The sequence below is a fragment of the Arcicella sp. GW821-FHT09D11 genome (assembly GCF_059416265.1).
The window spans coordinates 57,672-173,014 of sequence record NZ_JBWKOV010000009.1; the positions used below are offsets into that span (position 1 = coordinate 57,672).

General features: G+C 35.9%; 66 protein-coding genes (2 of these 66 cut by a window edge). 50 read left to right on the forward strand and 16 right to left on the reverse strand.

Going from position 1 to position 115,343, the window contains the following annotated elements:
* The 3 genes from AC07N0_RS19830 to AC07N0_RS19840 form a co-directional block, all read left to right on the forward strand.
* On the forward strand, positions 1–66 hold the 3' portion of the coding sequence (locus AC07N0_RS19830; RefSeq protein ID WP_494590663.1) for an alpha-galactosidase. It extends 2,001 nt beyond the left edge of the window; the window shows 66 of its 2,067 coding nt (coding positions 2,002–2,067); its start codon lies off the left edge, out of view; its stop codon occupies positions 64–66.
* 13 nt (positions 67–79) lie between these two features.
* The gene (locus tag AC07N0_RS19835; RefSeq protein ID WP_494590664.1) at positions 80–1,417 is read left to right on the forward strand and encodes an acetylxylan esterase; all 1,338 of its coding nucleotides are present in this window, start codon (positions 80–82) and stop codon (positions 1,415–1,417) included.
* A gap of 98 nt (positions 1,418–1,515) precedes the next feature.
* Entirely contained in the window at positions 1,516–3,027 is a 1,512-nt protein-coding gene (locus tag AC07N0_RS19840) for a GH39 family glycosyl hydrolase (RefSeq protein WP_494590665.1), read from the forward strand.
* Positions 3,028–3,039: 12 nt separating this feature from the next.
* Here AC07N0_RS19840 and AC07N0_RS19845 read toward each other — a convergent pair whose 3' ends face one another.
* Positions 3,040–3,915 (reverse strand): AraC family transcriptional regulator, encoded by an 876-nt coding sequence (locus tag AC07N0_RS19845; RefSeq protein WP_494590666.1) that lies wholly within the window; start codon positions 3,913–3,915, stop codon positions 3,040–3,042.
* 119 nt (positions 3,916–4,034) lie between these two features.
* Between AC07N0_RS19845 and AC07N0_RS19850 the strand changes: the two genes are divergently transcribed.
* The 3 genes from AC07N0_RS19850 to AC07N0_RS19860 are packed head-to-tail and all read left to right on the forward strand — an operon-like array spanning position 4,035 to position 7,599.
* On the forward strand, positions 4,035–4,958 hold the full coding sequence (locus AC07N0_RS19850; RefSeq protein WP_494590667.1) for a sugar phosphate isomerase/epimerase family protein: 924 nt from the start codon (positions 4,035–4,037) through the stop codon (positions 4,956–4,958).
* Between the two features lie 43 nt (positions 4,959–5,001).
* Positions 5,002–6,390, forward strand: a complete 1,389-nt coding sequence (locus AC07N0_RS19855; RefSeq protein WP_494590668.1) for a Gfo/Idh/MocA family protein — start codon at positions 5,002–5,004, stop codon at positions 6,388–6,390.
* A gap of 15 nt (positions 6,391–6,405) precedes the next feature.
* Positions 6,406–7,599: a Gfo/Idh/MocA family protein gene (locus tag AC07N0_RS19860; protein ID WP_494590669.1), complete on the forward strand. Its 1,194-nt coding sequence runs from the start codon at positions 6,406–6,408 to the stop codon at positions 7,597–7,599.
* A 10-nt stretch (positions 7,600–7,609) separates the two neighbouring features.
* On the opposite strand, the gene AC07N0_RS19865 is transcribed toward AC07N0_RS19860, so the two are convergent.
* Positions 7,610–8,491, reverse strand: a complete 882-nt coding sequence (locus AC07N0_RS19865; RefSeq protein WP_494590670.1) for an AraC family transcriptional regulator — start codon at positions 8,489–8,491, stop codon at positions 7,610–7,612.
* Between the two features lie 136 nt (positions 8,492–8,627).
* Here AC07N0_RS19865 and AC07N0_RS19870 point away from each other — a divergent pair, with 136 nt between their 5' ends.
* Genes AC07N0_RS19870 through AC07N0_RS19880 form a run of 3 tightly spaced genes read left to right on the forward strand, consistent with a single transcriptional unit; the run spans position 8,628 to position 12,526 of the window.
* Positions 8,628–10,814, forward strand: coding sequence for a glycoside hydrolase family 36 protein (locus AC07N0_RS19870; RefSeq protein ID WP_494590671.1), 2,187 nt, complete (start codon positions 8,628–8,630; stop codon positions 10,812–10,814).
* Positions 10,815–10,836: 22 nt separating this feature from the next.
* Positions 10,837–11,673 carry a phytanoyl-CoA dioxygenase family protein gene (locus AC07N0_RS19875; RefSeq protein ID WP_494590672.1) on the forward strand — a complete coding sequence of 279 codons (837 nt, stop codon included), beginning with the start codon at positions 10,837–10,839 and terminating at the stop codon, positions 11,671–11,673.
* A gap of 43 nt (positions 11,674–11,716) precedes the next feature.
* Positions 11,717–12,526 carry a sugar phosphate isomerase/epimerase family protein gene (locus tag AC07N0_RS19880; protein WP_494590673.1) on the forward strand — a complete coding sequence of 270 codons (810 nt, stop codon included), beginning with the start codon at positions 11,717–11,719 and terminating at the stop codon, positions 12,524–12,526.
* 12 nt (positions 12,527–12,538) lie between these two features.
* Here the strand turns inward: AC07N0_RS19880 and AC07N0_RS19885 are convergent, their stop codons facing one another.
* On the reverse strand, positions 12,539–14,023 hold the full coding sequence (locus tag AC07N0_RS19885) for a hypothetical protein (RefSeq protein ID WP_494590674.1): 1,485 nt from the start codon (positions 14,021–14,023) through the stop codon (positions 12,539–12,541).
* A gap of 148 nt (positions 14,024–14,171) precedes the next feature.
* Between AC07N0_RS19885 and rbsK the strand changes: the two genes are divergently transcribed.
* The 3 genes from rbsK to AC07N0_RS19900 all read left to right on the forward strand — a co-directional run bounded on the left by rbsK (position 14,172) and on the right by AC07N0_RS19900 (position 17,736).
* A complete protein-coding gene (gene rbsK, locus AC07N0_RS19890) occupies positions 14,172–15,077 on the forward strand; it encodes a ribokinase (RefSeq protein ID WP_494590675.1) in 906 nt (301 codons plus the stop codon).
* An 80-nt stretch (positions 15,078–15,157) separates the two neighbouring features.
* Positions 15,158–16,723, forward strand: coding sequence for an ADP-ribosylglycohydrolase family protein (locus AC07N0_RS19895; protein ID WP_494590676.1), 1,566 nt, complete (start codon positions 15,158–15,160; stop codon positions 16,721–16,723).
* A 20-nt stretch (positions 16,724–16,743) separates the two neighbouring features.
* Positions 16,744–17,736 carry a GRP family sugar transporter gene (locus AC07N0_RS19900; protein ID WP_494590677.1) on the forward strand — a complete coding sequence of 331 codons (993 nt, stop codon included), beginning with the start codon at positions 16,744–16,746 and terminating at the stop codon, positions 17,734–17,736.
* Between the two features lie 87 nt (positions 17,737–17,823).
* Here AC07N0_RS19900 and AC07N0_RS19905 read toward each other — a convergent pair whose 3' ends face one another.
* The 7 genes from AC07N0_RS19905 to AC07N0_RS19935 form a co-directional block, all read right to left on the reverse strand.
* On the reverse strand, positions 17,824–18,810 hold the full coding sequence (locus tag AC07N0_RS19905; RefSeq protein WP_494590678.1) for an FAD:protein FMN transferase: 987 nt from the start codon (positions 18,808–18,810) through the stop codon (positions 17,824–17,826).
* A 17-nt stretch (positions 18,811–18,827) separates the two neighbouring features.
* Positions 18,828–21,023 (reverse strand): PepSY domain-containing protein, encoded by a 2,196-nt coding sequence (locus tag AC07N0_RS19910; protein WP_494590679.1) that lies wholly within the window; start codon positions 21,021–21,023, stop codon positions 18,828–18,830.
* A 9-nt stretch (positions 21,024–21,032) separates the two neighbouring features.
* Positions 21,033–21,527 carry a DUF2271 domain-containing protein gene (locus AC07N0_RS19915; protein ID WP_494590680.1) on the reverse strand — a complete coding sequence of 165 codons (495 nt, stop codon included), beginning with the start codon at positions 21,525–21,527 and terminating at the stop codon, positions 21,033–21,035.
* A 3-nt stretch (positions 21,528–21,530) separates the two neighbouring features.
* Positions 21,531–23,027: an ankyrin repeat domain-containing protein gene (locus AC07N0_RS19920; protein WP_494590681.1), complete on the reverse strand. Its 1,497-nt coding sequence runs from the start codon at positions 23,025–23,027 to the stop codon at positions 21,531–21,533.
* A gap of 571 nt (positions 23,028–23,598) precedes the next feature.
* Positions 23,599–24,996, reverse strand: a complete 1,398-nt coding sequence (locus AC07N0_RS19925; RefSeq protein WP_494590682.1) for a family 43 glycosylhydrolase — start codon at positions 24,994–24,996, stop codon at positions 23,599–23,601.
* A gap of 16 nt (positions 24,997–25,012) precedes the next feature.
* Positions 25,013–26,383, reverse strand: a complete 1,371-nt coding sequence (locus AC07N0_RS19930) for a glycoside hydrolase family 28 protein (protein WP_494590683.1) — start codon at positions 26,381–26,383, stop codon at positions 25,013–25,015.
* 36 nt (positions 26,384–26,419) lie between these two features.
* On the reverse strand, positions 26,420–27,118 hold the full coding sequence (locus AC07N0_RS19935) for a GDSL-type esterase/lipase family protein (protein WP_494590684.1): 699 nt from the start codon (positions 27,116–27,118) through the stop codon (positions 26,420–26,422).
* Between the two features lie 907 nt (positions 27,119–28,025).
* Between AC07N0_RS19935 and AC07N0_RS19940 the strand changes: the two genes are divergently transcribed.
* From AC07N0_RS19940 to AC07N0_RS20000, 13 genes are all read left to right on the forward strand, one after another.
* Complete coding sequence (locus AC07N0_RS19940; RefSeq protein WP_494590685.1) at positions 28,026–30,023, forward strand: alpha-L-arabinofuranosidase family protein; 1,998 nt, start codon at positions 28,026–28,028, stop codon at positions 30,021–30,023.
* Positions 30,024–30,144: 121 nt separating this feature from the next.
* On the forward strand, positions 30,145–31,011 hold the full coding sequence (locus AC07N0_RS19945) for a transketolase (RefSeq protein WP_494590686.1): 867 nt from the start codon (positions 30,145–30,147) through the stop codon (positions 31,009–31,011).
* 16 nt (positions 31,012–31,027) lie between these two features.
* Positions 31,028–31,999 carry a transketolase family protein gene (locus AC07N0_RS19950; protein WP_494590687.1) on the forward strand — a complete coding sequence of 324 codons (972 nt, stop codon included), beginning with the start codon at positions 31,028–31,030 and terminating at the stop codon, positions 31,997–31,999.
* 781 nt (positions 32,000–32,780) lie between these two features.
* Positions 32,781–35,930 (forward strand): SusC/RagA family TonB-linked outer membrane protein, encoded by a 3,150-nt coding sequence (locus AC07N0_RS19955; protein ID WP_494590688.1) that lies wholly within the window; start codon positions 32,781–32,783, stop codon positions 35,928–35,930.
* A gap of 14 nt (positions 35,931–35,944) precedes the next feature.
* Positions 35,945–37,834: a RagB/SusD family nutrient uptake outer membrane protein gene (locus AC07N0_RS19960; protein WP_494590689.1), complete on the forward strand. Its 1,890-nt coding sequence runs from the start codon at positions 35,945–35,947 to the stop codon at positions 37,832–37,834.
* A 49-nt stretch (positions 37,835–37,883) separates the two neighbouring features.
* Positions 37,884–40,910, forward strand: a complete 3,027-nt coding sequence (locus AC07N0_RS19965; RefSeq protein WP_494590690.1) for a SusC/RagA family TonB-linked outer membrane protein — start codon at positions 37,884–37,886, stop codon at positions 40,908–40,910.
* A gap of 43 nt (positions 40,911–40,953) precedes the next feature.
* Positions 40,954–42,744, forward strand: a complete 1,791-nt coding sequence (locus AC07N0_RS19970; protein WP_492804096.1) for a RagB/SusD family nutrient uptake outer membrane protein — start codon at positions 40,954–40,956, stop codon at positions 42,742–42,744.
* Positions 42,745–42,784: 40 nt separating this feature from the next.
* Positions 42,785–43,741 (forward strand): DUF5627 domain-containing protein, encoded by a 957-nt coding sequence (locus tag AC07N0_RS19975; RefSeq protein ID WP_494590691.1) that lies wholly within the window; start codon positions 42,785–42,787, stop codon positions 43,739–43,741.
* A 28-nt stretch (positions 43,742–43,769) separates the two neighbouring features.
* Complete coding sequence (locus AC07N0_RS19980; protein ID WP_494590692.1) at positions 43,770–45,923, forward strand: endo-1,4-beta-xylanase; 2,154 nt, start codon at positions 43,770–43,772, stop codon at positions 45,921–45,923.
* A gap of 396 nt (positions 45,924–46,319) precedes the next feature.
* Positions 46,320–50,423 (forward strand): hybrid sensor histidine kinase/response regulator transcription factor, encoded by a 4,104-nt coding sequence (locus AC07N0_RS19985; protein WP_494590693.1) that lies wholly within the window; start codon positions 46,320–46,322, stop codon positions 50,421–50,423.
* A gap of 316 nt (positions 50,424–50,739) precedes the next feature.
* Positions 50,740–51,270, forward strand: coding sequence for a TetR/AcrR family transcriptional regulator (locus tag AC07N0_RS19990; protein WP_494590694.1), 531 nt, complete (start codon positions 50,740–50,742; stop codon positions 51,268–51,270).
* 67 nt (positions 51,271–51,337) lie between these two features.
* Positions 51,338–51,514, forward strand: coding sequence for a hypothetical protein (locus tag AC07N0_RS19995; protein WP_494590695.1), 177 nt, complete (start codon positions 51,338–51,340; stop codon positions 51,512–51,514).
* Between the two features lie 8 nt (positions 51,515–51,522).
* Positions 51,523–52,146: a pyridoxamine 5'-phosphate oxidase family protein gene (locus tag AC07N0_RS20000; protein WP_494590696.1), complete on the forward strand. Its 624-nt coding sequence runs from the start codon at positions 51,523–51,525 to the stop codon at positions 52,144–52,146.
* An 84-nt stretch (positions 52,147–52,230) separates the two neighbouring features.
* Here AC07N0_RS20000 and AC07N0_RS20005 read toward each other — a convergent pair whose 3' ends face one another.
* Positions 52,231–52,371 carry a DUF6088 family protein gene (locus tag AC07N0_RS20005; protein WP_494590737.1) on the reverse strand — a complete coding sequence of 47 codons (141 nt, stop codon included), beginning with the start codon at positions 52,369–52,371 and terminating at the stop codon, positions 52,231–52,233.
* A gap of 381 nt (positions 52,372–52,752) precedes the next feature.
* On the opposite strand from AC07N0_RS20005, the gene AC07N0_RS20010 reads away from it, so the two are divergent.
* From AC07N0_RS20010 to AC07N0_RS20105, 20 genes are all read left to right on the forward strand, one after another.
* Positions 52,753–56,811: a hybrid sensor histidine kinase/response regulator transcription factor gene (locus AC07N0_RS20010; protein WP_494590697.1), complete on the forward strand. Its 4,059-nt coding sequence runs from the start codon at positions 52,753–52,755 to the stop codon at positions 56,809–56,811.
* 487 nt (positions 56,812–57,298) lie between these two features.
* Positions 57,299–60,394: a SusC/RagA family TonB-linked outer membrane protein gene (locus tag AC07N0_RS20015; protein ID WP_494590698.1), complete on the forward strand. Its 3,096-nt coding sequence runs from the start codon at positions 57,299–57,301 to the stop codon at positions 60,392–60,394.
* A 14-nt stretch (positions 60,395–60,408) separates the two neighbouring features.
* A complete protein-coding gene (locus AC07N0_RS20020; RefSeq protein WP_494590699.1) occupies positions 60,409–62,223 on the forward strand; it encodes a RagB/SusD family nutrient uptake outer membrane protein in 1,815 nt (604 codons plus the stop codon).
* A gap of 387 nt (positions 62,224–62,610) precedes the next feature.
* Positions 62,611–65,070, forward strand: a complete 2,460-nt coding sequence (locus tag AC07N0_RS20025; protein WP_494590700.1) for a glycoside hydrolase family 95 protein — start codon at positions 62,611–62,613, stop codon at positions 65,068–65,070.
* A 26-nt stretch (positions 65,071–65,096) separates the two neighbouring features.
* Positions 65,097–66,767 (forward strand): glycoside hydrolase family 43 protein, encoded by a 1,671-nt coding sequence (locus tag AC07N0_RS20030; protein ID WP_494590738.1) that lies wholly within the window; start codon positions 65,097–65,099, stop codon positions 66,765–66,767.
* Positions 66,768–66,842: 75 nt separating this feature from the next.
* Positions 66,843–68,411 carry a glycoside hydrolase family 43 protein gene (locus AC07N0_RS20035; RefSeq protein ID WP_494590701.1) on the forward strand — a complete coding sequence of 523 codons (1,569 nt, stop codon included), beginning with the start codon at positions 66,843–66,845 and terminating at the stop codon, positions 68,409–68,411.
* 50 nt (positions 68,412–68,461) lie between these two features.
* Entirely contained in the window at positions 68,462–71,047 is a 2,586-nt protein-coding gene (locus tag AC07N0_RS20040; protein ID WP_494590702.1) for a glycosyl hydrolase 115 family protein, read from the forward strand.
* Positions 71,048–71,076: 29 nt separating this feature from the next.
* Complete coding sequence (locus AC07N0_RS20045) at positions 71,077–71,958, forward strand: alpha/beta hydrolase (RefSeq protein ID WP_494590703.1); 882 nt, start codon at positions 71,077–71,079, stop codon at positions 71,956–71,958.
* Between the two features lie 29 nt (positions 71,959–71,987).
* Positions 71,988–73,550, forward strand: a complete 1,563-nt coding sequence (locus AC07N0_RS20050) for a carboxylesterase/lipase family protein (protein WP_494590705.1) — start codon at positions 71,988–71,990, stop codon at positions 73,548–73,550.
* A 22-nt stretch (positions 73,551–73,572) separates the two neighbouring features.
* Entirely contained in the window at positions 73,573–75,648 is a 2,076-nt protein-coding gene (locus tag AC07N0_RS20055; protein WP_494590706.1) for an alpha-L-fucosidase, read from the forward strand.
* Between the two features lie 31 nt (positions 75,649–75,679).
* The gene (locus AC07N0_RS20060; RefSeq protein WP_494590707.1) at positions 75,680–76,795 is read left to right on the forward strand and encodes an alpha/beta hydrolase-fold protein; all 1,116 of its coding nucleotides are present in this window, start codon (positions 75,680–75,682) and stop codon (positions 76,793–76,795) included.
* A gap of 108 nt (positions 76,796–76,903) precedes the next feature.
* Positions 76,904–78,211, forward strand: a complete 1,308-nt coding sequence (locus tag AC07N0_RS20065; protein ID WP_494590708.1) for a family 8 glycosyl hydrolase — start codon at positions 76,904–76,906, stop codon at positions 78,209–78,211.
* A 1,113-nt stretch (positions 78,212–79,324) separates the two neighbouring features.
* Positions 79,325–82,405 (forward strand): SusC/RagA family TonB-linked outer membrane protein, encoded by a 3,081-nt coding sequence (locus AC07N0_RS20070; RefSeq protein WP_494590709.1) that lies wholly within the window; start codon positions 79,325–79,327, stop codon positions 82,403–82,405.
* A gap of 68 nt (positions 82,406–82,473) precedes the next feature.
* Positions 82,474–84,030, forward strand: coding sequence for a RagB/SusD family nutrient uptake outer membrane protein (locus AC07N0_RS20075; protein WP_494590710.1), 1,557 nt, complete (start codon positions 82,474–82,476; stop codon positions 84,028–84,030).
* Positions 84,031–84,179: 149 nt separating this feature from the next.
* Entirely contained in the window at positions 84,180–87,581 is a 3,402-nt protein-coding gene (locus tag AC07N0_RS20080; RefSeq protein WP_494590711.1) for a VCBS repeat-containing protein, read from the forward strand.
* 129 nt (positions 87,582–87,710) lie between these two features.
* Positions 87,711–88,826 carry an alpha/beta hydrolase-fold protein gene (locus AC07N0_RS20085; protein WP_494590712.1) on the forward strand — a complete coding sequence of 372 codons (1,116 nt, stop codon included), beginning with the start codon at positions 87,711–87,713 and terminating at the stop codon, positions 88,824–88,826.
* Between the two features lie 74 nt (positions 88,827–88,900).
* Complete coding sequence (locus AC07N0_RS20090; RefSeq protein ID WP_494590713.1) at positions 88,901–89,977, forward strand: esterase; 1,077 nt, start codon at positions 88,901–88,903, stop codon at positions 89,975–89,977.
* Between the two features lie 93 nt (positions 89,978–90,070).
* Complete coding sequence (locus AC07N0_RS20095) at positions 90,071–91,996, forward strand: alpha/beta hydrolase-fold protein (RefSeq protein ID WP_494590714.1); 1,926 nt, start codon at positions 90,071–90,073, stop codon at positions 91,994–91,996.
* A 100-nt stretch (positions 91,997–92,096) separates the two neighbouring features.
* Positions 92,097–94,043: a glycoside hydrolase family 97 protein gene (locus AC07N0_RS20100; protein WP_494590715.1), complete on the forward strand. Its 1,947-nt coding sequence runs from the start codon at positions 92,097–92,099 to the stop codon at positions 94,041–94,043.
* 270 nt (positions 94,044–94,313) lie between these two features.
* Complete coding sequence (locus AC07N0_RS20105; protein ID WP_494590716.1) at positions 94,314–95,606, forward strand: DUF4861 family protein; 1,293 nt, start codon at positions 94,314–94,316, stop codon at positions 95,604–95,606.
* Between the two features lie 241 nt (positions 95,607–95,847).
* On the opposite strand, the gene AC07N0_RS20110 is transcribed toward AC07N0_RS20105, so the two are convergent.
* The 5 genes from AC07N0_RS20110 to AC07N0_RS20130 all read right to left on the reverse strand — a co-directional run bounded on the left by AC07N0_RS20110 (position 95,848) and on the right by AC07N0_RS20130 (position 106,723).
* Positions 95,848–97,971: a fibronectin type III domain-containing protein gene (locus AC07N0_RS20110; protein ID WP_494590717.1), complete on the reverse strand. Its 2,124-nt coding sequence runs from the start codon at positions 97,969–97,971 to the stop codon at positions 95,848–95,850.
* A 13-nt stretch (positions 97,972–97,984) separates the two neighbouring features.
* Positions 97,985–103,810 (reverse strand): carboxypeptidase regulatory-like domain-containing protein, encoded by a 5,826-nt coding sequence (locus AC07N0_RS20115; protein WP_494590718.1) that lies wholly within the window; start codon positions 103,808–103,810, stop codon positions 97,985–97,987.
* 284 nt (positions 103,811–104,094) lie between these two features.
* Positions 104,095–104,277, reverse strand: a complete 183-nt coding sequence (locus AC07N0_RS20120; protein WP_494590719.1) for a hypothetical protein — start codon at positions 104,275–104,277, stop codon at positions 104,095–104,097.
* Positions 104,278–104,868: 591 nt separating this feature from the next.
* Positions 104,869–105,756 (reverse strand): hypothetical protein, encoded by an 888-nt coding sequence (locus AC07N0_RS20125; protein ID WP_494590720.1) that lies wholly within the window; start codon positions 105,754–105,756, stop codon positions 104,869–104,871.
* A gap of 7 nt (positions 105,757–105,763) precedes the next feature.
* Positions 105,764–106,723, reverse strand: a complete 960-nt coding sequence (locus AC07N0_RS20130; RefSeq protein ID WP_494590721.1) for a ParA family protein — start codon at positions 106,721–106,723, stop codon at positions 105,764–105,766.
* Positions 106,724–107,658: 935 nt separating this feature from the next.
* Here AC07N0_RS20130 and AC07N0_RS20135 point away from each other — a divergent pair.
* The 5 genes from AC07N0_RS20135 to AC07N0_RS20155 all read left to right on the forward strand — a co-directional run.
* The gene (locus AC07N0_RS20135) at positions 107,659–109,026 is read left to right on the forward strand and encodes a replication initiation protein (RefSeq protein ID WP_494590722.1); all 1,368 of its coding nucleotides are present in this window, start codon (positions 107,659–107,661) and stop codon (positions 109,024–109,026) included.
* A 217-nt stretch (positions 109,027–109,243) separates the two neighbouring features.
* The gene (locus AC07N0_RS20140; RefSeq protein WP_494590723.1) at positions 109,244–109,834 is read left to right on the forward strand and encodes an RNA polymerase sigma factor; all 591 of its coding nucleotides are present in this window, start codon (positions 109,244–109,246) and stop codon (positions 109,832–109,834) included.
* A 107-nt stretch (positions 109,835–109,941) separates the two neighbouring features.
* Entirely contained in the window at positions 109,942–110,946 is a 1,005-nt protein-coding gene (locus AC07N0_RS20145; RefSeq protein WP_494590724.1) for a FecR family protein, read from the forward strand.
* A 154-nt stretch (positions 110,947–111,100) separates the two neighbouring features.
* The gene (locus tag AC07N0_RS20150) at positions 111,101–114,448 is read left to right on the forward strand and encodes a SusC/RagA family TonB-linked outer membrane protein (RefSeq protein ID WP_494590725.1); all 3,348 of its coding nucleotides are present in this window, start codon (positions 111,101–111,103) and stop codon (positions 114,446–114,448) included.
* A 12-nt stretch (positions 114,449–114,460) separates the two neighbouring features.
* On the forward strand, positions 114,461–115,343 hold the start of the coding sequence (locus tag AC07N0_RS20155; RefSeq protein WP_494590726.1) for a RagB/SusD family nutrient uptake outer membrane protein. The gene runs 917 nt beyond the window's last position; 883 of the gene's 1,800 nt are visible here — the first part of the coding sequence; its start codon is at positions 114,461–114,463; its stop codon lies beyond the right edge, outside the window.

Consider the following 115,343-nt stretch of genomic DNA (forward strand, 5'->3'; position numbering starts at 1 on the left):
GGAAATGTTATTATCAATTTACCCGAAATAAATAGCTTTGCGCTGTATCGGTATACATTGAAATAACAAGTATATTTCAATGAAATATATCTTTATCGCTAAAAAAGAAACAATTCCTATGTTCAAGAAAACCGCTTTATTGTCCCTTATTTGGGCTTTGTGTTTACCAATAGCTTTCTCTCAACCTACAGAGAAGTTTGTAAAAGTATTAGTAGCTGCCGACCACGCCGATTGGACCTATAAGCTAGGAGAAAAAGTAAAATTTACTATTGCTGTTTTTAAAAATGGGAATCTGGTAAAAGATGCAAAAGTAAGGTATGAGATAGGTCCTGAAAAACAAGAACCTTCTAAAAAGGAAGCCATTAGCTTAGTCACAGGCTCACAAATTATTGATGGAGGAACAATGACAACGTCAGGCTTTCTACGCTGTATTGCTATTGCAGAAATTGATGGAAAAGAATACAGGAATCTAAGTACTGCGGCTTTTGAACCCCTGACTATCAGTCCAACCGTTGAAAACCCTGTTGATTTTGATATTTTCTGGCGAGAAGCGAAAGATGAATTAGCTAAAATTCCGATAGATGCTAAAATGACATTATTGCCAGAACGATGTACAGAAAAGGTAAACGTATATCATGTTAATCTTCAAAATTTCAAAATAGGAGCAAGGCTTTACGGAATATTATGTGTTCCTAAAAAAGAAGGAAAATACCCTGCTTTATTACAAGTGCCAGGGGCAGGTGTGCGTCCTTATGGAGGTGATATCAATAATGCTGAAAAAGGAATCATTACTTTTCAAATAGGGATTCATGGCATTCCTGTAACGATGGAGCCATCTGTTTATACCGATTTGGGTGCTGGTATTTTGAATGGTTATCCTAATTATAACCTTGACGATAAAAATCGTTTTTTTTATAAAAGGGTTTATATGGGTTGTGTAAGAGCCAATGATTTTTTAACGAGTCTCCCACAATATGATGGTTCAAACCTAGCAGTTACAGGCGGTAGTCAGGGCGGAGCTTTATCTATCGTAACGGCAGCATTAGATAGCAGAGTAAAATGGCTTGGAGCATTTTATCCAGCCTTGGCAGATGTAACAGGCTATTTAAAAGGCAGAGCTGGAGGCTGGCCACATTATTTTGACAAATGGAGTAGAGCTTACAATGAAACGAAAGAAAAATTAGCGACAGTTGGATACTATGATGTAGTGAATTTTGCTCGCAGAGTAAAAGTGCCAGGAATGTATTCATGGGGATTTAATGACGAAACTTGCCCACCAACGTCAATGTATGCAGCCTATAATGTGATTACTGCACCCAAAGAATTATTTCTAGCCCTTGATACAGGGCACTGGACTTATCCAGAACAAGGAGAAAAAATGAATAGTTGGTTACAAGAAAAACTAAAAGGAAAGTAAAATATAGCTTCTAGGATTCTCAGTAGTGTGATGAAGTCGGTATTACCTCATAATACTGACTTCTAAACATTCATGTTTAATAACGTAAAAAAACTTTTATGAATACCTTCAATCGTTTGCTGATAGTGTGTTATTTGATGGGTAATGTTGTTGCTGTGGATGCTCAAAAAATAGAGACATCTAAGAATAATATCATGCCTGAGTTGAAAATATCATTCATAAAAAAAGGTGTATTAAGACCTAGGAGTACACAGGAAATATCTTCGTCAAACTGGATAATTGGCTGTGAAACCCTTGATCGAGATATGGCTGACTATGAACAATATAAAGCCTATATTGCTCCTCTAGGTATCAAACGATTAAGAATGCAAGCTGGTTGGGCTAAAACTGAAAAAGTAAAAGGCAAATATGATTGGCAATGGCTGGATAAAATCATTGACGATGCCCACAAACAGGGTTTTCAGCCGTGGTTAGAAACATCCTATGGTAATCCAATATATGAAGGAGGTGGGGGTATTAATCTAAGTGCGGGAATACCTACTTCGCCCGAAGCCCTAGAAGCGTGGGATAAGTGGGTAGAAGCCTTGGTTATACGTTATAAGGGAAAAGTAAGCGCCTGGGAAATTTGGAATGAACCCAATTTTGGAGATAATGAAATCAATCTCCCTGAAAAAGTAGCCGAATTAAATATTAGAACAGCAGAGATTATCAAAAAACATCAGCCCACGGCTAAAATCTCTGGCTTGGCGATGGGACATATTGATTTAAAATATGCTGATATTTTTTTTAAAACGATACATCAAAAAGGCAAAATGAAGCTTTTTGATAATATGACTTACCACGACTATGTCTATAATCCTGATGCTAATTATGCTCATGTAGCAGAGTTGAAACGGATTTTAGATAAATATGCCCCAACTATAAAATTGCGTCAAGGTGAAAATGGTGCACCTTCGTCAAGTGGATATGGTCGCGGAGCATTGGGAGACTATGATTGGACTGAAATCTCACAAGCTAAATGGAATGTACGTAGAATGTTAGGAGATTTAGGACATGATATAGAGTCGAGTATTTTAGGGATTGTCGAAATGAATTATGGCGTGATGAATGGGCCAATTAATAAAAAGAATGTAAAAGGTATTATAGAAGCAGACTCTTTAAACAGGGTTGTTCGCCCTAAAATAGCTTATTATGCCATGCAAAATGTTGCTTCTGTTTTTGATAATACCCTCCAACGAATTAAAAACTTGGAACCTACTCATAATACTGAAACTCAATTAAAAATAGATGAGGTAAAATATAATAAGGGAACCGACAGGAATTTAGCTATATATGGCTACGAACATACACAATCTAAAAAGCAAATATTTACTATCTGGCTAGATGAAGCTATTCCAACTAATACCAATTTGACAAAAAATATAAATTTTACTATCCTCAATGGTAATTTTGACCAACCTGTTTATGTAGATATCCTTACAGGATTGGTTTATGAAATCCCTGATAATCAATGGAAAAAGATAGGCAATAAATACATTTTTAATGATCTTCCAGTGTATGATGCTCCGATATTGATTGCTGATAAATCCTTGATTGGCATTAAAAAATAGTTTATCAATAAATCATCTTCCCGTTTGTTTTCTATATTCCATCGGATTTTGTTTGAACTGTTTTCGAAATAGGCGATTGAAATTAGACAGATTTTTAAACCCACATTCATAGCAAATTTCAAGGATAGATTTATTAGTTTCTTGCAAGAGTCTACAACTTTCAGTGAGGCGCATTTCGATGACAAAACTCAAAAAAGTTTTTTGTGTCCGAGATTTAAAATACCTACAAAAAGCTGATTCTGAAAGATTACTTATTCCCGCAACTTCTGTAATAGAGATGTCATCTTTAAAATGTAATAAAGCATATTCCAATACTTTATTCATTTTTAAACTATCGTTGATATTGATACCACTAATGGTATTTACCGAAATAGGTTGTAATTCCTGTCCATTTGAAAGGATAGCAAATATTTCAATCAACTTACTGAGTCGCCCCACATTCCCTAAATGAAGCATTTCTATCATGAGCTGCTTAATTTTTTCTTTAGCTCCTCCCAAGACAAGCAAACCATTCATTGATAATAACAATACCTTCTTCATATTTGTCATTTCAGGACTATTAAAAAAATCTCCTCCTAAGAAATCTTCTGAAAATTGAATCACTATTGAACAAGGTTTTATAGGATTATCATCTTGATAAAAACAATCGTCAGCCTTGAATAAATGAGGTACATTTTTACCAATAAATGCCACTTCTCCTTCTTGATAAGAGGAAAAATTATCTCCAATAAATTTCTTCCCAAAGCCTTTTTCACAATAAACTAATTCGTATTCCTTATGAAAATGCCAAGGCGTTTCAAAGTTTGGCGACTCATAACGCCCAATAATAAACGAACTTCCTGTGTTCAAAGGAAGCTTTTGGAAGACAGCATGCTTAGATATTTTCAAACTAGTCAAAATAGTATCGGTAAAAGTTGTTTTATGGTGGCAATATAATATTATTCATTGTTTTTTTGTGTATTAATTTATGTTAATAATCAACAACGATATTATCCTACTTATTAAGTATGAAAAAAAATGTATTAAACAGGCGTAATTTTTTAGCTTTTATCCCTGCTATTTCCATAGCATCAACGGCTTTGGCAAAGCCTAGCTATCATCATTTGCCTATCTCTTGTAACAGCTATAATTGGATTACTTTCTATAATAGAGTTCATAAAAAATGGGGCGACAACCTAGAACAAAACTTTTCTGAGTTTGCCAAAACAGGCATCAAAGCTTATGAACCAAATATTGAAAGTCCAGCAATGGCTCAAGAATTAATTCCTGTGCTTAATAAATACGGTATTGCCCTACCTTCTATTTATGTCAACAGTATTTTACATGAAAAAGAGGCCATCAAAACCTCTATCAATACCATAATAGCCATTGCCGATGTAGTTAAAAACTATGGGACAAAAATTATTGTAACCAATCCAAGTCCGATAAAGTGGGGTTCAAACGAATTAAAAACTGATGCACAGTTGAATCTTCAAGCACAGGCTATGGAAACATTGGGTAAGGAACTGCGACAACGAGGATTAACTTTGGCTTATCATACCCACGATGTTGAGCTAAAAGCAGGGGCAAGAGAGTTTCATCATATACTATTAAATACTACTCCCCAAAATGTTTCCTTTTGTTTTGATGTACACTGGGTTTACAGAGGTTCTGATAATTCAGAAGTAGCCGTATTTGATGTATTGAAGCTATATGGAAAAAGAATAGCTGAATTACACCTCCGACAATCTATTGGCGGTGTTTGGTCTGAAGCTTTCACTGCTCAAGGCGATATTGATTACATTAGGTTAGCAAAAGAACTCTCAAAAATAAATATTCATCCACACATCGTGATAGAACAATGTTTAGAACCCAACTCGCCCAATACCATGGATGTAGTCAGTGCTCATATCAAAGGATTTTCAGCCATTAAAGAAACATTCTTAGGATAGCGTTTAACATTACTCTATTTAGTAAAACTTTTATTTAACAAAAATGGAAAAATCAAGAAGAAAATTTTTAAAGAATATGGGTGGCTCAGTAGCCGCAATATCCATTGGTACTACTGGTGTAAATGCTCATGAAGAAGTACTACACAAAAAGCTGATTCCTACTACTAAAATTAGTGCTAATGATAAAATTAGGATAGGATTAATTGGCTCAGGTATTATTGGTCATTACGATACAGATGCCGCTCTCAAAGTTGATGGTGTAGAGTTAGTAGCAGTCTGTGATTTATACACTGGTCGATTAGAACGAGCAAAGGAAAAATGGGGTAATGGCATTTTCACCACCAAAGATTACAGAGAAATATTGGCTAGAAAAGATATTGATGCTGTATTGATTTGTACACCAGACCATTGGCACCAGAAAATGGCTATTGATGCGATGAATGCAGGCAAACACGTGTACTGTGAAAAGCCAATGATTCAGAAAATAGAAGATGGATATGCTATTATAGAAACACAAAAGAAAACAGGAAAGGTCTTTCTCGTAGGGAGTCAAAGAGCAAGTAGTTTAGCTATTCTAGAAGCTAAAAAACACTTTGAAAAGGGAGCAATTGGCGAGTTGAGTTATGTAGAGGCCTATTGTGACAGAACCGATGCCAAAGGGGCGTGGCAGTATTCTATTCCGACGGATGCTTCACCAGAAACCATTGATTTTGATAAGTTTTTAGGCAATGCCCCTAAAGTTCCTTTCAGTGCAGAGCGATTTTTTAGATGGAGAAATTATAAAGACTATGGTACAGGGTCAGCAGGAGATTTAGTCGTTCATTTACTAACAGGCTTACACACCATCACAGGTTCGATAGGACCAAATAAGATATTTGCGTTAGGAGAAGTAAATTATTGGAAAGATGGAAGAGATGCCTATGATTTAATCAATTCATTTATGGCTTATCCTCAAACGCCTACTTTATCTTCTTTTCAATTATATACCCGTATCAACTTAGCAAGTGGGGAAGGAAAAAATGGTTTTGGCATAAAACTCATTGGAACAGAAGGTGCAATAGATGTTGGTTGGAACGACTTTAAAGTAAGAACATTGAAAAGAAGTGCAGCCCCTGGTTTCGGAGGATATGATTCTTTTGATAGTTTTTCAGCTCAACAAAAAGAAGACTATAAAAAATGGTACAAAGAAAAATATGGCAATACCATGGGAGGTTTTGACATGGGAAAAACCATTGAATTTACAGCACCTGCCAATTATGATGACAGATTAGACCACATGATTTGCTTTTTTAATGGAATACGCTCAAATACGCCTATTCTAGAAGATGCTACTTTTGGACTAAGAACAGCAGGGCCATCTATCGCTTGTAATATTAGTGCCGAAAAAAATAAGGCATTAAATTGGGATGCCGAGAAAATGAAATTATCTTAAATAACTATTTAGCTCATGAAAATTGCCATGTTGGGGTCGGGTTTTATTGCTCGTTTTTATGCTACTTCACTGCATGCCCAAAGAAGAAAAGACTTTATTTATACGGTTTACTCTCGTAATATTGACAAAGCTAAACGCTTTGCTGACGATTATCATTTACAGCATTTTACTGATAATATGGAAGAAGCCATCAACCATCCAGAGGTAGATGTTGTACTGATTTCATTACCAAACTATTTGCATGAAATAGCCGTAAGTGCCTGTACCAAAGCCAAAAAGCATGTATTATGTACTAAACCTTTGGGTAGAACAGCAGCCGAGGCAGAACGAATGTTACATTTAGTAGAAGAGGCAGGCATTTTTGCAGGTTACCTTGAAGATTTATGCTATACGCCTAAATTTTTGAAATCAGTAGCTAGTGTACAACAGGGAAGTATTGGTAGGGTACTCTGGACAAAATCCAGAGAAGCACACCCTGGGCCACATAGTGATTGGTTCTGGGATAAAGAAAAATCTGGTGGTGGAGCCATTATCGATTTGGCGTGTCACTGTGTAGAAATCAGTCGAAATTTTATTGGAAAAGATATAAAACCTATTGAAGTAATGTGCTGGGCTGATACTCAGGTACATCCAATTGAAGCGGAAGATCATGCCATTGGTCTAGTGAAATTTGAAAACGGAGCGATTGGTCAGTTTGAAGTAAGCTGGACTTTCAGAGGGGGAATGGATTTGCGAGATGAGGTAGTGGGGACCGAGGGTTCTATTTGGCTGAATAGCTTTTTACGTACAGGTTTTGAAGTTTTTAGCACAGGCAAAGGAGCAGGCTATGTAGCTGAAAAAGCAGAAGTAAATAATGGATGGCTATTTCCAGTAGGCGATGAAGCCCACGAGTTGGGCTACCCCAATATGTTTACCGATATGTTTGATGCGATTGAAAACCAGCGAGAGCCACAGGAAACATTTTATGATGGATATGTAGTGAATGCCATTTTAGATGCTGCTTTTGTCTCTGCAAAAAGCAAGCAATGGGAAACAGTGCAACTACCTATCTGGCGAGGATTGACTGGACAAACAAAGCCCTCTGTTTACAAAGAATATGACAATGATCATTGGTTGGTAAAAGAAGAAGTACTCCCTAATGGAGATAAAAAGGTGATTTTAAAGAAGAAAGATACAGGAGAAATTGTGGAAGTATCCACATTGGCTTAAATGTTATTTATCAATGATTGGGTTCACCTTTACGGTACTGAACAGGTGAAACACCCATTTGTTGTTTGAATAACCTTGAAAAATAAAATGGGTCGTCGATACCAATTGCTGAGGCTACTTCATTGATACGCAAAGCCGTAAAATGAAGCAATTGACAAGCTTTTTGAATGCGTAAATGATTGAAATATTCAATCGGTGCATAGCCAGTATCTTCCTTGAATTTTTTAGAGAAAAAGGAGATAGAAAGATGTGCTGATTGAGATATTTCTTCAAGGGTAAGCGTATTAGCAAGATTTTCTTGCATAAACTTGATGGCTTTGTCGGTAGAACTAACCACGGAATGAGTATCGTTTACACGCTGAAAATGTTCTGTCGTAATAAAAGTAGATAAATAATAAGATAGCGAAAGGTTGGCAAAAAGCAGATTGTTGGCACTATAGCCCTTTAATAATGCATTTGTAATCTGTTTGAATAAGTCATTACGCTCGTTGGAAAAGCCTACTTGAACGCTCTCGACATTATCATTCATAATTGCTTTTACGACATCATCGGCATTATTTCCGTCGAGATGAAACCAATAAATTGTCCAAGGGTTCTGAGCATCAGCTACATAAGAATGAGGTACGTTTTTAGGAATAACAAATATTTCTCCTGCCGAAATACTGATTGTTTTATGTTGAAGCTGAATCCGTCCTTTTCCATGAGTACAGTAAATCAGAATGACTTTTGAAATACCTAGCGGACGTTGGTAATAATGGTGCAAAGCTTTGGGATAGAATCCCATACGGGTAATATACAGCGAATGAATTAAGGGCAAAGCTCTGCTTTTATTAATCGCTAGTGTTGGAATTTCTATAATTAATTCTCCTTCAAAGCCTCTACTTTTTTGCATAAATATATTGTGTTAGTCAGTTTTGATAAAAGTAAAATAATCCATGTAATTAATAAAATTGTTTAGTTATTATTTCTTTGAAAAAACGAATTTTGTATCAATAAAATATAAAAAATATTATATACAAAAACAAGAAATGGATTTAAGCAAATACAGCTTTCAACGAACTAAAAACACTTATTGTGTTCATTATGATGTACTTAAAATTACTGTCTTGGTAGTAATAATACTATTTAACGTTTTCAGTCCAAGTTTTGTAAAAGCACAACAATCGTATGCAAAATGGACTACAGATGAATTAGTATTAAACAATGGATTTGTCCAGAGACATATAAAATTACCTACTTTATCAGGCAGTTTTGGCACTACCTCTTATAAGCCTGTAATAGGGGAATTTAAGTACCTCGAAAAAAATAATCCTGAGTTTCAATTTGAAGTTAATGACAAAGTTTATGCAGGAATAGACAATTGGACTTTGATTGATATTAAAAAAATTACAGATACTAAACAAGGCGAGGGAGTAGCTGTCAAGTTGTTAAGTGAAGATAAACAACTTGAACTTACCGTCAACTATTTGCTATATCCTAATTTACCTGTTATTCGTAAAAATTTGGTAATTAAGAACTTATCAAGCAAAAGTGTTTCTTTAGAATCTGTAGATGTTGAGAAGTTTAATATTACGGGATATTTTGCCACAACCTTTAGTTGGATTTGCCATGATTATGGAAGAAGGCGTTCTATTGGTCCTTATGATGGTAATATGCAAGATGCCTTGTTGACGGTTCATAATAGCGATTGGCAACAAGGAATGGTCATTGGCAATGAAGCTGCTGGTGTAATTAAACATACATCTGTCTTTTGGCAAGAACCTACTATTTGCAGTGGGTTGACCCATAAAGATGCACAGTTTCCTTTCAGAAAATACCTTCAACAAGGAGAAAACTTTGTGTCTCCACAGGTCTTTACGATGGTCTACAATAATCATAAAGACCCCGACGAGATACTGAATACGGATGTGCCAAACTTTGTGCGAAAACATTTAGGCACGCGTCTTTCTGAATTATCACAAAAGCCAACGTTCGTATATAATACTTGGGTACCTTTTCATAAGGACATTAATGAGAAATTGGTCATGGAACTGGCAAAAGCTGCCGCTGATGCGGGAATGAAAGAATTTGTGATAGATGATGGCTGGAATGATAATTATGGAGATTGGATTATTGACAAGAAAAAGTTTCCAAACGGACTAAAACCTGTGTTCGATTACATCAAATCGTTAGGGATGAAACCCGGCTTATGGGTAAGTGTGGGTAGTGCTTCGCCAGATAGCAAAGTGTATCAAGAACATCCAGAATGGTTTGTATTAGATGAAAATCAACAACCTGCCAATTTGCATGAGAATGATTTAAAAATGCGAACGGCTTGCTTTAGTACAGGTTGGTACGATTATATCAAAAACGTTTTGATGAAATTATCCTTAGAATACGGACTAGAATATTTAAAACTCGATTTTACAGTTGTTACCAGTCCCTACAGATTTGGTCATAAAAATACAGGTTGTTATGCTACCAATCACGCTAATCACAAAGACCAACATGAGTCATTTTATGTAAACTATGAACGTGTTTGGAAGTTGTTTGACGAATTGCATGCAACCAAGCCAAGCCTATTTATCGATTGTACTTTTGAAACAATGGGTGGTTTACAATTGATAGATTATGCCATGCTGAAACATGCTGAAGGAAACTGGCTATCTAATTTTTATGGCCCGCCTCAGGAAAATGTCGATTTAAGAGTAAGAAATATGGCATGGTGGCGTTCGCCTGCTATTCCAGCCACGGCATTAGTTATTGGAAACCCCGAGATGCAAGATACAGGTTGGGAAATGCACATAAAATCGCTTGCAGGTGCTTTGCCCATCATGTTAGGTGACCCAAGAAAACTATCGGCCCAAGACTTTAAGCAATATAGAGCTTATGCAGATTGGTTACAACTGATGGAAAACAAACACCAAATCATGAGCTATAGGCAAGATTTAGCAGGTTTGGGTGAACCGAAAGAAGGACAATGGGATGGATTTCAGCGCATCAATACAGAAACAAAATCAGGAGGAATAATCGGAGTATTTAAGCATGGTAGTTTGGAAACCGAAAGGCAAATATTCATCACATCCTTACAGCCTGAAAAAATCTACCTTATCAAACAAGCAATTTCTGGCAAGAAAATCACTCAGATGACAGGGAGCCAATTATCCTCTATTGGATTTAAGGTGAAAATCAATGAAAAATATAACGGAGAACTTTTTGAAGTAATTAAGCAATAAAGGAACATTAAAAAATAAGAACATGGGAAAACAAACATTAACGGCTACTCAGATAGCGCAATACAATCAAGATGGATACTTGATTTTAAAAGGTTTCTTTAACCAGGAGGAAGTTTCAAAATTATACCAAATAGCGATAGAGGATAGCATAATGAGTAAAAATGCTATTAATGTAAATGATAGTTCAGGAAAAAGGAGTAAGCTTTCGTTATGGTACAAGCCAGGGGATGATATATATGGATTGCTAACCAGAGGCAATAGTTTGATTAATACTGTAGATAAATTACTTGATGGAGACGCATCAGTTTGTCATTTCCATTCTAAGCTGATGCAAAAAGAGCCACGAGTAGGAGGGGCTTGGGAGTGGCACCAAGATTATGGCTATTGGTATAAAAATGAGTTTTTATTGCCCGACCAAATGATGTCGGTAATGGTTGCCATTACAGATGCCAATCAAGAAAATGGTTGTTTACAGGTTATCAAAGGGTCGCATAAAATGGGGAGAGTGGAACATGGCTTTTCGGGTGAGCAAGTAGGCGCATCGCAAAGATATGTGGATTTAGCCTTAAAAACGATGGAATTAATTTATGTGGAGTTACAAGGTGGAGATGTGTTGCTTTTTCATAGTAACCTTTTACATCGTTCAGAAGCTAACCTTTCAGATAAGCCCCGCTGGTCAATGATTTCTTGTTATAATCGTGCGTCTAATATTCCTTATAATGATTCTGCGTCTTCTAATTCTAGCATTACACCAATTGATATCGTGCCAGATGAAGCATTGTTAACTTGGCAAACTTCAGGATTGAGAGAAGACAAAGCTGAATTTTTAGTAAAAGAAGCAGATGTTGCTTTGAAGTAAATATAATACTAAATTAACGGCAGTAACGTGTAAACCATCACTCATGAATATTAAATTTTATGCTCCTCAGTGGGGCAATGTACTTCCATTTGAAACTTTTTGTCAAAATGTAAAGACAGCAGGATACGACGGTGTAGAAATGGCTTTACCTTTTGATGAAAAAGAAAAGGCTGAAATACTGGCTACCTTAAATGATTTTGACCTAGAGCTTATCGGGCAATATTGGCAATCTCATGAAAAAGATTTAGGCGAACATGCTGTTAGCTATGAAAAGCATTTGAGAAACCTTATTTCGGCTAAGCCTATTTTCATTAACTGCCAAACTGGAAAAGATTACTTTACTTTTGAACAGAACAAGCAGTTATTTGAGCTAGCCCGTATAATATCTAAGGAAACAGGCATTACAATTATTCATGAAACTCATCGAGGTAAAAGTCTTTTTGCAGCCCATATTGCGCAGGAATATCTAACTCAAATCCCAGCTTTGCGGATTTGTTTAGATATTTCTCATTGGTGCAACGTCCACGAATCATTATTAGATGATCAGCAAGAAGCTGTAGCCAAGGCCATTGCTCATACCAATCATATTCATAGTAGAGTCGGTCATCCAGAAGGGCCACAAGTAAATGACCCACGTGCTCCAGAATGGGAAGAAGTACTACAAGCACATTTATCTTGGTGGGACAAAGTTGTAGCAAGACATCGACAGCAAGGAACACAGCTGACTATCACTACAGAGTTTGGCCCAGCTACTTATATGCCCGTGCTGCCTTATACCCAAATGCCTGTAGCTAACCAATGGGAAATAAATGTATATATGATGAATTTGTTGAAAGAGAGATATAACGCTTAATTGATGGTAGATTTATTTGTTTCGATGCTTCTCAAATAATCGACTATACACCCATTTATCTAATTTTAGGTTTTTGATAATGGGTTGATGATAAGGCATTTTTGAGAGGTCATTAAACGTATTCCATAGTTTTTGAGAACGACTATTCAATGTAAATACATTTCTGAACACTTGAATGATTACTTTTTCAAGGGCATGGTATTTTTTTTCGATTTTCAATTTTCTTTCTAGCGATACCAAATCATAACTCAAGTAATCAAAATTACCCAAACGATGATGAATCAATAAATTCAATATCCTGATTTCTGCATACAATGATGTGCCAAGGTCTTCTTGAAAAGAAGCTAGAATCTCGTTCACATATTGCAGTGCTATGGTATAATCTTTTGTAAAATAGTAAAGCCTAGCCAAAGCATAATAAGCTTTGACTTGAAGCTTGGCGGATACTTGTGCTATGCTTTTTTGAATTTCGTTTAGCTGACTGTTTACCCATTCTAGTCCTTGTTGGGTTTGCTCTAAATCGTTATGAAGGTTAACTTGATATGAAAAAATAAGTACTTGTAAATAGTATCTGGTACTTTCGTTAAGAGTAGGAATGTTTCGGAGTTTCGCTATAAAAAAAGTCATCTCTTCCCACTTTTCCATAGCCCTCAAATCGGTTAAAATACCTTCAATGCAATAGATGTAATACATTGGATTATCTATCCAAAGTGTTTGATGTTGCTCAAATAAATTTATCAATTCATAAAAAATAGCGATACTTCCTTTTGAATTGCCTACTGCTAAAAAGTAAGTGGACTGAAATTGTAAGTGTAATCGTTTTGACTCAAATGTTTTTTGTCTTGCTTGTTGTAAAATCTGACTTTCTTCTAACAGTAAATCATTGAGCTTTTCAATATCCGCCGAACTTCTGACCATCCCATTTTTAAGATACCTAAACCAGAGTATTTCATAAAGCATCGCTTGCTCATGATGGATATTTTCTTGTTTTAACAAGGCTTTGAATTGTTCTTGCTTACGTATAAGCTCCGTTTCTGTAATGTCAGAAAACTGTAAACTTACCAAGTTTTGTAGTTCTAACTTACTGATTAGTAAGTAAAAAAGATGTTTGTCATGTTTAACTGAAAGCTGAATCGCTTTGGCTAATCGCTTATTATACAAATCAATATGTCCCTTGTTGAATAGGATTTTACATTCCTGAATCATGTTTAAAAGTTGACTTTCAAGCGAATTTTCTTCTTCAAATAATCTCAGACTTTTTAAAATATTTGCATACAAATATTTTCTTGCTGGTTCTATAGATTTCGATGTGAGTTCTTTTGTTACTCTTTGAACTACCTCTTCGTCGAAATTTGAACAACTATCCAGAATATCATAAAGTTGCATAAAAGTTTTAGCTCCTTCTTGTATTTGTGTTGTTAACCTAAAATACCTTTTCTCTGCTTTTGATAAAGATTGTATTAATTTATATAAAAGTAAGAGTTCAGAATTAGCCATATTTATATTGTATAGTTATTATTAGCTTTAAATGTTAAAAATACAAATAAAGGTTGTCATTTTTAATTTTAGCCATAACTAAAAATGATAAAATTCTACTTTTAATTGAATTAATAAAAGGTATTTTTGTATAAAAAAAAGAATACAAATGCGTAAGATTATTATAATTGGTAGTTCAAATACGGATATGGTGATAAAAGCACCAAAATTACCCTTGCCTGGTGAAACGATAATGGGTGGAAAATTTTTGATGAACCCGGGAGGGAAAGGAGCAAATCAAGCAGTTACCTCTGCTAGATTAGGCTGTCCGACGGTTTTTATCTGTAAAGTCGGCAATGATGTTTTTGGTAAAATGGCTTTACAGCAATTTGAAAAAGAAGGAATTCAAACAGATTTTGTATTTACTGATGCAGAACAACCTTCGGGTGTTGCCTTAATCAATGTAGATATGCAAGGAGAAAATTGCATTACGGTTGCTCCTGGGGCAAATGCGTTTCTATCACCAGCCAATATAGATAAAGCCAGTGCAATATTTGAAAAGGATGATTTAATCTTGATGCAATTAGAAACACCCCTTGAAACGGTGGAATACGTGGTTAATAAATTTCATCAAACCGAAGCTACTATTATCCTCAATCCTGCTCCAGCCACTCCGCTCAAAGAAGACATTTTAAAATATTTAACAGTAATCACTCCTAACGAAACGGAGGCAGAAATCCTTACTGGAATATCTGTTGTCAATGAAGACGGACTCAGAAAAGCCGCTAATATTCTCAGAGAAAAAGGGGTGAAGAATGTCGTGATTACACGTGGTTCAAAAGGAGCGTATATTTTATCTGATGAGTTTGAAGGAATGGTCGATTCAGTAAAAGTAGAAGCCGTTGACACGACCGCCGCAGGAGATTGTTTTAACGGTGCCTTGGCAGTAGGGCTATTTGAAAAAATGTCTTTGAAAGAAGCAGTACAATTTGCCTGCAAAGCAGCAGCAGCCTCGGTGAAAAAAATGGGAGCACAGTCTTCTATTCCATATCGGAAGGAATTAGTTGTGAGTTAGTGAATGGTGATTTAATAATTGTTGTGAGTTTTTCCATGACTACTTTAATCGTAAAACTATTGAAAATCAGCTTTATAAACATGAAAAAAATATTCTTATTGATTGCTTTACTTTCAACCGCATGCTGTAGCATCGCTCAGACGGCAAAAACAATTACCATCTCTCAGAAAGACCTTAAAAATAAAATAAAGGGCGGTTGGGCTGGACAAACCATTGGCGTAACCTTTGGAGGACCGATGGAATTCAAATACAATGGGACAATCATCAACGAATACCAACCTGTGCCTTGGTATGATGGTTATCTCAAAAAAATGATGTTAGAAAACCCTGGACTTTACGATGATTTATACATGGATTTGACCTTTGTAGAAGTATTTGAAAAAGAAGGACTCGATGCTCCAATAAATGCTCATGCCAAGGCTTATGCCAATGCAGGCTATGCACTTTGGCATGCTAATCAAGTAGGACGAAGCAATATTTTAAACGGAATCATGCCCCCACAGTCAGGCTATTGGGAAAACAACCCACATGCTGATTGTATAGACTATCAAATCGAATGTGATTTCGCAGGCTTGATGTCTCCTGCCATGCCAAATACAGCCTCTAAAATTTCTGATAAAATCGGACATATCATGAATTATGGCGATGGCTATTATGGTGGGGTTTATTTAGGCGCTTGCTATGCTTTGGCTTTTGTCTCGAAAGATGTTCGCTATGTGGTTCAGGAAGCCTTAAAAACTGTTCCAAAAGAAAGTAATTATTATAAATGCATTGCGGATGTCATTAAATGGCATAAAATGTATCCGAACGACTGGAAAAGAACTTGGTACGAAATTCAAAATAAATGGTCGCAAGATGTAGGCTGTCCAGATGGCGTTTTTGCCCCTTTTAATATTGATGCTACCATTAATTCTGCCTATGTAGTAGTGGGACTATTGTATGGGAATGGTGATTTTACCAAAACCATGGAAATTACTACTCGTTGTGGACAAGACGCTGATTGCAATCCGTCGTCGGCAGGAGGAATTTTAGGAACAATTTTGGGCTATGATGCCATTCCAGCTTATTGGAAAATGGGTTTGAAAGAAGCGGAAGACATCGACTTTAAATATACTTCTACGTCTTTGAACAAGGTTTATGAAGTTGGTTACAAACATGCTCTTTTAAATATAGAACGCAACGGAGGAAAGATTTTGAAAGAAACTGTAACTATTCCAGTGCAAATCCCAGTAGCAGTACCATTTGAAAAGAGTTTCGACAACACTTATCCTATCGACAGAAAGTATGTGTACAAATCTTTGAAAGATGAATATTCTTTTGACTTTGAAGGAACGGGCTTTGTTGTAAAAGGCGAAACAGCCAAATGGGCATCAACCAGTAATTATGTTTTTGAGATGGAAGTATATATCGATGGCAAACTGTTCGAAACAGCCAAACTACCCACTTCATTTACCACCAGAAGACATGAGTTGACATGGAAGTACAAACTTCCAAAAGGAAAACATACTGTATTGCTAAAATTATTGAATCCTTCTGCTGAACAAGATTGTAGGATAACAGATATTTTAATTTATAGTGATAAACCCAATAGTACAGCCAATGAAAATGTATTTAGATTTGGTCAGCCTATCAAGCCAAAACAATAAACCACTCAATATTAGAAGACATGTTTATCATTGAAAACTACTCCACAGCTGTATTCTTCTGTCTAATTACGATGCTCTGCTGGGGGTCTTGGGCAAATACTCAAAAACTCACGGCAAACAACTGGCGTTTCGAGCTTTTTTATTGGGATTATGTAGTAGGGATTCTACTAACATCTTTTATTTTGGCAATTACCCTTGGTAGTCACGGTGAAAAAGGAAGGGATTTCTTGAGTGATTTCCAACAAGCTTCTAACGAAAATATTGGTTATGCCATTATCGGTGGCATTATTTTCAATGCTGCGAATATCTTACTAACCGCCGCAATGGCCATTGCAGGGATGTCGGTAGCGTTTCCTGTAGGTATTGGTTTAGCATTAGTCATTGGCGTAATTGTGAATTATTTAGACCATCCCCTAGGCAATGGAATTCTTTTGGCAATAGGAGTAGCGTTTATCACTTTGGCAATTTTGCTCAATGCAAAAGTGTATCGTACTTCTTCGGAAAGTGCTAAGGTCTCAACGAAGGGATTGGTGCTATCAGTCATAAGTGGGTTGTTGATGGGCTTGTTTTATAAATACGTCGCCAATGCCATGTTTCCAGATTTTGAAGTACCAGAAGTTGGGAAATTGAGTCCCTATACGGCTATTTTCTTTTTTGCCATCGGAATATTATTGAGCAACTTTATATTCAATACAGCATTGATTTATCGTCCGTTTGTGGGCGATTCGCTCAACTACAAGGCATATTGGCAAGGGAGTTTCAAAAATCATAGTATCGGAGTTTTGGGTGGAACGATTTGGTGTTTAGGGATGGCATTCAATATTATTGCTAGTGGAAAAGCTGGACCTGCTATTTCGTATGGACTTGGTCAAGGAGCAACTATTGTAGCCGCTATTTGGGGGATTTATGTTTGGAAAGAATTCAAGAATGCCAGTAAAAGCACTAATGTTTTACTCAATATAATGTTACTTTTCTATCTCTTAGGATTAGGAATGATTATTTTGGCTAGATAACAATAAGTAATCCTCTGAATAGACTATTTACTAGCTTATTCAGAGGATTATTTTAACAAGTTTCACTCTCTACTTTAGTATAAATACCTATTCCAATTTATACTTATTGATATCAATATTAGGAGTAGAGTATATCTTGCCTTTATCTGTGATAAGTATGGCTTTATAGGCTGGATATTTTTTTAAAAGAGCAAGCCCAAGTTCTTTGCCCAACACCATGACAGATGTGCTAAAACCATTGGCCATTTCAGCACTAGGCCCCAAAACGGTTACACTACATAATCCAGTAGCTGGATATCCCGTAACAGGATTGATAATATGAGCATATCGCTTGCCGTTGAAAATTACATATTTTTCATAACTCCCAGAAGTGACTACGGCACTTTTATAGAGCGGTATAACAGCGAATATCGTGTCTTTATGGATGGGGTTGGTTATCCCTACGCCCCAAGGTTTTCCATTGGGTTGTTTCCCCCAAATACTCATATCGCCAGAGCCGTTTACTATACCAGCCTTAATGCCTTTGGCTAGCATCATATCTCTACAACGGTCGGTAGCATATCCTTCTCCTAATGCTCCAAAGCCTATTTTCATGCCTTTTAGCTTTAGGAAAATAGTAGAGTTCTGGGGGTCTAATATAATATTATGGTATCCAACTTTTTCAACTGATTTCTTAATGGCCTCAATAGTAGGCATTTGAGTCATTGAGCCATCAAACTTCCAGATTCTATCCATCGCTGCAAAGCTAATATCAAAAGCGCCATTGGTTATTTCAGAAAAATGGATGGCTCTTTCTGTCAATCGAAATACTTCTGGGTCAACTTTTACTGGGGCAATCCCTGCATTCCTGTTTACTTCAGAAATTTGAGTATCGCTTTTCCAGTCTGAAATAAGATTCTCTATCCGCGTTATTTCAGCAATAACAGCATCTATATTTTCTTCAGCATATAGGGAATCTTTGGCTACTATTGTAATATCAAATCGACCTCCCATCAATTTTACCGTCCTTTTTCGCAACACTTGTGCTGTCGTACTAAAATTTATCAGGAGAAGACATATCAATATTTTTTTCATACTTTCTTTCCAATTATTTAATAACAGTCCATTAGTATCTGGCTTCTAGACTGATAAAAACTAACATCCTTACCAAGTTGTGATTGACAGATTTCATCAATAATCTCAATAACACCTTTTTGCATAGACAATGACCCACACAACATTATCACTCCTTTTGAAGCCAAAGTTTGTGCGATGAAATCACTGTCTCTAGCAATCAACTCGCCAATGTATTGTTTATTAAGTGTCGTTTCTCGTGAGAAAGCCGTATGAAACTGAATGAGACCTTTATTTTCTAAAGATGACTCTAAAATGGGAGCATATTTTTCTAAAGAAATTTGCTGTCTAAAACCTCCATAAAGATAACAAGGAACCTTTCGTTTATTCTGGCTAATCATTCCTAAAAAAGGGGCAATACCTGTTCCGTTACAAATCATCACTACGCTAGTGGCCTTTTTAGGGAAATGGAAATGCTTATTTTGAATAACCCGTGCTTGAATAGTTTCTCCCGCCTTTAGTCTATGCAAAAAGCCAGAACCTAGTCCTTCAGGATGAAGTCTTACACTTAGCTGTATCTGCTTTTCACATACACCAACAGAATAAAGTCTTTCTCGATGGTCGTTTGCAGGATATATTGCTAGTAAGTCGCCAGATTTTGCACGCAATTTTCTTTTAGCTTCAAAACGAATTAAAAATGTCTCATCAACAGACTTCTCAGAAGTAGTGTCCATTACTTCAAAAGACTCCAATGATGCTGGTTCTGCTTTTACCATTTTAGGCGAAAGAGGAATGCCTGCTTGTTGCGACCAAGCCTCAGCCCAAATACTAAACTCTTGTTCTGATTTGTCATTGATAGTATGTATATCAACCAATGCCTTAGCCCACTGCTGATGCAATAACCAATGATTTACTTCAAAGGCAAACTTACAAAAGTCTGGATAGGCATGCGAACCAAAACCTACTACTGAAAATTGTATAGACTGATTCTGAGGATATTGTTCAAGCAGTGATTTGAATTTTTGGGCATTACTCGGAGCTTCTCCTAGTCCATAGGTAGAAGTAATAACAAGTAGTTGTTCAGCTTTAGGAAAAAGAGCATAATGATTCATATTGCCCATAAAAACTGTTTTCCCCTGACTATCTAGTTCATTATAAATAGCTTGAGCAAAGCGGAAAGTGCTACCATTTTCAGAACCAACCAAGATGATAAAATTACTTTCTTTGGCTGAATATTTATTTTTAATAGACGTTGCTCTTCGCTTCCAAGTAATACAGAATCCTGAATAAATAAAAAAGAGAATATTGGCAGACGCCAAGGCTAAAATAATTGCCCAAACAATATTGATATTACCTGTATGTATCGATAAACTTAAGTCGGCAAGTTGCTGTGAGGTAGGGTATACTACTTGGCTAAGTACATCTCCCGTAATTTGATTGACAGCGAGTTCTCTATCTTTAAGTTTGATAACATAATACTCTTCCACATCTTCCGAAAAAGGAAATTCAATACTCTTTACTTCTGAAAGTTTGATATTTTTAAATAAAGTAAAATCTGCTAGCTTTTGTACTGGCTGAGTTTTGATATCGTCAAGGTTTACATCAAGATTTACTTTAGGGGCCTCTTTGCTTCCAAATCTGTTTAAGGATAGATGTGCGCCTGTAAAGGCAATGATAATAATCGGTATAATAGCCCATCTGCTTAGTACTACGTGGTAATATTGAGCAAAGTCTTCTCGGACAATACGCGTAAATATCCGCTTGATACCGCGTTGTCGTTGGATTAATAACATCAGTCCCGAAAGCGTAATTAATAATAGGATAAATGCGGTAAAGCCCATTATTAAACGACCTGTTTCATGCAAAAAAAGTGAGCGGTGTAAGGTAGTTGTCCATTGAAAAAAAGCATTCTTTTCTTGGTAATCACCCAACAATTTCCCTGTTAATGGATTTACATAAGCATGGATATTTTTGCCATCCGCATCGCTACCATTGATGCTTACTACATTATTCGGTTCGACCGTTAGTTCAATAAGGTCTGGATAGTTTGTTTTAAGGATTGGAAGTGTTTGAGCAAGCGTAATCTGTGAAAAATCATTGACCCGATAGGTATTAGTAGGATTGACTACGGGTTCAAAGGCCAAAATAAGACCCGTCACAGCAGCTAAGGTTAAAAATAGAAAAGAAGATACAGCCAATACTAAGTGGCTGTATCTCCAAAGAGAAATTATCATAAATATCTACTATTGGTTAGCGCTAAAACGCACGTAACGGATGTATCCAGTACCTTCGCTTTTAGCAGAAAGGCTTTCGGTTGTCAGGGGAATTTCTAAGTCTTTTATATAATAAGGCTTATCTTCCACTGCTGTTTCGAAGCGTAATTTATAGTTTGAATTAATGGTGGCATTGTCAAGTTCTAATACTACCACACTTCTATCACCACCCGTTACCGATGCTCCAGTAATGGCACTAATATTAGTTGGTTTTTTAGCAAAAGCTTTATGCCACTCTTTTAAATTTCGATACCATTTTTTGTCAGAACCAAGTACATACAAGGTTTTTTGATAACTATCTTTCGCATCTACAAGCGAAACAACTAAATAGGCTCCTTCGCCCATATAGTTTGTCATCTGAATCATACATTTGTACTTGCTGGTACCAGTATTTTGTGCCGACGTTGCTAATGAAACAAAAAACATTAGCACAACGAGTAAGGTTGCTTTACGAAATAATTGCATAGTTTATTTAAGAAAATTAATGGAAATTTTAGCTTTAGAAAGTGTTTCATTTTCACTTGCTAAGTCAAAAGCTGTTTCTTTAAAATTAGTTTGAGCATCCTTGGCTGCTCCAATTGATACCAAATATTTAAGGATATTATCATCTTTGGCAATCATCGCAGCTTTATGTAATGCTGTAATTCCTTCGCTATTTTTAGCGTTGATATCAATACCTAAAGGTTGAAGGCGTTTCAAAAGTGATAAGTCACTTTTAGCTACGGCTAAGTGATAAAGCGTATTTCCATTTTTTTGTGGCGCCAATACGTTCAATCCTTTTGCTTGTAATAGTTTTAATTTTGTTTCAAAATCTTCTGGTTTAGGGCCATTCGGACCTCTTCCTTCTCCACTGCTATATGATTGAGTAAGATAAGCCGCCAAATTGTCACCACTCTTATCTGCTACTTGTACAGAAGCTCCTTGATTGATAAGGTAACGAACTACTTCAGGAGAGTTACTACGCACAGCCATTGCCAATGCTGTAGCACCTTTTTGATTCCCTTGGTTGATATTTTTTACTTTTGGAAGTAACAACGCTAGCACTGTAGTATCACGGCTACCAAGCGCAGCAGTCATAAATACGGTATTTCCTTCGCTATCTGCTTGGTTAACGTCAACGCCTTTACTTAAAAAATATTGAATAATATCGTGTTGCTTCGGCTTTCTAACAATAAAATGCAACGCATTTTCTCCACTTTTATTCGTCGCTGTCGGCTTTAGTTTCAAGCTTTCTAAGTACTGAAATGTCTCTACTGTATTAGCACTTTGGCGTGTACCCTGCGCCGCCATAATCATGGCATTGTCTGTAGCAGGTACTCCTTTTTGTAGAAGCGCTTTTAAGATTTCAATATTTCCACTTCTGGCGGCATAGCTGAAAGCATTATTTCCATTAGCGTCAGTGCTTTTTAAATCTAGTCCTTTTGATATGAAATAGTTCGTCAATGCTAAGTCTTTATCATTGGCTACCACTAATAATAAAGCATTCGCTCCGTCATTGGTTAAGTCTTTCTTTAAATTAGCACCTGCTTTCAAGCATAGGTCAAAAATTTGTGTATTCGTCTGACCAGCAGAAGCTGCAAAATTAAGAGGCGTTGCTCCGTGACTATCTTCAATATCAGCTTTTGCACCTTTGCCTATTAAATACTCCATAATTTCTACATTACCAGCATAAGCTGCCCAGTGTAAATAGGTACGACTATCATGCGTTATCTTTGTAATATCGTTGCCAGACTGAGACAGAAGATATAAAATTGTTTCATTGGGCGCTTTTGCATTAATAGCCATTACTACGGGGTCAAAACTCGCTCCATTAAGTTGAGCAGGATTATTCCCTTTTTCCACCTCTGCTTTTACTGCACTTGCTGTTGGTTTATTTCTCCAAAACGATTGATCTAACAATGTGTTTTGTTGAGCCTTTGCAGCAAACGTCAATAAAGTTATTGCCACAATAAATAGTTTTTTCATAATGAATAATGTTAAATTAATGTAGTTATAATTGATACTAAATTTTTCACTAAATCTTTAGATTTTTTTAAAAGCAAAAGGTTTAGTGTATGCTAAATATTGGTGTTATCAATGGCTAATTTTAGCTTGATAAAATGACATCCAAGTTCTGGAAATATGAACGTTTAACACTATACGTTTTTCTCACAATTATAGCTTTACAGTTGAGTATTGGTATTGCTATCATTTCTACTTGTAATAAGCTTGTAACGTACTTTCGTACTTCCTTTATTTTACCTATTTTCACACACTACCTTATTTAGACTAATTATAAATTAAGCAAATATACTACCCACTTTCTTTACAAGCCAAGAGAAATGTGATAAAATTTGAGATTCTTCTTATTTTATGACTGAATACGCTTCTGAATAATTTTGGTTATAAAAAATAGCCTTGATTTGTGCAGTTAATTATTTGATAAGTCCTTTTTAGTAGATGAGTACAAAAATAGCAATTTCCTCTCTAAACGATTGACTTCACTAAGCCAATCGTTTAGAGAGGAAATTATCTTGTAAATACAGGTATTATTTAATTAGTCAATTAACACTTTATCAAGCGAAACAAAATCATCCGTACTTCCATAATTTGATTTCTTTTTATCAGACCACATTCCGTGTTCTCCCGCAACTGTTACCGAGAGCGTATAATTATCTTTTGCAAGAACTGGTGTAATAAAAATAAGGGACGATACAGGATATTTGCAATACATATCTACTAAGGTAGAAAGAACTATTTCCCCTTGCTTATTCTTCAATATTACTTTTGCATAGCCTCCGTCTGGTCTTAAAAGCCCGTGTAATCTTATTTGTTTTCCAGTGAATTGGATTGTGAACGTAGCGCCCTTAACATTCGAGCTACTGATGGTTAAAGTATCTGAAGAGATCTGTTGCCATTGTCCCGAATAAGAAATTTTATCTTTATCCATGTTATCAATTACTTTTCCCTTGCTGATTGGCAATGAAACTTTTCCCGTTTTCAAATCAACCTTCCATGCTTCTTGATAAGTAGGCATAGAGAGCGAAGTGCCTGAAATAGAGAGTGGTTGCCATATATAAGTAGCCGAAGAAGCCTGATGAGGGAAAGACCAACGGTCACCCATAAACATATACGTAGTATCTTTTGAACCCGTAATCGGCAACACAAATGTTGTCTGTGAATTCCACGTGAGTTTTCCTTCTGGTGCGAAAATTCCTCGATAAGTCCATGGCCCTTTCAAGGCACTCGCTGTATAATAATAATTATCATTTCGTTCCCAACTCGTTAGGTGCGAGCCAAGAAAATAGTAAATATTATCTTTCTTGAAAATAGTAGGTGACTCAAACCCTGCGATCATGTTTTTATGTGTTTGTTCGATAATGCTTTTATAATCATCACTAAGTTTATAAATCTCACCACCGTGTATCAATACATAACCAGTACCGTCCGTATCTTGAAAAGTACCCATATCCCATTTGCGAACAGGTTTATTATTATAAAGTAATGGTCCTTTGAACGTATAAGGCCCCGTGATGGTGCTTGAGGTAGCATAGCCCACAAATTGATCTTTGTAGCTTATCGTATCTGCATGCATATACATTACATATTCTCCCGTTTTGGGGCATTTCATTACTTTTACGCGTTCACCAACCCTATTAGGGCCTAACTTTCCTGAATTTTGAATTGGTAGAGCCAAACTTTCAAATTTCCAATTATACAAATCGCTGGAAGAATAACAGTTAAAGCCTACAAAAACATTACTGGTATCCGTATGTTTTTCTCCAAAAAGGTAATAACGCCCTCTGTCTTTTACGATATTGGCTCCGTGAGCACTCACGACCTCCCCTCGATTATCAAACCAAGAAACACCCGAATAAATAGCATTTTGTGTTTGTGCATACAAGCCAAAAGCCTTTACGAAAGTAACTATTAAAATAATAACTGTCTTCTTCATACCTAACTGAAATCGTTTACTTTAAATTTTTAAAGTTTATTAAGTTCTCATGAATCATTTCTTTTTCAAGAATTGTATCAGCATGTACTTTTTGTAATGATACATTTTCAACAGGAAGCTCCTTTTGTCCCAGTACTCTTGATATAAATTTCACATTTGTTGCTGTTATGTTAGTCAAGAAAATGTTTTTGATAGGGGTAAGCTTACGGATTTTAGTAGGCACTAAATTTCTCCATTGGTATAAAACATCTGTTTCAATACCCAATATTCCTAGGTCTATTTTGCCCGATTTGATATTAGAGACATAAATGTTATTCACATAGCCACCCATTCGTTCATTTGTTTTTATAAAAACCAAGTGATTTAGTTTTGCCCCATCAACAACGGTACAGTTATCCATAAATACATTTTCTATGCCACCAGATAGTTCACTGCCAATCGCTAATAATTGATGTCCATTTTTTACCAAACAATTACGAATGACTATATTTTTAGACGGCGTTTTCAAACGCCACCCTTCTGGATTACGTCCTGATTTTAAAGCGATTGCATCATCTCCTTGGTCAAAAACACAGTCTTCTATCAATACATTCTGACTCATTTCTGGGTCTATCCCATCGTTATTATGACCATGCGCATACACTTTAACATTTTTGATAACAACATTCTTTGACAAATAAGGGTGGATAGTCCAAAATGGGCTGTTCTGGATTGAAACACCTTCCATCAAAACATTTTCACATCTGTTGAATTGAATAAATTGCGGACGAAGATTAGCCGTATCATTGACCATATTTCTATCTTCAAGCGGGCTATATTCTGTCGCTAGATTATACAACCTTTTTATACTTTCCATGTGAGCTTTAGGACGTGCAAACCACTGTTTCCAAACATCCATGACAGCCTTGAGTTCACCTTCGCCAGTAATGGCAATATTTTTACACTGATACGCATAAACCAATGGAGAGTAATTATAACATTCCATACCTTCCCATGTACTTTTTACAGCAGGCAGGTAGTCAGAGGGGTTTCCTGAGAAAACCAAAGTTGCTCCTTTTTCTAAGTGTAGGTTTACATTACTTTTAAAATGTATTTTGCTAGTTAACCATTCTCCTTTGGGAATTACCACCGTTCCTCCCCCCAATTTATTTGCTTCCTCAATAGCCTTGGCGATTGCCGTAGCATTTCTCTCTTTATCCCCAACCACAGCACCAAAATCAACAATCGATAATTTTTTACAACGACTGAAATCAGGAACACTAATAACAGGCATATTGAAAGGAGCTTTCACTTTTATTTTTTTAATAGTAAGCTTATTTTCTTCATTTTTAAAAGAAAATATCATAGGTATTAATATCAAAATCAGGTATTTGTAAGTTTTCTTCATGAGTTATGAGTTGTTTTTAATTAGTACGTTTTCATATTATTTAGCAAGCAGAGATATGACAGGTTCAATTAACGTTCTAGAACCAAGCGAGTCTAAATGTATCCCATCAGTAGTCATGGTTTCGATATTAAGCCCTGGTGTCGAAAAACCATTCACAAAAAAGCAATGCTGACGGTTAGCTACTTTTTTAAATGCTTTGCTCATTGCTTCCACCCGCTGATTTCCTCCTGCATATTTAACGGTATTTTCTGCTTTGGCTCCGTAAGGCGGGGGAGAAATAATGATAATTTTTGCATGCTTTATGGTTGTATAGGGAGAGTCTTTTATCTTATTAATTAGTTTATCAAGGTTCTGAGGTACTTCCTTTTGTTGATTGTCAAAAACTGCCTTCGCATCATTTGTACCAAGTTCAATAATCACAAAATCATACGGTGTATTCCCTGTAAATGCTGCTGCCTTTTTTAGATTCTGGTCAATCACAAAAAGAGAATTTAAGGTACTATCTCCTAAATTTAGAAAACCGATTGTTCTTCCTGACTTGCTTATATTACAAATTTTAGCGTTAGGGAATGCTTTTGTTAGTTGTTGTGGCCAACTCATAGGAAATGTACCATTGCTATCTCCTAAAGTAAGAATAGTAAGTTTTTTATTGGAGAAAGTAGGGTTTTGAGCAAGTATTACAAAAGGGGTTAGTAATAAAATAACAGTGCTGATGTTGATTATTCTTTTTATCATTACATTATTGTTAAATGGCTAACTTAATGGGTCATTACAATGAGAAAATATATGTTTTAATGCTCATTTAATGTCTTCATAAATTATAGTAAAAATGTGAAAATGAGGATTTTATATCTTCGCAACAGGTATTTGCATATATAAGGACAATTTTTGTTTAGTTATTAAGCTATTTAATTCATTTTTTGAATCTCTACCTACAAGAATATCTTTAGTATATTTATTTCCCATCATGTACTTTCATGATACCATACGTCGGAATCGGTAATTTATACCGCACTGAAAACTTTTTAAAAAATAAGCATCCTCAAAGATGAGCTTACGATTAATATAGCGGAGAAAGGAATTTGGATTATTTTATAAGATATAAAAACGGAAATTTTGAAGAGAACTGCGTCATAATCAGTTCTATAAGATTGCGAAGTGTACTTCCTTTAATAAATTTTTATTTTTTCTTGAATTTATTAAAGTTTAAGTTGTTCAAGTTATATTTTATTGATAACTTTGTCTACGTTAATTTAAGCAATAGAAATTGTGTACAATTAACACGATTTAAAACCATTTAATTTTTACCTTTGAAAAAAATATTTTTTTGTTTTATGTGTTCTACTGTGTTATAGACATATCTTGTTTTAGTTATATTGTTTGTTCATAAATTTATTTTATTATATATTAGACTTTATTTTTCAATATCTTGCTAAAAAAGGTCACTAGTAAACTGAAGGAATCATCTATGATGAGGGAGTTTTAAAAATATTTTTTTGCGTATACTGTTCTAGTCTGTTATAGGTTTTGAGATATATTATCGCCTGACTTAGAACAGTTTGAAAGGCATTTTTTTTGATTAAACAGTTCTACTGTGTTATACATTTATTTTGTTTTGGTTATTATAATTTTTTAGTTAAAAATGAAAAAAAATACAAAGATATCTCACAGTAAAAAGTATAAATATATGCGAGTAAGCTTGTTGTCTTTCTTGATTTTTTCTGCAATAATTAGTTTTGGTCAATCGCAGAAAAAGAAGACAGAAACAGGAAAAAAAATCAGTCCTTATTTATTCGGATTATTTTTTGAAGACATCAACTATGCCGCTGATGGAGGATTATATGCTGAATTAATACAAAATCGCTCGTTTGAATACAGTCCAACTGATCGAACAGATTGGCATTCACTTTCTTTCTGGGAATATACTACTCCAGGGTATTCGTATGGCTCGCTTAATGTTGAGACCAGCATTCCAGTGCATCCTAACAATCCACATTATGCAGTATTGAATATTGAGCACGTCGGCGAGGCAGGCGTTGGCATAAAAAATCATGGATTTGAAAATATAGTGATAAAGCAAGGTGACAAATATTCTTTTTCAATGTTTGCACGTCAGCTTTCATCAAGCCCTATTGCTATCACAATTAGCCTGCAAACCCCAAAAGGGAAAATAGTAGCCGAAAGTAAAATAAATGTTGGTTCTAAAGATTGGAATAAATATACTGCTACGCTTACCACATCGGTGAGTAACGACAGTACTTCCTTAGTTATTTTGGCTACAACAAAAGGAAAGATAGCCTTTGATGTTGTGTCCCTTTTTCCTGAGAAGACTTTCCAGAATCGTCAGAATGGACTACGAGCAGACTTAGCCCAATTATTGGCAGATATGAAACCATCTTTTATCCGTTTCCCAGGGGGCTGTCTTGCACATGGTGATGGACTAGGAAATATGTATCGTTGGAAAAATACAGTAGGTCCTATAGAACAACGTGTAGAACAAAAAAATATCTGGGGATATCATCAAACGGCTGGTTTGGGATATTATGAATATTTTCAGTTTTGCGAAGATATAGGTGCAAAACCTCTTCCCGTATTGCCCGCAGCAGTTAGTTGTCAGAACTCAGGAGGTACTTGGCGTATTGGTGGTACAGGACAAAAAGCCCTGCCAATGGACGAAATGCAGGAATATATTCAGGAAGTGCTGGATTTAATAGAATGGGCGAATGGTCTTGCAACATCTACGTGGGGAGCAAAGCGTGTGGCTGCTGGTCATCCGCTACCTTTCAATCTTGAATTTGTGGGCATAGGGAATGAAGATAAAATTACGCCAGAATTTGAGGCACGCTTTAAAATGATTTATGATGCTGTAAGAGCAAAGCATCCAGAAATTACGATTATTGGTACTTCTGGACCATTTTCTGACGGAGAAGATTTTGATAAGGGATGGACAGTTGCTAGTAATAGCAATGTACCCATGATTGATGAGCATTATTATAAAGACCCAAAATGGTTTCTTTCAAATATGAATCGCTACGACTCTTATGACAGAAAAAAATCTGGCGTTTATTTAGGCGAATATGCCTCATGGGGAAATAAATTGTATAATGCTATTGCCGAAGCAGCCTATATGACAGCACTAGAACGCAACGGAGATATCGTAAGAATGGCATCGTATGCTCCATTATTGGCAAAGAAAAATCATACTCAGTGGAATACAGACATGATATTTTTTGACAATTCAAAAATTAGCCTTACGCCCAATTATCATGTTCAGAAGATGTTTACTACCAATCAGGGAGATTATTATTATGATAATATTATTGCTCAAAATGTTAAAGACAGTACTCTTGCGGCTTCATGTGTAAAAGATAGCAAGACGGGTGATATTATTTTAAAATTCGTCAACAACAGCAATGTAGCAAAAAACATGAAAGTGAATCTTTCAACATTCAAAAACTATATGAGTGACGCAGCCCAAATTGTGCTATCTGGAAATGCCAATGCCGAAAATACTTTAGAGCATCCACAGAACATTGTACCTGTATATTCAACGGTTAAAGTAAATAAAGTTTTTGACTATCCTGCTCCAGCAATGTCTCTTACTGTAATTAGGATTAAGACTTTAGCAAAGAAAATTTAAACATGAATTCTTTCAGTATTGAACATCAGTATGATAAAATGAACATAAACGTTTATACCTATCCGTTATAGATAATGCCTGTTTTTTCTAAGACTCAAAGAAAACGTAATAACAAATAAAAATGGAATTAAAACAATTACAAAATACAGCTTCGCAAGTGCGCCGTGATATTGTACGGATGGTACATGCTTGTCAATCAGGACACCCTGGTGGTTCATTAGGATGTGCTGATTTGGTCGTAGCACTTTATTTTCATGAAATGACTATTAATGAAGAAAAGGGGACTGACGGATACCTGACGTTTTCTCGTGCGGGACAAAATGAAGACTTATTCTTTTTATCAAACGGACACATTTCTCCATTATTCTATTCTGTTTTGGCACATCGTGGCTATTTCGCTCCTTCAGAATTGGCTACTTTCAGAAAAATAAACTCTCGTTTACAAGGACACCCAGCTACACATGAACATTTGCCGGGTATTCGTATTGCTTCTGGCTCATTAGGACAAGGTTTATCAGTAGCGGCTGGAGCAGCAAAAGCCAAGAGATTGAGAGGAGATGACTGTAATATATATGTTTTGATGGGTGATGGCGAACAACAAGAAGGGCAAGTATGGGAAGCAGCGCAGTTTGCAGCACATTATCAACTTGATAACTTGATTGCTATTATTGACTGGAACAAGCAGCAAATAGATGGTCCAACAGAGAAAGTAATGAGTAATAAAGATTTGAAAGCAAAATATGAAGCTTTCGGATGGGCTACGATTACGTTAGAAAATGGGAACGATATGCAATTAACATTAGATGCATTAGCCCAAGCTAAACAGTTGAAAGGACAAGGAAAACCAATTATGATTCTAATGAAATCAGAAATGGGATACGGCGTTGACTACATGATGGGTACGCATAAATGGCATGGTGCTGCTCCTAATGATGAACAGTTGAACACAGCATTATTGCAATTAGAGGAAACAATTGGTGATTACTAATAAATAATTTTTAGAGATGAAAGAATACAGTTTCACAGAAAAAAAAGATACTCGTTCTGGATTTGGAGCAGGTATGGCAGAATTGGGCAAATCAAATCCAAAAGTTGTCGCACTTTGCGCAGATTTAGTAGCATCTTTAAAATTAGATGCATTCATTAAAGATAATCCTGAAAGATTTGTTCAATGTGGTATTGCAGAAGCAAATATGATTGGCGTATCGGCAGGGATGGCTATTGCAGGCTATATTCCTTATGCTACTACTTTTGCCAATTTTGGTTCGGGAAGAGTATACGATCAAATCAGACAGAGTGTTGCTTACTCAGGTAGTAATGTAAAAATTTGTGTGTCACACGCTGGATTAACATTAGGAGAGGATGGAGCAACACACCAGATTTTGGAAGATATTGCGATGATGAGAGCCATGCCAGGCATGACAGTAATCAATCCATGCGATTATAATCAAACAAAAGCAGCGACAATCGCAATTGCTGAATACGAAGGCCCTGTTTATCTTCGTTTCGGCAGACCCGTCGTTCCAGTATTTACAGCACCTGATCAAAAGTTTGAAATAGGTAAAGCGTGGATGGTGAATGAAGGAAGAGATGTAAGCATTTTTGCTACTGGACATTTGGTATGGGAAGCCATACAGGCTGGTGAAATATTAGCGAAAGAAGGCATTGATGCAGAAATCATTAATATACATACGATTAAACCATTGGACGAAGAAGCAATTTTGAATTCAGTGAAGAAAACAGGGTGTGCTGTCACTGCCGAAGAGCATCAATTGAATGGTGGATTAGGCGATGCTGTGTGTCAGTTACTCAGCCGAAATCATATAGCACCTATTGAAATGATTGGTGTAGATAATTCTTTTGGTGAAAGTGGAACGCCTGCTCAATTAATGGAAAAATACGGATTGAATGCTCAGAGTATCGTAGAAAAAGTACGCATTGCCATCAAAAGAAAGGAATTACTTAATTCAAAATAGTTTGTAAAAAATAGTATCTGTTTTTATTTTGTCATAAAAGCCACTCATCTTTTGGGTGGCTTTTATTTTGTATTTTAAGGCTAGCTTATTGCTAGTTTTTTCCAAAAAATTCCTACTCAGAAAAATATTGGTAGTACTTACTTAGAATAACTGAATGAAAAATCGAATCATGATGGGCAATAAAAGAGGCATCCAATATGCTGAAATTATGAAACGCTTGTAGAGAAGAAAACAAGATAGTACTAAAATATCATGCTGATAATACACTTTTTAATTGGCTATTGAATTTGTTTACTTGTTGTTAGTAATGTATTTGATACTTTTTATGAATTAAACATCGTCTTTAAAATAATCATTTGCCCAACAATAAAGTCTTTTGAGAATTTATGCTACAAACGCATACATTATGCGTAGTAATGTTTAGTGAGTTACTTATATAATACTTTTAAATCAAAAAATATTCAAAAATTTACCAATTATCCCCTTAAGAACACTTAAAGAGTACTAAAAACATACAATTTTTCTCTGTAAAATTTACTAAACAATGAATTTTTGCTCATTCCGTGAGTTCTTAATTCTTTCAAATTTTTTCTTTTAGACGTGCAATTCTCCGATTTTTTTGGCAAAAGCCTATCATTACGTATACTATTTAGAAAATTATCGTGTGAAATTAGCACTTTCTTACGTTGCTGAACATTTGGTATAGATATTTAAAGATTTATGCTACTGTATTCTTATACTACTCTCTTACTTTGTACGAAAATATTATATTATTTATTAAATGAATCATATTTATCGTCGTATGAAGCAATTTGACTTATCTATTCCAATTACGCGAAAAAAGCTGTACTTAGTTGTATGGTGCATATCGCTTTTAATTGGTTTTTCGAGCTTTTCATTAAAAGCTCAAACAGTAAAAGGGACTATTAAGTCCGCTTCAGGAGAAGGAATACCTGGAGCAACCGTTAGTGTTAAGGGAACTACTCGTGGAGTTAGTGCGAGTAAAGATGGAGCATTTTCCATTGCTGCTACGCCAAAGACAACTTTGGTTTTCAGTTCGGTTGGCTATAAAACACAGGAGGTTTTAGTAGGTAACCAAACAAGTATTAATGTAGTATTAGAAGAATTTCAATCTGCATTAGATGAGGTAGTGGTTGTGGGTTATGGAAAACAAAAGAAAGAAGGTGTTGTAGCTTCTGTTACCCAAACAACGAATAAAGAATTAGAGCGAGCAGGGGGTGTTTCAAGTATTGGTGCAGCCTTGACTGGAAATGTACCAGGCTTAATTACGAATGCAAGTACTGGCCTTCCAGGTGCAGAAGACCCTCAGATTATCATTCGTGGTCGTAGCTCTTGGAACAATTCAGACCCACTAATTCTAGTGGATGGCGTTGAGCGTCCTATGAACAGCGTTGATATCAGTTCTGTTGAAACAGTTACTGTACTTAAGGATGCATCAGCTACAGCCGTTTTCGGTTCAAGAGGTGCGAATGGGGTAATCTTAATTACCACCAAAAGAGGTAAAATGGGAAAGGCATCAATCAGAGCTGTCGTAAATACCATTGTAAAAGCTCCGTCTAAATTACCCGAAAAGTATGATTCATATGATGCTTTAAGAATTAGAAATGAAGCAATTGAGTATGAACTTGCGACAAGACCAGAAGGGTGGAGAGATTACTTACCTCAACAGATTATTAATAAGTATCGTAATCCAGCAAATTTAGCGGAAGCAGAACGTTATCCAAATGTTAACTGGGAAGAAGCATTGTTTAAGCCGTATGCGATATCTAATAATGCTAATTTGAACATCAGCGGGGGGACAAATCTTGTGAAATATTTTACCAGTGCAGATTTTTTACAAGAAGCCGATTTATTTAAAATTTATGATAATAAAAGAGGGTACAAGCAAGGCTTTGGCTTTAATAGGCTGAATGTTCGTAGTAATTTAGATTTTCAATTAACACCTACTACGCTTTTTAAAACCAACCTTTCGGGTTCTTATGGCGTTAGAAAAAGCCCATGGGGCTTCTCTGGAAGTCAGTACGGGCCATGGATTGATGCTTATAATGCTGCTCCAGACTTGTTTTTACCACAATATTCTGATGGTTCATGGGGCTTTTACTATCCAAACCAAGCTAAAGCAGAAAACTCTGCATTAAGTCTTGCCATTGGTGGTCTGCAATATCAAACCACTGCCCGCATCACGACAGATTTTACGCTAGACCAAGATTTGGATATGCTTGTGAAAGGCTTGAGAGCTTCGGGTACTGTGTCGTTAGATAATACTTTTGTAGAATCAGATCGTGGTGTCAATGACCTTTATAATGGAACTCAACGTAAGTGGGTAAATCCTGAAACGGGCATTGAAACCTACCAATCGGCTGTTGACGGTATTACAGGTTTTGACTTTCAAGAGGGTATCAAGTGGGCTCCAGCTGCAGGGACTATCGGAGCTAGCCAGCGTCGTTTGTTTTATCAGTTACAGCTTAATTACAACAAAACGTTTGCAGGGTTACATAATGTGACTTTGATGGGCTTGACAAACAGAAACGTGTATGCTAGCGGTAGTACAATTCCTTCATATAGAGAAGACTGGGTATTTAGAACTACTTATACATTCAACAATAAGTACACAGTAGAGTACAATGGTGCTTATAATGGTTCTGAGCAATTTGCAAAAGATTACCGTTTTGCCTTTTTCTCTTCTGGGGGTGCTAACTGGGTAATATCGAACGAAAAATTCATGAATTCGGTGAAATTCATCAATTCTATGAAACTTCGTATGTCTTACGGACAAACAGGGTTTGATAACCTAGGTGTAAGATGGCCGTATCTTGAGCAATGGTCTTATGGTGGAACATCAAGATTGGGTGTAAGTGGTGAAGGAGCTGAACAAAGCCCATATACTTGGTACTCGCAGTCTACAGTAGGTAACCCAACCGTTCAATGGGAACAATCAGAGAAATTCAATCTTGGTTTAGACTTTGAACTTTTCAGAGGTTTTGTGAAAGGTAAAGCAGACTTCTTTCAGGATAATAGAAGTAAAATTTTGTTAACAGGAAGATCAGACGTACCAAGTTATTTTGGGGCATCTCCGCCAGTTGCCAACTTAGGTGCTGTTAAAGCAAGCGGTTATGAATTAGAACTTCATTTTAATAAAAATGTAGGGAAGTTCCGTTTGTGGGCAGACCTTAACATGACGCATACGCAAAACAAAATTATTGAACGTGCTACGCCAGAATTGTTACCAGATTATCAGAAACCAGAAGGTATGCAGATTGATCAAGCTTATTCATTCGTAAGCAAAGGGATGTATAATAGCTGGGATCAGTTGTATGGAAGTGCGATGCACAATGTAAATGACAACCAAAAATTATTAGGTAACTACTACTTGGTTGATTATAATGGAGACGGAGTTATTGACACGCAAGATAGAATTCCTTATGGACACACTGGCTGGCCACAGAATACCTACAACGCTACTTTTGGCTTTGATTGGAAAGGGTTTTCAGTTTTTGCACAGTTTTATGCGGTGAATAATGCTACTCGTCAAGTGGTTTTCACAAGTTTAAGTTCACAAAGCCATACAGTTTATCAAGAAGGTGCATACTGGTCGCCAACGAATACTGGCGGAACGCCTATTCCACGTTGGTTAACAACACCTTTCGGGGACTATAGAGGTACACAGTATATGTACGATGGCTCTTATGTAAGATTAAAAAATGCTGAAATAGCATACACTGTAAATCCTGAGATTAGTAGAAAATTAGGACTTAGTAGTCTGCGAATCTACCTAAATGGTAATAACCTTATTGCTTGGAGCAAAATGCCAGATGATAGGGAGTCTAATTTTGCTGGTACTGGTTGGGCTTCACAAGGAGCTTATCCAACAGTAAAAAGATATAATTTAGGTTTAAACATTACTTTCTAATTAATAATAAAAACATGAAAAAGAGAATAAAACTTTTGTGTGTAGCTGTAGTTTGTTCTATGACTTTTGGAGTTACTTCATGCTCAGATTTTTTGGATCGTGATCCTCAATCTCTTGTGTCTGAAAAAGATGCCTTTAAAAACTTTGTAAACTTTCAGGGATTTACCGAAGAACTCTATCATACTATTCCAGACTTTTCTAATGGTTACTGGACCAATTCTTTTAACTGGGGAGAGGATGAAATCCAATCTACAGCTCAAAACTTTCACTTTGGTGTAAAAATTGATAATGGTGATTTTTGGGGCTGGCAACGCAATTTTGACGGCTGGCAAGCTGGTTGGATGGATCGTAACAGTAATGTAACCAACGATGACCGCTTTGCAAAATCACTTTGGGGGCTAGGATGGTACGGTATCCGTAAGGCTAATTTAGGTTTGGAAAACATAGACAAACTGACTGATGCCACACAAGAAGAAAAAGATTTAATTAAAGGTCAATTGCTATTTTTTAGAGGTTGGTATCACTTTATGTTTATGCAGTATTTTGGAGGGCTTCCATATATTGACAAAGTATTACCTGGAGATCAGAAATTAACCTTACCTCGTCTTAAATACAGCGAATGTGCCGATAAAGCAGCCGCGGATTTCAGAGCAGCGGCCAACTTATTACCTACAAACTGGGACAACACAACGGCAGGTAAGAGGACATTGGGCAAAAACACATTGCGTATCAACAAGATTATGGCACTTGGCTATTTGGGGAAAAATTATCTTTGGGCTGGTAGTCCATTGATGAATTCAGTCTCAGGCGGCGGTACTACTTACAATGCTGAATATTGCAAAAAGGCGGCTGATGCATTTGCTGAATTACTTAATTTATGTGAGAGTGGAGAAGCTCCTTACCGCTTAGTTCCTTTTGCACAATATTATACTAACTTCTATACGACTGGTCAGAACTGGCAAATGCCAGGTGGAACTGAAGCCATTTTCAGAGGGCCATACTATGGTGCAAATAATTCAAACTGGGGAACGAGTAAACAATATAGCCCACAGATTATCAGTGAAGGCGATGTGAAGTTTTTGCCAACAGCCAATTATGTTGACAACTACGGAATGGCTAATGGATTACCAATTAAGGATATTACAAAAGCTGACACAGAGTCTGGTTATAATCCTGAATATCCTTGGAAAGGAAGAGACCCACGTTTTTACAATGATATTATTTTCGATGGCGTGAGAATGGTAGCAGGAAGTATTCCAAATGCCGCTGAAGTGAACAACCGTTATGCCAATTTACATACTGGAGGTTCTTATCGTGATATTTCAACAGGTAGTCGCACAGGATATTTGCTCTTTAAGTTTGTTCCAAGAACAGCCAACAAGTATGACCAAGGATACGGTTATGATAAAAGTCTTAACATTCACTTGCCATATATGCGCTTGGCAGATATTTATCTAATGTACGCTGAAGCTGCTGCACAGGGCTATGGTTCGGCTATGGGTAAAGCAGGAAGTTATTCTAAAACTTCTGTAGATGCTATCAACGTCATTAGAGATAGAGCAGGAGTAGGACACGTAGATGCTAAGTTCATAGGTTCTTTGGATGTTTATATGGAAGAATTAAGACGTGAACGTTCTGTTGAACTTTCTTTTGAAGGTCATCGCTTCAATGACCTCCGTCGTTGGTTAATGATTGCTAAAAGTCCTTATACGCTTAAGAAATCAATTGAATTTGATAGAGCAGCTACATTGGATCCAGCGAAAGACCCTAAAGACAATAGAGTTTTGAACATCAGAGAGTCTGTCATATTAGAGCGCAAGTTCACTGATAAGCATAATTGGTTGCCATTAAAGGTTAATGACGTGAATTTGTATCTGGAATTTGCTCAAAATCCTGGCTGGTAATGGGAGGCAAATCATATAATGAGATAATCAATAGATAAACGAACAAGAAATGAAGTTTATAAAAATAATTATGGTTTTATGTGCATTACTGGCTTTTTCAAAAGCTACGATAATGGCGCAGAATGCCTCGACGATTAAAATTAAAGCCACCGTTGTTGGCTCGAATAAACAGCCCGTTATTGGCGCTATTGTAAGTAGCTCTGAAGAAATCGGGAAAGCTGTCACCACAGATGCTTTGGGTACTTTCAGTATTGAAGTTCCTAAAAACGAGGTATTATCAATTGCTGCGAAAGGTTTTAAAACCAAATATATCACTGCTAACCAACAAATCAGTGAAATCGTTATCGCACCCGAGGAAAACCAAGAACAAGTAGCTCTTCCTTTCCGTAATGTTGATAAGCAAGATTTGCTTGGTGGAGTAGCATCTGTAAATGTAAAGGAGCTTCTTAAGAAGAATTACTTTACCTACCCATTAGATGGTATGGAGTCTTTAGTCCCAGGGTTTAATGGAAACAGCAATTGGGGAATGGGAAGTTATCTATTCATGATAGATGGTGTTCCTCGTGAGACTGGAAACGTAATGCCGACCGAGATAGAGCAAATCGTATTTTTGAAAGGAGCTAACGCTGTGGCACTATACGGTAGCCGTGGTGCCAAAGGCGTAGTGAATGTAATTACAAAAAGAGGTGTAGCAGGTCAAAGTAGATTTGACCTTAGAATTAACAGTGGTGTAAATGTTCCTAAAGCTTTTCCACGTTATTTAGGTTCAGCGGAATATATGACTTTATATAATGAAGCACGTAGAAATGATGGATTAACGAATTTGTATTCTGAATCTGATATTTACAACCACGCCTCAGGAATCAATAAATATCGTTATCCTAATATAGATTTTTACTCATCAGAATACCTAAAAAGTAGCTATGGTAGCTATGACGCTACTGCCGAAATTTCAGGTGGAAATGAAAGAGTTAAATATTATACAAATTTAGGATTTGCAACATCAGGCTCACTGTTGAACTTTGGAGAAGCGAAAAATAACAATAATTCAGACCGTCTTAATTTCCGTGGAAATATCGATGTAAACTTGAATGAGTTTATCAGTCTAAATGCTGATGCTACTGCTATTTTTTATACTGGTCGTGGTGTAAATGCTAACTTTTGGAGTAGTGCAACAACAGTTCGTCCGAATCGTTTTTCACCACTTATTCCCCTTAGTCTGATTGAACAAGAAGATGCGGCATCACAGGTTTTAATCAAAAACAGTAATAATATTATCGATGGACAATATTTACTTGGAGGTACTCAATTAGACCAAACGAATCCTATCGCTACCATTTATTCAGGAGGTAGTAACCAATTTGCTAACCGTCAATTCCAGTTTAATACGGGGATTAAAGCAGACCTTAGAAATGTGTTGAAAGGCTTGAGTTTTAAATCTAGTTTTGCTGTTGATTATGCTACAGAATATACGTTAGCTTATAATTATTCTTATGCTACTTATGCACCTGCTTGGAATAAGTATAGCGGAACCGACTTAATTAGTAGTCTTACAGTGTATGGCCAAGATGCAAAATCTGGCACGCAGAATGTATCAGGAAATAGATATCGCCAAACGATTGCATTTTCAGGACAGTTAAATTATGATAGAACTTTTAACGAAGACCATCATTTATCGGCTATTTTATTAGCTAATGGGTTTCAACAATCAGAATCTGCGATTTACCATAAAACCAGTAATGCGAATTTAGGTTTTTTAGCAAGCTATAATTACAAGCATAAATACTACATGGATTTTAGTGCGGCTTATATCCATTCTGCAAAACTTCCTCCAAGTAATCGTCAAGCATTTTCTCCGTCACTTACTTTAGGCTGGAGATTAAGTGAAGAAGAGTTTCTTAAAAATTCAGATATCGTAGACGATTTGAAGTTGACAGCTTCTGCTAGTATTTTACATACAGATCTTGATATTCCAAATTACTATTTATATCAAGGTGTTTATACTGGTGCTGGTTCATGGTATGGTTGGAAAGATGGTACGGGTATTCAAGCTACTGAATCAAGAAGAGGTGATAACCCTAACATGAAATTCCCTAAAAGAGAAGAAATTAGTATTGGATTCGAAGGTTCGTTTTTCAAAAGATTATTAACCTTAAACGGAACATTCTTTGCCAATACAATTTCAGGAAATATCATTCAAGCATCTGTTTTATTTCCAAGTTATTTCACAACTGGCTTTCCAGTATCTTCTTTTATTCCTTATGTAAATTATAATGAAGACAAACGTGTTGGCTTTGACTTCGGTGCTAGTTTGAATAAAAAATATGGTGAAGTAAATTGGACATTGGGCGTGAATGGTACATACTACCAAACTACTGCTACTAAAAGAGCAGAATTATACGAAGATGCTTATCAAAATCGTCAAGGAAAACCACTTGATGCTCTGTGGGGCTTACAAAGTTTGGGGTTATTCCAAGATCAAAACGATATAGCAAACTCTCCAACGCAAACATACGGACAAGTAAAGCCAGGCGATATTAAATACAAAGATCAAAACGGTGATGGTATTATTAATAGCCGAGACGAAGTCTCTTTAGGAAAAGGTGGTTGGTTCGGTGCTCCGCTTACTTTAGGTATAAACCTTACTGCTCAATGGAAAAAGCTTACTTTCTTCGCAATGGGTGTTGGTCGTTTTGGGGCTAATGGAATGCGTAATAACTCTTATTTCTGGGTGGATGGTGAAGATAAGTATTCTGCAGTAGTGAGAGATAGATGGACAGAAGCAACAAAACTAACAGCCACCTATCCAAGACTTACCACTTTGACAAGTGATAATAACTTCCGTTCATCTGATTTCTGGATTTATAAAACGAATCGTTTTGACTTGAGTAAAGTTCAGATAACGTATGATTTGACGGATGTATTAAAGATGAAATCTTTTGTACGTGAACTTGGATTGTATGTCACTGGCTTTAACCTGCTAACTGTGTCAGACAATCGTGAAATCATGGAACTTAGTGTGGGAAGTGCACCACAAACACGTTTGTTCAATTTAGGTGTAAAAGCCCTTTTCTAAGTTTTTGAAAATATTATATTTTGAATATTATACTATGTTTTATATGAATAAAGGAATATTAAAACTACTGGTTTGCGTTGCTGTATTGCTGACCGGATGTGAAGACCTAATAGAGCCTGCTATTGAGAATAACAGGCAGTTAGACCCTAGTGCTTATTTACCAAGCGACTCAAGATTTCCATTCGGTATATTGCTGAATGGATATAATAGAATTCCGACGAACTCATGGTCTTTTAATGATGTGGCAACTGATGATGCCGTAAGTAATGACCAAGACAATGGCTATCTAAAAATGGCAACGGGGCAATGGACGGCAAACAATAATCCTACTAACCAATGGACAAATTGTTTTGCAGGAATCCAATACTTAAATATTATGTTGGGAGAAGTAAACAAAGTTCAATGGGTGACTGATCCTGTTGCTAATAGATTGTTTACTACTAGAATTAAAGGTGAAGCTTATGGGCTTCGTGCTTTATTGATGTACCATCTTTTGCTAACACACGCAGGTAAAGGGGTAGGCGGAACGATGCTAGGCGTACCTATTTTACTTAAGCCACAGACAACTTCTGATAATTATAATCTTCCGAGAGCTTCTTTTGAGGATTGTATGAAACAAATTTATCAGGATTTAGACAGTGCCGATGTAAAGCTTCCTTTAGACTATCAGAATTTTTCATTGGGACAAGAATCTCTGATACCAACAAAGTATGGTCAAGTTACGATTGAGCAATATAACCGTGCATTCGGAGTTACCTTCAGTGGTTTATTTACTGGCCGTATTGCTAAAGCTGTAAGAGCACAAGCTGCATTGCTGGCAGCCAGCCCATCGTTTAATAATGGCAATACAAGTAAGTGGACAGATGCCGCCAACTATGCCGCCAATGTATTGAATTCGAATGGAGGGTTGAATGCCGTAACAGGTAATGCAGCGAGTGGTCTTACTTGGTATGCTAATACTACAGAGATTGCTAATATTAAGGACGGGGCTAATCCTCCTGAAATATTGTGGAGAAATAACTGGGGAGAAAATAGAGATTTAGAGCAAGCTAATTTTCCACCAACATTATTTGGTAACGGACGTATCAACCCGTCTCAGAACCTTGTAGATGCTTTTCCAATGCTGAATGGCTATCCGATTAATGATGCTAACAGTGGTTATAACCCTGCCGACCCATATACTAATCGTGACCCACGCTTGAAAATGTTTGTGCTGGTGAATGGTGCAACTGCTGGGGTAAATAATACGGCCATCAACACTACTGCTAATGGCCCAACCAATGATGCACTTAACAAAGTAGCTACTTCGACAAGAACGGGTTATTATTTGCGAAAACTGTTACGTCAAGATGTAAACCTTAACCCTACATCTGCCACCAATCAGCGTCATTACAAACCGCATATTCGCTATACAGAAATTGCGTTGGCTTATGCAGAAGCAGCAAACGAGGCTTGGGGACCAACGGGTACGGGTACAAATGCTTATTCAGCTTATGATATTATCAGAGCTATCCGTAGAAGAGCTGGGATTGGTACAACCAACAATGATGCTTATCTGGAAAGTGCTAAAGGTAATAAGGAAACGATGCGAACATTGATTCGTAATGAACGCCGCTTAGAACTTTGTTTTGAAGGATTTAGATTCTGGGATTTACGTCGCTGGAATGCAGGACTTACCGAACCAGCAAAAGGAGTGAGTATCCAAAATGGTGTTTATACTTTAATTCCTGTTGTACAAGACAGAGTATTCCAGAGTTATATGAAATACGGCCCAATTCCTTATTCAGAAATACTGAAGTTCCCTGCACTTGAGCAAAACGAAGGGTGGAATTAATAATCAGCTATAATTTTATTATTGACAAAATTTAATATTTATGAAGAAATTAGTTTTAATGTCGGTACTAATCCTGATTGGACTTGCTTCCTGCAATACGGAAAATGAGTTCCCGGATTACAAATACCAAACTGTATATTTCGCTTATCAGTATCCTGTAAGAACCATTACTTTAGGAGAGGATACGTATGTGAATACTGATTTGGATAATAAACATAAATGTCAGATTTATGCTTCAACAGGTGGGGTTTACGAAAGTAGAAAAGACGTAACAATAAAAATTGCCGTTGATAATTCACTACTAAAAAGCGGTTTACTGTTTGGAACAGGAAAAGACGAGGTACTTCCTATGCCTAATAGTTACTATTCGTTAGGGTCAGATAAGATTATTATTCCTAAAGGGACCTTAGCAGGTGGAGTAGATGTACAATTGACAGATGCATTTTTTGCAGACCCAAAATCAATCAAAAATACCTATGTCATTCCTTTAACGATGACTAGCGTAGCTAATGCCGATTCAATACTATATGGCAAACACTTTATTTTGTATGCTATCAAATATGTGAATACTTGGCATGGAAATTACCTTAGACGTGGAAAGGATGTTGTTACAGGTACTATGAATAAAACGATAGTTCGCCATGCACAATACGTAGAGCAAGATGAAGTTAACAAACTTTCTACCAAATCGTTAAGCGAACTTGAGTTTCCAGTAGTTTTCAAAGATAAAGATGGTAAGAACATCAATATAACACTATCACTAAAATTTGAAAGCGACAAGTGTACAATTTCTTCATTAACGAGTGGTTATACTGCAACTGGTAGTGGCACATTTGTGAAAAAAGGAGAGAAAAACAGTTGGGGGAATAAGGACAGAGATGCTCTATACCTAAAGTATGAAGTGAATCTTGCAGGAATGAATGTATCCTCAACAGATACACTCGTGATGCGTGACCGTACAGTAACAATGGAAACCTTTTCGCCAGTGGCAAAATAATAATTTGTCTAACTAGAACCGTTATTTTATGAATAATTTATATAAAGTAGTACTAGGTCTGACCACATTGATGGTGACTTCTTGTACCAAATATGAGGCGCTAGAGTTCAGCGTCACCAAACCTGAAAGCGCTGTTGCTCAGGAAGATATTGATGCTTATCCCGCATTAAAATCTTATATCAATCGCACTACATACCCCAATTTTAAATTTGGGGTTGCTCTTTCCTTGTCTGACTATGTTAACAAGGGCGTAATGTACAGACTTGCTAATAAAAACTTTGATGAAATAGTCTTAGGCTATGAAATGAAGCATGGTGCAGTAGTACAAGCCGATGGTAGCCTAGCGCTAGATAACGTCAGTAAATTATTAGCAACAGCCAAAGATGGTGGTATTGCTGTATATGGACATACATTATGTTGGCATGCTAATCAAAATGCTAATTATCTCAAAGGAGTGATTGCTCCATTGACAGTTACGGCTCCTTCTTTTCCTAATGACCTGAATACTTCCGCTCTGCAAGGCGGAGTACTTTCGGGTTGGAATGCAACAAACAATGGTGCAGGTATTTCGGTAGCGAATAACACTGGAATGGGTACTGGAACAAAAGCTATAAAACTGACTGCTGCCGCTGGCTCTTCGTCAGCGACGGCCTTACAATTGGTAAGCCCAAGCATTAATGTTGTAGCTGGACACAAATATGAAATAGTATGCTACATTAAATCGGATGTGGCAGGAGAAGGTAGAATTTCTTTTGAGGGTTTAACAAATAATACTCCTCAAGTAGATTGGATGAAAACTGGAAAAGCATCAGCTACTTTTACGACAGGTATTTCTTGGAAGGAAGTAAGGTTTCAAGTAAGTGATTTTACGGGAACGTCTATCAAGCTTAACTTTGACTTAGGATACAAACCTAATGTAAACTACTACATAGATGTAAATAATCTGTATGTATATGATACACAAGGAACAGCCGTTGTTACTAACCTTGTAGCCAATGGTGATTTTGAAACAGGTTCTGGCTGGGGAGGTTATGGAGGTAACTCAAGTAGAGGTGTCACTGCTGATGGACTAGGATATAATAACAAAGGCAAGGCATTTTATGTAACAATGCCTGCAAAGACAGCAAACTATTGGGATGCTCAGACTGCCCTTGATTTAGGTAAAAATCTTAATAATGGTGAATCATACAGTTTATCATTTTGGGTAAAAGGAACAGCAGAAGGAATCATTAGACCAGAACTTCAAAGTCCAAGTTATGCTTCTAATGGGTTCGGTCAGATAGCCGTAACGAAAGAATGGAAATTAGTTGATGTTTCTACTACAGCCACTGCCGCTGACAGAAATAAACTTGTATTTAGCTATGGTGAATTTGCAGGAACGGTGTATATCGATAATGTAGTACTGAAAAGCTCAAAAGCAACGGGAGGTGCAGTAACAATCGCTGAAAAAACAGCTCAAGAAAAAAGCATTCTTGTTACCAATGCACTAGATACTTGGATGTCAGGGATGTTAGGCGTGAGCAAATCTTATGTAAAAGCATGGGATGTAGTAAACGAACCAATGGACGATGGCAAACCTTACGAACTTAAAACAGGCGTAGGCAAAACTTTAGCCACTGATGAGTTTTATTGGCAAGATTACATGGGGAAAGATTATGCAGTAACTGCTTTCCAGTTAGCTAGAAAATACGGAAATGCTAGTGATATACTTTTCATCAATGATTACAACTTAGAATACAATTTGGATAAATGTCGTGGATTAATCGCTTATGTAGGCTATATCGAAGGAAAAGGAGTAAAGGTTGATGGTATTGGTACTCAAATGCACATTGACATCAAGTCGGATAAAACCAAGATAGCAGATATGTTTAAGCTATTAGCCGCAACAGGAAAAGTGATTAAAATTTCAGAATTGGATATTGGTTTAGGTAACATAAAAACTGCCAATGCAACACAAGCACAGTATCAGGCACAGGCAGAAATGTATAAATATGTGATAGACAAATATTTTGAGCTTATACCTGCGGCACAAAGATATGGTATCACTATATGGAGTCCACTAGACAGCCCTGCGAATTCAAGCTGGAGAGCTGATGAGCCAATTGGTATTTGGACAAAAGATTATGTAAGAAAAGTGGCTTATTCTTACGTAGCTGAATCTATCAAAGCAAATATGAAATAATAAGGAAAAGCGTTTATCCTTTAAAAATAAGCAACTATTTACTATATAACCCTATCCATTAATATATAACCACTTGTTTATAATCCCTAGCAATTTGTTAGGGATTATTTCAATAAATGGGCATGAGTATTTTACCTAACCACTTTTTAAAAAAATCAAGGAATATTAAGCTGATTTGTTAAATGCAATAATAAGTTCTTACCTTAATTCTTCTGTTTATTTTAGAGGGAGATTGTAACAAAACATTGTATTATCAGTAAGATTTAAGAATAATTAGCTTTTATAGAGACTACTAATGGTAGTATCCGATATGACCTAAAACAACATTATGTTGAATTAGGTAATTACTATAATGAGAATATTTAAGCGATGGTTGATGTGTTAAAGAATATAAAAATGAAGAAATGTTACTTTTTATTAATTTTTGTTTTTGTTGCTCATTGGATTCATGGGCAACAGAAAGAATATAAATTTATTAATTTCAGTAGCAGAAATGGTCTCACCTCCAATTCTATTAATGCCATTATAAAAGACAAAAATGGCTTTATGTGGTTTGGTACTGAAGATGGACTCAACAGGTTTGATGGTCAAAATTTCACAGAATATCGCCATAAAGAAAACGATAGTACAAGTATCGGAAGTGGACCAATAACAGCAATGACTCAGGATAAAGCTGGCAACATCTGGTTGGCAACGAATTTGACCTTGTCTGTTTATAACCTGAATTTGAACTCATTTATTAATTATGACTTTAGTAATCTCGGGTGGATTATATGTTTATATGCTGACCATTCGGGTAAAATTTGGGTGGGAACCTATTCTGGATTATTTGTTTTTGACCCTGTCTCTAAAAAAACGAAAGAGTTCAAAGCTGACCCTTCCAACCCTTCAAAGTTAAATTCAAATATGGTTCGCTCCCTGTTTGAAGACAGTCACAACAATATGTGGGTTGGTACTAACGATGGTTTACATGTTTATGACAGAAAGAGCGAACGATTTACAAGATTTTTACACAATCCGAATAATCCAGCAAGTATTTCATGGAACAATATCAAGAGTATCACTGCTGATAAGTATGGTAAACTTTGGATTGGTACCGAAGAAGGTGGCATAAATGTAATGGACATAAAAAAAGGCACCTTCCGTAGTTACAAACATGATTCAAACAACCCTAATTCACTTTCTAATAATCATATAATTAAGATAGTATTTGATAAAGACGGACAGCTTTGGGTAGGTACAGAAATAGGCATCGATATATTTAATCCACAAACAGAGAAAGCAATCAGTGTAAAAAGTTCGCTTGTAGAGCAAGATGGATTTACACCTAGTGCTTCTGGGCGCTCAATTAGGGATATTTACATTGATGATAATGGTGTATATTGGATAAGTGTTCATCAAGGTGGCGTAAATAAATACGATACTAATCTAACTTTCTTTAACTATAAAAAATTTAATCCCTTTGATCCTAACGGATTGACGGGCAGTTCAATAATGTCCTTTTCCGAAAGTCCTTCTGGAGATATCTTTATTGGAACCGAAGGAGCAGGACTAAATGTATTTAACAGAAAAACGGGCTTAATAAGACGTTATGATTTAAAAGACAAAAAAGCAAATACAGCCTCTATAATCGCTTTAGAATCAGTGGGTAACACCCTTTGGGTAGGAACCTATCAGGTTGGCTTATATAGCATTAATATGACGACCGGGGCTTTAAGACATTTTCACCTTCCCAAAAACACAACGGACGCTGCAAACGTACCTATCAATTGTATAAAAGCAGATAAGAATGGTAAAATTTGGCTGGGAACAAATGGTAATGGGGTTTATTTATATGATCCACAGCGGGATGTTATGGAATCTTCTGATAAAGTTTTTCAATTAGCATCTGCCCAGAAATTTCCTTTGAACGGTTTCATCACCACTATTGAGCAAGATAAAATGGGAAATATCTGGATTGGCTCAAACGGTTCAGGAATAGCCGTATATTACCCAACTCAGAAACGTTTTCAAGTGTTAAATCACGGTACTAATGGACTTCCGATGGACAAGGTACAAAGTATTTACTGTGACCGTTCTGGCAAAATATGGGTTGGAGCATGGGGTGGGGGGCTTTGTTTATATAAGCCTCAAACAAAAACATTTGAACGCTTTGATGAAAGCAATTCTTTGTCCAATGATGTTGTTTACAAAATTTTAGAAGACGAAAAAGGAAAAATATGGATAAGTACCAATAAAGGAATTAGTTCATTTGACCCTGAGAAAAAGGTATTTCGAAATTTCACACATTACAACGGGGTTCAGCAAAGCAACTTTAATATCTTGTCTGGTTTGAAAACTTCTGATGGGCAATTGTTTTTTGGTGGATTGGCGGGTTTTAACTACTTCAATCCTGCTACTATTTTCCATAAAAAGAATGTTCCCACACTGGTAATTACTAGTCTGAAAATTAATAATAAACAGATAAATCCTGGTGAAAATGCTGAAATAACAGAGCATATCTCGACAGCAAAAGAAATGGTATTGAGCTATAAACAAAACTTTTCTTTAGACTTTATAGCCCTCAATTACACGGCTCCGCATGAAAACAGGTATTCTTATAAACTAGAAGGATTTGACAAAGATTGGAACCAAGTAGGAACGACTAATACGGCCGTTTATACAAATCTTGACCCAGGAAAATATATATTCAGATTAAAAGCATACAGTGAAGATGGCTCATGGCAGACACCCGAAAAAGTTATCGATATCATTGTAAAACCTCCGTTTTGGCGGACGTATTATGCCTATTTTTTCTATTTAATGACATTGGTAATCTCTCTTTGGTTGATTAGAAGAAGAGGAATCCAAAAATTAAAGAATCAATTTGCCAGAGAACAGGAACGTTTGGAGGTAAAACATATGATTGAAAAGGAACGACACGAGGCAGAGAAGAAAATAGAACTAGAACAAATCAAGGTTAAATTCCTGACTAATCTAAGTCATGAGCTAAAAACACCATTAACGCTCGTTTTGAATCCGATTGAGAACCTGATGTTTGAAGAGAAAAGTACTGAAAAACTAGAAATGCTTAATTTGATAGGTCGTAATGCCAAAAGGCTTTTGAATTTGGTGAACCAGTTGCTTGATTTTAGAAGGGTAGAAGCGAATGAATTAACCTTGCATAAAACGGAAGGCGATTTGGTTACATTCACGCAGGAAATAGTAGATTCGTTCAAATACATTGCTGTAAGGAAAAATATCTCGCTACATTTTGTAAGTTCATATAGTAACTATCATACTTCCTTTGATAAGGATAAGCTAGAGCGGGTGCTGATCAACTTGTTTTCTAATGCTATAAAATTCACAAATGAAGGCGGAAGTGTTAGCCTTCAAATTGCAGGCGATGGCGAAACAGGGATTAGGTTGATTCTACGGGATACTGGAATTGGATTACCTAAAGATATGACCGACAAGATTTTTGAAAGATTTTTCCAAGTAAATAACAATGCTGACATATTAAATCAGGGAAGTGGCATAGGGCTTTCAATCGCTCAGGAGTTTATCAAACTTCATGGCGGAACCATTAAAGTAGAAAGTGAGGAAGATATAGGAAGTGCTTTCACCATCTCTCTACCACTTTTACCTATTACTTTCCAGCAATCTACTTCTCCAATAGTTTCAAATGAAACTTCTGATTTGATTGGGGAGTTTGCTAAAAACGAGCCTCCTAAAATTGATATGCCTGTTGTATTGATTGTGGATGATGACGACGACTTAAGAGCTTATCTAGTTGAAAGTTTGAAAACAAAATATAAAATAATAGAAGCTGCCGATGGTATAAAGGGTTGGCAAAAGGCATTGTCATGCCATCCTCAGGTAATAGTGAGCGATGTTAATATGCCTAGGATGGACGGTGTAGAGATGGTTCGCAAAATTAAAAGTGATAGCCGTACAAAACATATCCCTGTTATTATGTTGACTGTTTTATCTGATGAAACAGACCAGATGAAAGGATTGGAGTCAGGTGCGAGTGATTATTTGTCGAAACCATTCAATTTTCATTTGCTCAACATTAAAATAGAGAACTTGCTTAGTTTGAATAGTTTATTGAAAAATACATACAGTAAACATATTCAATTGGAGACTCCAGAAACAGAGTTTGTCTCTGAAGACGAGAAGTTTTTGTTGAAGTTTTCGCGTTATGTGGAAGAACATATCGAAAACCCGAATCTATCCGTAGAAGAATTGAGTAAAGCCATGTTTGTTAGCCGAGGAACACTTTATAGTAAGGTCTTAAGCCTTACTGGTGAGACTCCTGTAGAATATGTAAGGTCGCAAAAATTGAAGAAAGCAATTACGCTTTTGCAAAAGAACGATATAAAAATTTCACAAATTGCGTACTCTGTGGGCTTTTCTAACCCAAATTATTTTGCCAGAGCATTTAAAGCAAAATACAATATCTCTCCATCTGAATACGTGATGCTCAATAAGAATGTAGTGTTAGCTGATTCGGAATAATTGGATTAAAAAAGAGTTGTTTGTCGTATATATTAACCTATGAGGCGGTTACTGTATACGATGGACTACTCTCTTTAATTAAAAGGGCGAGTTATCATCAAAATATTATTTTTACTATTAGTAAATAACGAAGCCGTTAAATTGTTTTGGAGTAGCATTAGATGCTATTACCATTTCTTTATCAAAATCGCTCCCAAAAAAATATTGAGCTACAATTTTATAAGACAAAAAATAATTTTTTAAATAAAAAAACAGACAGGTCTGTATGATTTGTAAAAACTTTCAATTACATTTGTTATGTAAAAGAAAGAAATTAATGGAAACAAAAAAAAACATAGAGAATACAGCTGCAAGATTATTTTATGAACAGGGTTATAACTCAACTGGTATCAATCAAATAATAGCGGAAGCGGGCGTTGCAAAAGCCAGTTTATATGCTCATTTTCCTTCAAAAGTCGATTTACTGAAAAGCTATTTGAAAAATACCTCCGTTAGTTCAAATGAGGTTTTAAGAAGCATAGTCAACCAAAAACAAACACCACAAGAAAAAGTGCTTAGTATCTTTGATTTTCTGGTCAAATTTTCAAATGAAACAAACTTTAACGGCTGTCATTTTTTAAATATTGCAGCGGAAATTCCACAAAACAACCAAGACATACTTATTTTAATTCAAGACCAAAAGAATAAAATACGTGAGTTGTTTGTCGAAATTCTTGAACCTATTCATAATGAAGCCCTTGCTGATGAATTATATATACTATTCGAAGGAGCTTTGGCAAGCAGTAAAGTTTTTAAAGAAGATTGGACTATTGAAGCTACTCGCAGAATCGTAGAAAAATTATTATAGTTTTTTATTCAAAAGATAAAACAGACAAGTCTGTTTTTAATTAAAATTTATTTTTAACAAAAGAGCAATGAAAAATACAGTAAAGAAACCGGAAAAATTAGACTTAGCAACATTATTAGCAAGTCAGCCAAAGCAAGTTCAACTTCATGATAAAGATGAAGAAGTAGTTATTCCTGACGAATGTGGTGATACTTTATGGGATAAAGTTTTGGCACAATATGAAGATACAGACACACATAAATAATTAAAACTATGGCAAAGAATTTTGCAGAAATCGGATTTAGCTCGGCTGCCAAAAAATTACAAGAACAATTTGGTAGCAGAGCAAACTATGTCCGTATGGAAAGCCAAACGATATACGAAGGGTTAAGCAAATATGAACAAAATTTTATTGCCCAAAGAGATAGCTTTTATATGGCAACTATGGGCGAAAATGGCTTTCCTTATATTCAACACCGTGGTGGCCCCAAGGGTTTTTTAAAAGTATTAGATGAAAATCGGTTGGGGTTTATTGACTTTAAAGGAAATATGCAGTATATCTCGGTGGGTAATATGGCAACTAACAACAAAGTAGCACTGTTTTTAATAGACTATCCCAATAAAAAACGATTAAAAATATATGCTAAAGCCGAAATTGTAGCGCTAAAAGATAACCCAGAATTACATCATTTGCTTGATTTGGAAGGTTATAAATTTCGTCCAGAACGTCTAATGGTATTTCATGTTGAAGCATATGACTGGAATTGCCCACAACATATTACACCACGATTTACAGTTGAAGAAATTGAAGTCGTTTTACAACCTCAATACGAACACATCAAAAACTTAGAAGCCGAAATTACCGATTTGAAGGCTAAATTGGGTTTGATTGAATAATATCAATTGAACCCTTTATGTTATCTTGTCTCTATTACTATAACTTGAAATACCTTATATTATTATTTTATTACAATAAACTCTTTATTGAATTTCTTTTAAGGCTTGAATATCAAAAGTGTTAATTTCACTAATTGCCACACTTGTTTGTATGATGCTCGCTTTATCTCTCCTACTGATTGCTTTTGCAATTACTTCTGTTGTTGGCTTTATCGTACCTAATATTCACGTTTTGCTTTTTTAATTTTTATGAGTGTTTTATCATTAGTACTGTGTATCGAGTATTTATTTTGTATAAATACTTTAACTAGTGAAAGACGCTGTAGAAATCGCAGTAAAACCCGTATTTCCCTTTAGTTGAAACAAAAATAAGATTTATATATTCTGGGAAAGGGATAAAATTATATTTTTATAATATTATTTTAAACAATAGGATGAGTGTTTTGATATGTATTCTTACATTTGTGTCTATTTTACACATTTCCTTTTTAGTTTATGTATCAATATTTAAGATTGATAATTATTTGTTGTTTTATATAGCTTCTTTTAAATACTGTCTTTCAGAGAGATAGTATTCCTATTATTGAATGAATAACGTGATTAATCATGACAAAAAAATACCTCCTTCTTTTTTTACTTTTGCTGTTCCAACAATCTTTTGGGCAAGTAAAAAACTATAACTTTATCAATATTAATAGCAAAGATGGGCTTGCTTCAAATACAGTTTATGCTATTTATAAAGATAAATTAGGCTTTATGTGGTTTGGTACTGAAGACGGACTTAATAAATTTGATGGACAAAATTTTACCGTTTATAGGCATAAACAAAATGAAAAAGAAAGCATAGGAAGGGGAGAAGTAATGGGTATTACTGAAGATAAAAATAGAAATATATGGATAGGAACTAAGTTAACGTTGGCATTATATAATAGGAGTTCAGACAAATTTACCAATTTTGATTTTACCAAAACAGGTTGGATACATACGCTATCTTCCGATCATTTGGGCAATATATGGGTTGGTACATACAATGGACTTTTTTATTTTGATACTAAAACACGAAAAACGAAGGCTTTTAATACTCATAAAATAACTACAAAAAATGTAGCTTCAGAATTGATTTATTGCATATTTGAAGATAGAAAAAAACAAATTTGGGTTGGTTCAAAATCAGGTTTATATTTACTTGACCACACTCAAGAGGTGGTAAAAAAGTATGTTCACCAAAACAATGACCTTAATTCACTTTCTGATAATAACGTCAGAGCTATTACGGAAGACCGAAATGGGAACTTATGGATAGGTACCAACTTAGGCTTAAATGTAATGAATCCTACCACAGGTAAGGTTGAGCGTTTTAAAAGTATTGATTCTGACGATGAAACGATTAGCAATAACATCATTAATAAAGTTATTTTTGATAGCAATGGAAACCTTTGGGTTGGCACAGAAAATGGGGTATCAATTTTTGATATTACAACCCGTACAGCATTAAGAATTAAGAGCCTATTGCCAGATAAAAATAATCCCTTTGGAAGCTTTGCTGGCTATAAGGTAAAAGACATTTATATTGGGAAAGACGGTATAAGTTGGTTCGCTACCGTCAACGGAGGCGTAAATAAATATGATAAAAATTTAGCCTTTTTTCAGCATAGATTCCATCTGCCCAATGAATCATACGGATTAAAAGGGTCTTCTGTCATGGCTTTTGCAGAAGGTACTTCTGGTAGTCTTTATGTAGGTACAGATGGGGGAGGACTTAATATTTTTGATGCTAAAAATAATGTTTTCCACGATGTTGGTATTTACTCTTCTCAGGGAAAGATTAAAAATATTTCAGCTTTAGAAAAAAAAGGGGATGATTTGATTGTTGGCACAAGCACAGAAGGAATATTTAGTATCAATGAAAAAACACATCTAACAAAACCCTTGTTCGCTATTAGAGACAAATTGAATAAATCTGTTATTGTGATTAATTGCTTAAAAGCAGACACGAAGGGTGACCTCTGGGTTGGTACAAATGGTGCAGGCTTGTATGTTTGTTTGGCCCAGTCAAATATATTCGTTCCTTTCAGGGATATACTGGATAAACAACTCAAAAAAGAGTATTCCTTAAATGATTACATTACAGCAATCGAAGAAGATAAAGAAGGGAACATTTGGGTAGGCTCAAACGGAAGTGGTCTCATTATTTATAATTCAGACAAACATACATTAATTACCTTTAATCAAAAGAATGATAATTTCCCCATCCATAGAATACTAAGTATTTATTCAGACAAACACGATAGAACATGGGTGAGTGTGTGGGGAGAAGGATTATGTTTGTACAATAAAAAAAGAAGAAAATTTGAGCAGTATGGAGAGGAACACTTACTTTCTAATAATGTTATTTACAAAATATTAGAAGACAATGCTGGAAAGCTTTGGCTGAGTACTAACAAAGGAATTTCTATGTTTGATTTAAGTAAAAAGATTTTTAAGAATTTTACGTATCGAAATGGTATTCAAAATACAACATTCAATGTAGGTGCTGGAATCAAGACAAAGACAGGAGAAATGTATTTTGGAGGGCTTGATGGCTTTAATTTTTTCAACCCTATCCATTTGTTTCAAAATACTAAAACGCCATCGGTTGTGATTACCGATATAAAAATCAATAATAAACGAGCTAACCCTACTGAAAATACAGAACTTAAAGAGGATATTACTTTAGCCAAGGAAATCAACTTAAGCTATAAACAAAATTTTTCTTTAGACTTTGTCGCTTTAAATTATACTGCTCCGCATGAAAACCAATACATTTATCAGCTTGAAGGCTTTGATAAAGAATGGAACAATGTTGGCTCTGTAACGACTGCTGTTTATACTAATCTAGACCCAGGGCAATATATTTTTAGGTTGAAAGTAAAAAGTGAGGATGGCACTTGGCTAACCCCAGAAAAAACCATTCTTATTAATGTACACCCACCATTTTGGCGTACTTATTATGCTTATATAATATATTTGGCAGTATTGATATTTACTTTATGGATGATAAGGAGAAGGGGAGTACAAAAATTAAAAAATGAATTTGCACTTGAACAGGAGAGAACAGAGGCGGAACGTAAAATGGAGTTGGAACAACTAAAAATCAAATTCTTGACCAATTTGAGTCATGAATTAAAAACACCCCTTACTTTAATTTTGAATCCAGTCGAAAACCTTTTGTTTAGAGAGAAAAGCAATGATAAAATTGAAATGCTAAATCTTATCAATAGAAATTCAAAAAGACTTTTGAATCTTGTTAATCAATTACTTGATTTTAGGAAAATTGAAGAAAATGAACTCAAGCTAAATTTAATGCTACAAGACCTTGTTCCTTTGGTGAAGGAAATCTTTGATTCATTTAAGTACATTGCCTCGCAAAAAAACATTCATCTTGAATTTGCCAGTACTATTGAGGAGTATAATACATATTTTGATAAAAATAAAATGGAGCGTATTTTAATAAATATACTCTCAAACGCTATCAAGTTTACGAACGAAAATGGTAATGTGTATTGTCATATCAAGTCTATATCAAATAGTGGTGTCGAACTCATCATTGGTGATTCAGGCATTGGTATTCCTCAGCACATGCAGGCAGAAGTTTTTGAAAGGTTTATCCAAGTAAGTAGTCCAGCTCATATCCTTAATCAAGGAAGTGGAATAGGATTATCTATTGCTCAGGAGTTTGTTAAGTTACATGGCGGAACCATCAAATTAGTAAGCGAAGAATATAAAGGAAGTGTTTTTACCCTATATTTCCCTTTTATTCAGGAGCAACAAAAAATTAACCAAACCAATAAGGAGGACGAAAAAATAGAACCTGAAAGCTCGTCGTATATACACAAGAGTGAAGAAGAAATTGACGTTACAGAAAAACCTGTAGTACTGATTGTAGACGATAGTTACGACCTACGTATATTCTTAAGGGAAAGCTTAAAATCAAAGTATAAAATCATCGAAGCAGCAGATGGGAAACAGGGCTGGCAAAAGGCATTATCATCGCATCCAGAAATCATTGTGAGTGATGTAAATATGCCCAATATGGATGGAATAGAAATGGTTAACAAAATAAAGAAAGATGAAAGAACAAAGCATATCCCCGTTATACTCTTAACTGTTTTGACAGATGAAGTAGAGCAACTAGAAGGACTTAAAACAGGAGCAAATGACTATTTGACTAAGCCATTCAGTTTTGAGGTACTGAGTATTAAAATAGATAACCTTTTAAAACTAAACAGTACTTTCAAAAATACTTATAAGAAGCAAATTAATATAGAAACCACTGAAACAGAAGTGGTTTTAGAAGACGAAAAATTTTTATTAAAAATAAACAAATACATTGATGAACACATTCATGATTCTGAGCTATCTATTGAAGAGTTAAGCCAGAAAATGAATATGAGTAGAGGGACGCTTTATAGTAAACTCTTGAAGATTACAGGTGAAACCCCGATAGAGTATATTCGTTCAATTAAATTGACTAAAGCGCTACCTTTGCTTGAAAAAAGTGATATGAAAATTTCACAAATTGCGTATGAAGCTGGGTTTTCAAATCCAAACTATTTTACGCGTGCCTTTAAAATCAAATACGAAATTTCGCCTACAGAATATATTAAGTTAAAAAGAGGCAAATAAAGCTCATTCCTTATTTCAAGGCATAATAAAGCTTTTACTTAGGTTGGAAAGACTACCGTAAGTTGCTAGTTTCTTCTTATTAAAGCACCCTGCTAAGTGTAATCAATTTTACTTCAATACTAATTTTCAGCTAATCATATAAGCCTAAATAGGCATTTTAGGCTTATATATTTTATGCCCATTCTATTTAAAAGTGGGCAATTAAGCCCTATTTTTTTCTTTTTAGACGGGATATTGCCTCGAAATAGGGACATTATATGATTATAAATGTGTCAAATTGACATTTTTTTATACAATTAAACATTTTAAGTGCATATCTAACGATTAGTGCTAAATATTTGCTTTTCATTTTTTTTACTTTACACCGTCAAAACTACCAGTGACAGCAATTAAGTGTTATTTTTTATCAAAACAATCATATCCCTGATTCATTATGAAACAATTCAACTATCCAATCCTACAAAGGAAAAAAAACCTATACACTATTATGATGTATATTATTTTCTTTTGTATTTCGAGCATTACGCTGAGTGCGCAAACCCTGAAAGGGCGTATAACTACAGACGCAGGCAAAGAAATACCCGGAGCATCCATTTTAATTAAAGGAACAAACATTGGTACGGTTGCTAATAGCAATGGAGAGTATCTCTTTAATAATTTACCTAAAAATGCTACGATTGTTATTACAAGTGTTGGGTATGTAAAACAAGAAATTAGCGTGGGTACCAAAACCGTTATTGATGTTACCTTACTTACTGATAACAGAGAGTTGGGGGAAGTTATCGTGGTAGGTTATGGTACTCAAAAGAAAAGAGACATCACTGGCTCAGTTGTATCAGTTACAGAGGCAACTCTGAAAGAAGTACCAGCACCAAACCTTTTAAATTCCTTAAAGGGTAGAGCAGCTGGCGTATCAATCGTAAGCAATGGGTCTACCCCAGGTAGCCAAGCGTCGATTCGTATTCGTGGTAATCGCTCACTGACAACTGGTAATGGCGACGGACTTGATGGACCTTTAGTCGTGGTTGATGGTATTCCTTATGGAGGACTAAATGATATTAATCCAGATGATATTTCAAATATTGAAATTCTTAAAGATGCCTCTGCAACGGCAATTTATGGTTCGCGTGGTGCGGGCGGGGTTATTTTAGTAACGACCAAAAGAGGTAAAATTGGAAAGCCTGTATTAACTTATGATGGGTATCATGGTATTACGAATATGATGGGCAAATACAACGTTATGAATGGAGAACAATATGCAAAGTTCAAAGATTTGTCAGCAGCTTATAATACCCAAGGTGCAGGAACAACAGCTTATCCTTTAACAGACGAGGAAAAAGCGAATTTAGCTGCTGGCGTTTCAACTGACTGGCAAGATTTATTGTACAAACAAGGGTTTAATACTAGTCATCAACTTGGTTTACAAGGAGGCGTAGAAAATACGCAATATGGGATGGGAATTGGCTATTTCAATGAAACGGGAATTTTGCCAAACCAAAACTTTGACCGTGCGACTATACGTGCAACCATAGACCAAAAAATCGGAAAACATGTAAAAATTGGGTTGAACACAATCAATACATTGACCCATAAGAACGACCCTGCGGGTGGTGGTATTCCAACAGAACTGGTACGTCTTTCTCCATTAGTTTCTGCCTATAATGCTGATGGGTCTGTAAACCTAAATCCTAAAAAAGGTACAATCGAAGCGCAAGCTGTTAGCCCCTTGACGCTTATCTCTCGTGGAGCTGATATCCTTTCAAATGAGCGTTCTTTAAGAACTTTCAATAGCTTGTATGCAGAAGTAAATATCATAGACGGGCTTAAATACCGCTTCAATGCTGGTCTTAACTTTAGCCAAGTACATTTTAATGGTTATAGCCCGCCAAATACATTTGTTAATACAGGAACAGATCAAAGTGTATCAAGTGCAGATATTAGAAATACAGAGTATTGGGATGTGAATTTACAGCACTTATTATATTATGATAAAGTATTTGCTGAAAAACATAAAATAGGGTTAACAGCGTTATATGAAATTACAAAAAACCATAATTTAGGTAGCAATTTTAATGTAAAAGGCGTACCAGCCGATTATATTCAAACTGCAAACTTTACTTTGGCATCTGGAGCAGTTACTGCTAATACTAGTTTCGGTAACGGTTACGGAGAAACAGGATTAGTGTCTTATATGGCACGTTTGAACTATACGTTCAATGATAAATATACGCTTACAGCTACTTTCCGTAGAGATGGTTCTTCTACATTATCGCCAGGGAATCAGTATTTTAACTATCCTGCCATTGGTTTGAGTTGGAATATCATTGATGAACCATTTATGAAAGACCTTACCGTGTTTTCTAACTTAAAACTAAGAGGTGGTTGGGGGATTTCTGGTAACCGTAACGTAGATGCTTATGCAACTTTAGGAGCATTATCTTCTGGATATTATAACTTCGGTACTACTACTGCTGGGCAAGCACTTGCCTATACAGTAACAAGTTTACCTGCAAGCAATTTAGGATGGCAATCAACATCACAATCTGATTTTGGTTTGGAAATTGGGTTATTAAATAACCGAATTACGGGTTCATTTGATGTGTATAAACAAAATACTAAAGATATTTTGCTTTCTGTAAACCTTCCTCAAAGTAACGGAGCAGGTTCTGCCCTGAAAAACCTAGGAAAAACCGAAGGTAGCGGATTTGAATCATCTTTAACATTCGATATTGTTAGAAATAAAAATGGTTTTAATTGGAGTACCGACTTAACTTATTTCTTTAATCGTGAAAAAATTACTCAACTTACAACTCCTTCAGAATTAGACAATAAAGGAAACTTTTGGTTTGTTGGACAACCCCTCACAGTTATCTATGACTACAACAAAATCGGGATTTGGCAACAATCTGATAAAGACAACGGTACGCTTGCAAAACAAACGTCGCCAGTGCAAGTACCAGGAGAAATCAGGGTTGAAGACGTAGATGGTAATGGCAAAATTGATGCTAATGACCGCAAAGTTATTGGAAACTTCCAACCAAAATGGGAAGGTGGCTTTACCAATAGAATCAGTTTTAAAGGTTTTGATTTATCAATCGTTACATACGCACGTATGGGCATGAAAGTATTAGTTCCTTATTTGGCTGGAACATCGGGTGGTGGTTCAGGATTTGGATTCCTTAACCAAGGTCGTTCTAACCAGTTAGTAATGGATTATTGGACAACAGAAAACCCAACAAATGCTTTCCCTAAACCAAATGCAGGTGGTGGTGTAAGAGACTTTACATCCACAACCCAATACCAAGATGGTTCATTTATCAAAGTGAGAAGTATAAATTTTGGCTACACTGTGCCTACAAAAGTACTAGGAAAACTTGGCATTAGTTCTGCTCGTATATACGTGAATGCAACGAATCCATTTATCCTTTATTCGCCATTGGTGAAAGATAAACTTGCGATTGATCCAGAAGGAAATGGATATGGGAATACAATTCAGGGCGGTAATTTCAACCGTGTAATTAGTGTAAACCTAAATAATCCACCAGTACGTCAATTTACTTTAGGCGTAAATCTCAAATTTTAATGATTGATAACGACATGAAAAAAATAAAAATTTCCATACTAGTAGCCTGTACTTTATTTTTAAGTTTAGGTTGTGAAAAAATACTTGAAGAACACCCTCAATCTCAAATCGTACCTTCATACTTCAATAGTCCAGCGGGAGTACTTGGCGGTATTGCAGGGGTGTATAACGAAATTCGTAACCAATGGGGTACTGAAGGGTTCTCTTCAGAATTGCAAGCAGGAACAGATGAATTTATTCAAGGTGCAAGTAGTGGTGGTGGCCCTGTTCATACTTTTAATGGACTCAATGGTACTAACTTTGGTTCGGCATGGGGAACATCATTTACCTGTATCAATACAGTGAATGGTGTATTGAAATTTGGTCAGACTATTGATTTGCCAGAAGCAACTAAAAAACAATATTTAGCACAAGCTAAGTTTTTAAGAGCGTTTTGGTATTTTTATTTAGTTCAGACGTGGGGAGATGTGCCTTTGCATACTGAATTTATAACAGTGCCTTCTCAAGCTGCTAAAAGAGATCCAGCAGCCGAGGTTTATAAACTAATCATTAAGGATTTAACGGAAGCGGCGGCTGATTTACCAGATAAGCCAACTGCTCCATTCTTAGGGAAAGCAGCGACTAAGCCTGTTGCTCAGTTCTTTTTGGCTAAAGCATACCTAACACGTGGCTGGTTGACTAATTCACAAGCAGACTTTGCTGAAGCAGCAAAAATTTCAAGTGATATCATTGCTAATAAGGCAACTTCCGGATTGGATTTATGGCAAGATTTCGGAGATGCATTTGTGCCTGCTAATGATTATGGAAAAGAAACGATGTTTGTCAGCGACCACTCAAATGATGCAAAATTTGGATATTATTCTGTTGGTAGTGGTGCCAGTGGTGGTGCTGGACAAAATCTTACGCCTTGGTTTACTAACTGGAATTACCCTAATAATAGTGGTGTTAACTCAACTGTAAATGCAAGTGGTGTTTTGGTGAATTCAGGTACTTCATTGATGATTCGTGATTCATATTATGGTCGTCCATACCAACGTATTCGTCCAAATAGCGTAAAGCAAGCTACTGGTGACGTTGCTGGAAAGAATTATTTTCTTGACCAAGCTTTTGTAAAAAGAGATATTGATTCAAGATACGCCAATACATTTTATACAGTGTATATCGCCAATCAATCAATTACGAATACTGCGACAGCAGCCAATAACAAAAGAGGAATTGGTTATACTACTCAAATAGGGGTTGATACTGCTGTTTGGCTTCCAGACTTTGAGGTTGTCGGAGCACCTCAATTTAATGGAACAAGACCATTTAAAGGAATTATTGTTCCGCCGAGCCTTTGGAAGTCAGATGTTTATCCTGCAATAAAGAAACAAATGGACCCAAGTCGTGGAAGTAATTTCAATGACCCTTCAACTCGTCCAGTTGTAATTACTCGTTTTGCAGAAGTATATCTTGTAGGAGCAGAAGCTTATCTTCAATCAGGTAATAAAGCAAAAGCTGCTGAACTATTGAATGTGTTACGTCAAAGAGCAGCTTATCGTAAGACTAATTCTGCAGCTCAAAATGCCGCAGCAGCCGATGCTATGTTAATAAAAGAAGCAGATGTAACTATCGACTTTATTTTGGATGAAAGAAGCCGTGAATTATTTGGTGAGTGGATGAGATTCCAAGACTTAGTACGTACCAAGACATTGGTTAAACGTATAAAACTTTGGAATAATGAAGCTAGCCCTTATATAAAAGATTTCCATCTTTTAAGACCAATTCCACAGTCTGAAATAGATCGTACTGTCGAAGGCCCTGCATTTACACAAAATCCAGGTTATTAAGATTTAACACATGACTAGACTGCTCCATATTTTTATATGGAGCAGTCTTTTACTTGGTAGATTCATCTTAAAAGACTTTTAGATATTAACAATAGTTAGCGATAATAGAGCATTTTATCCTGATAGCCTATTTTATGAAAAATCTATTTGCTTTTTACCTATACAGAGCCCATTTTATAATATTATTTATATTAATTTGAAAATTTCATACCTATTGAACATTTTGAAGGAATATTTGGCAATTTGTGCTACTCAATTTTTTATTGATTTGCTTACTTTACACCATCAAAAAAGCGTGATATCGACTGCATACGTATATTTATTACCGAACACATTTATACGGTTGTAGAATCAATAAAAGCTAATACTCAAACAAGCTCAATATTTATGAAACAAATTTACTTAGTACTTTTACTCTTATCAGTCACGCATTGCTTTTCACAAAATAAATCGCAATTAAAGCTATGGTATAACCAACCTTCGGGAAATACTTGGGAAAATGCACTGCCTATTGGAAATGGATTTTTAGGAGCAATGGTCTATGGAAATGTTGAAAAAGAAACCATCCAACTCAATGAGCATACAGTATGGAGTGGTAGTCCCAATCGCAATGATAATCCTGATGCTTTGGCGTCGTTACAAGTTATTAGAAAATTGATTTTTGAGGGCAAATACAAAGAAGCTGAAAAATTAACGAACCAGTCAATTATTACTAAAAAATCACATGGGCAAATGTTTCAGCCTGTCGGCAATTTACATCTTACTTTTGAGGGACATCAAAACTATACAAATTATCGTCGTGAATTAGACATTGAAAAAGCAATTGCCACCACCATTTATTCGGTCGGAGACGTTATTTATACTCGCGAAGCCTTAGTTTCTTTTTCAGATAGAGTAATTGTATTGAGACTCACAGCCAATAAAGCTAATAGTCTCTCATTTACAGCTACTTATTCTTCACTACACACTAAAAAATCAATAGCCACGACTCCAACCAAAGAACTTACATTATCAGCCACTACCTCCGACCATGAAGGCGTAAAAGGCTTGGTTAGACTCAAAGGAATAACAAAAATCAACATTGAAGGAGGAAGTATGACCACCACTGATAGTTCTATATCGGTGAAAGATGCAAATGTGGCAACGATTTTTATTTCGATTGCTACCAATTTTAACAAGTATGATGATATAAGTGCCGACGAAAATAAAAGAGCTTCGGAATATTTGAATAAAGCTTTTTCAAAGTCTTATGATGTCATTATAAATGGACATATAGCGGCTTATCAAAAATATTTTAATCGAGTAAAATTGGATTTAGGGACAACAGATGCCATAAAATTACCGACTGATGAACGATTGAAAAAATTCAACAAGACTTATGACCCTCATTTTGTCACACTCTATTATCAGTATGGAAGGTATTTATTGATTTCCTCTTCACAACCAGGCGGACAGCCAGCCAACTTACAGGGTATTTGGAATAATAAACTACGTCCAGCATGGGACAGTAAATATACCATCAACATCAATACTGAGATGAATTATTGGCCTGCTGAGAAAACCAATCTTTCTGAATTGCACGAGCCTTTAATCAAACTGATAAGAGAATTATCGGAGACAGGCAAAGAAACCGCAAAAGTTATGTATGGTGCTCGTGGATGGATGGCACATCATAACACAGATATTTGGCGCACTAATGGTGCTGTAGATGGCGCATTTTGGGGTGTTTGGAATGCAGGAGGGGGGTGGTTAAGTCAGCACCTTTGGGAACATTATTTATACAATGGTGATAAAAAATATTTAGCTTCAGTATATCCTATTTTGAAAGGTGCAGCTACCTTTTACGTTGATTTTTTAGTAGAACATCCTAAATACCATTGGCTTGTGGTATCACCAGCTAACTCACCCGAGAATGCACCAGGAGCGCATGAAGGGTCTTCTTTAGATGCGGGGACAACTATGGATAATCAAATTGTTTATGATGTATTCAGTACAACCATAAGGGCCGCCGAAGCCCTCAGTAAAGACCATGCCTTTGTGGATACCCTTAAGCAAATACGTAGTAAATTAGCCCCAATGCACATCGGTAAGCATAATCAATTGCAAGAGTGGCTCGATGATGTAGATGAGCCTAATGACCACCATCGTCATATTTCACATTTATACGGTTTGTTTCCATCCAATCAAATATCACCATACAGAACACCTGAACTATTTGCGGCAGCAAAAAATACGCTTATTCAGCGCAGTGATGTTTCAACGGGTTGGAGTATGGGCTGGAAAGTAAATTGGTGGGCAAAAATGCAAGATGGAAATCATGCCTATCAACTAATTAAAAACCAGCTTACACCATTGGGCGTAAATGCTGAAGGTGGTGGTACTTACAACAATTTATTTGATGCGCATCCTCCATTCCAGATTGATGGCAATTTTGGCTGTACTTCGGGGATTACCGAAATGTTCATGCAAAGTGCCGACGATGCGATACATTTATTGCCTGCTCTTCCCGATGTTTGGACGGAGGGTTCTATTCGAGGACTTCGTGCTAAAGGAGGGTTTGAAGTAGTAAAAATACAATGGAAAGATGCTAAAATTATTAAGGTAGTAATAAAATCTAATTTAGGAGGGAACCTCCGTTTACGATTACCCAATGAATTGAAATCAACCAAAGGAGCTAATTTGAGTAAAGCTTTAGGTAAAAATCCTAACCCATTTTATCAATTAGAAGAAACTCCCACACCAATTATTTCTGTAAAATCAACCATTAAACCCCTTGAATTGAAGGAAACGATGCTTTTTGATATACCAACTCAGAAAGGTAGAATTTATACTTTTTCAACAAAATAAATCTTTGAAATTTTATTACCATGAAAATGAAAATATTCGTTTTAGTACTGACATATTTGATTACAATCAATATCACAAACGCTCAAAAAACAACGTTAGTAAACCCTATCATGACGGGCTTTTACCCCGACCCAAGTATTGTACAAGTAGGAAAAGACTATTATCTTATCAATTCTACCTTTTCGTATTTCCCCGGCATTCCTGTTATGCACAGCCGAGACCTCAAAAATTGGAAACAAATTGGTAATGTAATTGACCGCCCGTCGCAAATGGATTTTATGGGCGAGCGTATGACTCGTGGCCTTTTTGCACCTGCTATTAATTATTATAAAGGCATTTTCTATGTAACCTGTACTGATATTGACCACGATGGAAATTTTGTGGTAACTGCCAATAATCCCGCTGGTCCGTGGAGTAATCCAGTAAAACTGCCAGAGGTAAAAGGCATCGACCCTTCGCTTTATTTTGATGAAGAAACAGACAAAGCCTATATCGTTTATAATAGCGACGCCCCTAATTACAAACCCCTTTATTCAGGACATCGTACTATCCGTATGTATGAGTTTGACTATAAAAAGCTAAAAGTTACAGGTGAAGAACAACAATTAGTAAATGGAGGAGTAGACATCAGCAAAAAACCTGTATGGATTGAAGGACCACATATTATGAAGCGTTTTGGTTGGTATTACTTGTATGCCGCAGAAGGTGGTACCTCTGTCAATCACTCAGAGGTTATACTAAGAAGTAAATCTGTTTCGGGGCCATATATACCCTATGAAAACAACCCTATTTTGACACAAAGAGATTTACCAGAAGACCGAAAAGACCCTATTACCTCAGCAGGTCATGCGCAGTTTGTGGATGGGCCAGATGGCAAAACTTATGCTATTTTTCTAGCCGTTCGCCCTTATGAAGGAGACTATTATAATACAGGGCGTGAAACATTTATTGCTCCAGTAGAATGGAAAGACGAATGGCCAATTATTAATCCTTATAGCAAAGAAATTAAATACAGCTATGCCACTGATTTTAAGGAAGAAAAACAAAAAGGAGTATTGCCACAATCGGGCAATTTTACTTATACGTTCAATTTCGACAAAAAACTAGATCCATCACTTTTGTTCATGCGAACAGTTGATTCAAGTTCTTTTGCCCTTTCTTCTAACAAAGGATTGACACTAAAGCTAAAGTCAGCAACCGTAATGGATTTTGCGAATCCTTCTTTCGTGGGAAAACGTCAGCAACATCTTTACAGCACAGCCGAAACAGCCTTGACATTTTCTGCAACAAAAGAAAATGAAAAAGCAGGGTTAGCGATTTTTCAGAATGAAAACCACTTCTATTTCTTAGGTAAATCAATTGCAGGAGGGAAGCCCGTACTACAACTTTATCAAAGTGATACCAAGAATAAAACCATGAGTTTATTGACGGAAGTACCTATTGATGCAATGCAAGAACAGGTAAAATTACGTATCACTTCAGAAGGGGATAAGTACAGCTTTTATTATGCTACTGACAAAGAGAATTGGCAAGTTATCAAAGATAAAGTAGATGGAAAATTTTTGAGTACAAAAACAGCAGGAGGGTTCATTGGTTGTATTTATGGGATGTATGCAACATCGTCTGGTGAAGATAGCAATAATACTGCCTCTTTTAAATACCTCAAATACACAGGTAATGACAGTATGTTTAAGTAAATAATAACGTGGGATTATGCTGTTTCCAAAAACTTGAGAGACAAGTAATGATTAACAGTTTAAGTATTGAACAAAATGATAAAAAGATTTTTATTCCTGACTATATTAATATTTAGTCAAAAAGTATTTGCACAAGTAAAACAGGCACAAAATCCTATCATCTTTGCAGATGTGCCTGATATGGCTATGATTAGGGTAGGGAACACCTATTACATGAGTAGCACAACCATGCACATGAGCCCGGGTATACCTATTATGAAATCAAAAGATTTAGTCAATTGGGAAATGGTTGGCTATGCCTACGACACATTGGCCAGCATCAACGAACTGAATTTAACCAATGGCAAAAGTACTTATGGCAGAGGCTCGTGGGCAAGTAGCTTACGGTTCCATGATGGAACTTATTATCTGACTACTTTTGCACAAACCACAGGCAAAACACATATTTATACCACTAAAAACATTGAAAAAGGCCCTTGGAAAGCTATTTCTTTCAGGCCTTCTTATCATGACCATACTTTGTTTTTTGATGATGATGGTCGTACATATTTGATTTATGGTAGTGGTAAACTCAAATTAGTAGAACTCAAGGCTGATGCTTCGGGCGTTAAAGAAGGTAGTACTGAACAAGTAATTATTGAAAATGCCAGTACGCCGTCAGGAACCAACGGTGGTTTGCCCGCAGAAGGTTCTCAACTCTTTAAAGTAAATGGCAAATACTACTTATTCAATATTAGCTGGCCACGTGGCGGTATGCGTACTGTAGTAATCCACCGAGCCGATAAAATTACAGGACCTTGGGAAGGGAAAGTAGGATTGCAAGATTTGGGCGTTGCTCAAGGTGGACTGATTGATACCCCCGACGGAAAATGGTATTCATACTTATTTCGTGATTTTGGTGGAGTTGGTCGGATTCCCTATTTAGTACCAGTAAAATGGGAAGATGGTTGGCCAGTATTGGGCGAAAATGGTAAAGTTCCCGAAAAATTAGACCTTCCAGCCAATAAAAGTTTAATCCCTGGTATTGTCGCTTCGGATGAATTTACCCGCAAAAAAGGAGACCCAAGTTTGCCTTTAGTATGGCAGTGGAATCATAATCCTGACAATAATTTATGGTCAGTTGCTGAAAGGAAAGGATATTTACGATTAAAAACAGGCAGAATTGATAGCAGTTTTGTTTTAGCCAGAAATACGCTTACTCAGCGAACAATCGGACCCGTTTCTTCGGGAATTACGTCTTTAGACATTTCAAAAATGAAAGAAGGGGACTTTGCTGGATTGAGCCTACTACAAAAAAACTTTGGTTCGGTAGGTGTAAAAATTGAAAATGGAGAAAAATCAATTGTAATGTATAGCGCTTCTTCTGGGAAACCTGTTGAGGTACAAAAAGTATCCCTAAAGCAAAATATCATCTTTTTAAAAGCTGAATGTGATTTTAAAAATCGTGCTGATACAGGTTATTTCTTTTATAGTCTTGATGGGAAAGTTTGGCAACCTATTGGTGAGCCTATCAAAATGCCTTATACTATTCCGCATTTTATGGGTTATCGTTTTGGGTTATTTAACTATGCGACTAAAAATATAGGCGGATATGCCGATTTCGACTTTTTTCGAATTGAAAATCAGATTTCAAAACAAAATTAATCTGGTCAAAAAAGGCATTAATGGATAGCAATAAGTCAAAAAAAATGTTGATGAGATTAAAAACTAAATTCTTTTATACATTAATTCTTGTGGGGATTTTAAGCTCAATGCTTACTCAATCGGGTTATGCACAGCAATTAGGAGGGCTCACTGCCAATATCATTTCAGAAAAGAATGATGCTAATAATTCGTTTCCAATAGTTTCTAACAAAATAGCCTCGCCTATTTGCTTCGATGTTGCTGATTTTAAAGGTGTTATTCGTGCAATTGGTGACCTAAAATCTGATATTAATGCTGTAACAGGTATTAGCCCAAATGTACTTAGTACCGAAAGTAGTTCAAATTACGAAATTGTAGTAGGTACTATCGGAAAGAATAAACAGATAGACCAATTGATAGCCTCTAAAAAGTTGGATGCTTCGGATTTAAAAGGGAAATGGGAAAGTTTTGTCATTACAACAATAGAAAACCCTAAAAATACAGCTCAAAAGCTCTTGGTAATTGCAGGTAGCGATAAGCGTGGTACTATTTATGGTATCTACGAATTATCTAGGCAATTGGGCGTGTCTCCTTGGTATTGGTGGGCAGATGTTCCTGCCAAAAAACGAATAAATGCTTACGTCTTATCTGGTAGATATGCCTCTGGGGAACCCAAAGTCAAGTATAGAGGCATTTTTATTAATGATGAAGCACCCTGTTTTACAGGGTGGTCAAAAGAGAAATTTGGAGGGCTGAATAGTAAAATGTACACTCATATGTTTGAGTTGTTATTACGCTTGAGAGCCAATTATTTGTGGCCAGCGATGTGGGGTAATGCCTTCAATGAAGATGACCCTGAAAACCCTCGTATTGCAGATGAATATGGTATCGTTATGGGAACATCACATCACGAGCCTATGATGCGTGCCCAAAAAGAATGGGGAAACCATCGAAAAGAATATGGTAATGGCGAATGGAACTATCAATCGAATGAAGCAGGATTGAAAAAGTTTTGGGAAGATGGTCTCAACAGAAATAAAGATTACGAGAATGTCGTCACGATGGGTATGAGAGGTGATGGTGATTTACCGATGAAAGATTTTGGAAGTGCGGAAGCCAATTTTAAAGAGCTTGAAAGAATCATGAAAGAGCAGCGAGAAATCATTCAAAAAGTTACTAAAAAACCAGTTGCTCAAACGCCTCAAATATGGGCACTTTATAGCGAAGTACTTGAATATTTCGACCAAGGTATGAAAGTTCCTGACGATATGACCATCTTACTTTGTGATGATAACTGGGGAAACGTTCGTCGATTACCAGAATTAGGCGCGAAAAAACATCAAGGAGGCTATGGTATTTATTATCATGTCGATTTACACGGTGCACCTCGCGCTTATCAATGGCTCAACATGACGCAACTACCACACATGTGGGAACAACTACAACTCACTTATAGTTATGGGGTCGATAAGATTTGGATACTAAACGTAGGTGACCTAAAACCTAATGAATATCCTATGGATTTCTTTCTTAGAATGGCATGGAATCCTACAGCTTTCAACGAAAATAATCTGAACGAATATGCCAAACAATTTTGTCAAGAACAGTTTGGAGATGAATATGCTATTGAAGCAGCCGAAATTATAAGCAATTACTGCAAATATAATAGTAGAATTACGGCTGAAATGATGAACCACAAAACATATAACCTTCAAAGCGGTGAATTTCAACAGGTAAAAGATGCATATTTAGCCCTCGAAACCAAAGCCCTTAGACAGTTTATAGCTTTGCCAGAAACTCATAAAGATGCTTATACACAATTCATTCTTCATCCTGTAAGAGCTATGGCTAATTTATACGATATGTATTATGCCGTGGCCATGAATGAAAAATTAGCGGCTGAAAAAGATATAAAAGCCAACTACTGGGCTGATTATGCTGATGCGTGTTTCAAAAGAGATGCTGAATATTCAAAAGATTATAACTTCAATATAGCGGGCGGAAAATGGAACCATATCATGGATCAAACGCATATTGGTTATAAATCATGGGACGAACCACGTGGGGGAAATATCAAGCCCACTGTGAGCAGAATAACAGTCGAAGAATCTAAAAATGGAGGATATGTTTTCAAGGAAAAAAATGGTGTTGTAGTTATGGAAGGTGAACACTATTTTAATACAGAAGCAAATGCCAAAACTCATTGGACAGTCATTCCTGATTTAGGCAGAACGCTTTCGGGTATTGCATTGATGCCTTATACTGAAAATACCCAAGGGGCATCAATTAAGTACAAAATGAATCTTCAGACCAAAACCGATAGTGTTAAGGTGCGTGTATTTTTTGACTGTACTTTACCTTTCAAAAAAGGAGGACATCGTGTAGCTGCCTTATTTGAAGGAGCTAGTGAAAAGGTTTGGAATATCAATGACGAGCTAACTTGGCAAAATAATTATACCAAAATGTACCCAGCTGGGGCTGCTAGAATGATTGAAACCAGTGTAACGGTAGCTTTGCCCAAAACAACAGATGGCTCGCAAGTATTGAGTATTAAACCTCAAGACCCAGGCGTAGTAATTTATAAAGTAATTGTAGATACTGGTGGTTATGAGCAAACACATTTGAAAATGCCCGAAAGCGCTTATACAAGACCATAATCCTATTAAAAAGCTTTTTTACAAAAAAGATGAAAAATAAACTCTTTGCGATTATCCTTATTTTAGGAGGCTACGTGGCTAATGCTCAGCAGATTATTCCTTTATATGAAGGTGCTGTTCCCAATGCCAAAGCCACTAATATACCCGAAACTGGTGGCGACAAAGGAATGTATAAAGATGTGACTGTACCGACGTTGGAATACATAAAACCTGAAAAACCAAACGGAACTTCCGTAATAATAGTAGCAGGGGGTGGCTATAGCGTAATTGTGTACAATGGCGAGGGGATAAGTACTGCCAAAGCATTAGCAGACAAGGGAGTATCGGCATTTGTGTTAAAATACAGGTTGCCCAATGACGACATAATGGTAGATAAAAAAATAGGTTCTTTACAAGATGCCCAGCAAGCCATAAAACTTCTACGAGAAAATGCCGACAAGTATGGTATCGATAAAAATAAAATAGGCATTATGGGTTTTTCGGCAGGTGGGCATTTGGCCAGTACAGCTGCTACTCATTTTGAGAAATCGTATATCGAAAATCCTAATAACACTAGCCTCCGACCTGATTTCCAGATTTTGGTTTACCCTGTTATCAGTATGAAGGAAGGTCTTACACATGGCGGTTCACGGGACAATCTTATCGGTAGAAACCCTACTGATGCAGACATTGAAGTTTTCTCTAACGAACTGCAAATCAAAGCCAATACACCGCCAGCTTATTTGACTCATGCTGCGGACGATAAGCTGGTAGATGTGGACAACAGCATTTCATACTTTGAAAATTTACGAAAGAACAAAGTTGAGGTGGAAATGCATATTTATCCCAAAGGTGACCACGGCTTCATTTTTCGCCATAAAGGTTGGATGGAACCACTTTTCGACTGGATGAAACGTAACAATTGGTTGTAATATTCACTGTTTTTAAAATAAAAAATACAATGAAAAAATATTTAATTTTCTGTATTTCAATATTGTTTTTAATAAGTTTTGCTACGTTTTCTCAAGCATGGGAGCCTATAAAAACTCAAAATGGATTAGTACAAGGTACTTTTGAAAACGGTCAACAGGTTTTCCGTGGTATTCCTTTTGCTCAACCGCCAGTCGGTCAGTTGAGATGGAAAGCGCCACAGTCTGCAACTAATTGGGAAGGTGTAAAAACAACCACAAATTTTGCTCCTGCTCCCTATCAAGGTGGAAACCCACCATCGGGTAAAAGTGAAGATTGTTTGTACCTAAATGTTTGGAGTCCAGCTAAAAGTCCTAAAGAAAAACTACCTGTAATTGTATGGATTTACGGCGGTGGTTTTGCCTTTGGTTCTACCGCAGAGGGAGTTTATTCTGGCGAAAAATTGGCAGAAAAAGGGGTGGTATATGTTTCAATTGCTTATCGAGTTGGGCAATTGGGCTTTTTAGCACATCCAGAATTAAGTGCCGAAACTCCTCAAAAAACGTCTGGGAACTATGGCTTACTTGATATGATAGCGGGTTTGCAATGGGTTAAAAATAATATTGCAGCTTTTGGTGGAGACCCATCGAAAGTTACCATTTTTGGAGAATCTGCAGGAGGAATAGCCGTGAGTATGCTCTGTGCTTCGCCGTTGGCCAAAGGGTTATTTCACGGAGCTATTTCACAAAGTGGGGGTTCTTTTGGCCCAGCGAGAGTAACTACATACCCTGGAGAAAATCAAAAATTACTAGCCGATGCCGAGCAAAGTGGCTTGGAATACATGAAAAAAGTAGGGGCAAGTTCGTTGGCCGAACTTAGAAAAATAGACATTGAAAAACTTCCGCAAGGTTTTGGTATGCCTGGGGGATGGCCTATTATTGATGGCTATGTGATTCCTACCGACCAGCACACACTTTACGAGCAAGGCAAATACAACCATACTCCAATTTTAGTAGGTTATAATTCTGACGAAGGGTTGAGTTTTAGTCCACCAAAAACACCCAAAGATTATATTGATGGCGTACAAAAACGCTATGGAAAATTTGCCGATAATTTAATAAAAGCTTACCCTGTGAACGAAACTACTGTATCTAAAACTGCCCGAGATTTAGCACGTGATGCAGCCTTTGGCTGGCATACTTGGGCTTGGGCAAACTTACAGTCTAATACCAGTAAATCGAAAGTATATTATTATTATTTTGACCAGCACCCCGATTTTCCTGAAAATTCACCACAGTACGGGCAAGGCACACCACATGGACACGACGTAGGCTTTGTATTTGGACATACCATTCCGCAAAGTAAATTAGCCACTGCTACTGATGCCAGTATTTCGGATGCTATGGTGAGCTATTGGACAAACTTTGCCAAATATGGTGACCCAAATGGAGCTGATTTACCCGTTTGGCAACAATATACTAAAAGTAATCACGCTGTAATGCACTTTTCGCAAAGCCCCAAAATGCGTACAGTTCCCAGTGAAGAATCTTTGAAAGTATTAGATGAATATTACAAGTGGCGTCGTACATCCGATGGAAAAGAATGGGCTAAATAATTAGCAATTATTTAAAATGAATATGAAAAATAATTTCATTAATACGCTATTGCTTTTGGCTTTGAGTTTTACGGTTTTGGGGCAGATAAAAGCACCAAAGCCAGTTTTGCCAGTGCCTTCCAAAAATCAGTTGCGTTGGCAACAAATGGAATATTATAGTTTCATCCATTTTTCGGTAAATACTTATACAGATATGGCTTGGGGTTTAGGTAACGAAGACCCAAAAATATTTAATCCCACCAAATTAGACTGCCGTCAGTGGGCTCGAATATGCAAACAGGCAGGTATGAAAGGCATAATTTTTACTGCCAAACATCATAGTGGCTTTTGTTTATGGCCATCGAAATACACCGATTATTCGGTAAAAAATGCCCCTTGGCGAAATGGACAAGGCGATATGGTAAAAGAACTCGCCGATGCTTGTAGAGAATATGGTTTAAAATTTGGCATATATCTTTCACCTTGGGACAGAAACCATCCTGACTACGGTAAACCTGAATACATCACGTATTTTCGTAACCAACTCACGGAGCTATTAACCAATTATGGTGAAATATTTGAAGTGTGGTTTGATGGAGCCAATGGTGGCTCAGGCTACTACGGCGGAGCAAACGAAACCCGAAAAATTGATGCTAAAACTTATTACGACTGGCAGAATACCTACAAACTGGTAAGAAAGCTACAACCCAACATAGTGATTTGGAATGATGGTGGCGACCGTGCCGATTTACGCTGGGTAGGCACAGAGGCTGGCTATGTGGGTGAAACCAATTGGAGCTTGCTCAACGCCACTGGCGATGTACCCGACCAAATGCTACGCTACGGTGTAGAAAACGGCAATGCTTGGGTGCCAGGCGAGGTAAATACCTCTATACGTCCAGAATGGTTTTATCATCCCAAAGAAGATAAAAAGGTAAAAACGTTACCTCAACTCATGGATACCTACTATAATTCGGTAGGGAGGAACGGAACTCTTTTGCTTAATTTCCCGATAATGCCCAATGGACTGATACACGAAATAGACGAAAAAAACGTGCTTGCTTTTGCCCAAGCAAGACGTGAGGCTTTTAGTAAAAATCTTTTAATAAATACAAAAACTCAAGCTACTAATATACGAGGAAAAAGTAGCCAGTTTGCACCACAAAAAGCCATTGACCGAAATAAAGAAAGCTACTGGGCTACTGATGATAGTATCACAAAAGCCTCATTGACGGTGAGTTTTGCAAAACCTACAGCATTCAATCGTTTTTTGATCCAAGAGCCTATTTGGCTAGGGCAAAGAGTAAAAGCCTTTACCTTAGAAGCAAAAGTAAATGACACTTGGCAACAAATTGCCAAAGAAACTACCATTGGCTACAAACGAATTTTGAGATTTAATACCGTCAAGGCTACGCAAATTAGGCTGAACATTACCGATGCTAAGGCTTGCCCACTCATTAGCAATATGGAGGTGTACCAAGCTCCGATTATTTTAACGCCCCCACAAATTACCCGTAATCAGGCAGGAGAGGTGCATATTACTCCAACAGATGCTGAGTCAGAACTGTTTTACACGTTGGATGGTAGCATACCAAACTCAAAATCAAGCAAATACGTGGGTGCTATTGCCACAGGTTTGGGAAAAGTGACGGTAAAAGCCATTGCGTTTAGCCCCCAAAATAAGTTACAAAGCGAAGTAGCCGAAGAAAAATTTGAAATTGCTCGTAAGCATTGGTCAATAGTAGGAATACAGGATAAAAAAGCCCTTAATGTTTTAGACGGTAAAGAATATACGTCTTGGCAAAAAGACAAAGTACCAGCCGACTTAATAATTGACTTAGGTAAAGAGGAAAACCTTGTAGGTTTCCGATACCTGCCCGACCAAAACTGGTGGGCCGAAGCCAGTATAATTTCGCAATATCAATTTTATGTTTCAAATGATAATTCCAACTGGCAACTGGTAAGCGAAGGCGAATTTGCCAATATTAAAAATAACCCTACATGGCAAATAAAAGAATTTACTGATGTAAAAGCCCGATATATAAAACTGAAAGCCTTAAAAAACATTCAAGAAAACTCAGCAACTGGTTATGCTGAAATTGATATTTTAACAAAGTGATTTACTAATATTCAATTTTAACCTAAAAACAATGAAAAGTATTTTTTTGTCCATGATATTTACCACCATTGCTGCTGGTAGTATATCTTTTGCACAAGCACAGCAACCTGCTGTTATTGAAGACTTTAAGCCGTCTTCTCTCAATCAGCCACAACAAGAATACCCCATGGTAAACTCGCAAGGTTATGCCCGTTTCAAAATAATAGCACCTGCTGCTGATAGTGTTCGTGTAAGTTTGGGTCTTGGTGGAAAAGGAGGCACCAAATTAGAAAAAGCCAGTGATGGTAGTTGGATGGGGACTACAGAAGGTCCAATGGACGAAGGTTTTCACTATTATAATATCAAGATTGACGGAGGAAAATTTAACGACCCAGGTGCTTTAAACTACTATGGCTCAGTTCGTTGGGAAAGTGGTATAGAAATTCCTGCACATGACCAAGATTTTTACGCGCTCAAAAACGTACCTCATGGTCATGTACAGCAAGTGTTCTTTCCTTCACCAAGCACCAATACATCTCGCAGAGCATTTGTATATACACCACCAGGCTATGAAAAAGGCAAGGATAAATATCCTGTACTTTACTTACAACATGGCTGGGGCGAAGACGAAACTGCTTGGATGAACCAAGGTCATGCTAATTTAATTATGGATAACCTCATTGCCGAAGGTAAAATTAAGCCTTTCATTATCGTAAATACGTATGGTATGACCAACGAAGTAAAGTTTGGAAAAATGAAAGAGTTTAAAATTGAGCCTTTTCAAACGGTTTTGGTAGACGAGCTTATTCCATACGTAGATGCTCATTTTAGAACAATTGCTAAACAAACGCACCGTGCTATGGGTGGGTTGAGTATGGGTGGTATGGAAACTAAAACCATTACCTTGAATAACCCAGATGTGTTTTCGCATTATGCTCTTCTAAGCGGTGGCACTTATGCACCAACCGATATCAAAGATAAATCGAAAGTGAAACTTATATTTTTGAGCTGTGGCAGTAAAGAAAGACCAGAAGGAGTCATAAAATCGGTAGAGGCATTAAAAGAGGCAAATTTTAACGCTGTTTCTTACGTGTCAGATAAAACTGGTCACGAGTTTCAAACATGGCGTAGAAGTTTACATGAATTAGCTCCGTTATTATTTAAATAACGATGGATTATCAAAAACTAGACAAACACTATGTCGCAAAGATGCTTTAGTTGATGGGATACCGTTTTAATTAGCAATGATTTTGGTATCTCATATAAATAAAAGGAAATGAAAAACCAGAGAAATAATTCAATATTCCATAAAATACAAGTAGCAATTATACTAATATTTTCAATAATTTTAGTCCAGCCAATTGTAGTAAAAGGACAAAGTAAAAGCCATTCAGAAAAAGGAAATAGCCAAGCATTCATTGCTTCGGAGAAATACCGTAATCTGTTTTTGGAAGTAGGGTATAGTCAAAACGAGATAGATGCTAAACTTGCCAAAGCATATTATGATATTTTTGAAGGACCCAATCGGGTATATTTTGCCGTAGGTGATTCTATGGCTTATGTATCTGATGTAAAAAATCATGATGCCCGAACCGAAGGCCTTTCTTATGGAATGATGATTGCGGTTCAACTCAATAAAAAAGATGTTTTTGATAGAATTTGGAGGTGGTCAAAAAAATACCTTCAACACCAAAGCGGTCCTCGTGAAGGATATTTCGCATGGAGTATCAATACAGAAACGATGAAAAAAAATTCTGAAGGTTCCGCATCTGATGGCGAATTGTATTATGTCACTAGTTTACTATTTGCAGCCAACAAATGGGGAAATGATACGGGTATTCATTATTACAATGAAGCGCGAAGAATATTGGATGCGATGTGGAAAAAAGACGGTACAGGAAATATTTATCATCTGATTAACACAGCACATAAGCAAATTACCTTTGTGCCAGAAGGGGATGGTTATAATTGGACAGACCCCTCGTATCACTTACCTGCATTTTATGAAGTATGGGCATTATATGCTAAAGATGGTCATGAGCAGTTTTATAAAGAATGTGCCGATACGTCTCGTGTATTTTTACACAGAGCTTGTCATCCGGTTACGGGACTAAATTCTGACTATACAGAATTTAGTGGGGCACCTCATCCAACTCGCTGGATGCCCCCAGGTTTTCGTTATGATTCATGGAGAGTACCAATGAATATTACCATGGATTATACTTGGTTTGGAAAAGATAAAACTTGGCAAGAAGATTACGCCAAAAGGATTCAAGCCTTTTTTCGCTCAAAAGGTATCGATACTTATGACGACCAATTTAACTTAGATGGTTCAAAACCTGATTTTATTTTGCAAGCAGGTAGTGTAAAAAAGTTAAGACATTCAATTGGATTAGTCTCTACAGTCGCTACCGCATCACTTGTTAATCATGAGAAAAACAATGTCGATTTTGTACGAGCAATTTGGAATGCTAAGTTAGCGCCTTACGAAGATGGGTATTTTGATCCTTATTATGATGGCCTGATGTATTTATTTAGTTTGATGCACCTGAGTGGGAAGTATCAAATTATCAAACCTAAATAAATAGTATTTTAGACTGAAAGTTGATTTTTGAGAGGTTTATATATGCTGATGTAGAATAATAATAAGCGTTATTACTATTATAAGTATGTATTTAAATAACAGTTAGGCGAATTAAAGAAAATAGTCATTCTAATGCTTTTTATTCTTGAATTTATCAAATAAAAAGTTGCTAGTATTATATTTTATGTTTAATTTTACTATATCCAATCCATGTGTATTGGACTCTCTCTGGTCTTCTTTTATTTTTCAAATGTGTTACTTTGACACATGTTTTTTGCATTATTATTCTCAATAGTTAGTGATTTGAAAACTATTGAGTACCCCATCTTTTAAATTGTAGAAACTCTTAGTTGAACTGTCCAAGCTTTTTTTTGTAGTAAGTGTTCTATTGTGTTATACTATAATTTCTAAAAAAATATTGCCTATGATAAATGTAAAGATTAAAATTGTTTAAAATGATTTTTATGAAACAGCTATTGAAGTTGAAAAATTAATAGGAGTAAATTTCCAGAGAGAATTATTGATTTCAATTCAGATAGACGGTATAATTATCCAATAAAGTCATTGTTCCCATGAGAAGAATTTAAAGAAAGTGATTAATTCCACTTGTTAGATTTTTATTAGCCAATAATTTCAAACAAAATTATTGGGTGTGCTCTTTTTTGCCTGTTCAGAAAGTATTCTTCGGTAGAAAATAAAGGATTTCCCAGAGAGAGTCCTTTTATTTTCTACATAGTGTTCTATGGTGTTATAAGATAATTTTAAACAAAGTATTATTACTTATGGTGAAATAAATTATTAAATATTATCAAAGGATTTCTTTTGATAATATCCGTGCTTTTTGATATGAAATGCAGATTTTACTAAAAGTCAACATAAAGTTTGTCAGAGAGACATATTGACTTTATTACAGATGGATACTATGATGATAGTACTTTATGACCTTAAATAATTTTAAATGAAATTATTTAAGGGGTGGATTTCTTTGCCCTTTATGTAAACTAAGCAATTAAACTAATAATGGATTTCCTTGAGAAAGAATCACAGATTATTGGTAAGTGAGAAAACGATTTGCCGTGTTATTTTTCAATTTTTAATCTCAAATCTTATATTATGAAAAAACAATTATTGTTTCTATTAGGGCTTTTATTATGCTGTTCATTTGCAAGAGCTCAAAAAAATATTTTGGGTAAAGTCACGGGAGATGACGGAAACCCTATTCCAGGAGTCAATGTACGGATTCAAAATTCTCAAATTGGTAGTTCAACAGATGCTAGTGGTAAGTATAGTCTACAGGCCTCACCACAAGATGTTTTAATCTTCAGTTCGGTTGGTTATGTAAATCAAGAAATTAAAGTTGGAAACCGCAATGTAATTGATGTTGTATTGGTCTCTAGTGTAAGTGCTTTGGAAGAAGTGGTAGTAGTAGGTTATGGTACTCAAAAAAGATCTTCAGTAACAGCGGCGGTAGCCTCGGTCAGTGCAAAAGACCTAACAGCTTTACCTGTTCCAAGCATTGAGGGTGCACTACAAGGACGTGTCTCAGGTGTGCAAGTAACGAATAATGGTTCACCAGGTGTTGCTCCAGTAGTAAGAATACGAGGGGTTGGCTCTATTAATTATGCTGCTAATCCATTATATGTGATTGATGGTTATCCTGTAGGGAACATGAATGACTTAGATATGAAAGATGTAGAATCTTTAGAAGTACTAAAAGATGCAAGTGCAGCGGCTATTTATGGTTCACGTGCAGCTAACGGTGTAATATTAGTTACAACTAAAAAAGGTACAAGAGATAAAAAACTACATGTAAATGTTGAGACTTACTATGCTACACAAAATGCTTGGAAAAAATTGACTCCCTTAAATACTCAGCAGTACTTACAATACGGAAAAACTTTATTAACTGCCGCTGGAGCAGCCTTCCCTGATCGTTGGAGTCAGATGAATAATGAAACCTATCCTGGCTCAGGGGTTACTTTTGCTAATACAAATACTGATTGGCAAGATTACTTATTTCAAACAGGTATCTTAGCTAATAGTACAGTATCCATTACTGGTGGAAATGAAACTTCTCGTTTCTTGACATCTTTTGGTTACTACAAACAAGATGGTATTTATGTTGGAACTAATTATGAAAGAGGTAACCTACGTGTTAATTCTGACCATAACCTTGGAAAACACTTTACTATCGGACAAACGTTAACAGTTGCTATAGGGAGTAAATTAGATGAAGGTGTAGGCGGTGGACGTACAGCATTAGCCAATGTAATCAAAAGCTTGCCCTATACTCCTGTATATAATCCTACAGAAATTGGTGGATATTTTGGCACAACAAACGCTGATGGTTCTGACCCAGTAAACCCTCTGATTCCAGCAGTATTAATTAGAAGTCAAAATCGTAATGTAAGAGTATTGGGTTCACTTTTTGCAGAAATAAAATTTACAGATTACCTAAAATATAGGTTTTCTGCTGGTTTAGATTATAATTCAACAAGAAGCTTAAGCCGTACTCCAATTTATACTGCGGGACAAATGAGTAGCCCGTTTAATACTATTTCTGATACAAGAGGAGATTATTACGGAACACTTTTTACAAATCAACTTTCTTTTGATAAAACATTCAAAAAACACTCAATTAATGCAATTATTGTAGCTGAACAACAATTTGGCAAATCTGAAAGTATTACTGCTTCAGGAAATTACTCCACTAATACTTTCACCATTGTTACACCAAATGTAACAAGTCCAGCGGCTGGTGGTTCTAAAAGTGAAACTACTATCTTATCTTATCTGGCACGTGTGAATTATGATTTTGGAGGAAAGTATCTTTTAAGCGCCTCTATTCGTCGTGATGGTTCTTCATTATTTGCTCCTGGTAAAAAATGGGGAACATTCCCTGCGGCCTCTATTGGTTGGAGAATCAGCGAAGAAGAATTTATGAAAGAGATTTCCTCTATTAACGAGTTAAAAATAAGAGGAAGTTATGGTTTGGTAGGTAATACAAGTGGTTTGCCTAATTATGCTTGGCAGTCATTATTAGGTGCTGCTACTACTTATGTTTTTGCTAGCGGAACAACACCGGGTTTATCAACAAATCAACTTGGTAATACAGAATTAGGCTGGGAGACAACTAAAATGGCTGATATTGGAATCGATTTAGGGATGTTGAAAAATAAAGTTACGATTTCAGCCGATTACTATATCCGTGAAACCTCTGATAATAGTTTGATTTTAGCGAGACCTCTAGCATCATCTCTTGGCTACACAAATAATACCATTGCCAATTTTGGAGGTATGAAAAACTCAGGCTTAGACCTTCAAGTTAGCTACAACCATACTGGAGGAGACTTTAAATGGAAAATAGGAGGGAATGTAGGTATTGTAAGAAACAAAGTAACCTCATTAGAAGCTCCAATTTTTGCAGGAGGTCATGCTGAAACAGGAGCAAGCGTAACTAAAACAGAAGTTGGAATGCCTGTACAATATCTTTATGGCTATGTGGTTGATAGAATTTATCAAAGTCAGGCAGAAATAGATGCAGATGCAGCTTTAGCAAAAAGTAAAAACTGGGATAGCTATCAAGGAGGTTCAGCAGCACCAGGGGATATTCGTTTTAAAGACTTGAATGGTGATGGTAAAATAGATGACTCAGACCGTACAATGATAGGAAATACACTTCCTGATTTTACTTACGGTGTCAATTTTGACTTCAACTACAAGAACTTTGACTTTACTTTATTTCTACAAGGTGTTCAAGGAAATGATATTTATAACAACCTGAAAACTCAGACACAAGGTATGGTTCGTCTATTTGGAGCTACTACTGATGTGTTGAACGCTTGGACTCCTCAAAATACGAATACTAATGTTCCAAGAGCTGTAAGTGGCGACCCTAATGGCAATACTACTCGTCCATCTAATAGATGGGTAGAGAAAGGGTCATTCATGCGTGTAAAAAATATAAGTTTGGGTTATACAGTACCTTCTAGTATTCTAAAATCTTTTGCAGGGGGGTCAATTTCAAGAATAAGAGTGTATGTGTCAGCTCAAAACTTATTGACTTTCACAAAATACACTGGTTATGATCCAGAAATTGGCTCTCGTGATAATGCTCAACTTGTATATGGTATAGATAATGGACAATATCCACAAGCTCGTACTTTGATGGCAGGTCTTCAATTAGGTTTTTAATATTTATCCCGTATCAATGCTCTTTTCTTGAATAGTATCATTTCAAGGAAAATTAAAATTAAAAGAAAATGAAAAAGAACCTTATATTCATAGGAGTATTATCACTTAGCATTGCTTTTGGGTGTAATGATGAGTTGAATAAAACAAACCCAGGCTCACTTACCACCGATAGTTATTTTTCAAATACAACCGAATTAGAATCAGGCGTTAGTGCTGTGTATGGTCTTTTGACAGGCTCAAACCTTTTTGGAAGAGAATACTTTTTTACGAATGATTTACGTAGTGATGATTTTGCAACGGGTGGTGGGCAATTAGAAGCACCTCGTGCTCAGATGCTAACTGGTGTACATCAACCTACTAATTCTGTTTTAGGTGCTGTTTGGACTGGTCTCTTTCGTATGATTCACCGTGCTAACGTAGTCATTGATGCCAAAGATAACGTTAAAACATTCAATGCAACGGATGAGACGAGGAAAAAAAGAATTGTCGCTGAAGCGAAATTCTTAAGAGCGATGGCATATTATGAGCTTAGTACTATGTGGGGTGGTGTACCTATTTATACAACCACTGCTACAAAATCAACCGATGCTAAACCTCGAAATACACAAGATGAAGTTTTTACACAAGTAATTAAAGATTTAACTGAAGCACAAGCTGATTTGCCGTCATCCTATACTGGTGCAGATTTAGGACGTGCCACAAAACATGCTGCACAACTTGAGTTAGCTAGGGTTTTGATGTTCAAGGGCGATTTTGCTGCTGCTAAAACTGAACTAACAAAGATTGTTTCGTCAGGCTTGTTTGGTTTAACAGATAGTTACCTAGATAATTTCCTTGAAGAAACTGAATATAATAAGGAGTCTATTTTTGAAGTTGGTTTTGATAGTAAAAATGGGATGAGTTGGGATAACGGCGATAGTGATAATATTGCAGGAAGTAGTCCAAAAAGATCATCTATTCGTCATCAAGAATATTCTGCCGTAGGTTGGAGAAACCTTATTCCATCTAATGAGATTATTGATGAATTTGAGCGTACACAAAAAGGAGATACAAAAAGAGACCCTCGTATGAGTTTCACCTTATATTTTAAAGGAGACTTGATTAATCAAGGGAAAGGCAGATTAGAGGTTGATTATCCTGTTCAAGGTAATACATCAATTTTAGATGGGGTTGAACAAAAAATTAGTTGGAGAAAGTATTCATGCTTATATAAAAATGCCGATGGGTTTTTTGATTTAGATGGCATAAATATGAGAATAATGCGTTATGCAGAGGTTTTGATCAATCTTGCTGAATGTGAAAATGAGTTAGGAAATATCAGTGCTTCAGTAGCACTTTTAAACCAGCTTCGCAATCGTGCTGATGTACAAATGCCGAATTATCCAACTAAAAATTATCCAGTGGGTACCAAAGAACAAGTGATGACTGCTATTCAACATGAAAAAAGAGTAGAATTTTCAGCAGAATGGTTGAGAGCTAAGGATATTGTTCGTTGGAGAAAACAAGGGAAATTGAAAAAAGAACCTTTTACATATTTTGTTGCTAATAAGCATGAATTATTACCTATTCCTCAAACTGAGATAGACAATAATCCAAATATAAAAAGCAATAATCCTGGATATTAAGATATAATATATTTTGACTTACATTTATTTTTTCAATAAGTAGTCGTTGAACTTCAACAACTACTTATTGAAAATTAATTGTTTCATACAACAGGTATTTGTAATCGTATATATATTAGAGGTAATTGATTTACATAAAAACCACAATCATGAAATATCATTTTTTCATTGTTTTTTTACTCTTGCTTGGTGCTTGTACTTCTGAAGACACCTTATTTGAAAAGGTAAGTGCTAATCATACCAATATTACCTTTAATAATGAAATTAAAGTCACAGATTCGTTAAATGTACTTGAGTTTGAGTATATCTATAATGGAGCTGGTGTGGGTGTGGGTGACGTAAATAATGATGGACTAACTGATATATTTTTTGCTGGTAATCAGGTGAGTTCTCAACTTTATCTGAATAAAGGAAACTTTGAATTTGAAGATATTACTACAAAGGCGAATGTTAGCACAAAATCATGGTGTACTGGCGTGGCGATGATAGACATCAATCAAGATGGTAAATTGGATATTTATCTTTCTACTATTCATCCTAACAGAGATAAGTCAGCCCTCAAATTACTATTTATCAATCAAGGAAATGATAAAGATGGTGTTCCAATTTTTAAGGAATCAGCTAAAGAGGTAGGCTTAGCCGATGATTCTTATGGTACTCAGGCTACTTTTTTTGATTATGATTTAGATGGCGATTTGGATATGTATTTGTTAACAAATGCGATGGAAGGGTATAATAGAAATAATAGTATTGGACAACATCAGGATGCATCGGGGCGAAGAGTAGATAAATTATTTAGGAATGAAGGTAATAACAAACAAGGCTTACCTATTTTTAAAAATGTTTCAAAACAAGCAGGAATTGTGGATGATGGTTGGGGCTTAGGCGTAATTATCAATGATATTAATCAAGATGGTTATCCAGATGTTTTTGTAGGCAATGATTTTTTCTCTAATGATCACCTTTACATTAATAACAAAAACGGGACATTTAGTAATAAAACAGATGAGTATTTCAGACATTTATCTCAGAATTCTATGGGGGTAGATATGGCCGATATTAATAACGATGGCTTAAATGATTTGGTGGTTTTGGACATGCTTCCAGAGGATAACCTCCGACAAAAAACAATGTTTATGAATATTGAGTACGATAGATTTCAAGATAATTTAAGAAAGAAATTTTACCCACAATATGTGCGAAATGTACTTCAAATTAATAATGGAAATGGTTCTTTTAGTGACATCGGATACTTGTCAGGAGTAGCAGCAACAGATTGGTCTTGGAGTCCATTATTAGCTGATTTTGATAACGATGGCTTAAGAGATTTATTGATTACTAATGGGTATCGTTTAGATGTAACAGACTTAGATTTCGTCGTTTATCGTAGAGATTTTGAAAGGATTGACAATCCTAAAGATAGGCTAAAAAAGATGAAAGAAGCCTTTGCAACATTGACAGGTGTAAAAAAGCCCAATTTTTTATTTAAGAATAAAGGTAATTTACAGTTTGAGAATGCAACAAAATCTTTTGGATTAGGTGATGCTTCCTATACAAACGGCACAGCTTATGCTGACTTTGACAATGATGGTGATTTAGATTTAGTCATGAATAATATTGATGATAAAGCTTTTATTTATCGGAATAAATTGATGGATAGAAACAAAGATGCCTCATCTGTCAATAACCATTTTTTAAGGCTAAAATTACAAGGTAATAGCCCAAACAGAAGTGCATTCGGAGCAAAAGTAAATATTTGGTATCAAGGAAAATATCAGTTTGCAGAACATCAAACGATTAGAGGCTATAAATCTACCGTCGAAGATTTTATCCATTTTGGTGTGGGAAATGCTTCAAAAATTGATAGTTTAAAAATTACATGGGGTTCTGGCAAAGAGCAAGTAATAAAAAATATTACCTCAGACAGAGTATTGATTGTAAGTGAAAACAATGCTTTGCCTATTTCAAAGCAACTTCCGAAGGATGAAATCTACACTTTTAAAGAAGTATCTCAGGAATATCATATCGACTGGAATTCAGAAGAATTTGACTATAACGATTTCTTAATTCAGCATACACTACAGCATAAACATTCTGAGTTAGGAGGGGGTATTGCGGTAGGCGACATCAATAATGATGGTTTAGAAGATTTTTTTGTGGGTGGTTCGGCTCATAAACAAGGAGCTTTCTTTTTACAAAACGCCAATGGAAAATTTAATAAAAAATACTTTACAGAGAAAACAGAAGAAGATATGGGCGTACTGCTCATTGATATTGATAATGATAAAGACCTCGATTTGTATTGTGTGAGTGGAAGCTCAGAATTTACTACCAACAATACAAAGTATCAAGACAGACTATATTTCAACGATGGAAAAGGGAATTTTAAACCTTCAATGGGTTATTTGCCTGTTACCAAATCAAGTGGTATTTGCATTAATGCTTGTGATTTTGATAAAGATGGAGACTTGGATATTTTCCGTGGGGGTAGAGTCCGTTCAACAGAATACCCATTAACGCCTGAATCATATTTATTTCAAAATAATGGCAAAGGGCATTTCAATAATATTGCTCCTGCCATACAAGATTTAAGCCTTTGCGGAATGGTAACTGCTGCCTTATGGACAGATTATGATAACGATACGTGGATGGATTTAATGGTGGTTGGTGAATTTATGCCCGTTTGTATTTATAAGAATAATCAAGGGAAATCATTTACTAAAATGGCACCCAAAGGTTTAGAAAAATCTAATGGCTGGTGGAACAGTATTTCTGGTGGAGATTTTGACAATGATGGTGATACAGATTATATTGTAGGCAACTTAGGACTAAATACAAAGATGAAAGCCTCTGAATCACAACCTGTTAGTGTATACTACAAAGATTTTGATGATAATACTATCATGGACCCTCTATTCACAGCTTATAATCAAGACAAGGAATATTTAGTACATCCAAGAGGTGCGTTGATAGACCAGTTAATTGCTATGAGGAGACGTTTTAAAACATTTAAAGAGTATGGCGAAACTACTTTCGACAAAGTACTTCCTCCCGCAGATTTGAAAAATATTGCGAAATTACAGGCTTACACTTTTACCAATTCCTATCTCGAAAATAAAGGCAATGGACATTTTGAACTAAAACCATTACCCATTGAAGCACAATTTTCTGTTATGTACGGTACACTCATCAAAGATTTTAATGATGATGGGAATTTAGACATTTTATCAGTGGGCAATGACTATGGTACAGAAGTACTTACGGGTAGATATGACGCTGGTATCGGAAATTATTTACAAGGTGATGGCAAAGGGAATTTTAAAAATGTATCTGTAACAAAGAGTAATTTTTTTGTAAAGGGCGATGCAAGAGGAATCGCTCAACTTCATTTGAAAGATGGGAAGAGTTTATACTTAGTTTCTCAGATTAATAACAAACTACTTTCATTTGTACAGCAGGACGAAAAAAATAGCATTGTTACAAACAAAAAAAGGAAACAGGAAAAATACGTTGGATCGGGATATCTTTCACAAAGTAGTACGAGGGATTAATTATTATGTAAAGCGTACCAAGATGGTTCTATTATCATAAATAGAACATCGTTTCAAATATTTGAGTAAATACCATTAAAAATCCAGACAATGAAAAGCAGGAGATTACTTTTTTTTCTTATTAGCTTAATGATTAACTATTGCAACGTTTTTGCTCAACCACCACGTGGGACTTTGGTGATTTCTCCACAGGTGAATCTTGATAAAACCGTCACGTTTCGTTATCAGTCTCTTTTGGCAAAAGATGTAAAATTGAATGCACAGTTTGAAAAATCTCCTGTATCTATGACTAAAGATGCTCAGGGAATTTGGAGTGTGACTGTTGGCCCTGTTAATCCAGACATTTATCCTTATAGTTTCCAAGTTGACGGCATTACAGTGATGGATCCTGCCAATGTTGCATTCTTTCCTAATGAACGATTTAAGGCTAGTCTTGTAGAAATTCCAAGTACTCCTCCTTCTATGCACGCTATCAAAGATGTGCCACATGGTACTGTCAGTTACGAATATTATCCTTCGATTTCAGGGACAACAGGTTCGTTAGTAGTATATACTCCTCCCGGATATGCTAAAAATTCCAAGATTAAGTATCCTGTTTATTACCTTATCAGTGGAACTACAGATACTGAAGAAACTTTTTTTAAAGTAGGAAAAGTAAACTTCATCATGGATAATTTGATAGCTGAAGGCAAAGTAAAACCGATGATAATTGTAATGCCTTATGGAAATATAGCAGCCAGACTAACAGAACAATTAGGTGGTCAAAAACCTGCTGACCCTGTAGTACGTGATGATGCTGATGCGGTGAAACGTGCCAAAGACTTTGAGAATGATTTGATAAAAAACATATTACCTCATATCGAGCATAATTATCATACTGAAAATACTCGTGAGAGTCGTGCTATTGGCGGATTTTCTCGTGGGGGAGGACAAACCTTAAGAACAGCATTTAACAATATGAATACCTTCGCTTGGGTCTGTAGCTATAGCTCATACCTTTCGCCAGCAGAAATGGATAAAAGTTTCGGACATATAACTAGTAATGCGTCAAATACTGACAAGCAATTAAAATTACTATGGACAAGTGTTGGTAATGAAGACTTTTTATACAAAGGAGCTGTAGAGTTTATGGACTATTTGTCTGCTAAAAACATAAACTACAAAAAATATATCAACGATGGCGGTCATACTTGGATGAATGTGAAGAAATATCTTAATGAAACACTACCATTATTGTTCAAATAACAAAAAAGTAGCCTCTCAAAAAGTATAGCATAATTCTGAATCAATTATCTAAAGTATTCAAACGAATCAAAATCATGAAACGAATAAATTACCTCTTTCAAGTCTTGTTATTTTCTACTGTTACGGTTTTAGCACAACGACCGCCGTCAATTAGTTCACCAGATGTACACGCTGATAATAGTGTTACTTTTAGGTATTTTTCTAAAGTCGCACAGAAAGTCACGCTTGTTGGTGAATTTTTAGCCAACCCTGTTGCATTAAAAAAGGATACTTCGGGGATTTGGAGTGTAACTGTACCCGCTATTAAACCAGATATATATCCTTATAGTTTTTTTGTAGATAGTGTACAAATAGCAGACCCTAACAATACGTATATCTTTGCCAACGAAAGATTCAAGCGAAGTATCGTAGATATTAAAGGCGATAAACCCCTTGTTCATTCCCTTCAAAATGTACCTCATGGCAAAATTAATTATTGCTATTATCAATCATCAACCTTAGGGACTACTCGACAATTGCTTGTGTATACTCCTCCAGGATATGACGCTTTTTCTGGCAATAAATATCCAGTTTTATACTTGATACATGGTGGCTCTGATACAGAAGAAACATGGACAAAGGTGGGGCGTGCAAACCTCATTGCTGATAACCTCATAACAACAGGAAAAGCTAAACCCATGATTATTGTAATGCCCTATGGTAATGTCAGACCAGCCCCAATGTCAGACTTTACCAAAGATGTTATCAATGATATCATTCCTTATGTAGAAAACAATTATTCTGTACTAACAGATAATGAACATCGTGCAGTGGCTGGGTTTTCGGTAGGGGGAGGACAAACGCTTAATATTGGACTTACTAATACGGATAAATTCGCTTATGTGTGTTCTTATGCACCATATACCGCAACGGAAGAATTTAAAAAGAATTTTACTGACTGGAATCCAGATGCTACAAAAATAAATAAGCAATTAAAATTATTTACGATTAGCGTTGGAACTGAAGATTTTTTATACGAAAGTGTAAAACAGAACATTGCTATGTTTGAAGAAAAGAAAATCAAAATAGCTCCTCTTATCGTATCGGGTGGGCATACTTGGATGAACTGTAAGTTGTTTTTAGCCAACTCTTTACCACAACTCTTTAAATAAAAATATCATTCTTTTACTCAAGTAGAAAACGCTGAGACAACTTATATATTTAGTCTAAAACAACAACATAATTAAGCTTTTAATAATACAAATATGAAAAAAACAATAATATGTTTTTCTATATTTTTTCTGATGAACCTTATGGTGTTTGCACAGAAAATAGAAAAAGAAGGCCCTAAAGGTTTCGACCAAGTAAGAACAGGGATTGCTACAGGTAAATTAGATACTATAAAGTATGAGTCTAAAACCGTAGGTAGTACTCGAAAAGCCTTAGTATATACGCCGCCTGGTTTTAATAAAAAAACGAAATACCCTGTATTATACCTTTTACATGGTATCGGTGGTGATGAAAAAGAGTGGCTCAACGGTGGTAAACCTCAAGTAATTTTAGATAATCTATATGCTGAAGGAAAAATACAACCGATGATTGTGGTAATGCCTAATGGACGTGCGATGAAAGACGACCGTGCCGTTGGCAATATTATGGCTCCTGATAAAGTACAGGCTTTTGCTACTTTTGAAAAAGATTTATTGAACGACCTCATTCCTTTTATTGAAAAAAGCTATCCAACTTTAACAGACAGAGAAAACCGTGCGATTGCTGGGCTTTCAATGGGTGGGGGGCAATCGCTTAATTTTGGGTTGGGGAATTTAGACAAATTTGCATGGGTGGGAGGTTTTTCATCTGCTCCAAATACCAAAGTTCCACAAGAATTAGTGCCCAACCCTGAAGAGGCTAAAAAGAAACTTAAACTCCTTTGGATTTCGTGTGGCGATAACGACGGATTGCTTTCTTTTAGCAAACGTACACACGATTATTTATACCAAAACGATGTACCGCATATTTACTATATTGAGCCTGGTGTACACGATTTCAAAGTTTGGAAAAATGGGCTGTATATGTATTCACAGTTTTTGTTCAAACCTGTTGATGTTTCATCTTTTAATAAATATACTATTTTAGGTACTCCTGCCAGCACGAATATTCGTAATGGTCAGTATCCTCAGATTCTGCCCGACAATCGTGTAGTTTTTAAAGTAAAAGCACCGAATGCCCAAAAAGTGCAAATTGATTTAGGTAAAAAATACGATATGGTAAAAGATACCAGTGGTGTGTGGCATGTTACAACCGATTCTATCAGTCGTGGATTTCATTATTATTCATTAGTGATAGATGGCGTAGCCCTTGTTGACCCTGCTAGTGAAACGTTTTATGGGATGAGTCGCCAAGCAAGTGGCATTGAAATTCCTTATAAAGAAGGAGGTTTTTATGCGTTGAAAGACGTGCCTCATGGTGATATTCGCATTAAAAAATATTTCTCAAAAGCCAGTAACTCATGGCGTGAAATGTACATTTATACTCCGCCAGGGTATGACAAATCAACTGACAAATATCCAGTTTTGTACCTATTACATGGGGGTGGCGAAGACCAACGAGGTTGGGCTACACAAGGCCGTACCGACCTAATACTAGATAACTTGATAGCTGAGCAAAAAGCTAAACCAATGGTAATTGCCATGCTCGACGGTAATGTTGGTGGGCAAGGTGGCATAGCCAATTTTGGTGAAGCACAATTACGGGCTTTTGAAAATGAATTAAAAAATGGCGCTATTCCTTTTGTAGAAAGTAATTTCAAAGTAGAAACCGATGCCCAACATAGAGCTTTGGCAGGTCTTTCGATGGGAGGTTTACAAACACTTTATGCAGGCATCAAGAATACTAATATGTTTTCGTATTTGGGTGTATTCAGTTCTGGATGGTGGGCAAATAACCCTAAACTAACAGATCCTCAGTATGATTTTATGAAAAATAATGCTACAACAATCAATACTAACCTTAAAGAATTGTGGGTTTCGATGGGAGGCAAAGAGGATATAGCATACAATAATTGTAAAATAATGTTGGGCAAATTTGATGAAATGGGTATCAAATACAAATACAGCGAATATGCAGGTGGACATACTTGGCCTGTTTGGCGACATGATATTTTCCAATTTTCACAAGTATTATTTAAGTAAATTTTAAATTATCAATATCCAGTAAAGGAATATTGGATATTGATAATTGAGTAAATCATTCCGAAATAACAAGGATAATTTACTCGTCAATCTATTAAAAATGAAACACAAAATATTTTTTTCAATATTATTGAGCTTATTTTATTTAACCAGTAATGCTCAAAATGCCAGTACTCAAGTGGCAAGTCCTGATAAGAACATTGTAGTAACTTGTGATGTAAAACAAGCATCCTATAGTATCGAATATAAGGGGGAAACGGTACTCCGTAATTCAAAATTGGGGATAATACGTGAAGATGAAGATTTCTCAAAAAATCTACAATTGATAAAATCGTCTGTCCCTAAAGTAGTGAAAGATAGTTATGCTATAAGTACCGCTAAAAAAAGCCATATTACGTATATAGCCACTGAAAAAGTATGGGAAACCAAAACGGCATCGGGCAAAAAGATGAATATTGTCTTTCGAGCATCAAATGACGGTGTGGCTTTTCGTTATGAGTTTCCTGAAAAATCTACTGATATTAAAAAGATTGTTGCAGAAGCGACTAGCTTTCATTTTAACGAAGGATCAAGAGCTTGGTTACAACCCAAAACAGAAGCTCAAACAGGTTTTGAACATACCAATCCTTCTTACGAAGCGCATTATGAAATAGATATTCCTACAGGTAAATCATCACCTGGGCCTAATGGATGGATATATCCAGCTTTGTTCAAAACAAACAACACGTGGTTATTGATAACGGAAGCAGCGTTAGACAGAACTTACTGTGGTACGGCTTTACAACAAAAATCGCCAGATAGCGAATACAAAATAAACTTTCCACAAAGCCCAGAAGTATTCAAAAATGGCACGGCAACATTAAACCCTGAATCAGCTTTACCTTGGAAAACTCCTTGGAGAATCATCGCAATAGGAAATTTAAAAACCATCTCAGAGTCAACTTTAGGCACAGACTTAGCATTGCCTGCTAAAAAAATGGATGCTGACTTTATTAAACCCGGTAAATCATCATGGAGTTGGATTTTAGACAAAGACGATTCTACCGTTTATAAAGCACAGAAAAAATACATAGATTTTGCTGCCGATATGAAATGGCAGTACTGTTTGATAGATGCCAATTGGGATGTTACCATTGGCTATGATTCTGTAAAAGTATTGGCAGACTATGGTAAAACAAAAAATGTAGGATTACTGCTTTGGTATAATTCGGCTGGTAGCTGGAATACAGTAAAATTTACGCCAAGAGATAAACTACTTACTCACCAAAGCAGAGTAGAAGAATTTAGCAGAATCCAAAAAATGGGCATAAAAGGTGTTAAAATTGATTTTTTTGCTGGTGACGGACAATCTATGATTAACTATTATCAGGATATATTGGAAGATGCCGCTACCTATCATTTATTAGTCAACTTTCATGGAGCTACTTTGCCCCGAGGCTTGCACCGTACTTATCCTAACCTCATGACTACTGAGGCTGTTGATGGCTACGAAATGATAACTTTTTCGCAGTATGCTGCTAATAAAGCTCCAGAGCATTCGGTAATGATTGCGATGGTTCGTAATGCCTTCGACCCAATGGACTTTACACCCATGAACTTATACAAAATACCTCGTATAAAACGTGTAACTACCTCAGCTTTTGAATTAGCAACATCTGTAGTTTTCTTATCGGGAATACAACATTATGCCGAACGTCCAGAAGGGATGAAACACATACCTGAGTATGTAAAAGACTTTTTGAGAAATTTGCCAGATACTTGGGACAACGTTAAATTTATTGATGGCTATCCCGGTAAATTGTATGTTGTAGCAAGAGAATCTGCTGGGAAATGGTATGTAGCAGGCATTAATGGAGAAAATATGGAGAAGCCCCTTAGTTTAGACTTGAGTTCTTTCAAAAATAAGAAAGGTAAATTAATCAAAACAGGTAAAAATGAAGTAGCTAATGAGCCTTCTTTTGAACAAAGCAATATAACAATTCCTTCTGATGGCGAATTAGATATTACCTTAAAAGGAAATGATGGTTTTGTGATTGTGTTCGAATAAATTTAGATAGTAATACGTTTTTCAAGAGTACTATTTTCTTGTTTGATTAGTACTCTTGAAATTTGAATAAATGTTAAAAAATATTTATTTTTTTGTTTTATAATTATTATTATGTTAAATAATATACAAAACATTAATTATCTACTTTATACAAGTAAAAGCCTATTACAAAAATCTGTAAGGATTAAATAGTTTGAAATGATGTTGGAAATAAAGCGAATGGATTTATTTTTACCGATAAAATTAAAATTATAAAAATCCACAACATATATGAAAAGACTTTTTGTATTAACCCTTACCTCAATCATTACTTTTAATGCACTGGCTCAGCATAATAAGCATATAAATAATATATCTTTAACGAATCCATCAACTACAGATTTAGTCGAGAAACCTATTAGTATTCAGCGCAAGAGTTTTACTGCTAAAATTGCTAATCAACTTTTTCCACAAATTATCAATGCAAAAGGAAAGGAAATTCCTTCACAATTAAATGATTTAGATGGAGATGGAAATTGGGATGAGCTATTTTTTGTGGCTGATATTCCTCAAAAAACAACCTTGAAACTATCTGTAAAATGGATTGCTAGTCAACCTAGCTACCCTATCAAAACAAGCGTTCGTTTTGGGAAAAGAAGTTCAAAAAACACTCCTGTTGAACCTAAAACTAGCGATACTTTTTATGCAAATCAATTACCAAAATTAATTGGCTATCAGCCTTATCAAACAGATGGCCCAACATGGGAAAATGATAAAGTAGCTTTTCGTCATTATTTAGATGGTAGAAATGCTAAGGATTTATTTGGAAAAAGGACGTCTGCTATTTCTCCTGAAAATGTAGGTATTTCTGAAACAGGTGCTGTACAAGACAATTATCATGTATTGAAAGACTGGGGACGCGATATTTTGCCTGCTGGTAATACAGAAGGATTATCTGTTGGACTTGGTGGCGTGGGATTATTAATCAATAATCAACTTTACAGAGTTGGTGTAACTGCCAATGATACTGTTCATAATATTGAAGCTACCGATTTTAAAATTGCTAGTGAAGGAGTTGTAAAGTCTGAAATTAGTTTAAACTATCATAATTGGAAGCCAACTGCTGATAGAACATACCAATTATTAGAAAATCCGACTATCTGGCCAGGGATGTATGCCTACCAAAATACGGTTAAGTTTGCTGGACTCAAAGGTGATGAAACCTTGGTAATTGGCCTATCCAAAGTAGCGACTAATCATCCTGTAACTGAAATCAAGCAAGGAAAGTTTGTGGCCTTGTACACACACGATGCCCAAACTTATAACAAAGAGTTTATTGTAGGTCTAGCCATTATTTTACCGCTAGAAACTTACCAAGGTTATGGCGAATCACCTAAAACTGGTTCTTTTGCTTTGAGCTATTATGGTAAGTTGAAAGTAAAAAATGGAACACCCCTTAAATATTATGCTGTTGGAGGTTGGGAATTAGCGGATGACTGTTTCAAAACATCTGCTTGTTTCGAAGAATATTTAAAGAAATTGATGGCTCAACTAAATATTGAGGTAACAACCAAGGTACAATAGTAGTAGAAGGATTACAATAATGTCCCTATCCCCTACTCTATTGCTACTATCTTATACAGGGTTATTAAGTTCTTCATTTTAAGAAAACATCATATAACAATAGCCCCACTATCCTTAGCGAGGGACTTAAGTCCCTCGCTAAGGATAAGTTATAAATTAACATCCCCTACTCTATTTCCAATGCTTATTTGTATATTGTAAATTAGCAACTATAAATACGTAAAACAGAGGCTTAACTTACCTATTTAGCATTACTTCTTACTGAAATAGAATCCCCAAACACACTTTCACGGTCGTCAATTTCAGTTACGCTAATCGTGTATATGTACACAGTATTAGGTGTCACCTTATCATCTATAAAAGAAAACGTGGATGAACTTATTGTTCCTTTTTTTACAAATGTCCCTCCTGTTGCCTCACGCCTATAAATATTATAGGCTTTACGATTAGGGTATTCCATTTGAGGTAGACTTACTACCACTCCTTCTGGCACCGCTCGTACATAAAATACGTTCACAGTCTCCACTTCTTTTTTAGGAAGCATAAATTCTCCTGTATCACTAAAAGGACTGATTTCGCTGTTATCGGCTACAGCTGCTACTCTATATTCATAAATAATACCTGCTTGTATATCACTATCAGTATAGCTAACGCTATTAGGCAATACTTTAAGTACTGTAAACGTGGCATCTCCTTTTTTCTTCTTTTCTAAGATATAAGATTCTACGATATTATCTTGAGTACGAGTATCCTTCCAACTAATATCCAGTTTGCCATTTACGGAGTAAAAATGCAAATCTGGTGGTGGCGTGATATTAAGTTTACGAAGTGGTCGTATATCAGCTACATTGCTGTAAGCACTCGTATCTTGACGAAGATTTTGGTTTAAAACAGCATAATAATATCGACTTCGACCACTTAATGACTGAGCTGTATCTAAATAGGTCTTGGTTTTAATAGGGCCTGCAATTATTCCCATATGCTTAGGCGATGTTCCTCGGTAAACATAATACCCAAAAAATGACGGGGCATCTGAAGCATCCCAAGTTAAACGTACATCTTTGCCTTCGGGCAATGTTGTAAGGTTATAAGGCGTTGTAGGTTTAGAAAACTTTGTGTAAGTGCCAATACCTTGTGCCGCTATCCGCTGTTGTACTCCTGTACTAGGTAAAAATAAAGCTTTTACTTGGTAGCGATAATGTTGACCAACCTGTATGGCATAATCAGTAAATAAGGTATCGCTAACTGAAAGTACGCCTAATGAATCTGCCTTATCCTGACTATCATAACGGATAATCTCGATACCTGTCAAATATGGTTTTTCGGGAAGTTGTTTCCAAGAAACGCTGATACCATCTGTAATATCAGTTACATTGATCCCATAAATAAGGGGTACAATTTTTTCAGTAATGGAAAATACATTCACGGTATCCGATGGTGAACCTTGATTATAGACTTCATCCTGCAAAGTAATATAGGCACTTATTTGTTCTTCACTTACTGTTTTTTTATAGTAAGTGAAAGAAATACTGTCGCCTGTGGTGTTTAATACAGGGAACATTTGTTGTTCATCTACATATTCCCCATTTTTTAACAAATGTATCTTTGCACGTAATTCTTTGATGGGGAATGGCATTTTAAAAACAGTACCGTCTACATCGACAGTAAGTTTTATTTTTGGTTTGAAAAGCATCGTAACCCTGTCGTCATCAACTGGTACTTGCCAAGTAATAGCCACAGAGCTATCGGCTGCAAGTACTCCTTTTTTGATAGGTTTTACGTAATCTAAAGTATAATTACCTACTTTGCTTTGTACAATGGAGTATCCCCATGGTCGTTGAGATTTATCCTTGTCAACACGTGTTACTTTATAAATTACAAGGTCATCTTTATTAACATCTTTATCAAAAAATACTTGCCCAGCAGCTATACGAGTTTCAATAATTTTGTAAAATAGCGAATAAGATGCTGCGGTTTGATGTGTTTGAAAATAAGTAACCAGCTCTTTATCTGAAGCTAGATTATAGTATTTTTTCATTTCATCAATAGCCGATGAAGAGAGCAATCTTCCTAACTCTTTTTCGGAAGATACTGCCTGTGCAGTACCTATCTTTTTTAAGAGCTTCTCAGATTTACCAAGGTTCTGGGCATCGTAGGCGGTTCTTTCAATAATGAAATAATCGATGTTTTGAAGCAATGATGAATCCTTAGAAAATAAGTCTTCCGAGCCAAGTAAATAAATGTAATTACCAGCTGGAGAAGTAGCGGTCGATAACCTATGACCAGCATCCTCGATAGCCTGAGCCTTTACTGTTTGACAAAGAGCAAACATGGCTATTAGGAAGAAATATATGTATATTTTCATGTCTGATTAACTATTACAATAAATTGAAATTAACTTGTGTCCCTTTATTTTGGCGATAAGCAAAAGATGCTGAAAGATTTTTACAAACTTTAAATCCTACACTTGGATAACCAAGACACACTGAGCTAGTACAGCTCCAATCGTAGCAACAACTTCTAAAGGGGTTGCCACAACAAGGATGATGCCATGTTGAGCAACAACATTCCACCCATGTAGCTCTTATACTATTACAACCCACACTATTATCATTGTACAAACTAAAGCCTAGGCTAGCATTGCCGTTTAAATACCAGCTACCGTCGTATCCACCTGTTATATTAATGTTAGCATTTGCATTTCCATACAAAGAGAAACCCATAATACTTGCTGAAGCATTAGCATAAGCAGAGATTGATGCGGTAGCAAACAGCGTTTTATTATTGTATTTATAGTACATTTCAGTTTTACCTGACCCCCCGAAACCATAATTGAAACCAAATGCTTTGAAACCGCTTATACCTACATTAAAGCCCCCACTTTTTGATGGCATATTTAACGAACCTTTAACGTAAATTGCATTAAAATAAGGCGTATAAGTAGGTACTTTCACGATATCAAACCCCATAAACATTGGGATGGTAATAAAACCTAAGTTTACATTTTTATATACAGGCATGCTTACATCCTTTGTTCCTGTTTGTATATTTTCTAAAGCGGAAGTATTAATATTACCGAACATATTTCTTGCTTCAGCAGGAGAATCAGCATCTGTATTATTGTAATTAATACCTAATGCTATAAAAGCATTGCCATTGAGCATATCACCCAAAGTGCTTAAATTAGCATTAACTGCCAAGAATAATGCACCACTTGATGTTGATTGAGGTCCTAAGCCAAATAATACTCCTTTTACATTTACATTGCCTAAACCTGTCATTAAAGGAACATTACCATCAACCGTTACTAGTAACAGTTTTTTACAGAAGTCAACTTTCATGGTCATATTACCCCAGTCCTTCTTCTCCATGTTTAGGGTAGCTCTTCCTTCAATTACGGGAGTGCCACCACAATTATTGGCATCAAACAATACATTGATTTTGGTGTCCTTGAGGTAAGCTACATCTTTAGGTGTACCAGTTGGGCCAATATCACCAGTCAGATATACACTGTATACATTTGTACCAGTATTAAAATCAAACCCACCACCTATGCTATGCCATTGAATTGGCCCCGTAATGATTCCTGCGGTTGCTTTAATGCCTGCCCCTAATTCAAATCCACCCTTACTTAGGCTATAATACTTAAAGTTTGCATCGAAGACTTTGCTAAGAGTCGTCATTTTAGCAATACCTTCAAAGCCTTGTCTATCCCCACTATAAGCTATTTTTATGGTGGATGTTAGTTTAAAGGTAGGATTCTCGATGGCAAGGGCTATTTCATTCAACCTTACATCAATTCCATTTCCTGTATTCGCCACCAAGATAGACCCTGCTACATTTGCTTTAAAGCCTTTGATAGGAAATTCCACACCCCCAGCGATACCAACAGCCCACGAACCCTGTGCTTCATCGAATGGGGTACTAGCAGGTCCAGTAGATACCTCTGTCTTAGCAGAAGTATTAACCAAATAGCTATTCATTTTATCCATGGTCATGCCATAGCCGATATTTACCAAAAAGCGGTCAACACTAATCTTAACTGCTTTCAAATCAATTTTAATATTTGGCTTAACGGCCATAAATACGGCCCAGTCTTTGGTACTCAGCTGAAATTTCTGTATTTCGACGGGAAAAATACTTGTTAGCGGAGAGTTACTACTGGTAGCACCGTCTTTTTTATAGTCTAACAAACCAGAAGCTGTAAAATTAAAGCTTTTGTCTGCCGAACTATAACTCATATCGATAGACGTATTACCTGGTGTGGTAAATACCAACGATTTGATGCTTAACCCTTTTGCTGGCAGGTTGAAACTTCCAGAAAGTGTTTGCTCACCTCTCATATTAATGATAGATAAAGTTTTAATGGTAAGTACACCATCATCATCTTTTCCAGCAGCATCTTGTTTTTTCAAGGCGATTGAACCTCCCATTGTTACTCCCACGTTAGCTGAACCAAGACCGCTCAGTTCTAACTTAGTAAGTTTCAACACCACCTTTTGCATGTTTGCAACCAGCGGTTTTTCTACACTTATTGGGAATTTAATCAGTCCCAGAGAAAAGTCGGAGCTTATTAAGAATTTCTCTAGCTTTATTTTTCCGCCATCTGCCAAATCAATGGCTATCGTCTTCGGAAACTGGAAGTATCCGTTCAAATCTATGCCAGCCTTGGTTAACGATGCCAAGTTTCTATCAATAAAAAGGCTACTAATACTACCTACTTTTGATTCTACATAGCTGGTTGGAGTACTACTAGTTGTAAGCAAAGATACAATCGTTGTGTAATCATAGTTTGCATCCAAAAATTTGACTTTAAAGCTTCTTTCGGTAGTTAATTCACTAACGGTTGTACTTGGAGCTGAAAATACAGCATTAAAAATATTATTAGTATTAGCTCCATCCTTTATTATGGCATCATTTAGTTTAACAGGCAACTTACTGACAACGCTACTTTCATTTAATTTCAATACTAGTTGATTGCCCCCTATGATACCTGATGAATAATTACCCTGAGCATTAGCTTTTAGTTGTAGAAAGGGCATCCCTTGTACTTCCACGGGTGCAAAGCCAAACATCGTTGTTTTGAGTACTGCTTCTTCAAAATTAATATCGGCAATAGGCTCTGCATTCCCTGTCTTTGCTCCCATCCTAACGTTTACATTTTTAAAAGTCAGTGTTTTAGTATCACCTTCAATCCTAAATAATGCGTTTGAAGCGACGGTTAAAGTACCTGTGATGCTATAATTAGCATCTGCGGTGCGTAATTGTTTGGTAATTACTACTGGGTAGCCAGCAAGAGTGGTGATTTTGGGAATAGAAAGGTCGATTATTTCCAATCCTACATTAAACGTAGATGACTCTGTAATTTTAGCTACACTATCTAATTTATAATAACCTCGACGTTGAAAGCTATACGTAAAAGATTCGTTTTTAGGCAGATAAAGCACATACTGTCCACTCTTATCAGTGCTACTAGTATAGGGCATTCCAACCACCGATATTACTACCGAATCTAGTCCAATCCCTGTTTTTTTATTCGCAATCTTACCACTTATCCTCACGCCATCCTGCAACTGAATATTAATATCATTTAAACCTCCCTTTATTAAATTAAACTCTCCAAGGAACGGGGTAAAAGGCTTATCGTCGGGCAATGCTGTAATGGCAAATTTATAATTGCCTGGGGTATTGCTATACTGAAAGGGGGCTCCTACTGGAACATCCTGATTGACTGTACTGTTGATGCTAATTTTAGCCTTAATAGCCTGCCCGTTAAGTTTAATATTCAGCCTAACCATACCATTCAAATTACTAATAGTATTGTTTCCGCTATCAACAACTCTTTGTATATCAGTTTGTTCTATAAATAATAAACTATATACGTCAAACAGATTCCCACTTCCAATACCTAAGTTATCGGCAGTAAGGTCTTGGATTTTTTTTAGGGTCATCCAATCTTTTATACTAGCCTTTCCAGCCATTTTGCTCTGCCATTCGCTTGGAGATAAACCAGAGGTCTTTAGCCCATCCTGACTACCCATATTAACCGTGACATTGCCACTGTTATACCCATCCGCAGAAAATTCTAGTGCTAAAGAGCTACCTGCCAGCGTTGTTAAATAATATACTCCTTCTGCCGTGGTTTTAGTACTTATATTAGTACCAATAACCTTTACCATGGCATTTGCTACTGGGAAATTATTATTGTCAACCAATCGCCCTACCACACTTTGGTAAATATTTTTCAGCACAATGTTCTTGGTAAAAGGCGTAGTGCCATTATATATTGTTTCTTCAGAAAAAGGTATATCTTGAATGGTGCGGTCTGTAATACTTAACTTAATAACAGACCCTTTTTTCAAATCTGGCAAATTGAAGCTGTAATATCCAAAAAAGTCTGTTACAGTTTCTAAAGCTTGGTTAGGTAAAGGCCCTGATACATCCGAAGGGTTTAGTGTAGCTGTAATCCTTACGCCACTTCTCCCTTTGTTTTTGAAGGTGATAGTACCGTCAAGCGTGTTATTAAGATTATAGGAGAAATTGCGTTTAATACTTACAATACGTTTTTGAGCATAGAGACTTCTTACCTGCTGTATTGGGTAATAAACAGGTGGCTTATTGGTAACATTTACTTGTGCAACATAATTTACATCTACCTGACTTAAAAACAACTTTTTATAAGCATTCCCAGACCTAAGCGTAGTTAGAATTACATAATCTTTACCGTTATATTGTGTATGCTCAAGGCTAGCGTTCACACTCTTTAAAAAACTGTATTTGTTCCAAGTAGCAGTATTCAATAAGATATTAACAGACACCTGATCCGCTCCAGTCAGGGTTGGCCTAACTACGTTTGCTGCTATCTGCATAGTATTAGCAGTTACTACATCAAGCCCAACATTCATAGCAACTACTCCCGCTTTAGGAACTTCGATTTCTCTAGTGATAGTGTTGAAAAAACCTTCGGGCGATGAAATTTCTATATAAGGATTTCTTACTATCTCCCATTGTTTACTTGAAATAGGAGGCATGACATATTTACCTTCAGCATCTGTCATAGCTCTTCCAAGCGGACTAGACTGTAAACGAGAGCCTAAATGAGGCACATACAAAATTACCACAGCCCCCTTTAAAGGATACTGAGTTCTATCTGCTTTGTACGATGGCACAATTTCTTGTGAGGTTTCAATGATTGATGCGGTGGATACCAATGGTGTCCCTCCTGTTTCATCGGTCGCTTCCGAGGCATCGAAAGCCCAGTTAACGGTTCCTCCTATCTTAACCTGAACATTAGTAGCAACGGTAGCAGTGGGTAGAGTTTTAATTGTAGGAGTTGTACCGTATTGTATTGGTGCACTGTATGTAAAACCGATAACGGCACTTTGTCCATTGTTACGGAAAGTAATAGCATTAGTAGGGTCAAAAGCCTGTACCATAAGGGCATATCTTCGTCCTGCCACTAATATCGGGTCGCCTGGATTATAGATGTACATATTCCCCATCACTTCCTTTTCAAAAAAGAATGGTGTAGAAGCAGATTGCATTGCAGCGTTAGGATTTAAGTTTCCTACAATCTCTACTAGCCTGAGACGGTACATTACAGTTGGCGGTGCCCCTGGGGGCGTGCTCCAATTTAAAGTAAGTACCTGTGTACCTGATGCTATCACAATTTGCTCGTTGTACGGAGAAATAAGCGTTGGCGGTTCAAGACTGGTTATACTAAAAGAATTACTACAACCATTTGGTTGGTCAGCACTCAGTGGTAAGTTATTATCATAATCATAGGCCCGTGCACACAACCTATAATTCGCTTCAGGAAGTCCATTGCCCCTGATGGCTTCATTTTTCGTGATGCCTGTATAAATGAGGTTTTCGAAATCTAAGAATGATGAAAAGTCACCTGCATTCAGCACTACTAATCCACCAGCTGGCACGACGATTGGGCTCCCACTTCGGAAAGACAAACTGCTATGAATTTCGACGCCGTTATCACCCGCAATACTTGCTAAAAGCTGAATGCGTCTTTCGGTAGTACTAGTGTTCATCACAGTAATCATAACCTGTTCAGGGTGCGACGCATAATCGGTTATACGGTACCGATATGGAGGAAGCACTTGTACACTAACGTTAATTTGTGCAAAAGAACTTGTAAACAAACCCATCAACAGACAGATTAGGCATCCTTTAAGTAATAGTTTTTTCATACAGTTAAAAGTTAAATAAGTAAGTAATCTCATTTCTTAATTAGGTATAGTTTGTGATAACCTTGGCGTGGGATTATTCCAAGTAAAAAGCAGGCATCTTTAAGTTATTTATAAATAGAACTTATACCAAACTGATGATTAAAGGACTAATTGAAAGAACGGACTGTTGTTAGACTGTATATAGCTAAAATTGGGATACTAAGATTAGAAATATTGATGGTAGCCGAACTACGAAAAAGATGGGCATTACTTTGGTTACAATTGGACATTCTCTTTGTATTATACTAGGTTTGGGGAACTTCAAATCTACCAGTGATAGAGAAATATTTCTGGCTTTCTAGGTTATCGAATAATTGCCCCATGCTTGTTAAAGCTGTGACTGATAAGAGTATTAACAAAACTGTTACAGCAATTTTATCCTTTGATGTATTTAGTATATAAACACTTGTAAATAAATGTGTTATCATTATTAGGTTTAGGTTCAAAGTGATTAGTATATACTAAATTTCTATGCGAGTTTGATTCTTTCGGAAGTTACATATATTTATCTAAAGAATAGTATCTTATTTAAAAAGGTATCTAAACAGCACTCCACATGATGCCAACGGTGATTTTAGGTATGTAAAAAAAGACTTTAAATACCTGAAAAAATTCTTATAATCCCATCTGAGAAATAAAGCATTTTCACTGGATGAGGTTAACTTTTTAATATATACGACATCCCCTTTGATAGGTTGATAAAACAGATCTTCCCTCCTATTTATAGTAGTTATTTAAATGCTTTATTTTCCCAAGTGGACATAATGTCCGCTTGGGAAACATGATTCAACTATTCGTTTTTAACTGAAATATCAATAGTCAATTGAGACGTTTTGGGGATTGTTCTCTTCCCTCACTTTTGTATTGAAATAAAAATTTGGAATAACCTTTTGCTATTCATCAATCAAAAAAAGTGGGTCATAAAATTAATTTTCTGACCCACTTTTTTTGATTATAACATTTGGAATATTTCACATTTTCCCAAGCGGACATTATGTCCTCTTGGGAAAATATTGCGATTAAGCTTCAAAAAGAACCTTTCCTAATTCTTCTACTTTTACTTTTAGTGATTGATAATCATCTAAACTATTCGTTTGATATACTCTTTCTAACATATTCTGAATCGTAAGAATAGTCTCTCTATTTATTTTTCTTTCCGTCCCAAGCATTGCTTCAGTACTATCTTTCTTAGACAAAACCTTTTCTAAATCTTCAATAGATTCAATCGAATTATCTACGGCTACTTTCGTTAATTGCTGTACCGATTTTTTAGAAACTTTTTGTTTTCCAGCAAGAATTTCCTTCTTAAAAGCAGGACTAAGTTTTTCTAAACCAATCGCAAATTCACCATCACGGCGAATAGTTTTTTCATCTACATTAAATTGTTTGGCTATTTTTTGAGATGTTTTTTCTTCACCTGCGTCTTTGCTGAAATTTTCAGCTTTGCTCGTAATCTTTTCATTATTGTACCTTAGCCCACGATAATATGCCATCTGAATTTGGCTTAGGTTCCTCCTACCCATCTGAAGGTCAAGCATGTAGTTTTTGACATCCTGTAAGCTATGAAAAAACATCAGCATAACATTAAAAGAAATGTTATGTTTGGTACAAATTTTATACCGGTTATGTCCATCTACTAATACAAAACGTTCTGTATCAGTAATAGCCTCAGGATTGATTATTTTCTCAGTAGTCTGCCAGATTATTAAAGAATCTTTACACCCATTTGCAAGGATATTGCTTTCTAAACCTTGTAGCTCTTCCTCTTGCAATGGCTCAATAAGGTTTTTGAGCTCTTCTAAGATAACTATTTTTTGTTTTATCGTTTCATTAGAAATCAATCCAGAAGTTACTGTCTGCGTCACGTTAGATTTCATCTGTGTTTTAAAATCAATCTTTTTTGCCATTCCCTGATTACTTTTTATTGTTCAAGTTATTAAGAAGCTCCACTGCCAATTGATCATAAGACTTAGCGGCGGCTGAGTTCTTATCAAAGTCAAAAATCAGTGATTTAAGCGCTTGTGCTTTCTTGATTTCTATGCCTTTTTTAATTTCTGTTTCAAAAATATTTACACTGCTATACGTTTCTCGAACTGCTTCTTTCAAGCCAATATGAACAGTATTCTTTTCAACAATCGTAAACAAGATTCCTTCTATTTTCAGTCCTGGATTAGATAAAATTTGTGTTTCAAGAATTACACCAAACAAAGAATTTAACCCGTTTACAGCATTCATTTCTGGTTGCATGGCTACAATGCATGAATTAGAGGCATTTAGCGCGTTTAACGTCAAAACAGATAGGGAAGGGGGGCAATCTATTAAAATAAAGTCGTACACATCTAAAAACGGCACTAGAGCTCGTTGCAAACGTTGTTGATTGGCAGGAGCAGAGAGCAGAGATAGCTCTGCCTTTTGCAATTCTAAATCAGATGGAGCAATGTGCAGATTTTCCGTAATTGGCTTGATATGGAGGGTTTCATTAAAATTAATCAACGAATTGAAAACCTGTCCCTCATCGGTTGTTACATTAAAAATTTGGCTCAAATTTCCCTGAGAATCTAAATCTACTAAAAGTACTTTCAGCCCTCTATTTGATAACGCCTCTCCTAAATAAGCCGTTGTGGTTGTTTTACCAACCCCACCTTTGTTATTAGCAATAGCAATTGTGGTAGCTTTTAAATTGAACGTCTCGCTATAACCATACTTCATCAAAATTGGTAATAATTTCAATCGTTGTTTATCTGATAGTTCTCTTTTGAGATTAATAATTTGTGTCAGCGACCTTGTAGGCATACCCGCTTCTTTCTCAATGCCTGTGATTGTTAAGGCCGGATTCCTATTCAAGAATCTTATCAATAATTCTGTTGTCAGCATTTTTTATAGTATAAAATAAGTTATGCAAATATAAGAACTGTATTTAATATTAATAAGTAAAATACATTTTTTATATTAAGTATGTTATATATTACAGACTACTTTTAAAATATCAGTAGTAGCTCTTGGTTGTATTTAGCTCTTACTAATAGTAGCTAAATATCTATTTCATATTTATTTTTTATAAAAAATCATAAACAATAACAATGTTGTTTTATTTTAATTTATTATTTTTAAATACTTTCAGGCTTTGCAACTAATTGATAATTAGTTGATTACAAGCTTATCTATCACAAATAATTCGGCAACTATCACAAATAATTCGGAAAAAGGTACTTATCTATCGCAAATAATTCGGAGAAGTATCGCATAAAATTCGGAGAAGTATCGCATAAAATTCGGAGCAAATATTATAGTAGTAACGTTTGTGTATAAATGTCAATGAATTTATCTATCGCAAATAATTCGGAAATAAGTTTATGCTAATTTTTAATGTTTTTTTGTACAATCTTTTCCTTAATATTTAACATTTAATGATTATTTAACCAATGTTAAATGTACCAATTATACGAATCACCTTTTTATGTACTATTACCTTTGATATACCTATTATTTGACTATTCCTTTCATCTAACTATCACAAATAATTCGGAGTTATTAAAATGTTTTATGAAAAGTTATTCTATGATAGAGGTTATACAGCACCATGATTTACCAACTATCACAACGGATACGGAAAATAAATGTAATAACATCTATCTTATTAAAATGCTACTTTCAAAAACACAAAAGACTTTATTTATCTATCACAAATAATTCGGAGTAATTAATTACCTTAAAAAATGCAATATATCACACCCATTTTTTAATGTGATATATTTATTGTTTTTTAATAAGGATTGATATATTTTTACAAGCATTTACCTTTTTAATGAATGGCAACCAAAAAGAAAAAAGCTCCATTAACCACCGATTCGGATATTAAGTTAATTCGAAAAGCTAACGAATTGGTAGAAGCTCGTTATAAATTTGATATTTGGGAAACAAGGGTTTTTGCTTATATGCTAACACTTATTAAACACAATGATACCGACTTTAATGAATATACCATCAACACAGGAGATATCGTGCGAGAGTTTAACTTACATGACTCAGGGTTGGTATATGACAGTATAAAAAAAGCGGCAGAAAAACTGTTGGATAAAAAAGTAGAAATCCTTCGTACTACAGCCGAAGGAAAGCGAGAGTATTTTAAAACTCACTTGGTGGCATCAACGGCTAACCCAGAAGAAGGCGCTAAGGAAAATTATATTAAGCTTAGTTTTCATCCTGCGCTCAAACAATTTTTATTAGAATTAAAAGCCAGGTACTTGGTATATGATATTAGAAATATTCTGAGCCTAACCAGTATTTATTCAGTTAGGTTATTTGAATTGTTAAAACAATATCAAAAGATAGGTAAAAGGAAGTTCATGCTAGATGAACTAAAAGAATTGTTATCAATAGAATCACATGAATATCAACTCTATGGTCATTTTAAAGGCTTAATCAAACGAGCAGAAAAAGATTTGGCGAAGTACACGGATATATATTTTCAGTTTGAAGAAGAAATTCAGAAAAGGAAAGTGGTAGCTGTTACTTTCTACATCTTCGAAAATACAAAAAACCAACGATTGAAAGTAGAACCTGTTGCTTCAGCAAAAACTGCTGAAAAGAGCATAGAAATTATTCCTGTAGATAATGTGGTTGAAACATTATTTCAGAAAGTAGAGAAATATGTTACGATACAGCAAGTGAAGAAATGGGTAGGAGAGGTGCCAGCAGACCAAATTGAAAGAGCCATTACCTATACCCTCCATACGTTAGCATCAGGGAAAAAAATAGAAAATATTGGCGGATTCCTCAATACAATGGTTTATACCCCTAATCTTTTCGATAAATACGAAGTAAAGAAAGAAAAAGTAAAAAAAGTAGTTAAACGTAATACAGAACAAAATAGCGAAATATCGATTTTAAAGGAAAAGATAAATACACTACAACAGGCATATGAAAAAGCGCTTGCTGGACTAGATAAACGCTATTTATTGGAAAACCCTATTCTTTATCAACAAATAATTGATAAAATTCAAGCGAATAGTTTTTATGATCATAAGCAATCGCTAGAAAATAATTTAGAACGAGATAGCATCAAAGGGTTACGAACAGCCATATTGTTTGAAATGTTTCCTGAGTATCAATCATTAATGAATCAATTCAATAAAGAAATGACTCAGCTTCATAATCGATTACAAAGCTTACGGTAATTACAATAAGATTTTCTAACTAAAAAACATAGTTAGCAATAACAACAGCATGGGTTAATATTGTCAATTTAGATAAATTAGCCTACAATATCCTTTTCTTCTACAGCAAGCTTCAAAAGCTTTTTTAACATCATCATTACTTTTCTTTGTAAAGCCTAGATTCTTGTTTTATCTTGCATATCATACGAATGATGTTTTTTCTTGAAATTATTAAAACTTGTATTCAGAATTACCAAATACTGAAACCGATTGGTGGCTACGCCTTCTTGATGGAGATCAAGAAGCACTAGGATATTTTTACCAAAAATATGCTGATACACTATTGAAATATGGACTTTCAATAGTGTATAATAGAGATTTAGTACGTGATGCCGTTCAAGAGCTTTTCGTCCAAATATGGAATCGTAGGAAAAACTTATCTACGCCAAATTCTGTAAAATATTATCTAATAGCTTCACTAAGAAGGATTATTCTAAAAAGTGTTATTGATGACAGAAAACAGCTGGATACGAATGCTGATGATGATTATTTCGTAAATAATTATAGCCAAATACCAGAATTAGATGTCCCAGACATTGATAACATTTTACAAAGTGCTATTAGGACGCTCCCACCACGGCAACAAGAATTGGTGTTTTTAAGATTCTTTGAAAACATGAGCTATGAAGCTATTTCAGAAGTAACAGGGCTCGACTACCAGATTCTTCGTAATACTTTATACAGAGCCATCAAAAGTTTAAGGCATAATCTTTCTGATAAAATAGACCTGTTATTGCCTTTGATGCTATTACTGTTTGCTTGTTTATGAAGGAATTGATGCTTTTTTTAATAAAAAAATACGGCAAAGGTTACAAAAACCATAATTTATATCTTTAACTATATAATCCTTAATTATTAATAGCTTCCCATTTGAAAATGAACTATTTAGAATTTGACATAGAAGATTTTATAATGGATGATTTTTTCCAAAAATGGGTAAAAGCACCTGATGAACAGAGTGATGAGTTTTGGAAGCAATGGATTTTGGAGCATCCAGAAAAGAAAAAAGAGATAGATAATGCCATGCACTTTATTAAAAAAGTTGATTTTAATGAGAAATGGACGCCATCGGAACGCTCTAAAATGTGGTCGTATATTGAATCAAACCTTGAAAAAGAAAAGGAACAAAATAATTATAAAAAAGTAAAACTGGAAAATAACTGGAGTTGGTTAGCAATAGCCTGTTCATTGATAATCCTTTGTTCGGTTGCATTGTATTTTTATCGTTTCAGAACACAAGAAACGACTACCGCTTTTAGTGAAACAAAAAAAGTTTTACTCAATGATGGTTCAATCGTAACACTGAATGCAAATTCATCCATTATTTATAAAAATGGGTGGTATGCTAATTCAAATCGAGAAGTATGGATAAAAGGCGATGCTATTTTTGAAGTAAGCAAGCAAGAACTCAAGGGTGAAAAACTCCCTTTTGTAGTTCATGCCGACAACCTAAATGTTGAGGTGCTTGGTACTATTTTTAGCGTGTCAAATCGGAGAAATAAAAAAGACATTGCTTTGCAGCATGGTTCAGTAAAAGTTACGGATGAAAATAATACAACCAACACCGTAATATTACGCCCTGGCGAAGGAGTTAGTCAATCTCAAGAACAACATACGTTAATCAAACAAGAAATAGATAGCCGTTATTATACCTCTTGGAAAGATAAAATCATCCTTTTTAAACAAAAAACCTTGACAGAGATTGCGGTGATGATGAAGGAATGGTATGATATAAACATAATAATAGATAACCCTACCTTGAAAAACGAAACATTTACAGGTTCATTCCCGACGGATTCAGTGGATGTTTTCTTTGTGAAACTACAAAAATTATATCCGATACAAGTCACTAAAAAGGGAGACGCTATACATTTGAAATAATATAGATTTTGTAACAACGCTAATTAGTAGCAGAGAACAAGCATTATTTTTGGCTAATAAATTAATGTATCGAAAATTACTTAGAAATATCTTTTTACTGCTTTTAATATGTGTTTCTTTATGTAGCCAATCTACTGCACAAAGAAAAAAAGGGTTGTCTAACTCGCCCTTAAAAATTTCATTAGTCGAAGCCATCGAAATTTTAGGCAAACATCATCATGTAATTTTTGAGTATAATGACAAATTATTAGCCGATAAAACTGTCGAATTGTCGGCACTTAATAAATATTCTACGCTAGAAAAAACCCTCGATTTCCTCATTAAACCCTTCTCGTTTAAATTTGAAAAATTTAACGAACAGTCTTATCTTATTTATGACCCAAGTATTAACATAAAAAAAAAAATAGGCGTTGAAATAAAAAAAACGACTAATGGAGCTGTTGAAGGCGTAATCATCAAAGGAAATGTGAAGAGTGACGAAGGAAATGAAGCCCTTCAAGGAGTAAGCATTATTATTAAAGGACTTGCTAAAGGAACATCAACTGATAAAGAAGGCAATTTTACGTTAACTGTTCCTAAAGAACATGCCATATTAATCATTTCAAGCATTGGCTATTTGAAGGAAGAAGTTACTATCAACGATAAGCGGTTTATTGAAGTAACGCTCAAAATAGATAATAGTCCTCTGTCAGAAGTAGTAGTAGTTGGTTATGGCATTCAAAAAAAACAGAACCTTATAGGGGCAATAGCTACAATAGGCGCAGAGACATTTAAAGACAGAGCGATTAGTAATGCAGCTTTGGCGCTTCAAGGTTCTACATCTGGCTTAGTTATTACACGCAGTTCATCAAGACCAGGCAATGAAGGACTGAAAATCAGGATTCGTGGAGAATCATCCATTACGGATGTCGACCCACTAATTGTAATTGATGGTATTCCAACATTAGGTACTTGGGAGCTGAGTCAATTAAATACTGACGATATAGCCTCAATTAGTGTGCTAAAAGATGCCTCGGCTGCTATTTATGGTGCAAGGTCTGCTGGTGGTGTAATTTTGATTACGACCAAAAGAGGGAAGGAAGGGAAAATGAAATTAACCTACCATTCCAATATCAGGGCTTCTACATTAGGGAGAACAACGCCTGTAGCCAATATGTCACAATATGCCCAGTTGTTATTAGAAGCCTCAGAACAAGATGGCTTAGGCTATTATTGGATTTATGATAGAGAAAGGCTTGAAAAAATGAAACAAGGAGAGACCTTTCTATGGAATAACCCCATGACAGGATATGGGCAAGTATATCAAGACAACAATTGGATGAAAGCGCTTTATGGTACGGCAGTATCTCAGCAACACAATATTAGTTTAAGTAGTACTACTGATAAATCAAATTATAGGATTTCATTAGCTTATGCTAACAACAAAGGGCTATTGAAACCTGCTTATGATGGAGAAAAAAAATATAATATGCGAGTCAATTATGACTATGCTCTTTCAGAAAAAGTAAAAATTGAAACGGGTATTTCTTATGATAAGAGAGAAGTTTCTTTCCCGATTGCTGGTATTGGAGATGGATGGTATGACCCACCCATCTTTCCTGTTTATAATAGTCAAGGAAATTGGTATGATGATTTTGGTTTTCGGAACCCTATAGCCAAAACAGCAGAAAGCGGGAGAGTAACGACAACCGATGATATTATAAGACTTAATTTAAAGCTTTCTGCCAAATTATGGAAAAATATTACCTTTAGCAGTCAACTATCTAATGTCAACCTCAGAGGTTGGCGAAAACAGTATTATCAAACCTATAAATTATACAATTGGATAGGGGATAGGGTTACTAGTGTCCAAAACCCAGACCCAACCATTCAAGAGGATGTTTATAACACTACTTATCAGAGTTATGGAGGTTTTCTGGATTATAAAAAGACTTTTGAAAAGCATAGTTTTTCGGCCATGGTGGGTGTCACTACTGAATTAAATGACAATAAAAGTTTAATGGGTAAAAGAATGCGCCTTCTGTATCCAGGATTGTATGATTTAAACACCGCTGACCCCGTTAATGCCACCAATGCAGGAGGAGCAAGTCATTGGGGATTATTTTCTTATGTCAGTCGCTTAAATTATGATTATGAAGGAAAATATATCCTTGAATTGACAGGTAGGAGGGATGGCTCTTCGCGTTTTGCGAAGGGCTTTAAGTGGGCTACCTTCGGAGGCGTTTCGGCAGGATGGCTGATTTCCAAAGAGAGATTTATGGAAGAAATACCTTTTATTAATGAATTGAAAATCAGGGGTGGTTATGGCGAAACAGGCGGACAGTCGGGTATAGGGCTTTACGATTATTTGTCAACGATTAATACAGGTACTACCATTTTTGGTGAACCTTATACGATTCAACAAACGGCTTCTTTGACAGGAATGACTAGCACTACCCGCACTTGGGAACGTATTAGTGTGAAAAATATAGGGTTTGATTTTGGCATCATCAATAATAAACTAAGTGGTTCATTTGATTATTTTTTGAAAAGAAATAATGGGATGCTGATAGATGTCGCTTATCCAGAGCTATTGGGTGCAACTGCTCCAAAAACTAATAATGGTATATTAGCGATTAAGGGATGGGAGTTTCAGGTAAATTGGAAAGATAAGATAGGAGGGGACTGTGCTTACAATCTCTCTTTTAACATAAGTGATAATCAAAATAAATTGATTGCCATGGAAGGCAAGAACGCTTGGAATACGGGTTTGGTATCTCAAATACAGGGCTATCCACTTAACGCCATCTTTGTGTATAAAACAGATGGATACTTTCAAACACAAGAGGAAGTAGATGCTTATTATTCGAAATATACAGCCATTAATGATGGAGAACTACCCACCGTAGGTACCCAAAAACTACGCCCTGGCGATTTAAGAAAACTTGATTTAGATGGGAATGGATACATTAGTGCGATAGGAAATGCTAATCAAAACGGAAGCACGGGTGACTTACAGTACATCGGAGATAATGCGCCACATTTCACGTATGGTTTTAATCTAGGCTTTACTTGTAAAGGGTTTGATTTTACTACTTTTCTCCAAGGAGTAGGCAGTCAAAATATGTTAAGATGGGGCTATCTTAATGCTCCTTTTAGGGTTATGTATGTAAATCAAAATCCTAATTTTTTAGGAAATACTTGGACATCCGATAATACTAATGCCGCTTTTCCAAGACTCTCTCTAGTATCTCAAAGAAATAACTGGAATTATAATAATACCGATATTATGGTTCAGAAACTCCGTTATCTAAGACTAAAAACATTTGTCTTGGGGTATTCATTTCCTAAGAATTTAGTCAAGAAAATAGGGCTTGAGAAATGCCGTTTATACGTATCGGGGAATGATTTATGGGAATGGACTACTATCAAAGATGGCTTTGACCCAGAGTTTGGTGAAAATACTAATCAAACATATCCCTTTGCCAGAACTTGGTCGATGGGTCTTGAATTACATTTTTAAAGGGTATTTTCAATGAAACAACGATATACATTTTTTAAAGTTATCATACTACTCATCGGACTAATGAGTTGTGAAGACGAAGTGCTTGATTTACAGCCAATTGATCAAACAACAGAATTTGTCTATTTTAATACGCCAGAACAGTTTAAAGCCGCAGCAAACGATTTCTACACTAAAATGATTGCTTGGAGAAAAATAGATGATAGTTCTATCTATGATTGGATGGATGTAGGGTCTGATTTAACAACCAAAACCACTGTGTATGGACAAGGAGGGGGCATCACGAATGCCATAGATATTTATTGGAGAAACCCTTATAAATATATTAGAAATAATAATATACTCTTAAAAAAAGCCCAAGAGTACCAAGATAACAAAGAGGGAATTAAGCAATATGTTGCAGAAGCTTATTTTTTTAGAGCATGGCACTACTTCTTTTTATTAAAACGTTTTGGTGGAGTACCTATCATTACTACCGTTCTTGATGTTGATTCGCCAGAACTATATTCAAAAAGAGCAAGCAGATATGAAGTGACTAAGCAAATTATTAATGACCTAGACTTGGCCATTAAAGACTTGCCTATCGAACAAAATATTGGTACTGCTGAAAAAGGACATGTGAGTAAATGGGCAGCAATGGCTTTCAAGGCTAGGGTTTTACTGTATGAGGCAACATGGGAAAAATATGTAGGAGAAGCGACGGATTTTGAGAAAGGACAAAAAAAAGAAAATAATACGCTAAAGTATTTAAACGAAGTTATTAGCCTAACCAAAATAGTGATGGAACAAGGCGGATATGAGCTTTGGAATAAACTGGGCGATGAAAGCTATTTTTATTTGTTTAATTTAGATGATGGTCTTTCTAATCCGCTTGGTTTTACAAAAGCTTCTAACA

Excerpts from the sequence above, each read along its gene's own strand:
- AC07N0_RS19925 (WP_494590682.1), bottom strand. The coding sequence starts at position 24,996 with ATGAAGAAGACAGTTATTATTTTAATAGTTACTTTCGTAAAGGCTTTT.
- AC07N0_RS19975 (WP_494590691.1), top strand. The coding sequence starts at position 42,785 with ATGAAGAAATTAGTTTTAATGTCGGTACTAATCCTGATTGGACTTGCT.
- AC07N0_RS20045 (WP_494590703.1), top strand. The coding sequence starts at position 71,077 with ATGAAAAATAAACTCTTTGCGATTATCCTTATTTTAGGAGGCTACGTG.
- AC07N0_RS19835 (WP_494590664.1), top strand. The coding sequence starts at position 80 with ATGAAATATATCTTTATCGCTAAAAAAGAAACAATTCCTATGTTCAAG.
- AC07N0_RS20000 (WP_494590696.1), top strand. The coding sequence starts at position 51,523 with ATGGCAAAGAATTTTGCAGAAATCGGATTTAGCTCGGCTGCCAAAAAA.
- AC07N0_RS19920 (WP_494590681.1), bottom strand. The coding sequence starts at position 23,027 with ATGAAAAAACTATTTATTGTGGCAATAACTTTATTGACGTTTGCTGCA.
- AC07N0_RS20110 (WP_494590717.1), bottom strand. The coding sequence starts at position 97,971 with ATGAAAATATACATATATTTCTTCCTAATAGCCATGTTTGCTCTTTGT.
- AC07N0_RS19970 (WP_492804096.1), top strand. The coding sequence starts at position 40,954 with ATGAATAAAGGAATATTAAAACTACTGGTTTGCGTTGCTGTATTGCTG.
- AC07N0_RS19930 (WP_494590683.1), bottom strand. The coding sequence starts at position 26,383 with ATGAAGAAAACTTACAAATACCTGATTTTGATATTAATACCTATGATA.
- AC07N0_RS19865 (WP_494590670.1), bottom strand. The coding sequence starts at position 8,491 with ATGCAAAAAAGTAGAGGCTTTGAAGGAGAATTAATTATAGAAATTCCA.
- AC07N0_RS20070 (WP_494590709.1), top strand. The coding sequence starts at position 79,325 with ATGAAAAAACAATTATTGTTTCTATTAGGGCTTTTATTATGCTGTTCA.
- AC07N0_RS19855 (WP_494590668.1), top strand. The coding sequence starts at position 5,002 with ATGGAAAAATCAAGAAGAAAATTTTTAAAGAATATGGGTGGCTCAGTA.
- AC07N0_RS19910 (WP_494590679.1), bottom strand. The coding sequence starts at position 21,023 with ATGATAATTTCTCTTTGGAGATACAGCCACTTAGTATTGGCTGTATCT.
- AC07N0_RS20075 (WP_494590710.1), top strand. The coding sequence starts at position 82,474 with ATGAAAAAGAACCTTATATTCATAGGAGTATTATCACTTAGCATTGCT.
- AC07N0_RS19870 (WP_494590671.1), top strand. The coding sequence starts at position 8,628 with ATGGATTTAAGCAAATACAGCTTTCAACGAACTAAAAACACTTATTGT.
- AC07N0_RS20080 (WP_494590711.1), top strand. The coding sequence starts at position 84,180 with ATGAAATATCATTTTTTCATTGTTTTTTTACTCTTGCTTGGTGCTTGT.
- AC07N0_RS20030 (WP_494590738.1), top strand. The coding sequence starts at position 65,097 with ATGAAAATATTCGTTTTAGTACTGACATATTTGATTACAATCAATATC.
- AC07N0_RS19995 (WP_494590695.1), top strand. The coding sequence starts at position 51,338 with ATGAAAAATACAGTAAAGAAACCGGAAAAATTAGACTTAGCAACATTA.
- AC07N0_RS20130 (WP_494590721.1), bottom strand. The coding sequence starts at position 106,723 with ATGCTGACAACAGAATTATTGATAAGATTCTTGAATAGGAATCCGGCC.
- AC07N0_RS20100 (WP_494590715.1), top strand. The coding sequence starts at position 92,097 with ATGAAACACAAAATATTTTTTTCAATATTATTGAGCTTATTTTATTTA.
- AC07N0_RS20015 (WP_494590698.1), top strand. The coding sequence starts at position 57,299 with ATGATGTATATTATTTTCTTTTGTATTTCGAGCATTACGCTGAGTGCG.
- AC07N0_RS20035 (WP_494590701.1), top strand. The coding sequence starts at position 66,843 with ATGATAAAAAGATTTTTATTCCTGACTATATTAATATTTAGTCAAAAA.
- AC07N0_RS19980 (WP_494590692.1), top strand. The coding sequence starts at position 43,770 with ATGAATAATTTATATAAAGTAGTACTAGGTCTGACCACATTGATGGTG.
- AC07N0_RS19885 (WP_494590674.1), bottom strand. The coding sequence starts at position 14,023 with ATGGCTAATTCTGAACTCTTACTTTTATATAAATTAATACAATCTTTA.
- AC07N0_RS19900 (WP_494590677.1), top strand. The coding sequence starts at position 16,744 with ATGTTTATCATTGAAAACTACTCCACAGCTGTATTCTTCTGTCTAATT.
- AC07N0_RS19905 (WP_494590678.1), bottom strand. The coding sequence starts at position 18,810 with ATGAAAAAAATATTGATATGTCTTCTCCTGATAAATTTTAGTACGACA.
- AC07N0_RS20020 (WP_494590699.1), top strand. The coding sequence starts at position 60,409 with ATGAAAAAAATAAAAATTTCCATACTAGTAGCCTGTACTTTATTTTTA.
- AC07N0_RS19960 (WP_494590689.1), top strand. The coding sequence starts at position 35,945 with ATGAAAAAGAGAATAAAACTTTTGTGTGTAGCTGTAGTTTGTTCTATG.
- AC07N0_RS20010 (WP_494590697.1), top strand. The coding sequence starts at position 52,753 with ATGACAAAAAAATACCTCCTTCTTTTTTTACTTTTGCTGTTCCAACAA.
- AC07N0_RS19850 (WP_494590667.1), top strand. The coding sequence starts at position 4,035 with ATGAAAAAAAATGTATTAAACAGGCGTAATTTTTTAGCTTTTATCCCT.
- AC07N0_RS20115 (WP_494590718.1), bottom strand. The coding sequence starts at position 103,810 with ATGAAAAAACTATTACTTAAAGGATGCCTAATCTGTCTGTTGATGGGT.
- AC07N0_RS20095 (WP_494590714.1), top strand. The coding sequence starts at position 90,071 with ATGAAAAAAACAATAATATGTTTTTCTATATTTTTTCTGATGAACCTT.
- AC07N0_RS20050 (WP_494590705.1), top strand. The coding sequence starts at position 71,988 with ATGAAAAAATATTTAATTTTCTGTATTTCAATATTGTTTTTAATAAGT.
- AC07N0_RS19955 (WP_494590688.1), top strand. The coding sequence starts at position 32,781 with ATGAATCATATTTATCGTCGTATGAAGCAATTTGACTTATCTATTCCA.
- AC07N0_RS19965 (WP_494590690.1), top strand. The coding sequence starts at position 37,884 with ATGAAGTTTATAAAAATAATTATGGTTTTATGTGCATTACTGGCTTTT.
- AC07N0_RS20055 (WP_494590706.1), top strand. The coding sequence starts at position 73,573 with ATGAAAAATAATTTCATTAATACGCTATTGCTTTTGGCTTTGAGTTTT.
- AC07N0_RS20085 (WP_494590712.1), top strand. The coding sequence starts at position 87,711 with ATGATTAACTATTGCAACGTTTTTGCTCAACCACCACGTGGGACTTTG.
- AC07N0_RS20135 (WP_494590722.1), top strand. The coding sequence starts at position 107,659 with ATGGCAACCAAAAAGAAAAAAGCTCCATTAACCACCGATTCGGATATT.
- AC07N0_RS19945 (WP_494590686.1), top strand. The coding sequence starts at position 30,145 with ATGGAATTAAAACAATTACAAAATACAGCTTCGCAAGTGCGCCGTGAT.
- AC07N0_RS19915 (WP_494590680.1), bottom strand. The coding sequence starts at position 21,527 with ATGCAATTATTTCGTAAAGCAACCTTACTCGTTGTGCTAATGTTTTTT.
- AC07N0_RS20090 (WP_494590713.1), top strand. The coding sequence starts at position 88,901 with ATGAAACGAATAAATTACCTCTTTCAAGTCTTGTTATTTTCTACTGTT.
- AC07N0_RS19860 (WP_494590669.1), top strand. The coding sequence starts at position 6,406 with ATGAAAATTGCCATGTTGGGGTCGGGTTTTATTGCTCGTTTTTATGCT.
- AC07N0_RS19880 (WP_494590673.1), top strand. The coding sequence starts at position 11,717 with ATGAATATTAAATTTTATGCTCCTCAGTGGGGCAATGTACTTCCATTT.
- AC07N0_RS20060 (WP_494590707.1), top strand. The coding sequence starts at position 75,680 with ATGAAAAGTATTTTTTTGTCCATGATATTTACCACCATTGCTGCTGGT.
- AC07N0_RS20120 (WP_494590719.1), bottom strand. The coding sequence starts at position 104,277 with ATGATAACACATTTATTTACAAGTGTTTATATACTAAATACATCAAAG.
- AC07N0_RS19935 (WP_494590684.1), bottom strand. The coding sequence starts at position 27,118 with ATGATAAAAAGAATAATCAACATCAGCACTGTTATTTTATTACTAACC.
- AC07N0_RS20065 (WP_494590708.1), top strand. The coding sequence starts at position 76,904 with ATGAAAAACCAGAGAAATAATTCAATATTCCATAAAATACAAGTAGCA.
- AC07N0_RS20040 (WP_494590702.1), top strand. The coding sequence starts at position 68,462 with ATGAGATTAAAAACTAAATTCTTTTATACATTAATTCTTGTGGGGATT.
- AC07N0_RS20145 (WP_494590724.1), top strand. The coding sequence starts at position 109,942 with ATGAACTATTTAGAATTTGACATAGAAGATTTTATAATGGATGATTTT.
- AC07N0_RS19875 (WP_494590672.1), top strand. The coding sequence starts at position 10,837 with ATGGGAAAACAAACATTAACGGCTACTCAGATAGCGCAATACAATCAA.
- rbsK (WP_494590675.1), top strand. The coding sequence starts at position 14,172 with ATGCGTAAGATTATTATAATTGGTAGTTCAAATACGGATATGGTGATA.
- AC07N0_RS19985 (WP_494590693.1), top strand. The coding sequence starts at position 46,320 with ATGAAGAAATGTTACTTTTTATTAATTTTTGTTTTTGTTGCTCATTGG.
- AC07N0_RS19895 (WP_494590676.1), top strand. The coding sequence starts at position 15,158 with ATGAAAAAAATATTCTTATTGATTGCTTTACTTTCAACCGCATGCTGT.
- AC07N0_RS19840 (WP_494590665.1), top strand. The coding sequence starts at position 1,516 with ATGAATACCTTCAATCGTTTGCTGATAGTGTGTTATTTGATGGGTAAT.
- AC07N0_RS20105 (WP_494590716.1), top strand. The coding sequence starts at position 94,314 with ATGAAAAGACTTTTTGTATTAACCCTTACCTCAATCATTACTTTTAAT.
- AC07N0_RS20025 (WP_494590700.1), top strand. The coding sequence starts at position 62,611 with ATGAAACAAATTTACTTAGTACTTTTACTCTTATCAGTCACGCATTGC.
- AC07N0_RS20125 (WP_494590720.1), bottom strand. The coding sequence starts at position 105,756 with ATGGCAAAAAAGATTGATTTTAAAACACAGATGAAATCTAACGTGACG.
- AC07N0_RS19950 (WP_494590687.1), top strand. The coding sequence starts at position 31,028 with ATGAAAGAATACAGTTTCACAGAAAAAAAAGATACTCGTTCTGGATTT.
- AC07N0_RS19940 (WP_494590685.1), top strand. The coding sequence starts at position 28,026 with ATGAAAAAAAATACAAAGATATCTCACAGTAAAAAGTATAAATATATG.
- AC07N0_RS19990 (WP_494590694.1), top strand. The coding sequence starts at position 50,740 with ATGGAAACAAAAAAAAACATAGAGAATACAGCTGCAAGATTATTTTAT.